Here is a 115343-nt window from a genome sequence, read left to right as displayed (position 1 = left end):
AAACAATTCTTACTGATTGAAAACCTAGCAAAAAGTCTGGTTCGCTAGCAGCAGGCTTTTTATTGTAACCACAAAAAAAATCAATCACTTACCACAAGTGTAATTTAGTGTAATTTAATTTCCCAGTAACTAGGCTAATATCTATACCATCGGGTTTCTTGGGCTGCATGCAAGCCGTATAAACAGGTTCAGTTACGTTTTAAGATTTTAAGATTTTAAGAGTCTATGAATACTCGTCGTCTTTTTACACTAACAAATTTTTAATGTTCTGAATGAACGAATCTAAATGCAGCAGAAAGATGGCTATGTCGGTCAGTATTAAATTGTAATGTTACTAATTAACGATTGGGGTTAGAGATGAAACGAGCTTTAATGACACTTGTGATAATAATAACAGGGTGCACAACGACAGGAACGAAAAACTTTCCTTCAAAAGTCTCTGATGCGGTTGCAATGCAAAAATCTGCTTTAAGCAACCCCCTTTTCAAAGAGATACTAAGAGAGCTTGAAAGCAAAAGTGCCATAGAGTGGGATAAACGGACTCCCACTAATATGGAAGAAATTTCAATTCATAGCACTCCCACTGAATGGCTATTATATAAATTTGAAAATGACGGCCCATACAGCGAAGAGGAGATTAGATTCTGGTGGAAATGGAACCCGTGGTCTTCAACAACGGCAAAAACGACGCCTAACACAAACACCACAACCCTCAATAAGTGGCGATTAGACCGAAAAACAATCGCAATTGCAAATACGCTTATTCACGAAAGAAATCATTCCTTTGGATTGATACACCCTAGAGACCAAACCCGTTCCAGCAATAAATGTGACTTCAGTTATATTTCTGGGGACTTAGCCGAGTCTATCCTAGTAAGTATGCACAACCTCGATACCTATCAATTAAGTAAGCCCATGTGTCAAGCTCTATGTACCAGTTTAAAAAACAGAAAGATGCCTCACTCTTGTGACAGTGATGATATCGACTGATTTTCATCTCAGCTTGAAAATAGTTAAAAGTTACGATTTGAGACTACTTTCATTATTGGAGGATAAGTTTTGGACAAGATAGAACGAAGAAAAATTAACTCTGAAGTATGGCACAACTAGGTAACTATGATTGCAGTTCTTTAGGCATTGAAAGAAGTGCACCGAGTTGAATCAAAACAAGTAGCATTAGAGTTTGTAATTGATATTTATCAATTAAGCGTAGCTCAAATGAATAAGTACGGTATTGAAGTCATAATATCAATAAAAAACAACGGAATTAGACCCGTTGACGTAAACCTTTCTGATAACGAAGTCTTTACGTTAAGTCGATTTGGAAATTTAGAATCAGAAAACCTAAGGGAAGTAAAAAATGTTTACACAACGAAACCATACAATAAAATTACTTTTGATGCTTTAAGAGATTTAACCTCTACTTCAGTTGACCCTGAAGTTACCACAAAAATCATATACTTTACTATTGTTGATGATCCAGGTTTATATTTCGATTTTTTATCTCAGAAACACCAAAGGATGTTTTAGATATAGTAACAAAACAGGAATTGGGAGATTTAAATGAGCAGAATTAACATTCTCCGGCCTAGAGTGTACAAAAATACTTTCGTGTTGCTACAGAATAAAGTAATAAGGTCAAAGGAAAGCCTAGTAGACCATGCTTCATCAATTAATTTACAACATCGTACTGCTATCACTAGTAGATTAGCTTCCTAAAGGCAGATACGTTGCTCCAATACCTGCCTTCTATAACTAATGGAGCACGAAAGGAGAGAGCCATGACAACCATTACATTAACCACTGAACAACGCGAAATAGTTAAAGCAGAAATGGATAATAAAATAGAAATGCTATCCGATGAAGAAATTGAAGTGTTGGCTACAAAATTAAACGAAAAGATTAATATACCCTTTATTAAAGAAGGGACCGAGCAAACTATCTTCGTAAAAATTGTAAAGCTGGTTGACCGCTTATTATATCAAAACCTACCTAATGAACTTTATGGTTTGGTTAAAGATACTTCGGATGGTATCTCTGATGAAGATGCAAAGGAATTGGCATCAGTGCTTGGATCACGTATGAATGGCAAATTCGACATACCATATCTTCCAGAGTGGGTCGAACAAAAACTATTTGTGATGTTAATTGAGCTTATTGTGGATGCCATGAGGAAGAATTATAGTATTTTGGTTCAACCAGCTTAGTTTAATTAGATTGATGGCATTGGCGTTCGATTATAACGCAGTACACCCTGACTTTAAAACCTATAATTCATAGTGAGTAAAATACTGCAACGCTCACTATGAATTTTAAACACTTGCCTAAACAGGAAATTTTTATGAAATATATAGAACAGCGGAATATACAAAAACACTTATCTATTCATTATAAACTTCCTATATAAAGCAAAGCTTTTTGCGTACATGTAAAGATATTGATGGGCGCTTCTTTGCAATATTGTTGTAACAAGGAGAAAAATATATGCACCTGTAACCCAACTATTTCTTTCTCCCTGCAAACTCTACCTCAGCCATCTCGATAGCGCCGCGTTTTTGCATGGTAATAAATAAGCGTTTACCTTCCTCGCCGCCAAAAGCCACATTGGTCGGGTACTTGCCTTTCAGTTTAATTTCTTTAATTAGCTTGCCCTGAGGTGAAACTACAGCGACCACACCAGCGCCATAACGGGCGATATAAAGATTGCCTTGGTTGTCCGTGCGCATACCATCTAAGCCAAAATCGGTAAACGAGATAAATAATTGTTTGTTACTAATATTGCCTTGTTCGTCTAACTCATAGCGCCATACTTTACGCTGCACGCTTTCATTCACATAAAGTGTTTTATTGTCAGGGCTAACTTCAATGCCATTGGTGGTGCCCATATCCGCTTCCAATAAGGTTACTGCTCCGTTTGTATTTATACGCCAAAGTTTACCGCTACTGGCTTGCCAATTAGGATCGCTGGCGAAAAGAATTCCGTTGTCCATGATCGCAAGGTCATTAGGTTGATCCATGCGATTATCGTGAGCAAATACCGTCACGAATTGTGACAAATCACCACCTTGTGCAAGTGCCGCCTTGGTGACTTTAAGCACGTTATGATTGACGTAATCGGCTATATACATATTGCCTTGCTTATCAAAGCGAATACCGTTACCAATAGAGCCATTTTTTAATGTCAGCAGAGTTTCGACTTTGCCTTGTGCAGTCACTTTACCAATGGTGCCTTGCTGTTGATGATTAACCGCATACAACACGCCGGCATCATCCACCGCAGGTCCCTCAATACCTTGCGTGAAAACACCATCCGTTATCCAATCTTGTGTATCTACAACCGTGTTGGCAGCTACATAACCACTGCTCTGTAGCAAAAATAAACTGAGTATGACCTTTCTCATGACTTTCCTATTTACAATGAAGGTAAAGCGCTCGAACTGGATAAATTCCTGTTATGACCACTTCATCCGTTAAATTTTGCAGCGCTAACAGCTTGCTATCTAGGTGCGGAGCCTGTAAAGCCCCTTTACAAACCTCAAGCACTTGCTGACTCAATGCAATAAACTGCGTCACCGTTAACGCCGATGAGTGTGCTTCTGTAAGTTTTGGACTTTGCTGTAACAGTGTTAGCGCCTCAAGCCCCGATTGCCAACGTTGCAATATCGCGCCAATGTGCGCTAAGTCAGTGTTATCACCAGCGATATAGCTTGCGACTTGCTCCTCAAGCAGCCTCACCTGACGGCTCTCAACCGCAACATAGTCGACAAATTTATCAAGCGATGCAAACTGGTGATACTCGTCGTTTAAGAATTTAATATGGTGACGCGTGTAATAGTGACTCGGCTCTATAAGCTCTGCAAGATGAGTGAGTAATGCAAGCGTAGCCTTGCGCTTTGGTTCATCCAAGGTTGTGCTGATAAGCCTATTAAAACCCGCTTGTTGCTGCGTTTTATGACCTAAGCCAATGACGTTATGTGCAAAATCGCTAATATGATCCAACCGCGCATACATCTGCTTGCTATCCGTAAGCGTTTTAGCTGACCATAAACGCTCGGCAATCACAAAAAGCCGCGGCCATATTCTGACATCAAGATTATGTTCGGTGACCATTTCGCTCCAAATGGTCGCCTCGCCACCTAAAATACGTACACCATTTTCTTGGCTTAACGGTGTTGAAATCTCGACTGGTTGTGGTTTTTCAAGCGCCTCAAGTGTGAGCGGATAACGGCTATTACCAATCATTGCCGCGCCTTGTTGCTGCGCTGTATTAAACTCAAACTGTAACGGTCCCATCCAACTATCCATGGCTGCGGTAAATTGCTGAGTCTTGCTAGTAATTGGCTTATCTGTTTGTACTAACTGATGGCGATTGTTATTAAGCTTTATAAGCACTTGTTCACCCAACACCACAAGCTCGCCTTTGACTGCGCTGCCTTTTAGGCGTGGGACCGTAAAGCCTATGCTTAATACTTGCGGTTGAGTGAGATCCACTGTCGGTAGCACCGGATATGGGTCGTTACGGTAATGAAATGATGAATACTGCGGCTGATCAATATAAAATCCGGTTGATAAAATGCCTTGATAACCTGCTTCTGCAATTGCATTTAACGAATCATGACCACGCCAAGACTGCACGACAGTATTTTTAGGCAACGCCGGATGAAAAATTTCATCCCACCCCATCATCACACGTTGGTGCTTAGCAATAAGCTTTTGTACGCGAGTATTAAAGTAATTTTGTAGGTCGTGACCGTCTTCCAATGCATGTTTTGCCATTAGCCCCTGTATTTCAGGGCTTTCCAACCAATGCTCAGGTTCTACCTCGTCACCCCCAATATGGAGGTAGCCGTCTGGAAATAAACTCGTCATCTCAGCCAGTAAATCGTCGATAAAGGCGTACATATCAGGACTTGCGATATTGAGCAGAGGCTTAAATACTCCCCAATGGCGTTCCATCTCATAAGGTTGCACTTTAGTCATCAACTCTGGGTAAGCGACGGCAATAGCGCTTGCATGTCCCGGCATTCCAAATTCAGGCACCACGCGGATCCCTAAAAGGCTTGCATACTCAATTACTTCTTTCACTTCTGATTGACGATAATACAATCCGTCTGAGGCCAGTTGAGTCAGCTTAGGAAACACCTTACTTTCCATTCGCCAGCCTTGGTCATCAGTTAAGTGCCAGTGCAAAACGTTTAGCTTTGCCGCGGCCATACCATCGAGTTGACGCTTTATTGTCGCAATTGGCATAAAGTGGCGAACACTATCAATAAGTAGCCCACGCCAAGGGAAACGGGGACTATCGCTGATCGTTGTATAGGGGAGTATGAATTGCCTCGATGTATTACTCTGGGCCAATTGTAATAAGCTAGCAAGACCATGCTGCGCGCCGAAAACGGAGGGTGCGCTAAGCACTATTCCACCCTTTTTAATTTGAAGCAGGTAGTCTTCTGGCATATTCAGCTGAGGAAACTGTAACTCGGTTTCGATATTTTCTACGCGAATGGTTAAGTCCGCTTTGCCACGCTTTACTACCCGTATCGGAATAGGTTTTCCAGTAATGCGTTCAATGTATTGCTGCGTTCTGGTGAGCAGAAATGCCTGCCTCTGCGCACTAAAGCCGTGTATCGCAACTTTGATTTCGTTATCAAACACCAGCGAGCCTTCGGTCGTACTCACTTGTTGCGGCATGGGCATAAGCGACAGTGGCGTTGCTTTTGCAGTTACAATCGGCAACAACACGGTGAATAAAAAAAGACTAAAGTACATTCTCATCATTACACTATTCCTGAGTAACAAGCTTTGGCAGAAAGTCGGCGGATATCAGCGCGCCATGATGCTGGATCACCTCGGCGGCAACTTGGTGTGCAAAGCACGCAGCCATTTGCAAATCACAACCTTTCAGCCAATGCGCTAAAAACCCCGCCGCAAACGCATCGCCCGCACCACAGGTATCTAAGATAAGTTGCGGCGCTACGTTTTGCGCCGCGATATAAATAGGTGAAAAATCGTCAGCTGGCGCGATCACGCATGGCTGAGCGCCTTGGCGAATAACTAAGAGTTGTGAGCTTTGCTTTTGATGCTCTGCGATTATTTCGTCCACATTTGCGGTGCCATACACTGCATATTCGTCCTCGTCGGTTAAAAATGCGATGTCTGCCAGCGCCATTACAGCCTGATAACTCAATTTTGGGTTATCACTATGCCAAAGGGTTTGGCGATAGTTGTTATCAAAAAATATGAGCCCACCTCGGTTTTTAAACGCGGCTAACGCCTCAAATAAGTGCTTTCTTTGTGACTCATCTAGGATGGCAAGGCTTATTCCAGAGAGATAAATTGCATCAATATCCTTGTTGTGAAGCGCCTGAGTTAAGGTCTCATCACGCTTAAAATACTGCCTTACAGGGCTGTGTTCACGAGCAAAGGTAAAGCGTCGCTCTCCTTTCTCATCGAGCGTAATCCAGTACTCGCCAAGCGTGCTATGTGGTTCAAGCGAAATATAGTCTTGTCTGATGTTGGTGTTTGACAACATATCAAGCAAGTTTGTACTGGCCTTGTCCGTACCAATGGCGCTGGCAAAACTGACTGCGATGTGGTTATCGTGGCTTTGTTTGAGTAACTGAGCTAAGTACCAAGCCGTGTTAAAGGTATCACCGCCAAACGAGCTAGTACCATCAGCTCTATGCTCCACCATACATTCACCAAAGCACAGCAACTGTTTTATTGCGCTTTTCATGATGTCACTTCCGTTTTTTCGGGCGATGCGGTAACACTGGGTTTTGTCACCACACTCGTCAATACACCAAACACCAAAGCACTGAGCAGCGCAGGAATAATCGGGTTACCAAAATAAGCCAGCCAATCGTCGTTCATACCAATGAGCAGGGCAGCCACTGAACCTGCCATCAAGGTGACTAAACTGCCTTGCCAAGTATAACCTTGCCAAAAGCGCCCCAATAACCCCATCACACAAAGCCCCGCTAATACAACGGAAATCATTTTGGTGATATAGCTGATAATGTCGCTCGACAACACCGCCATAAATAATGCCAGCGATACGGTAGTCAACATGGCAATACGAGAGACCAAAAGCGGATTGTGTGGCGCAATATTTCCCTTACACCAAGTCAGATAAATATCAGCAACCAACACACTGACTCCAGCAATGGCGTCGGAGCTGGCACTAGAAAGCGTTGCGGAAATACCCGCCAATAAAATAAAGCCGCCAATCAATACCGGCATCGCCGTTAACGCCAAATAGGGGAAAGCAAATGAAGGGTTGTCTAAACTCGAGTTAACTGCATAAGCACCAATACCAATCACCGCAGGAATACATGAAAACCCTAAATAAAGTAATCCCGAGATAATAAACGACATACGAATACTGCTTATGCTTTTGGCGGAGTAGATCCGCTGCCTAAACGATGGTGTTGCCAATACGCCCACCAGCACCGCCAGCGCCATTGAAATAGCAGGCAATAAACCAATATTTTGATATGAAAAGAGCCCAGCTCCCGCTGCAACCGAAGCACTGGTTAGCGTTTGCCAACCACCGACCACCTCGATTACAAAGTAGGTCATCAACAAAAAGCCCGAAAACAAAATAACTGCCTGAATAGCATCCGTCCAGACTACCGCCGAATATCCGCCTAAGGTCACATATACCGCAAGTCCCAGTCCAATAATCAGTTTTGCACTGTTCTCATCTAGCCCAGTGAGCCAGGCTAAATACATGCCCCCGCCAATCAAATGTGCGCCAAGCCAGCCGACACTTGCCGCGTAAATCAATATTGCTAAGAGCTTTTTAACGACTTGATGATTGCCTACATAGCTTGCTAACTCTTCACTCATTGTCGCGAAGCGCTCAGCCCTAACTGGCGCAAACAACCAAGCCAGCAATAAAATACCCAGCGCGCCGCCAATGCCATAAAGCGTGCCCGCCCAACCGTGTAGATAGGCAAAGCCGACCGCCCCCATCGACGAGCCGGTGCCGACCATAGTGGCAACGGTGGTACCTAGCGTCAGCATCAGCGGTACTTTTCGCCCAGCTAATAAATAGTCGCAATTTGACCGTTGCCACCGAGATGCCAGCCAACTCACCATTATCATGGCAGACAAATACAACAGAAAAATAAGCAAATACACTTGCTGACTATCCGTCATGCTTCTCCTCCTGTGAACATTGTTGTTCGTATAACGTCTATTCGCCTTTGTAACAGGTGACATCGACCTCAACTTTACAGTCCACGACTAAGTCGGCCACCATGCAAATTCGCGCAGGAGGATGCGCTGAAAAATACTCTGCAAAAACCTTATTAAAGGACTGAAAATATCTTGCGTCAGTTAATACCACAGAAACATGCGTAACATGCTCAAGGCCATAACCTGCCTCGGCCATAATCGCGATACAGTTTTCTATGGCCAGACGCGACTGCTCAACAATGCCACCCTCAACCACTTCACCATCTCGCATTGGCGTTTGCCCCGAGACCTTTAACCAACCGCCGGCTTCAACCGCTCGTGCAAAGGGTAAGTGTTGTCCACCAGTGCCCGTGCCACCCTCAGCACCTATTCTTCTTATTGTCATGTTAACCTCTTGATGATTTTTGATTTTTATTAGTTTTGACGCGTTAAAAATCGTCCTGCTCGGCCGAAATCGACAATGGTGTCTGCATTCGCGCCCTCAACATAGCTGAGCTTGCCATTCACCCAAACCTTCACAATGCCTGAGGCAAGTTGTTTTGGATTACTGTAACTTGCTTGGTCTAGAACCCGATTGGGGTCGAATAACACCAGATCGGCAAAGTAACCAATTTGAATATTGCCACGTTGCCGCAGCTTAAAGCGCGCTGCTGGCAACGCTGTCATTTTGTAGATAGCCAATGCCAACGGCAGCGATTGTTGTTCTCTACAATAATGTCCAAGCACCCGCGGAAATGTCCCCCACAGTCTCGGATGCGGATGCGGATCGCACGGCAAGCCATCAGACCCCACCATGCTGTGTTCATAACTTAAAAATCGCTGCACATCATCTTCCAGCATACAGTGATACACCGCGCCCGCTGGCTGCAAGCGCTTTGCTGCTTCACGCTGAGACACTTGCCATTGCGTAGCAATGTCTGCCAAGCTTTGCTGTGCAAGTTCTGGATGAGACTCCGACCAAGTAATAAAAATGTCCGTCTCCTCCGTTACTTGGTTAAGATCTAAGGTGCTTGAACTCGCGGCGTAAGGGTAGCAATCGCAGCTCACTAGATGTGTTTGCCTATGCTGTTCAAAATGCGCTAATACCTCAGGTGCCCTGCCCCAATTCTCTCTACCTGCACATTTTATATGTGAAATAACCAGCGGCAGTTTGGCATGCTCTGCCGTTGCAAAGGCCTCGTCCATGGCTCGGATGACTCCTTGAAATTCCGTGCGTAAATGCGTGGTATAAATACCATCAAATGGTGTAACAACCTCGGCCAACGCATTCACTTCAGCTTGACTTGCCCCCTTCGCATTGTAATAAGCAAGGCCTGTACTAAATCCTATCGCCCCTTGCACCATCGCTTGATGCAGCAAGGTTTTCATCTGTTCAAGCTCTTGCGCATTGGCGGCTTGAGATAAATCCGTCATGACCTGCGCTCTGAGCGTTGTATGACCAACTAACATGGCTAAATTGACACTCGGAGCGGCCTTATTAAAGGCATGTTGATAATCCTGTAGTTCACGATAGGCGAATTCTGATCGCTCCCCGAGTAAGTTAATGGGGTCGAGCGGCGCTTGATTTGTACAGTAAGGCACTGCACTAATGCCACAATTACCGGCAATGACAGTGGTGACACCTTGGCTCACTTTGCTCAGCATATGTGGGCCTCGCAACACTTCAAGGTCATCATGGGTATGTACGTCAATAAAACCCGGCGCGAGCACTAAACCCGTGGCATCAATGCATTGCTGCGCTTGCAAATGGTTGCAGTTGCCAAGCGCAACAATTTTGTCTTTGCTAATCGCGACATCCACCACTTGTGCTTCAGAGCCTGGTTCAAAATACACCGTCGCGCCTTGAATGAGGGTATCAACATAAAGAGATGAGCTCAGCATTAATCCCCCAAAGGAAAGCGTTTATCGGCAGGTGGCATATTGCTGTTTTTATCTCGATGCTGATCTAACTGGGTTTTAAGCCGTCGGAGTTTTTCTCTTGAGCGCTTTTGATTACGGATAGCAACTTCGCTCGACAAAATGTCCACCGCTGCCATCATGGCATAGCGTGCAGCGCTGGGCTTAAAGATGTAATCACTTTCTTGAGTTTTGATGACTAAGTGGTGATCGGCAATGTCCGCCAAGTCACTCACTGGGCAAATAGCAATAACCTCAGCGCCATACTCTTTGGCGATAAGCGCCGCCGCTTTCACATCAGGAGAAACACCACTAAGCGAGAGACAAATCACCACATCCCCTTTATTCACCGTTGCCGCAACCATGCGCATCATCATAGGATCGGAGTGAGCATTACTAAGTACATCCAAGCGAAATAAGCGATTTTGACATTCTTGTGCCATCAGGCTGCTACCACCACCAACCCCAAAAATTAAGCAATGACGTGTGGCGCAAATCACTTCACTCGCCTGCTCCACAACCGCTTCATCGATGAGTCCCGCATTGAGCGTGAGGATCTCCTGAATAGAGGTATAAACATGAGAAATCTTTTCTTTTTCAATTGGCTCAGGATTTGTAAAACGCTCACCAATTGCGGCTGATTGTGTCAGCTGAAACTTAAGGTCACGTACATTGGTACAGCCTAAGCTACGCGCTAACCGTGTGATGCTGGCATGACTGACCTGTGCTTTTTCGGCTAACTCACTAATGGATGCGCTTGCGGCAAAGTTAAGCTCAGCCAAAATAAGCCGAGCGACTTTTTCTTCCGCTGGACTAAAGTGCCCCAAACCTTCCTTAATTTTGCTAATAATATCCACAGCTTCGCCTCAATTAAAAATAGGTAAAAATGGTTTGGGTGATCACCCAATCTCGCTCGACAACACCAATTTGTCGCCACTTATCAAAGGTCAGGCAAGGATGAGAAGTCGAAAAGCAGATCATATCGCCAACCTGTACCTCGCACCCAGATGCAATACTTACCATAGCATGTTGATCCATGATTGTTTCGACCTTTACCGCGCCGTCTATTGAGCACAGCTGCTTTGACGGCGGAGAGTAAATCAGCTCTGGTGTGGGCATGCCAGCATCAAATGCGACATCCCTTTTACCCATACCAACTATCGCGACGCCCGGCTCTGGAGTCGAAAGCACGTAAGCCCATATACTTAAGCTCGACACCAAACTTTCCCCCAAACCGCAAGCGAGATTGCTCCGTGATAACACGGCTTGCTGCGCATCCTGATAGATCCCGGTATCGTGAATAAGATAGCAACCGGGACGGATCACAAAACGAAATTGCTGAGCCTGTTCACTTTTGTTTAGTGTCTTTGTCACAACATCGTACCAAGCAGACCCCGCCCCCGTGATAATAGGTAACGCCTTTGAAAACACGTTTTTTTGTCGTAAATCTGCCGCCGTTTTTATTACTGAGTCAACGAATGCGGCAATCCTTTGCTCGGCGTTATGGCCGTGGATCACGCCTTCATAAAACCCAATGCCAGCTACCTCTAAACTAGCATACTGTTGGCATACATTGACTAGCTGCACTATCGTTGCAAGATTGCGCCAACCAGCGCGACCACCTTCAACTCCCACCTCGAGTAAAATGGAAATACACAGCGAATGCTGAGTAAAAAATGTGCCTAAGGCATGGGCATTTGCAATAGAGTCAACAAAACAATAGAGCTCAACGTCAGTATCAGTAAGCATGCTAGCAACTTGCTTCATATGATATTCGCCAACAAGTTGATTCGCTAAGATCACTCGTTTTGCGCCCGCAACTATGGCTACGGAAACTTGTGGTACGGTCGCTACCGTGATGGCCCATGCGCCATGTTCAAGCTGTAGTGTAAATAGCGCTGGAGACATCGTCGTCTTGCCGTGGGGTGCCAATAATACTTGGCTTTCCTTTGCAAAATTCGCCATCCAATTCGCGTTGTGGTTGATGGCGTCTTGCTTTATCACTGCAACTGGCAAACTGACCTGCTCTGCGAGAATATCCCAGCCGCTCTCTTCTAGTTGCAGTGGGTCGCCAGTGCCTTTCGCTAATATTGTCATCGTTTATTCAAATCCTTGAGTTTAAACATTAATTCTCCACGTCAAAATAGCGCATTGACTTACTGCGATTGGTATCAGGCCAAGCTGCACTTGGCCTTTGCTGACGTTAGAAAGTCGCACGGACGCTCAATGCAAAACGTCTATCCGTGGTAAAGTTAAGTGCCTGCGTTTTTGTCCCAGCTTGGTCCATCTGATACTTGGTTTTGGTTTCCGTATCCAATAAATTGCTGGCTTCAAAACCCACTTTCCAATGGTCGTTGATGGTGTAATACAAGCTTGCATCCATCATACCTGACGCCTCTGCATAGGCAGGGACGTACTCTTCAGATTCCCTAAGTGTGAGCAAATACTCAGAGCGCCAAGTGTATGCAAGGCGAAAAGAAATATCCTCGTACTCATACATACCAATGATATTAAAGTTTTGGTCAGAGTAACCTTGTAGCGGCAAACCTCCAAACACTCGGAAGGTATTCCGATTATCGGTTAGCGGGTTTCCATTTTCATCGAAACCAAGCGTGCCTTTAGAGACTTCATTTGGGTCTTCAAGTCCATCTTGATCGATATAGGTAAAGTTAAGTTGCAAACCTAAACCGCTCCATGCACCCGGTAATATGTCGTAGAATTGTGAGTAGGAAAACTCCATCCCACGAATGGTGCCAGAGCCAGTGTTAGCAGGGCCATAAGCAGAGACATCATAATCTTCGCCGCCATAAGACACATCAAGATCAAAGGCGCGGCTACGGATTATATTATCTAGCTTTTTGTGAAATAGTCCTACCGTCACATAACCTGCGGACGCGAAATACCATTCGGTAGTTAAATCAGTATTAATTGCTTCTTCAGGCTCTAAATATGGATTCCCAGAAAGCGCCGTTAGACTGATATCGTCTAGCCCAACAACGGGGTTAGTTGCCTCGTCGTAATCAGCGCCGGGAGTTTGTAGCACGCGAGTGTAATCCAAGTTAAGAATACTGATATTTCTGGCATCAACTAAACTTGGGTAATACAACGCTTTTGATGCACCAAATCGCACCACTACGTCTTCTGATACACCAAAACTCAAATTTAAGCTCGGAAGCAAAGTGCTATAATCTGTGCCATCAACGGTACTGAGTTCGGACTCTCCCCCTGCAATGTCGTAATATCGCTTATATTCTGCCTGCTGCATCACATTATTAAGTGATGTCCCCTCTTCACCACGTTTGATGAGGGCGGGTTGCACCAAAGCGCCCGTAGACTCAAGTTGATAGTTTACGTAGCGCAGGCCAATGTTGCCCACCACTGGAATGTCTTGAAACTCGAAGTCAAAATCACCGCGAATGTAAAATTCAGTACGCTTCTCGTTGGTCGAACTTATATTGTGTGCGGCGAATGGGCCTTCAACGCGATTGGGTTTGTCTGCATAAGGTACATAAGTGCCAGAGCATGTGCCGTTGTTTGCCGCACTGTTGGTGGCATTGTGCCAACCATCACGACAACCTTGACGCAAAGAGTCGGCGTAGTTTTTCACCAGATCCATACTTGGGAACAAGAAGTTATTGACCGGCCCCTGTAACACCTGACCATTGTAATAATCTGAAAAATCAACGCGCTCAAATAATTCTGGACGATTTACCGCCGCCGCGGCATTTCGGTCATCTTGGATCCAAGGGGTGCCAATTGCAGACCAGCCCTCGTAAGCGGTATCTCGTACCGTTAAGTCTTTATCTGACATATAAAAACCGGAACTGACACTCGTGAAATGACCGTCAAGCTCATACTTAAAATCCAGTTTAACGCTGTCTGACTCTGCCGTATTGCGCTCAACCTGCTCCATACCACTGCCCAAAAATAGGTTAGGCACAGGTCCATTCCAATCTTCATTGGGTGACCAACCTGCCGTAAGAATATTGTCACTGAGAAACTCTACTGTCGGCCTTGAGCCACGCATATCTAGGAAATAAGGCGAGACAACGTGGACATGGTTTCCCCGTGTTTGACCCGACATACTGTAGTTTTGCACTTCTTTGTCGGAGTCGATCCGCTGGTAATCAAAATCGACCGTCAATCTATCTATTGGTTTTAACGTTAGTTTAAATGAAGTGTCCTTCACGGTATTTTCGTTGTAATTCCAGCGGCTACGATAAAAGAATGGCGTTTCTGGGCTCACGCCAAGTGCGATGCCGGAAGTCACAAAACCATCATCTGTAGTGAGTGGATGGCCACTTTCCGTACTTTCAGTCCAATTTTGTGAAGACCCCATAAAACCTTTAAAGCCTTGAGCTGCTTGTCCTATTTGGCGCTCGTTCCACTCAAGAGACGCTTCTGATCGAATGTGCTCTAATGTCGCAACTATGGTCTCATCGGCATTTGCCCACTGCAGTGAAGAGGTTAAGCCGGTACGTTCACGGTCATTAGTTGCCGTGCTCATATGGATAGCGACAGGCACATGCCATACACTGCCAGCTGGTTGCCCTGGTAAAGCGGGGCCATCCACAGGCGATGATGGATCAACACCTGTTATGCCACCCCATTGATCCAAGGTAGGAATAAAGGAATCGCCTCGAGAGTGGAAATTGCCAAGGCCAACACCATCTCCTCGAGTCTGATATTCTGATGAGGAAGCCGCAATTAAGAATCCGAACTTACCTGCACTGGTTTCCCAACTGTCGGAAAACAACGCTGAAAACGAAGGCGTCACTTCTTCTCTAAAGTCGCCATAGTTGGCCTTTGCATTGAACGAGATAAGCCGCTCATCAGAGTCGAATGGTTTGCGGGTGATAAGGTTTACCGTGCCAGATATACCGCCTGAAATAAGATCCGCAGTTTGGTTTTTAACCACTTCCACCGCACCTAGCAATTCAGCAGGAAAGTCTTCATAGCTCAAACCGCCTGACGGATTTGCACTAAAAGCGTCTCTGCCATTCACCTCAGAGCGAACCCTGTCCAGGCCACGAACCAACACGCCTGTACCTTCATCAGCATAATGTTTAGGGTCATCGGACGATGCAAATCGCTCAATCGTAACACCCGGCACACGCTGCAGCGCTTCAGTCACCGATTTGTCTGGTAATGCCCCGATATCTGACGCCGTGATCACGTCTTTGACCGTATCAGCGAAGCGCTTGATGTTTTGGGCACTATTGATACTGCCTCGGATCCCACGAACTTCAATGACTTCAACCGCTTCGTTCTCAGTCGCAGATTTGACATCGCTGTCATTTTGACCCACAGTTTCGGCGGCAACCCAAAGTGGAGAAAACCCAAGAAGTACAGATGAAACCACAAGGCTCAGTTTGCTTCGTTTAGGGTTATGTTTACCAATACCGGTGACTAGTTTTGACATTTTTTGTTCCTTTCTTCTTTTTAAAAACCAGTGAAAAAGCCAGCAATGCCATCTCTAGCACCACAGCCCAAAAACCTACCACACAGTGACGTGCTCTAAACGCCCCTAACACATCACATGTTACTTACTAACAAAAACTAAAGATTACACTGTTACTTTTTAACATTACAGACTAAAAAGCAAACACTTTTTATGAAAACATTGACGAAATATGCTATTGCATTGAAATAAAAAGCAATAAAATAGATTTTTCTTTGGAGGAAAGTAACGAGCTTGGGGATCACTCAGAGCGACTTCAAAGTAAATCAGCATCCCCTTTGAGACAAATAACTATGAATCTATTTAACCTGAGGTTTGGAAAAGGAATGAGTTAACTCATTGCTGTTAACGCACAACTTAATTTACCTCTTTGTCTAGCCAGAGAGTTTTAGAGATAACACCGCCTCTGCGCCCTGCTCTCGCTAAGGTACCTACTTCCTGTAGACAAGGCGAATTTACGCAGTTAGCGCTAAAACTGGCTACTAGGAAGGCATTAATTATCCGAAGCTCAGGTTATTTATTGAGATGATCTGTCGGCAAAACATGTTTTGCCAAATTAGCACCAATAATTGTAGTATTATTCTTAGATTTAGGATCCCAGTAAAAACGCCAAACGGTGTTACTTTTGGGGAAGAGCAATCTGCTTAGCGATATACACTCAAGAGGACATTATGAGTAAATTTTTAAATTCTGTAGCTTTGTTACCGATGCTTGGTTTCATCGTAACAATGATTTACACCATTGTTGTGAAAGAGGAAGCCTTTTCAAATTATCATTGGTTTATAGTAGCGCTAATATCACTGTCAGCCTCTTCTGAGCGATTAAAACATGCTAATACAGTAGCTGTAACCATCTTTGTGTCGAGTATTCTTTCCAATATACTTCTACTAATAGCATCCAGTGTTGATTTAAAAATCACCTCATTTACTTTCATATTGTTTTTGGGTTATTTAAGTATTGGGTTTTTAATTTTGATGGCAAACCTTGCTTTTATTAGATACAAGAAAAACGAAACCATCCTCAACAATTAGGCTAAGTTCAATTAAACCCTTACCAATTGACCGACCCCCTCAATGATTTGGTTTGGCCCCGTTTGGTCTTTTGATTCAGGCGTTTCTTTTGCGAGCTTTTTGTTGGCTTGGTGGCTCTGCGTGTTTTTTCAACTTTGGTGGCCGCGAGGATCAGTGTTTTTAGCCGCTCCAAGGCATCTTCTTTGTTTTGCTCTTGGGTGCGAAAGCTCTGTGCTTTCCCAGAATCAAAAAGGTTATCAAAAATTTAAATTAATAAATAAAAACAATTTTTTAATTTAAATTAAAATCTTTATAAATATTGACATTCATCAATCCAATACTATTTTTATAAGGTGACTGACTTTTAGAGGCTATTAATAAAAAATGCAGGTTAAGCAACTTGATTTCTTTCTCAGGGCGGGATCGCACTGTTAGCTAATTTATGATCAAATAGTGCCAATCCCATTGCTAAGCGCAACCAATGAACCTGATTGAACACCTTACAGTTGTAGAAGAAACTCGCTCTGATATTAACAAAAAGCACGACTTAGTTGATGTCATTTTCCTTGTTATTAGTGCCATCATGGCAGGTGCTGAAGGTTGGCAAGATATCCAGCTCTATGGCGAGTCGAAGGAGGATTGGTTGCGGCGATAAAAAGACGGCGTAACAACTTGTTACTGCATACGATACAGAGTCAGGGTTAGTACTGTCACAACAGTCCACTGAAACCAAGCAAGGCGAGATAAGTGTTGTGCGGCAATTGCTTGAAGTGCTTGATATTAAGGGCAGTGTTATCACAGTGGATGCGCTACATTGTCAACGGCAAACACTTGAAATGACCGCTGCGAAAAAAGCCGATGTTGTGGTGCAGGTTAAAAAGAATCAGCCCAAGCTATATCAGGCTGTAACCGATCAATTTCAACGCGTATTCGATGCTGGTAAAGAGCATGTCGTAACCGAGGTAAAGCAGCAAGCACATGGTCGCACAGAGACGCGGATAGTGTATCAACTCAAGCCAAAATTAGACGAAGCGTTAGCGGTGAGTTGGCCGACAATTCGCAGCATCATTGCGGTAGAACAACGCAGAACCAGCGGCGGTAAAACCAGTATTGATACCAGCTACTACGTCAGCTCAATGTCACCAAAAAATAAGGAGCTAGGCCACTACATCCGTCAACACTGGCGTATAGAGAACTATCAGCACTATGTATTAGATGTTGTTTTTAAAGAGGATTCATCAAGAATTTGTCTCGATGGTGCGGTGGAAAATATGGCCCTATTCAGGCGTTTTGTAATGAATATGCTCAAGCAGTGTGAATGCGGCTTACCGAGTCAACGTAGCAAATTGAAAACTGCTGGCTGGAACGACAAATTTAGGGCACAGGTGTTCTTTGGCTTATAAGTAATCAAAGTATGCTCCGCCCCTGGGTTGGTGGTTAGGGATATCAGCATGGAACTTTAGGGGACTATTAGCTATTTTTAATGCATCGTTTTATATCTCCATTGGAATTTTTCTTGTAAAAGAAAAGCACCGCCTTGTAACAAGTATGCTTATATCTACTCTGTTAATCTTTGCGTTATACACATTGTTTTGGCTTAGTCTCTATCCTATATTAGCTATTTTTCCATGGTGGAAGACAATTGCAATTTACGGAGATATTTTGTTGTGTCTTTCTATGTATGTAAGTTTTTATTTTTCCTCTGTAAATAATATAAGAAAGCTTCGTTAATTAGATGCCTTCTTTTCTATAGTGATTTTATATTTTCGCATTTTTGAGCGTAGTGTATTCGGATTAATATTAAGTATCTTAGCTGCTCCGAAATAACCATCAACTCGACCTTGGGATTGTTTTAAGGCTTCTTTTATCACCTTTATGATTGTTTCATCAAGCGAAAGTTGACTGGCATCATTTTCGATAGAAAGTATAGGTTCGAGGGCTGTCGTTTGCTTATTAGTTTTGATGTTGCCTAATGCTGTTACTAACTCGAGACGATTACCTTCACCGAGAATTACGGCTCGCTCAATCACTACTTGCATCTCTCTAATGTTTCCCGGCCATGAATATTCACACAATTGTTGAAGCTGTGACTCAGTAATATAGGGAATTGGCAATCCAAGTTTTTTAGAGGCTCGCTTGATAAAGTGCGTTGCTAACTCAGGAATATCTGAAACTCTCTCCCTTAGAGGCGGTATAAAAATAGGAAAGACATGCAAGCGGTACCATAAATCTTCTCGGAACAGCCCTTTATGCACATGTTGTTGTAAATCTCTGTGGGTTGCAGCAATAATCCTAACATCAACCCATGTTTCGCTTTCCGCTCCTACCCGAGTCAATGTGCCCTCTTGAAGAACGCGTAAAAGTCTTACTTGAGCAAATAGCGGAAGTTCTCCAACCTCATCTAAGAATAATGTTCCTCGATTCGCTCTTTCAAACCAGCCTTTCTTATTTTCTAAGGCACCTGTAAAACTACCTTTTTCATGGCCAAAAAGCTCTGAGTCAACTAACTCAGGCGGAATAGCACCACAGTTAACACGAATAAACGGTTGATCTTTTCTTGATGATTGTTGATGTATTGCTCTGGCTATCACTTCTTTTCCAGAACCAGTTTCACCTAAAATTAATACTGTAGAATCTGACGGCGCGACTAAATTGACTTTATGCATTGTTTCGGCCAGTCCATTAGATATCCCCACGATATGGTCTTTGACTGAGTCACGGCCAGTGCGCTGTAAGAATGATAATTTATCTGATTCCGAAATATTTTTAAGTTGATTCAAATCATCCAGTCTTAATTCATTTTCCGCCGCCGCAAGGAAAATGGATAAAATCTCCGATAAGTTATTGTGTACTTCAAGTGTGAGTGATGAATTACATCTCAAGGTAAGCAAAATCGTTTTGCCACTCTCAGTCATCATTGTGCAAACTAAGATTTGCATTTCCATCTCAGCTGCTGGAAGAATATGCAACTTCTTATCAGAAATTAGCCATCCCTCTACGTTGTCTATTAGATATTTATCTATATTTTCATTGGATCCAGCACTCCCTAAAAAGCGAAGCTTCATTGGATTTTCTTCTATGTATAACAATTTCAACCCGGCAATGGGGATCTCTTGCTGTATTTGTCTAAACAATTCTGGCATGACTTGCGAAAGTTTAGGTTGTTTCGCAACTAGTTTCCAAAGCATGAGTAGGGAGTTTTGTGAAAGTAACATAGCAATATTCAAATTGAAATTATGGTTTTATATTACACGTTTTCGTTAAATATAACGAATTTATGGTTATATATAAACCAATAAAAACAAACATTTTGTTATAAGCTTTAATATCAATAAGTTAGATGTTGGTCAGTTCTATGCAATGTTTTAAATGAAATCAATTAAACAAGTATAGGAATAACAATGACAAAACCTTTAGTAGTTATCGTTTCGTTGTTGCTGATCATTAATTCAGCATCAGCGAACAGTGCGCCCGCAAGCCAATCCGATCAAATTAAAGAAATACAAGAACAACTGGCTGAATTAAAGAGCAAATCAGTAAGTGATTGGAGCAAAAAAATTAAAGTTGGGGCATTAATCCAAGCTGATGGTCGCTTTATTTTTGATGACGATGTAGATGAGAGCTCATTTTTAATTAGACGAGCTCGAATTGATGCTAAAGGCCAGCTAACTGACAGTATTAGTTTCAGAATATTACCTGAATTTGGGGATGGTAATAATGGAAGTTTATTAGATGCCTACATTGATTGGAGGGCTGGAGAAAACAGCTTTTGGAGAATTGGTAAATTTAAATCGCCTATTGGCCTAGAAAGAGTGCAATCAGGATCTCGGTTGTTATTTATTGAACGCGGTTTGACAGATAATTTGGTACCAAATCGTGATGTTGGTGTGACATGGAATTATCAAACAAATCATAGCGAATATAGTATCGGTGTTAGTAACAATGCTGGTGACAGGCAGGATACCAGTAATGACTCTGATAGTGGCAAAGCGGTTACTATTCGCGCTCATTGGCAACCAGAATCATTTAGAGGATTAGGGGTTGGTGTTGCGGCTAGTTTAAGTGAAACATCAGATAATACTGATTTATCAACCTATAAAACTTCGAGCCGACGTACTATTTTCCGCTATAAGGACAATAGCTTTAGGGATGGACACGAAAGACGATTTGCACCTCACCTGACTTATTTTAATGGTCGTTTTGGTAGCTTTGCTGAGTACATCCTTTCAAATTCAGAACTGAATAATGATCTTGGGCAACAGCAGTCTATTCATAACCGAAGTTGGCAATGGGTTACAAGTTGGTCATTAACAGGTGAAAAAAATAGCTGGAAAGGCATTAAACCCACCTCTTCTTATGGAGCATGGGAGGTTATAGGTCGCCTTAGCTCTCTTGATATAGATGATGATGTATTTACATATCATGCTGACCTTTCTCGTTCTATACAACAAGCAGACTCTGCGGCAATCGGCTTAAGCTGGTATGCACACAATAACTTGAAGCTACTTTTCAATTATGAGCATACCCGCTTTAGGGGAGGCGCTAGTGGCGGTGATCGAGATACCGAAAAACTGCTATCAGCACGGCTGCAACTTAATTATTAAACTACAAACAATAAAGGGATAAAATTATGAATTTAAAGTCATTTCTAAAACTATCAGGGTTGATCAGCCTACTGTTTATTAGCCAAGTTCAAGCAGAAACAAAGACATTGCTGAATGTCTCTTATGATCCAACACGTGAATTTTATAAAGAGTTTAACCAAGCTTTCATAGCAGACTATAAACAAAAAACAGGCATAGATGTTGCCATTAGGCAATCCCATGGCGGTGCTGGAAAACAAGCTAGGGCTGTGATCGATGGCCTACAAGCAGATGTCCTTACATTAGCTCTGTCTTATGACATCGATGCCATATCGGAAAAAACAGGGCTTTTTAATATTGATTGGCAACAAGAGCTACCGAATGATAGTGCACCCTATACTTCCAGTATTGTATTTCTTGTTCGTAAAGGGAATCCAAAGAATATTAAGGACTGGCCTGATCTAATAAAGTCTTCAGTATCCGTTATAACACCTAACCCTAAAACTTCAGGCGGCGCACGATGGAACTTTTTAGCCGCGTGGGCGTTTGCAAAGAAACACTTCGGTGATGATGAGTCGGCGAGAAACTTTGTCAGTAAGCTTTATAAGAACGTTCCCGTTCTTGATTCTGGTGCGCGAGGCTCCACAAATACATTTGTGCGTAATGGTATTGGGGACGTACTTTTGGCTTGGGAAAATGAAGCATTACTTGCAACGCATAATCTAAAAGATGCGAGCGAGTTTGAGATTGTCGTGCCATCAATTAGTATCTTAGCTCAACCTCCCGTAACTGTTGTTGATAAACATGCTAAAAACCATGGTGTCGCAAATGAAGCCAAAGCTTATCTCGATTTTCTTTATAGTCCTATTGCTCAACGATTAGCTGCTAAGCACTTCTATCGTCCAGTGAAGCCTGAATATGCTGATCCGGCTGACTTAGCGTTATTTCCTAATGTGTCTCTCATAAATGTAAATGATGCATTCGGTGGATGGCAAAAAGCACAGCAAACATATTTCAGTGATGGCGGCGTTTTTGATCAGATTTATAAGCGTGTTAAATAATGAAAATGAGTCGTTTAAAACAGCACTCAGTCATTCCAGGCTTTTCTTTAAGCCTGGGATACACGCTGATGTATTTAAGTGTCATCGTACTGTTACCTATGGCGGCACTTCTCGCCAAGACGATGACATTAACATGGACACAATTTTGGTCTGTTGTGACTGATCCTCAGGTTGTCGCATCGTATAAGTTAACTTTTGGGGCATCGTTAGTTGCCGCACTAATTAATTTACTGTTTGGTGCCCTGGTAGCGTGGATACTTGTACGTTATGACTTTAAGGGAAAACGTATTATTGATGCGTTTATAGACTTACCTTTTGCTTTACCTACAGCGGTAGCAGGGATCGCCTTGGTAGCTATTTATGGACCAAATGGAGCCATCGGCAGTCGGTTATTAGAGTGGGAAATTAAAGTCGCTTACACCCCTATAGGAATTACTCTCGCACTAGTCTTTATTGGCTTCCCATTTGTTGTAAGAACAGTACAGCCAATATTAGAAGATTTCGAGAAGGAACTTGAAGAAGCTTCAGCTGCGTTAGGTGCACATCGCGGCTATACCTTTCGTAGAGTAATTTTACCTCACATCGTTCCGGCACTCTTAACAGGCTTCTCACTAGCATTTGCACGCGGTGTGGGAGAGTATGGCTCGGTCATTTTTATTGCTGGCAATATCCCTTATCTCACGGAGATAACTCCCTTACTCATTGTGACGAAATTGGAGCAATATGATTATGCAGGGGCGACGGCAATTGCATGTGCAATGTTGAGCTTTTCATTAGTCATGCTTTTATTCATCAACGTATTTCAAGGGTGGATTGAATATCGAGAAAAACGCATAAGTGGAGTAATAGAATAATGGCTAATGAAATTAACCATCCTGCTGTAATAGATAGACCCTCAATGACGGTAAATAAAGGTGCGACTACAGAGCCTATTTATATTCGACGATTATTGATCACAATAGGACTTATATTCATCGGGTTTTGTCTATTACTTCCATTAGGCATGGTTTTACTAGAGGCGTTTAGAGATGGATGGTCTTTGTATATTGCATCAATCACTGAGCCAGATGCGCTTTCAGCAATAAAGCTTACATTATTGGTTGCACTTATTGTCGTACCATTAAATGTTGTGTTTGGTATCGCTGCTTCATGGTGTATTGCTAAGTTTGAATTCACGGGTAAACGCTTTTTGTTAACGTTGATTGATTTACCTTTTTCAGTTAGCCCGGTTATCGCAGGTTTAGTTTTCGTTCTGCTATTTGGGTCTTCAGGTTGGTTTGGTGATACTTTATCAAAGTGGGGTATTCAAATTATTTTTTCAGTTCCTGGTATTGTGCTTGCAACTTTGTTCGTTACGTTCCCATTTGTTGCAAGGGAATTAATTCCACTTATGCAAAGCCAAGGCAGTGATGAAGAAGAAGCAGCACGTGTATTAGGCGGTTCTGGATGGACTATTTTTTATAGGATCACACTACCAAATATAAAGTGGGCTCTTTTATACGGCATTATATTGTGTAATGCCCGAGCAATGGGTGACTTTGGTGCTGTATCTGTGGTGTCAGGACACATTCGAGGATTAACGAATACTTTACCGCTGCATGTTGAAGTTGTTTATAACGAATACCAATTTACGGCTGCATTTGCATGCGCATCTCTTTTGGCGCTTCTAGCTATTATAACCCTCGTATTAAAAGAAATATTTAAAGGAAACTTGAATTATAAAGGTGTGAAGTCATGAGTATAGAAGTAAAAAACCTATTTAAGCATTTTGGCAATTTTACTGCATTAAATGACGTATCAGTGGTGTTTCCTGAAGGAGGGTTGGTTGCTCTGTTAGGGCCTTCCGGTTGCGGTAAAACAAGTTTACTGCGCGTCATTGCAGGTTTAGAAACACCTGATTCTGGACAAGTGTATTTAAACGGAGAAGATGTTGAAAGCAAAGGTATCCGTGAACGGCAGGTAGGGTTTGTTTTTCAACATTATGCTTTATTTAAGCACATGAGCGTGTTTGAAAATGTGGCATTTGGTTTACGTGCTAAACCTCGAAGTCAAAGAGTATCCGAGTCGGAAATTCAAAAGCGGGTAATGCAATTATTAGAATTAGTTCAACTTGATTGGTTAGCAGATCGTTATCCTGCACAATTATCGGGAGGTCAAAGGCAACGTGTAGCACTGGCAAGAGCTCTTGCTATTGAACCTCAATATTTACTTTTGGATGAACCATTTGGGGCATTAGATGCTAAAGTGCGCAAGGAGTTGCGAAGGTGGTTACGTAAGTTACATGATGAATTACATATAACTAGCTTATTTGTCACACATGACCAAGAAGAAGCGCTTGAAGTGGCTGATAAAGTTGTTTTAATGAATGAAGGAAGGATTGAGCAAATCGGTACGCCTGAAGAAGTATATGATAAACCAGCTTCAGAATTTGTATACCGATTTTTAGGCTCTTCAAATCGATTTAATGCGACTGCTTTGAAAGGTTTAACAGATGCAGGTGGAAAACCGATCGTGTCATCTATATTTGACCAAGAAAACATGCAAACAGTATATGCTAGGCCTCATGAAATCACATTATTGACTCACTGCTTAGAAGATAATTCGCTTAGTGCCAAAATTGAACGGTCCTTATCGATTGGTCCATTAACGAGACTTGAAATAAGGATCCCACAGTTAGATGAGTTAATAGAAGTTGAGTTACCTAGGCATGAATATCAATTAAAAGGGCTTAAAAGTGGCGATCAGGTGTGGTTAGAATTACCGCTTCTAACCTCTTTCCCATAAAAAATTGAGGTACCAATTAAGGGCAGGTTATGTGCCTGCTCATTGATACTTATTCAATACCTTTAAATTACCCTATAGAAAGAGGGGTATTCGGATACCTTAATTTACTGTTACGCGGTGCAGCTAAGAAATAAGCTATTGTTCATTGCGGTACGATAGAAATAACGATGCGGAAAGCCCTACCAGGCTGTCGCCAATAATCACGGCTTGTGTTTGTTTCATTGTGGTTTACTCATTCAGATAAGCTGTTTTAAATGCAAGGCAATGCAGAAGTACAGGAATCAAGGATCGAACACAGACTTCTGGCAATGCACATACATTCGCCAAAGTCGTGGTGCGCGGCCTGAAAAGACTGGATTGAGGCTATTATGACTAGCTGACCGGGGCTCACCAATAAAACCGGTCTACCATTTTAGAGATCGTAGATTTTAATCAGAAAAACCGTATTGGCGTTTAATCCAAGTAGTCTGGCCACGCCATATGGGCCTTTCACCCAACAATAGGTTGTGTCTAGCGCTTGGTAGATGGCCACCCGTAATGGTGTTATCCAATGTCTGAATACGTACAAGACCGGCAGTCAATAACTGTTGGCTTCTGATTGGCTTTCTATTTTCAATGAGTCCACCCCAGAGCCTTGTCCCGCGACAGCGTTAATCCTCCCTAAAATGATGGCACGTTCGAGCACTACCTCCATTTCCCGCATATTCACATTTAAATTCTAGTGTAATTTTTCTTGGCATTTCAATCTCTTTAGTTGTATTGAATAATATCTCTAACTAGGTCTCCCTGATAAGTCTTCCATTACACTTTGCACCGGCAACAGTATTTCACATAACTGTATGCTTCTTATTGGTAGCAAGTGTAGATGAATATGAGCGCAGATATGGCTTTAATACTGTGTCGCTAAATACGCCCCAGTTGTAATTCGATCTGCTGAAAATTCGCTAATCTAAAATACACTGTGTTATGGAAGTATTGTGACTGAGCTTACTATAGTGATAGTTTTAGCACCTCTTGATAAGGCTATATACCAATTTTACTATTTAACCTGAGGTTTGGATAAGGAATGTTCCAACTCATTGTTTCTAAAGCACAACTTAGTTTTTTCCTTGTCTAGCCAGAGAGTTTTAGGGAAAACACCGCTTCCGCGTCCTGCTCTCGCTAAGGTACCTACATCCTGTAGGCAAGGCGAATTTACGCACCAATAGCTGGCTATTGGAAGTGAATTCAACGCAGTTAGCGCTAAAACTGGCTGCTAGAAAGGCATTAATTATCCGCAGCTCAGGTTATTTATGTAGTTAATATCGGCTATCAGAATATATTCTGCTTCTAAGCCCTTGAACAGTAAAGTACTATCAGTTGTTTTTAGGAATAGGATTCTTCTTTTATGCCTGTTTAGAGTCGTTTATCGCATTTTAACTTTTGACATTAAGATGCTCTGACATTTGTTGAGCAACAAGCTGATAATGCTGATTTCTGGCATTAATTTCATCTTTTACTTTATTATAAGCTTGTTGTAGTAGAGATTTTGGATCCCAGTCATCTGCATCTGTCGAGCTAGTAAATTTGGCTAACCCTTGAAGCTCTTCTACGAGTGCTATTGCTATTAAGCCAAGTTCTGCATACTTTTCTATTCGAGCTTCAAAAAGCTCTTCAAAGTCAGGAGGATAAGAAGCGTACTCCCACGCGGCTCTGATATAGGCAATTGCATCATCAACTTGGCCAGATAATCTTAATATTTTATTAATCAAGTTTGTTGGTAAAGACTTCCAGTTAACATCGACTTTTATTTAGCGGCTCAAAATTAGGTGTTTTTACCTGAGGCGAAAGGCAACCTTTTTCATCTCTTTGAGCTTGGAAAAGGCCATCATCGTATGCTACCTCAAGGCATCCTGAAGTAAAACGTTCCAATAAGCAGCTGACCTGAATGGCTAAGTAAGTCTGGTCTTCTTTTTTCTTTTGCGCGATGAAACCACCAATCCTTCATTGTGGCTAATATAGCACCAATAATGACACCTACAAGACCAATAAGGGCTGCTTCTAATTTCATTTTTATTATTCCTAGTAAAACTTAAGCACCTTGCTGCAAAAGCCAACCTGGCAACAAGGTATTGTTTTGGTAACTTTGAAAATCAAATTCAGGCTGGATATTTCCTAAACACCCAATGCAAATTATCTTGGCTAGCGGGTATTAGTTCTGTTTTATTAAGAGACAACAGCCTTTGACCAGCGCTGCGAACGATAGACTCTGGTAAAAAATCACCGTATACAAATTCAGTTAAATGGTTTTCTATTTGCTGATAAACAGTGTAAGCACTATCAACGGGCACAAAACAAATCTGGCATTCATTTCCCTTGGTGCTGATAAACACTCGAAACTCATGGCCTCGCATCATCCCTAGATTTAGCTGCTCATATTCTGGTAAGTTTCCGATAAATTGGTGAATAGAACACACATTGATACTTCTCAATGCAGCTTTTGATTCATCATAAAGAGCTTCCCAATCACCCGCTTGATAAGATGATTTGGGAGATAATTGCTGGCCTTTATTGAAAGTAGCCAGAAATGTTTGCCAATTAGGCAATAAGGGTTTGAATGACTGGCTCTTAACCAAGCAAGCGGCTTGAAGTGGCGGCAAATCTCTTAATTGATATGGCAGACGCTTGACTGAATAAAGCAGATGGTTAGGATTTGCCAACAGTGACATATGCTGCACTATTGATATGACTTCGTACTCTCTTGATGTATTCCCCATGTTCATTTCGCTGTCATCAAAAAAATCAAAATGGTCATTTTGATATTCAACCAGAAATGCCAGATAACTATCACGGCAGGCACCAGGTCTCCCTTCTAAAGCAAAGGCATAAATGTTTCGTATGGACTCTTCCATATCAACTGCATCGCGAATGATTTGAATTATGGCGTCTTTGGAACCGTAGGTGGTACGAGGAAGTTTTTGTCGAACGACAGTTGCATTGGTGTTAGCTAACACCAACTCAATTGATGGTATGTTCATATTTTTTCCTTAGCACATTGGCACTCAGCCAAAGCATTATTAAGTGAGATTGTGTTGCGCCATCAGTACTCTGAAAAGCACTTGTTCAAAATATCAACACTTACCAACTGGGGCAATATTAACTTTACAGTTACACGCGTTCAGTTACAAAAAGCGCAGCGAGTGCGAGGCTCGGGATTAAAAGACTTGAAGTGAGCGAACCTGCCTTGAAATTTTTGGGTCGATACTTCCTGAATTTCAATTTGAAAAACATAGCACTTTGTTAGATGTCAGTATGTTTGCAGAGACTAATTTGTTATTCTTAAAATCTTTCTAATCACGACTAGCGTCGAGTTGATAAACCCCAAAATAATCGAATTGATCAGGTGAAATCATGTTAACAATCTCAAACTCAGTAACACTTGCAGATTGGGAAATTGAACTCAATGCGATAAGATCGGCTGGTAATGGAGGACAAAATGTCAATAAAGTTGCAACCGCAATACACCTGAGGTTCGATATTAAAAGGTCCACCCTACCTACATTTTATAAAGAGAGGTTATTAAAACTTTCGGATAGTCGCATTACTTCTGATGGCGTTATCATCATAAAGTCTATGGAATATAGAACTCAGTTACAAAATAAAGAGGCTGCTTTAGAGCGATTAAAAGAAATAATCTTATCAGCCACAATTGTGCAAAAAGTTCGAAGAGCTACGAAACCAACAAAAGCCTCTCAGCGACGTCGTGTAGATAGTAAAACTAAACGTGGGGCTGCTAAAGCTCTAAGAAAAAAAGTGAATTTTTAATTTACAGGTTTATTTTCGATTGTTACTTAAAATGTGATAGCCAGTACAGTAGGAAAATTGACATGGTAGACTTTTGATTTGTGGTTATTGACAAGATAAAGGGTATTTCAATGGTATCTGGGAAATTGTGCTTTAAGCACAATGACACCTTCTTTGGTAACTCTTGAGTCTTTAAGTGCAAGTAGCCGCGATTTGTAAAAATCAGGCAATGTTGAGCGGTTGATGTCAAACCTAAGATGAATGGCACTGGAGACTTTATTGACGTTTTGTCCACCCGCACCTTGTGCGCGAATAGCGGAAATATCGATTTCCCACTCTGCAAGCGTGACGTTATTTGAGATTTTAAGCATAGTCTTTTCAAGCCTCCGTTTGCCATTTTAGCAAAGTAACTGAAGGCTTGAAATAGCAGCAACGAGCACTGAAACTGATTATGCTGTACGAGTTGCAATAGCAGGTGGTACTTTTGCAGCAACCATTGCGGGGTAAGTAACAGCTAACTGACCAGCAACGAGCATAATAATCGCACCAACAATCAAATAATCACCGGGTACACTGGTGAGCCCAAAGTAATTAACCAAGTAAATATTTGCAGTGATTGCGATGATTATACCCAGAGTAATGCCAAATAAAGACACCACCGCATTTTCAATCATAAAGTAGCGTAGAATATCGGCCTGAGTCGCCCCGAGCGCGCGTCGAGTACCGATTTGCTTGCGACGTTTATGAACGGTGTATCTTGCCTGACCAAATATTCCTAACATAGTAACGCATGCCAACGCGGCAATTACCGCCTTTAATGTTTGGCTCACTGCATAATCGGCCTGCAAGTTCTCTGTCTTTATTTGTTCAAAGGACTTAAACGCATCAACCTGGCGACCAGGCTTTTTAAGTAATAATGCTTGAACTTCAGCCATTGCTGTTTCTCGCTGGTCTGGTTTCGCTCTAACAACAATAATTGTTTCTTCATAATGCTCTCTAATAGATCCAATCACAGTCATATCGTACGCATACCAGAACCGCCAAGGAGACTTCATAGTTTCAACGATACCCACAACCTTTTGCGGTACAGATTCAACATAAATAGTTTCTCCAACCACGCTACGCCAATCATTCGGGCGAATTTTATGCGCTAAAGCTTGCGAGACTAAAACACTTGCGGACTCAGAGTGACCATCAAAGTATTTGTGTATCACGTCATTATATTTAAAATTTCTTCCTGCTACGACACGCAATCCGAGTGTATCAACGATGGTGTCATCCGAACCATAGTAGCCTGCGTGAGTTATCCTTTCATCTTCCTCAGGGGTGAAACCAACATCTAGTGAGCGACCCCAATTAGTAAGCGGCATACTAGTAATCGTACTTGCACTCTCAACACTGGCTAACGCACGAATGTCTGCAAGATCAGTATCAAGCGCCGCATTTTTTTCTTCATCAGTACCTTCAAGATTAGTGCTAAAACTAAACAACTGCTGCTCCGTAAGCCCAGTAGGCTTTGTCAGTTCTTGCTCTTTAATTACCATCATATATATGGTGTTTACTAGAATGGTAAATGTCAGCGCAATCTGCAGGACGAGCAACAATGGCGATGTTTTATTTTTGCTTAAAGTTTTTAAAATTGGCAATAAATCTCTCATTGGAAGACTCCTACAGGCATTTCAGCTGACTTGATGGCTGAACTTTTGCCGCACGTAGCGTCGGTAGCAAGCCAAAAGTAACCGCACTTATTACCGCAAGTACAATCGTCATAACAACAATACTTAGTGTCATTTCCAACATTTCAGCATATAAGTGACTATACAACTGCGCAGTTATACTCAACCCAATCTGAGCCAATATCAAGCCTAACACCCCTCCCACTAAGCCAATAATGAAGGTTTCAACAGTAAATTGAGCGATAATATGTTGCTTTGAAGCACCAACAGCCCTGCGAAGCCCAACCTCGCCAGACCTAGCATGGAACTTGGCAACCATCATAGCCATACAGTTCAGTAAACAAACAATCAGAAATGCAAATGCCAACCAAACCGCCACATTGCCATCATCCTTAATGATTTTTCTTTCAATAAGCTGCTCTTTAACATTGAATAGTTGATGTAGAGGTTCTCGTAAAAACCGGCCATATTCTCTTTGTTCCATCGAATAGTTAACCAAAAAGTCCATATATTGATTTCTCGCTGCGGCTGAGCTTAACTCTACCCAATATGAGACCCAAACACATTCAGATGCCAAAATAGCCGAAAAAGAGTCATCAGCGGGTTCTTTCCAACACTGGTAAGAAACATCAGAGCTAGTCCAATGTTGATTATTTATCTGTGCCTGAAATGGAATAATAATGTCCCTTGGTTTATTAAAGGCACGGGTCCTGTTGTCAAAAAATTTGGGAACTGGATACCAATCGTCTGTCACTCCAACGACGCGGTATTGCAAATCACCTATCAGCAACGACTTACCTATTGAGTTTTCTCCATTAAATAACTTGTTATTTAATTCATCGCTTATTACAGCAACTTGCAGACCGTCTTTGTCAGCAGTCTCATCCCATGCACCTCCAAATTTAAATGGCACCTCAAACATACCGAACATGTCACGATAAGCACTTCTTATTAACGTCATCTTTGCATCAGTAATAGGCTGCTCGGTCGCTCGAGACATCATCTTGAAACTAGCAAGAGGTGTTTGCCTCACACCACGTTTAGCATTTTGCAAATTTATCGCATCTTGGTAGCTAAGAATAAAAGGCGGGACTTCCTTTCCTTGAGAAATATTGAAAGGTTTATCAGGTCCATAACTATTTAGGCGAACATTAAACAGTTTGTCGCTTTTAGAAGGAATAGGGTCTTTTGCCAATAAATAACTAACCGTATAAGTCGTCATTGCAGCACCTATTCCAACGGCAATTGTGACCACCATTAAAAATGATAAAAACGGCGTTTTTCGCAATGAAATAAGTGCCAATTTAAGATAGTAGCCAAACATAACTTATCCCTAAGCAATCGCTTTGTTACAGTGTTTACGCTCAATTATCACGCCATCACGGATCTCAATAATGCGCTGTGCTTTGGCTGCTTGATGCGTATCGTGCGTTACCATCACTACACTCGTTCCTTGTGTATTAATATCCATGAGCAATTCCATAATACTATCTGCCATTTTGCTATCTAAATTACCCGTTGGTTCGTCAGCAAGTAAAAATGAAGGTTTACCAGCTATTGCACGAGCAATCGCGACCCTTTGCTGTTGACCTCCTGATAGTTGCGATGGGTAATGCTCCTTACGTGAGGCAAGGCCCACCTTATTCAACGCATCCATGATCCTTTCATGACGTTCTTTTGAAGATAATTTACGATAGCGAAGAGGCATATCAACATTGTCGTAAAGATTGAGGTCTGGAAGTAAGTTAAAGCTCTGGAAAATAAAACCGATCTTTTCATTACGTAGTTTAGATTTAGCTTTGTCACTTAACTTTTCAACATTGATGCCATCTAGCTCATAACTCCCGTCACAAAAATCCTCTAACAGACCTGTAATGTTTAAAAAAGTCGTTTTTCCTGAACCCGATGGGCCGACTACTGAAACAAACTCCCCCTGCTCTATACGTAAGTCAAATGGCTGCAAGGCTTGAGTTTTTATTGTATCGGTATAGTAAGCTTTGGATAAGTGACGCATGGATAGCATATTACAGCTCCTTATTGAATTATTTTCACACTGGGAGCGTCTTTAAAGATTCGCGCGTCAGAGGTAATCACCTGATCGCCAACATTAAGCCCCGAAAGTACTTCTACTTGCCCAATACTTCTTAATCCGATTTGTATTGGTGTTTTTATTGCAGAACCCTCTTTTACTACGTAAGCAAACTGTCCGTTATAGGCTTCTATGTATTGCCCGTGTGGTAGATAGGCAATATTTTGCTTTTGTTCAATCACAATTCGACTCGTTAACCTTTGGTTCTGCCTTAACCCCTGAATGGTGTCGTCTTTAAATCGAATTTTCCCTTCAACTCGACCATTTTCAATTTCTGGAGAGATAGCAACTATTTCTCCACTATACACTTCTCCATTAAGACTTATCTCAGCCAACATTCCCAGCGCAAGGTCGTCTGAATAGCTTTCTGGGATTTGCACCTCTATCTCATACTTTGAGAGATCCACCACACTAAGTAATGGCTGATTTTTGGCGACTGTATTTTTTTGCTCTACCGTCAAGTTACCAACTAATCCACCTACCGGCGAAAGTACTTTTAAAGCAGCAACTTGCCTCTGAAGCTCCACCACTTTTACTTTTTGCGCCTCAAACTCTAACTCTTTGGTACGGATCTCAAATTTTTGGCTTTCTTTTTGTAACTCCACTTCTTTAATTGCTAGGCGATATTCACGCTCTGCGTTTTCGAGATCATCTTTGGCTTTTTGATAGTCAATGTCACTTACAACTTGCGTTTTCAAACCGTTCTCAGAACGGCGCATCTCCCGCTTTGCTGCATTTAACACAACAGTCGCTTTACCTAAATAATTCTCTTGTGCTAAGTCTTGCTTTTTGGCTTGAATAATTTGCCTTTGAAGTTCCGTTTCTAACTTGTTTAACTGTGCTTGATGTTGTGCAAATTCGCTTTTCAACTCAGGACTATCTAGAACGGCGAGGACTTGTCCTTCCACCACACTGTCACCAGACTCTACCAAGTAGGTAACCGTTCCCTGAGCAGGGCTATATATAGTGGGGCGCCGCGCTGCCACGACTTTACCTTGAACAGAAATATCGCGGATGAAGTCACCTCGCTTCACTGATGCTATGTGAACTTTATCGCTAGAAACAGCTGTTTGACCGCTTGCCCACTGTGTAAAAATGGGGGTCATAAAAAAAACAGCAATTAATATAAAAATACCAATTACTATTATGAATAATCTATTTTTCTTTGGTCTTTCAACCACCGAGTCTTGAGCGCTCGTATCTGGAATATAGGCCATGAAATAATCCTTTTACCACTGCCTTAGCTATTGAGTACTATGTATTTTTGGAGCATTATTACTAACTATTCCACCACAATCACATCTCTTCGTTTAATTATTAGAAGCCAACAATTTAATACCAAAGCATGAATTATCTAGCGAAGTAGACCTCAAAAGCTTAAAACAAATCTGGTAACCTGAGTGCCTAAACCTTACACAAAGCCAAGACTAATGTCACGAGAAATAAAACATTTTGTTAACTATTTGGTTTGATTTTTGACAACCTCTAAGTACCGACTCTCGATAAACTTTTTTTCTTTAGACAAGTGCTCTAATGCTTCTCGCGTTTGTTCCAACTCTTTTTGGATAGCCTGAAGCTTTGGCCCATCTTCTACTTCTTGCTCTTGCACCATTAGCTGTTGCAAAGCCTGATTTTGTTCGGCTATTTGTCGTTTGTATTCATTAATCGTTAGAGACATATCTTGACGCTCCTTCTCAAAGGTAGCGACCAATTGCTCCAATTCTTGCTCGGACGTACCTCCCATCGCTTTAGAAGCTTCCAACTGCTGCTTTAATGTGTCATTTTCTTTTTGTAATTCCTCTGTAGATTCATATTGGTCATAAAGTTTTCTTCTTGTTTGCTTCAGTCGCTCTAAACTCTTCGACAGATCCCCCCTAAGTTTCTTTATTAATCGATGCGACTTAAGTAGCTTACTGTTTAAATCGTCCATGCGAGTTTGTTCTTCGGTCGAGATATGATCCTGTGTAGAGCGTTTAACCTCTGCTAATTGCTGCTCTAAATGGACTTGTAAATTAGCCAACTCTTGAATGGTATGTTGATTATCTTCAACAAACTTCATCGACTTATTTATCGCTTCGCGACAATGTTGGAGTAGATACTGTTGCTCTGGGTTGGATGTCCCAGATCCACCAGCAGCCTTTGCAAAGAGCCTAAACTCTCGGAGGATTAACAGCAAAATATAGAACCAAAAAGCCAATATCAGCAGCCCGATATTTACCGTCATATAGATAAATACATCAATTGGTAGTTTACCTAGAAACATATTGCACACTCATTATTTTCTTACTTTCATTTTAGTATTGGTTAAAAATCGTGCCTATAATAAATCTATATTTTTCAATAAAGTGGTAATTTGTGAAGATATTGCTCGTGGATGACAGTGCGGCAACACTTGAGATTATTCGTCGCGGTTTAGTACGTTTTAGATATCGCAAGTTGTTGATAAAGAAAGCACAAAGTGCAAAAGAAGCCCTGAAAATCATCGGCTCTTGGCATCCTGATATTGTATTAACTGACTGGCATATGCCTGATATTTCGGGACTCGCATTAGTTAAAGCTATCAAACAGAAACAACTGGGTGTGACCATGGCAATGGTAACCACTGTCGACGACCGCGAGCAAATAAAGCTAGCCCTTGATTACGGAGCGGCATTTGTGCTGTCTAAACCATTTGCAGATGATGACCTCCACAATAAAATCATGCCCTTGGTCAAAGCCGCAGAGGAAAGCTCAAAAACAAGGGAAATTCATACTCTGCACAAAGGCGTTCCTTTGCCTCAAGTTGGACAACTTGAAAAACTTATGAATAAACATATCGACACTGAACTGAGGCTCTATCAGATTAATCAAATGGAGTATGATCCTGATAACCTGCCTTGCGTCATGGTTGCATACGAGGATCCTAGTAGTCAGAAGGTACGCGCAATAGGGATATTTGATGTGTATTCAGTTTGTGTGCTCGCCGCTTCCACTGGAAATTTAACAGATCAGGCAGGATTTGAAGCCATTCATCAACACCAGATCACAGAGCACATGTTAACCGCTTGCCACTCAGCATTAAACTCAACTTCTTATGCGTTTTTAGATGGAATAACAAGAAGAAGTCTAAGAGTAAAAGCCCTACAGCTAGTCACTAAACCTTTTCCTAAATTGAAGCGTCTGTATAAAACTGCTTCAAATATGAGGATAGATATATGCTGCCAACGCCCAAACATGGCGCAAGGGAAAATCCTATTGGTCGGACTTTTAAGCTAGTGCTTTTAACAAGACCCCCGGATCGCTGATCCCGGCTTCTTTTAGCGCTTCTTGAATATTTTTCGTCAACTCAACAACTTGGCTCTGCATGCGCAGTATAAATTCAAGTTTTTGTGTCACCAACTCAGCTTTCATTTCATCAGAATAAGAGTCACTTGCCTTTAATTCATCAAGTAATTTTTGTTCCTCTTTAATTTTTTCTCTTAACTCTTCGAGCTTTTCAACCATTTTTTGGATATGCGGAGGCAGTGCGGCTTCTTCTTGCTCTTCCTTTACCTCTTCTCCAGACAATTTAGACATATCTTCTTCAGATAACCTAAGAGGCCTGGGCGAGTTCGTCTCTTCAACTTTGGCTTCCTGCTCATTCTGACTCGTAGCTGATTGAATTGGGGAGTGAATTAAAAAGTTAACGTTCATTGTTGTTTGGCCAACATGATTCCTTTGACCTACATATCGGTAATTTATCGAATATCTTTAGTAAAAAATTGCGCGGCATCCTTGCCGCTGCAAGTGCTTGGGAATGGAATCACTCAGCCTCAAAAACTAACTGAGCTTAAAATAATTCTGTTTTAAGATTTGCTTACAATTGCTTAATGCACGGTTTAACGCTTGCAGCAGGGTTTTACCTTTGGTCTTAACCTTTAACGTCGGTAATCCAGGTAACAAAAGCTCAACTTGGCATAAGGTAAGCCTGCCAACCTGCTTATCCACCTGTTTTTCAATTCGTACATTTATCTTTCGAATATTGTTTGTATAACCACTTAACGCTGCATTTATCGCTTTAGTGAAAACCACTTTACTTGACACCGCTATAGGTTCATTTACACCAACAAGGTTCAGTTTCATCATTACCTCAGACAATCGCATCAAATATTACTGTATTGGAAACTTAGAATGACTCGAATATCAAAGCGTTTTCGCTACATTCTCTCAACTTATACTTGCGCCGTGAGATCAAATCTACTAATGTTCACCAAAAGAGAAAAGCTGATTATATCTAACCTAAAGTAAGATTTTTACGAACAATATGAATATAAACTTCAATCACCTTTACTATTTTTGGCAAGTAAGCAATGAAGGCAGTATTGCTGGTGCAAGCAAAGTCCTTCATTTGACACCTCAAACAATTAGTGCGCAACTATCTAGTTTGGAAGCACGCCTTGGGAAACCTCTATTCATAAGAGAAGGAAGAGGTCTCAGATTGACTGACTTCGGCATTTTAACCAAACAGTATGCGGATGATATGTTTTCGATTGCAAAAGAGTGGTTGGAGACAACACAAGATGGCGCAACAGCTATACATCGTACATTAAAAGTTGGTATTTCTGATGCGATTCCAAAATCATTGGTTTCAAAGTGGCTTGCTCCACTGATAGAAAATGAGCAAGTTGCCAATTTACATTGTATTGACGGTCAACAATCAGAATTGCTAGCTCAGATGGCCATGCATAAGCTCGATATCGTGCTTGCAGATAAGCCACTTGATAGTCACCTTCCTTTTAATGTTTTTTGCCACGAGATTGGAAAAAGTCAAATTGGCTTATATGGTTCAGCTTCAAACAGTGAGCAACTCAGTGCAAATTATCCAAAATCGTTACAAGATCAGTCGCTCATTCTTCCAGCAAAGCACAGCCCTGTAACTAACTCGATTCAATTTTGGCTCCAAGAGCAAAATATAGAAATTAAAGTGGCTGGTCATGTAGATGATAGTGCTTTAATGAAAGCATTAGGCCAACAAGGATTCGGTATCTTCCCAGCTCCGCTGTCAATACAATCAGAATTGAAGCGCCATTATGATGTAAACCTTATAGGCACAATTGAAAGTGCATACCAAAATTACTACGCCTTCACACCAGACAGATTGATTAAGGACTCCATTTTTAACGAGTTTGTAAACTTTGCGAAGGGCATCAGCTGACTTAAAGTGTCAGCTTATGTTGGACTGTAAAAGAGAAGATAAATTCTGCTTATATCGCCTTGATAGATGAAGTGAGTCGCCATTTTCCAAAATAACATCGTAATCACCATTATCTCTTGTTTTAAGTTCACTAATTGCATTCAAATTAACGAGTGAAGACTTGTGGATCCTAGAGAAGCCAAACATCTTTAAATTTTTTTCCATCGCAGACATGGTATCCCGATGAAGTATTGAGCGCTGCCTATTTATCAAATGGAGCTCAACATAATTACCGGCACCTCCAACCCAAGCCAGTTCTTCAACTTTAATAACATGAATATGCCCGGAGTCTTTCACTATTAGTCGTTGATTTGGCATGTACTCAGAGGTTAGCTCCTGAGGACTTGAGAATACGGTATGAAGTATGTTCTCAATAAGCGTATCTGTCTTATCTCGCCCTTCAAGAGACATCACTGTACAAGAACTGAGTTTGGTATCTGTAGTGATCTTTATAGTCGAAACAGATGAGAACTTTTTCGCGATCAATTCTTGCTTTTTGGGATCACTTTCAAACGAAGAATCTATTAACAAACAGTCTATTTCACCCGACTCAATAGTTTCCAAAATATCAACAAACGTTTGATAGTAAACAAACTGGGAACAAACAGCGACTTCCTTTAACTTTGTACTCATTTCAACGCCAAGCGCAGACAAATAGCAGGGAATCAAGATTGTCACTTTTTTCATTCATCACCTTAAAGACATCAACAGGTTAACAAAGATACTAATACTTTGTATCTCATTTCACAATAGTTAACAAATAATTGTTATAGATTGTCACAGTGTAATTCGCAAATTAAATTTGATCTTTTTTTTAACTCCTGTCGTCACTACTTTCCGTCACCTTACGTATCTCAACTGGCATATTCCCGACTTCCGACATAGCCTCCTCGTGATACTAATAAGCCTTTGTGATGAGTTAGCAAGCTCGCCAAAGGTATCCAAAACAAACCTATCAGGGGATATCATGAAACAATTCAAGCGTTCTAAGTTAAGTATGCTTATAACTTCTGCGTGCCTAATCGGTGGAAGTTTGAGCATTCAAGCGTCAGCTGAAGAAGCTGCAGATGGTGCTAATGACGAAGTCGAAAGAATTTCTATTACGGGCTCTCGTATTCAGCGTGTCGCGTTAACGGCAAAAACACCTGTTATCGAACTAGACGGTACTGAATTTGCTATATCTGGTAACTTAAACGTCGAGCAGAAGCTTGCCGAGTTACCACTAACAGTTCCTTCTTTCGGACCAAGCTCAAATAACCCTGGTGATGGTACCGCGCGAGTAAATTTACGTGGTCTAGGTGATGAGCGTACCCTTGTTCTTGTTAATGGTCGCCGCTGGGTACCAGCAACACAAACAGGTGTTGTCGACTTAAACACTATTCCTGCTTCTCTTATCGAAGGTGTAGACATCATTACCGGTGGTGCAGGTGCGGTATATGGCTCTGATGCACTAGCAGGTGTTGTAAACTTTCGATTGAAAGACGACTTCGAAGGCGCTGAAATCTCTGCGTTATACGACATCACTGAAGAAGGCGACGGGGAAAAGTTCAACACAGACCTCACCCTGGGTGGAAACTTTGCCGATGGTAAAGGCAACGCCACTATTTATTTCGGTTACGCTAAACGTGAATCAATCTTCCAAGGCGACAGAGACTTTACTAACGTAACGCTCACTGAAGGCGATACAGGTTTAGTGCCTGGTGGGTCATCTGGTATTCCTGGGACAAGAATATTTGCAGGCCCTACACTTCCTAATGGTACAACTCTAGGTCGTTTTGGTCCAAATGGTGAAGGCCTACCATATACATCAGCCGATGCATTTAACTATGCCCCTGATAACTACCTACAACTACCACAAGAGCGTTTAACACTTAACTCTTTTGCACACTATTACATCAATGATGACACACGCTTATATAGTGAACTATCTTTCATTCGCAACGAAGTGCCATCACAACTAGCTCCGACTCCAGCGTTCGTAAATGGCTTGGTGGTTAACCCTGACAGTCCATACTTCGGTGCAGACGTTCAAGCCGCAATGAAAGCATTGGTGCCAGAACTCGATGATGACGGTGAACCAACTGGCAATATGGTTAGTCAGCTTGACGCCGATGGTAACTTTACATTCGCTACAATCGGTCGTCGTATGGTTGAAAACGGTCCACGTCAATCGATTGATACACGTAATGCGATGCGAGTGTTGATAGGTGTTGATGGCTTTATTGGTGACTGGGCATACAACGCTTACTACAGCCGCTCTGAGCTGGACCGCTCTAACCTACTTAATAACGACGTTTCTGAAACGCGCTTCAGACAAGCTATTTTAGTAACTGACGATGGTAGTGCATGTCAAGACACGTCAGGTGGCTGTGCACCATTGAACATCTTCGGTGAAGGCAATATTTCACAAGCAGCGATTGATTTTATCAACGTCGGGGCATCTAACGTAACAAATATTAAGCAAGAAATTTTCCACATCGATTTTGCTGGTGAGCTACCATTTACTGTACCATCTGCTGATATGCCAATTGGTTTTGTAATTGGCTACGAAAGCCGTTTTGATGATTCACGCTTCCGCCCTGATGAGTTCTTAGCATCCGGTGATGTTTTGGGCTTTAACGCTGGCGAGCCAACAGTTGGTAGTTATAGCGTTGATGAAATATTCACAGAGATTGATATCCCGCTAGTAACTGATGCAGCATTTGCTGAAGACATTACACTTTGGTTTGCGGGACGTCTTTCTGACTATTCAAACATTGGTAATGCATCTTCATTTGCAACAACTATAAACTGGAAAGTGAATGAATACGTATCTTTCCGAGCTGGTTATCAAGAATCTGTACGTGCGCCTAATATCTCAGAACTATTCCAAGGCGCAGCAAATGGTTTCCCTAGCGCAACCGATCCATGTAGCGTAGACGGTTTTGTAGAAGGAAAAACAGATAGAGCTCTTTGTGAGGCTCACGGCGTTTCAGCTTCTCAAGTTGGCGTATTTGAGCAAGCAAACGCGCAAATCGAAGGTAGCTTCGGTGGTAATCCAGACCTGAAAGAAGAAACATCAGAAACCGTTACTCTCGGTCTTGTTATTACACCAACCGAAAACTTTGACATTACAATCGATTACTTCGATATCACGATTGATGATGCAATCGATGTACTAGGTGGTGGCGTAAACAATATTCTGGATGTTTGTTACAATCAACTTAAAGATCCTAACTCTGAATACTGTCAAGCAATTACTCGTCGTCCTGACGGTAACGTAGACCTTGTTACAGCGCTAAACGCGAACATCGCGTCGCTAGGAACCAAAGGCTATGACGTTAACTTCAACTGGACCACAGAGCTTGGCTTTGGTATCGGTGAAAATGGTTCAACACTGAACATTAACTCTAAGAACACAATCTTGGATGAGTTCTTCAGAACGCCAAGCGTTGGCTTCACAGAAACTAATTACTGTGCTGGTAAATTTGGTAATACTTGTGGTATACCACGTCCTGAGTTCCAAAGTAATAACCGCTTTACATGGACTTCAGGTGATTTGAGCATAGCGGCGCTAGTTCGATATATGAGCGAAGTTGATGAAGATACTGGCGAAAACGAAATTGTGCCTATATCTAAAGCAGAATGGTACCTTGACCTTAGTGCGAGCTACCACTTCACAGATCACCTACAAGCAACATTTGGTATCAAGAATGTGTTAGACACAGAGCCAACACCACTAGGTGACGCTCAACAGCAAGCAAATACATTCCCAGAGTTGTATGACGTAATAGGTCCTCGCTACTTCTTAAGCGCTGTGTACACGTTCTAATCCACTAATACAGAAAACAAGGGAGCTTCTGCTCCCTTTTCAGTTATTTGTGTAATAGTTTTTTTATTCACAGCAGGTTACTAAGTTTTAAATCAAGCTCGCTGAAAGATTGATTAATCCTAACAAAACTTCAAGCAGCGTCACTTGGCTCGCAACTAGATAAAGTTTGACTAAGATAAAGAGTATGCAGCTCAGCCTAATTGACCGTTTAAGAAAAAATAACATGAAGCAAACATCCGAAATCAATATCGCAGTTCAAGATGCTTTCAAATTGCTCCAACAAAAACAGTATCAGCAAGCGTTAACGAAGCTTCAGCCGTTTACTGATTCGCCTCACCCCGACCTACATTATCTTTTGGGAATTTGCTATAAGTCACTAGCCGAATGGCAAAGTGCAATAACCTCATTAAGTGATGCCGCTAAGCTCGCGCCACTTAAAACCGAGATCTTAACTCATTTAGCCAAATGTTATTGGCTATCGGGTGATTTGCACCAAGCAGAGTCTCATTACCTTACGCTGTATAATACTGAGCCAAAGAATCTAGATTTACTTAAAAACTTGTCGCTTCTTTATCTCGAACAAAACCGCCTCGACATGGCCTATCAGTGGGCTTTGAAAGGACAATCACTCGATACTTCTGGGCAACTCACCAAAATTCTCGGAGACATTGAAAAAACAAAGGGAAACCTCAAACAAGCGATCAGCTATTATCAATCAGTACCGCAACACTCTCAGGTTGCTTTTCGAGCAATACACAATTTAGGCCTTTGCTATAAGTTACAAGCTAAATTTGAACAAGCAATTCAATGCTTTAGGTTTGTTCACCAAAGCGCACCTGAACACTACGAGCCGCTTTATAATCTTGGGGACTGCTTTTTTGCAAATGGTCAGTTTGAACCAGCACAAAAAGCCTACACTCAGGCACTGAAGCGAGCGCCACACAACCCAACCGTCCATAAAGCACTGAACGAACTTTATTGGCAGAGCGGGCAACATCAGCTTTTTGCTAGCAGTTTAATAACAGCACTAGAGTCAGCCAATAATCAACAGCAACTTACAGAGTGTCTAGCCGAACTTTACTGGAACACCAGTCAGTACACATTATGCGAGCAATGCATACAGAAGTCGGGTTATGCAGACAAATCAGCCACGCTTCTAGCATTAAGAGGGCGTTTGGCAGCCACGAACAATGAGCTAAACACTGCCTATAAACATTTAGATGATGCCAATAAGCTAACCGTTAATTATGACAGGATCTGTGAGCAAGCAAAATTTGCAATCCAACTTGGGGAGTTTAGTACCGCACAATCCCTACTCGAGTACGTGTTGCAAGCACAGCCTAACTCACAACTTGCATTAGCTTGGCTAAGCGTAGTGTATCAAGCCACGGACAAAGAAAAGCATCGTGCTTTATGCAACCCAAACTTTGTCCTTACTACAACCTTAGACACTCCGAACGGCTATCAAAATAGTGAAGACTTTCTTAAAGAATTAGAGTCTTGTTTACTAACGCTTCATCAAGGTAAGCAAGCACCAAGTGAGCAAACTTTAGTAAATGGTTCACAAATTTCTGGTGGCTTGCTTAATAGAGATATCGAAGTCATCACCAAAGCTCGAGCTCAATTACTGCAAGATATTGAAAAATGTCTCAATAACTTAAAGTTAGTGCCTGAGCACCCATTTTTGGCTCATTTAAATAAGGATAAATTAATTACTGGTTCGTGGTCTGTCAAATTAACAGAGCAAGGCTTCCACGTGAGTCATATCCACCCCGCTGGCTGGATAAGTGTGGTTTTATATATCAACACGCCAAACGACGATAGCAACAATGGGGTAATTGAATTTGGTAGACCTCCTCTGGCACCTCCTTACGATTTTCCACCATTTAAAACTGTAAAACCGAAACGAGGACAAATCGTGATCTTCCCCTCTTATTTTTGGCATGGAACACAGCCATTTAGCGCATCAGACAATAGCTACCGAATGACGTTGCCACTCGATATTGGCGTAATCAATAATTAACAAGAGATATTATTTTGATGGCAAACGAAGAGATACAACCTCTCAACATTGACACACTTTTACAGCCAATCCTAGAATGCGAATCGCAAAATAGTTGGCCATTATTACTACCAAAGTTACTCGATGCCTACCCACAGAGTGCAGAGCTAAGCTATCGTGTAGCTGTCATTTTAGAACAAATTGGGGCGTTAGCCGAAAGTGAAAAAGCCTACTTTCACTGCCTTGATCTTGCGCCCAAAAACTATCTAGTTTACTTGTACCTTGGATATTTACTAGAGACTAAGGGCGAGGAGAATACGGCACTAGCATGTTATGCCCTGTGTGAAACACTGACAGGCAGCTTTAAACGGCTTCAGCTTGCCAATAGCACAGCTCCTCAAACGCTTAAACGTTTTCAAAAAGCTTGGCAATGTATGGAAAGAAACCTTGGTACTGCATCAAGCATTGAGTCTGGACGCTGGGTTCAATACAGTAGTAAGCCCTTTGAAACACCTCAAGCACCACATCTTTTTTACGTACCTAATCTAACTGCAAAACCAATCTGGCTGGCACAGCAATTTTCATGGTATGAAAGCTTTAGCACCATGATCCCCGACATCATTAAAGAGTTTCACGCTACTTTTAATACCGCATCTTCGCACCTTACCCCCTATTTATCGGGTAAAGAGTATGAAAGCGTATTCCCAAAGCTTGCAAACAGCAACAACTGGCAAGCACTATCCATTTTTAAAGAGGGGATCGAAGACGTTTCGGTGTCAAAGCACTTTCCTATTCTAAAAAAGGCTTTAGAGAAAGTGCCTTACTACGGCTTGACGGCATCCCCATACGAAGTGTTTTACTCTAAGCTAGCAAAAGGCCAAACTATTACTCCACATTACGGCCTTTCCAATCACAGTCTAACAGTACATTTGGCTATAGATATTCCCCACAACTGTTACTTGGAGGTCGATGGTAACCGCATTTTATGGCAAGAACATCAACTCACCATATTCGACGACTCTTATTTGCATTTAGCGCACAACGGTAGTGACCGAGATCGGATTGTACTTATTTTCTCCATTTGGCACCCTGATCTATCATTAACTCAGCGCCGAGCAATCCAGTTAGAGTTTTTAAATAGGCAAAACCTCATTGACAATTTAAATGCAACTCTGAGTGAATACAGAAGCGATCACTAGTATCCCAATTTTCGTCACGGCAACCCTTCAACTTGCCACAAAAGGGGTTGTTACTATACAAATAGTCCGTAACGTTAAGACTGACCTTATAATTAAGGTCTCCCTGGATAATTTCGGGGGGCGACCCCCGTTTTTTTCAAGCTAGCCATATGATAAATCACAGTGCTAGAATCCCATCACAGCCTTCAAAAAAACGTAAATTCATGCAAAAACCGACCATCACTATCCATTACTGCGTACTTTGCCAATGGATGTTGCGAGCAACTTGGCTTGCACAAGAGTTACTTTCAACTTTCTCTGACGATTTACAACAAGTCGCGTTAGTGCCAGCAAGTAAAGGCATATTCAAAATTTACTATAACAATACGCTAATTTGGTGCCGAAAGGCGGATGAAGGTTTTCCTGAAGCCAAAGTGCTCAAAAGAAGGGTGAGAGATTTGTTAGATCCTGAGCGTGATTTAGGTCATGTGGATAAATAACTAGCTAACAATGATGGCTATAACTTAATCCCGGGATTACAGTCGGGCCTAGAATCGCCGCTGTTTCACCGCTCAATGAGGTGAGCATCTGGTGCTGCTTCACGGACGAATTCCAGCACATGGTCCAGACCTGAGTCGCTCAGATTTAGCCCCGTGCGTACGGGGAACACGGGATTGGTAGAAATCCTCGATGGTGGCAACCCGGTTTAGCCCCGTGCGTACGGGGAACACGTTTATACCTAATATTTACACGTAAACTGTGACGGTTTAGCCCCGTGCGTACGGGGAACACGGCTTCTTCGGCTTCTAGGCGGGTGTGATAACCGGTTTAGCCCCGTGCGTACGGGGAACACTTTGTATAGCTATTTTTTACCTACATCTAACTCGGTTTAGCCCCGTGCGTACGGGGAACACACGCCAGCTGAAAGTAGAAAATATGGTGGTTGCGGTTTAGCCCCGTGCGTACGGGGAACACTAAACAGCTACGTTATTTGCTGGCTTTGTCACCGGTTTAGCCCCGTGCGTACGGGGAACACATCGCATAAACTTTATCCTTCAAAACAGCTAACGGTTTAGCCCCGTGCGTACGGGGAACACATGGCGGGACTCGCTCTCCACTCTCATAGAGGCGGTTTAGCCCCGTGCGTACGGGGAACACGTTGAGTCTCCAGATTTACGCGACGACTCGCTGCGGTTTAGCCCCGTGCGTACGGGGAACACATGCTGTTTGTGCTTCGTGATAGCGTGAAGTCCGGTTTAGCCCCGTGCGTACGGGGAACACTTCCCCCGTCACCAGTGACATAGCGTGATATTCGGTTTAGCCCCGTGCGTACGGGGAACACTCGTTACCGGTTTTCTCAACTGGAAACAATCCCGGTTTAGCCCCGTGCGTACGGGGAACACTAAAAACCAACCGAATTGCCGTGTTTACCATGCGGTTTAGCCCCGTGCGTACGGGGAACACGTTAGGCGAAATGGTGAGTGGTGCATACTGCCCGGTTTAGCCCCGTGCGTACGGGGAACACATCAGTATTGGGAACATAAATGTTTTTGATATCGGTTTAGCCCCGTGCGTACGGGGAACACTATCTTGTGAGTGGTATAAGTGAGATAATGGGCGGTTTAGCCCCGTGCGTACGGGGAACACCGACTTGCAGCAATACAGCTAGAGCAAACACGCGGTTTAGCCCCGTGCGTACGGGGAACACGTTTGATCACAGTTGGATAGTTTGGCCATTCAACGGTTTAGCCCCGTGCGTACGGGGAACACTGTTTTTAACTTGGAAAACGAGTAAATTAGAACGGTTTAGCCCCGTGCGTACGGGGAACACATCGTCTGGTGTGCGTGTGTCGTTAGTTAGTTGCGGTTTAGCCCCGTGCGTACGGGGAACACAAAAAAAATTTGTCATCAACTGAGGTAACATCCGGTTTAGCCCCGTGCGTACGGGGAAGACGGTGTTATGAAATCGAACACATATTACCTCAGCCGGTTTAGCCCCGTGCGTACGGGGAACACTGCAACGGGCGAAATCGTGTCAAAAGCGGTGTCGGTTTAGCCCCGTGCGTACGGGGAACACTTTTCCAGCGATTTTTACGATTTTTTGCTGCACGGTTTAGCCCCGTGCGTACGGGGAACACATAAATCGAGCCGCCCACGGCGGATACCCGCGCGGTTTAGCCCCGTGCGTACGGGGAACACGCCCAAATTAAAAAACGCTGAGTCCAATACTCACGGTTTAGCCCCGTGCGTACGGGGAACACTGGCCATCTCGAAACAGCGCGTCAACTGTACCCGGTTTAGCCCCGTGCGTACGGGGAACACTATGCCTCTGGCTATCGTAGAGGGTTAAACCGCGGTTTAGCCCCGTGCGTACGGGGAACACCGCCCCATCTGGCGTGGCAATAACAGAGCAGTCGGTTTAGCCCCGTGCGTACGGGGAACACTTGATACTCGTTAATAGTTTTAACCTCAGGGCCGGTTTAGCCCCGTGCGTACGGGGAACACGAGAACATAAAAAAGTTTAGAAAATTGAAAAACGGTTTAGCCCCGTGCGTACGGGGAACACCAGGCAGAAGTTGCGGTGTATTACTTTGATGACGGTTTAGCCCCGTGCGTACGGGGAACACATACAGCCTCATTACAAGCTGAAATTGACCACCGGTTTAGCCCCGTGCGTACGGGGAACACCATGCCGATTGGTAACGTCTGGGACACACTGGCGGTTTAGCCCCGTGCGTACGGGGAACACTCTAAAATTATATACTTGTTTTTAATAAAGAAAAATCACCTAGTAAAAGTTACCGAAAATTTTAGGTACAAAAGCACCTCTCACTATGAGGTATAAATCTTAATCACCAACTTGTTAAAGAGCATTAAATCGAATTAAAAAAACGAGGGGAGTTCGCTAACCAGCTCCCGGATTATCATTTGCTCTGGGCGTATACTTCACCAATCTCAGGCCCTGAAAATCGACAGGCATTCTGGCGTTTTCGCCGTAAGTGATAAAATCAAAACCCGACTCGGTATTAGTTGCCCAAGCCATAACCGCATTGCCGTCTTCCGCCAGCTCACTGACCTGAAACCAGATCATTTCACGAATGCGCTTGCTCACATCACCTACATACACACCGGCGCGGATCTCCAGCAGCCACACCGCCAGACGACCTCTTAACCTCGGTGGCACCGCCTCAGTAACAACCATGCACATACTCATAGTGACCCTCCGCTGCGATGGCCCTCGTCGCCTATGGATTCAGGCTCAGGAATAGCAGGCGGTTGTGCGTCAGCATAGGGCTCGGGCGGTGTTACCTCTCCGGCGGCTAATACTTCTTCAATCAGCGGGATAAGGCGTGGTAATACCTTGTCTTTACGGAACGCTTCGCGACAGGCGATGCGTACTTCACGATCGGGGGATTGTGGCCGCCGTTTGGCAATTTTAAACGCCACAGGCACCACGGTATCGAATTTTATAATGTCAGCAATATCATACACAAACGACAATGGCTTGCCTGTATGCAAAAAGCCAATGGCAGGCGCATAGCCAGCGGCCAGCACTGCTGCTTCGGTGACGCCATACAAGCAAGACGTAGCGGCGCTGATACATTGATTGATCACATCGCCCTTTGCCCAATCCTTAGGGTCGTAGCGTCGTCCCTGCCAGCTCACCTGATACTGTTTGGCAAGCAGCTCATAGGTTTTGCGCACGCGCGTGCCTTCAATGCCCCGAAGCTGGTCAACCGAGCGTCGCTCCGGTGCCGGTTCGCCAAAGCGTAGCTCAAACATTTTGCGCACGACTTTAAGTCGCAGGTTTTCATCCAACGCCAGCTTGGCCTGATAGAGCAACTTATCGGAGCGTGCACCACCGGGCTGCCCAGCGGAGTAAAGCCTGACTCCCGCTTCTCCCACCCAAATAAGCAACGTGCCCGTGGTCGCTGCCAACTTCACCGCAGCATGGCTCACCCGAGTGCCCGGTTCCAGCATAATACACACCACAGAGCCCACCGGAATAAGCATCCGCTCGCCGTTTACTTCATCAATCACAACAAATGCGCCGTCGCGCACATCAATACGCCCCATACCAATAAAAATCATTGAGTTACGATCTTTAATTGGAATAGGTTTTAAAGGAAGAAATGCCATTCCCTGCACTCCTAAATTAAGTAAAAAATTAGGAAAAAGGCGAGTCACCCCGCCTTACTGATTAGATTACAAAGGTTTAATCAACATCAGCCCGCAGCCAAAAGCTTTGGAGCGGCCAATGCCGTTGAATAATGCCTCAGTAAACTTTTCGGGGTCTGTCACCTCAAGCTGACCGACTATATCGACAGTAGAAAAGCGGATCTGGTTTTTCCCTTTTGCAACCTGGTGTTGCTGATAAGCAAAAATATCGCAATCAGCTAACTCAGCTCTGGCACTCAGGCTCAACAACCGCTCACTCCACCACTGGCGCAACACTAAATCAGTTTTAAACCTTAACCACATTTCAAGTAGATCGCTGCGTGCTATTTGCTCAGAAAGTTGCAATTCCGCTTTCCAATTAGCGACAACACCATCATCAGCAAAATCCAACAATTGGCTTTTAAGCCGAGATTTTTTGCTCACTTGAGGATCTACCCCCAACTTTGTAAGCTCGCTTAGCAATAAACTTTGCTGTGTGTTCATCACCACATCGTGGCGACGGTTGTTTTTACACACCGTCGGATTAAGTGTAATTTGATAGCTGAGCTTTTGTCCCTGATATAATACAGGGTTGAATCGCTTGGTTTGGATAGCAAATATCTCATTATAGTTTTTCGGCTCCTGTGCCGAGAGCACCATAAACTGATCGAGCGCGTCATTGACGGTACAATATAAAAAACCGCGTTTTTGCTCACCGGCAAACAGCTTCCAGAGTAACTGGTGGCTGGCGTAGCAACCATTCACAGCGAGTTTTTGACGCTCCTCTCTGGCCATGGCATTACCCAACAACTTTATCTGACTTAAAAACACTAGCTCCTCCTTACCTTTGATATTCAACCACCAGCTGATGCTCGGTGCGCAAGTCAAACAGCCATTCTTTCCTGTCTATCGGATTATCCCGTACACTCTGAGTATGAACTCGCTCTGTCTGCTCAGCGATGAGATCTGCCCTGTCACCCTGCCAGTAGTAACTCACGGTTTTATCCGGTTTAAGCCAAATTGAATCGGCCTGCTCAGTACCTAGTATCGTCGGGAACTCATGATCTAATGCCGCTTTTAGCGATACGTTTTCAACTAAGGTCGGGCACAGCGGTGCTGCTAATGGGCAAGATTTACGTCCCAAGTACAACATATATTTAGGCCGTAACAATGCAGCGCGGATCACCTCTAACGAGTACGTTGAAGAGCTCGATTCTAGCGCAACAACCCACAGCCCGCTTTCCCGGTAATCACGGTTTGACAGTACGGTGTTTACCTTTTTCGACTTAACCAGTTCGTCACGCCGAGTGTATAGCCGCACTTTTTTATCTTCACTCGGTACTTGCGCTGTATGAAAGTCTCTGAGCAAGCTACCCGCATTGTACTGTTTAACATGGCAGCTTAACGCTTCGTTTAACGTATTTAAGTCGGCTTTATCTTCACGCTTAATGCCAAGCGCAGCAGCAACCAAACCAAGCAATGCGCCTCGTGTCGGGCGAATATTGGTGGGTCGGTCGCCGCCCACAGCCGCGTCTCCCCAACTGGCTAAAGGCCCGTATAGTCTGATCACCAAATAATTACTGGTTTTCATAGAGACCCCATTAATCAGCAGCAAAAGCCTGCAAAGACTTAAAGTTGCCTTCACCTGTTAATACATTGATAGATTGACGACTATCTGCACAAGGCTCATAAACAGAATCAAAGTTCTCGATTTGGCTTTCTAAACGCTGAACAGCGATTTGCGTCACGTTCTCACTCTCGTCAAGGGCCTTTACAGGGCTTACAAAAGCACTTGCAAGTGAACGAGGCTGCTGTTCCCCTTTTTCTACCAGAATGTAAGAGGCATAAGCATGAGATGCAAAACTATTTTGTTTGCCTTTTGGTGAGATTTTCGCGATGCATTCAAGCAAAGAAGCAATGGTTTTGTTGGCAAGCACTAAATCACCAGAAAGGTTATCTACCAACTGCTCTTTATCAATACAGATATAGTTGTACAGCACCGCAGAAGCAAAACCGCTGTCACCAATATGCGCAGCACCTTGATCTCCCTTTCCTGCATTGAGATCGTCTACCGCGGTAAAGTAGTCACTTTCTACCGTGACATTTTCAACACTGATTGCATGTGCAACCTGACACGCAGCTTCAACGTTAAACTCCGGACTCGACGCCAGCATGCGTCCAAACAAAGCAATATCTGCGGCTTGGTTTTCTGCTTTAAGTAGTTGCAACTCGTCTTTTTGCGGTCCGCGATTTTCTGTTGCTAGTTGATCTGCTAATGCAAATACCGCTGTTTTTTCGCTGGGGCTAATGTGTGCCAGCTGCTCAATCTCCAGCGAATCTTTTTTACCTTTGCCAAAAACTCCCGCGATCTCAATTGCCCAAGCTTTGGCGTCTTTCTCTTTTACTTCTTTTTCTATCAAGTAGTTGAATACTTCAACGCCAAGTTTTTTGGTTCTAGTACCAATGTGATCAGCTAAGCTCGTTTGAAATACGTCACTCACCCGCCAATTGCGCTTTGAACTTTGCGAACTGACTCTCAGCCTTTCAAAGCCACCAAACTTGGCTGTTTTCGGTCTACCGGTTTCTTCCCTGTTCAGATTTGCAGGTGCGTATGATGTAAGAGTGTGGATCTGAATAAATTTGCTCATCGTATTTTCCTTATTTATGCCTTGTTCGCTACATCTTTGTAATAGTCCATCGCCCAGCGTACGGCGATCCGCTTGTCAGCCCGTCTGGGCGCCTGATAATTGTGTTCTTCAAACCAGCAGGCGATGTCGTCTGCTAGGCTTAAAATGTTTGTTTTATTGTTCAACTGGGCCAGAAGACGGCTCAATTGTGTAACAAATTCCTGCTCGTTTTTTGCAGCCTGAAGGTTCTGAAATCGCAACTCACTGACTACAGGCTTATCTGCGCCCTCTTCCACATGCCCTAAGTCTCTGGCAAAGGTGCCACGCTCATGATGGCTCCGCACCATACTGAGGCTTTTGGCTATCACGGCAAAGCAGGGCATCACCCAGCCCTTTTTATGATTGTGTATCTCGACGGGTAGCGCCTGCCATAGTGCCGAAAAGCCCTGAGTGAGATAAACGTCGTCCAACCTGGAAGCACGCTTAAGCTGGGCACGAAATACTGTTGGCGCTGGCCTGATACTTAACTCAGCCTGAGTTGCCTCATCATCCGACATAGAAACCCACCAGCGAAACACGGTATGAAATGCATCCCAGCTAATTATATTGAACAGCTGACTTTTTGGTTTGTAATTAAGCGTCATTGGCTTGTGCCTCCTTGTCTTGTGTCTTTAGGTTGTAACGCCGTTTAAAGTCTTTACTTATTTTCTTCCCATGTAACCAGGCGGTCAGCTTCTGTCTTGCTGCCACTTTTCTGGCAATGGCTTTGTTATCCATGGAAGTGCTCAATACCACCTCGTCAAAAATATCTAACGCTGTATTGAGGGCACGATAGAACCAGCGCTTTGCGTCTTCACTTCGTAGCTCTCCCTCAACACAAATAGCCTGAGCTGCAATAAAAAAGTCGCGCTCGCTGCGCTGCCAGTAACTCAGCGTATGCTGGGCCAGATCTGCCTTTACATCTTTTGGCCTATCGAACAGCGCTTCTTTAATTAAGGTACGCATCATGCTGCTAAATTCCATGGCAATCTGAATTGTCTGATTGAGGTCGTGGATCACGCTTGCACGCTTAGCCTCGTCTAGAAAAAACACCGGAAACTGGCTGTCATACCAACCTCTGGCTTTCATATTGTCCATATCAAAGCCAAATGCCCAGAGTCTGGGTTGCTGGTCAACATAGTCCATTTTGATATCGTAAAACTCGTCTATCACTTTGGCTGGATGGTTGCCTTCTCTCTCATTGGCGAAACACAAGGCGTGCCATTGCTTATACTGAATGCCACCGGGCTGCCCTTTACTGGATAGGTTATCTTCATGTGGCTTTTTAGGATTACTGCGATAATGCGTGAGCGGATGCCACCAACTCCCTGCATAGTTGTTGCCATAATTCGTGGTGGCAAAAGACTTCACCAGTACATCACATTCATGGCCTGTCAGTGAACAAGTGCCTAGTGATTCCTCTGGCTGTAACCGTATGCGTCTCGGCATTGCCCAAAAATGTGTAAGAAAGTGTGCATCTTTAAAAAGCACTTCTGTGCCTTTCTCTTTACTGACTTTGGTATCTGTAAGCCAAGGGAAGATTTGCCCACTGTGCAGTTGCGCATCATTTGCCTTTGGCGCAATACAAACATTCAACCACAGTTTATGCCACAAGCTCGTCGACTCTTCATTGGGTAGTATCAAGGTCGTCAATGGTCCACCACCGCGTAAACCCGTTCTGTAGCCAACGCCCCCCGCTGGCGCATTAATCTGCAAGGTGAATAATGCAAGCGCCGCCATTTCTGGGCTCATCGCTTCAACCTGACCACGTTTTATAAAATGATCTACATTATTTTTAAGCGTGTTGTCACCCGGCGTTTCAATCAACAAGGTGTTGACGTTCTGCGTGCCCGCACTTTGTAACGGATCTAAATCCTGCATAAACAGCGGGCCATCACCAAACAAATTAAATGCATGTGCCGCTTTACTGAACGTCTCTGACAGCGCCTGCTCTGAAGGAGGTGATTCATACCAGTTGTACCAGTCTTCTCCTTCCTCGGGAGAACAACAGGTTTGCAATAAGCTAATGGTAAACTGATACGCTGCTCCGTAAAAATCGGCGCGTGGCAAAGCAAAGTCAACCACATCGGGGTTTGCTATCGCCGATAAAGGCAACTGCGTGATAGAGTTATCTCTTAGCCGATAATATAGCCAAGGGTCCTGTACTAAATTATTCATACCATTTTCCCTAATTGAAATGGGGTCAAGCCCCTTAAATAGGCTATTCACCAACCTCTGTTAGCCCTTTAAATGCATCATATAAAAATCGTTCATCACTTCCTTGCAACCAGCATTGCTTATATTTGAGTGAAGGATAACGCTCCAGCAACCTCTCCAGTTGCTCACTGTATTCATTCGGAATTGGGCTCAGCTTTTCGGCTATGCGCTTTTGATCGACGCGTATTTCACTATGCTGTAGCAGGTGTTTTTCGGTGCAGCCTTCAGCATAGAAGGCCATATTCCCAGATTGATCAAGCTTTAGCACCACAACCTGAATACTGACTCTGTCACTGTATCGGGTGCTTATCTCTAGCTCTTCCCCCATCCACACGTTACCCGCCTGTCGGCAGTAGCCTTCTTTCCAATCCAGTTTCTGAAGCGTTGCCTGATTTTCCATCGCTTGAGTTTGCGCCTGATACTCGCTGTGATAACAATCCAGATCTACTGGTCTGGTGTTTAGCGCAGCCTGGCTGTAAACGCTTTCGATCAAATGGCGTGCATCCTCCGGTAAATACAACCCGCCTTTCTCTCTTAGCACTTTTTGCGTAAGCCATATAATGGCTGGGCTCCGGTAAACGGCGGCCGTACCAGGGTGGCTTTTGTGTAACCAGTCTTTTTCTGGCTCGCCTTGCCACTCAGGGCAAAATACTTTCAATACAGCTGGCGGACGTTTATCTTCTGACAGTGCGGGTTGGTAATTGCCGTGTTCATCTCGGATATGGCGTTTAAGTCGCCCAGCACGCTGTATTAAATCGTCAATGGGGCAAATATCACTGAGCATAAAATCACAGTCCGCATCAATTGATTCTTGAAACACCTGAGTTGAAATCAATATTTGTCCCAGTCTTTGCTGTGTTGTGCTTTGCTTACCCAGTCTACCAAGCACCTCTTTTTCCTTTTGTTTTCTGTCGTATAAGGTAAAGCGACTATGGAACAAAGTGATATGTGTTTGCGGGTAACGCTCTGAGAGTAAAGTATATGCTTGCTGCGCATCCGCGACCGTATTACGCACCCAAACCACAGCCTCGCCGCGTGATGCTCTTGCCACTATCTCTTCAATACAGGCCTGCTCACAGTGGAAAAACTCAACCTGCACGGATTTGTGATTTCTGGGTAAGCTTTCCACTGGTTGCTCATTTAATTTCCCTTGTTCATTTACCCAGGTTGCGAGCGGAAAGCTTGTTTTTTGAGTGCACTCGGGAGATTCAAGACCCAGCTCTTCTTGCCAGATCTGGCAAAGCCTGTTGCGTCTTTCTAGCGGCAAGGTCGCAGTAAGCAGGATCACACTGCCGCCAAACCGTAAATGAATACGTAAAAGATCTTCTAGCAAAGTGAACATATATTGATCTGCGGCATGTACCTCATCAAGCACTAGAATTTTACGAAACAAACCATGAAAACGTAGCGTGCTGTGTTTGGAGGCTAAAACCGATAGCAAAGGCTGGTCAACCGTGCCAACGCCAGCATGAGCAAGCAGCGCCTTCTTTTTAGAGTCTGCGTACCAGATATGGCATGCCTGACTTGCTGTTTCATCAGCTTTACCATATTCAAGATCGGGGAGTTGCTCTGTAACTAGTGACTCCTGATAAGCGTCCTCCATCATACTCGCGCCGTGTGCTAATACCAGACTGGCTTTTTTTCCATCAACGGACATCATTTGTCCGTAATGCTGTGCGATACGATGGTACATGGCACTGGAGGTAGCCATAGTCGGTAAACCAAAGTAAAAGCCATCCGCAGCCTTCGCCTGCATTAAACGATGCAATAAGATTAGCGCCGCCTCGGTTTTGCCTGCACCCGTTACATCTTCCAGAATAAACAATTGTGGTGAAGGGCCGACAGGCACTTGCTCAGCAAACGACTGCAATGGCGTAGGTGTACTAAAGCCAAAATGCTTAGCGGTTGACTCATAAGGGAAGACCTCTACCTGACTGGTCAACTGCCTATTTGTAAGCGCTTTATGTGCCTGTTTTACAGCTTCGAGCCAGTAAGCTTGTATATCCATCGGCTCGGAGTGATATGTGAAATACTGAGTATCTGAGCCCAACCAGTCAGCAAGAGTGCACAAACCAGCAAGGTGCCAACTAGCATACCTTAGGTGCTCGCGCCACACTCTATCCGAAAACTTTTCCGTTGGCAGATCATCAGCAAATAACTCAAGGCAATACGCTATGAACTCTCTACAAGCCTGGTAATTTTCATCGACACAATAGTCTTCTATTCTGCTACCAAATTTGTGCGCTACAACTGGCTCACCGTGATGACCAAAAACACAATTCAGCATGACTCGCACCGAATCTATCTTTTTAAATGCCTGCGTTACTTCGTCCGGTGCACCTTCAATTTGCTTGGCGCAGCTTTTCCAAAAATGATGGCCTAACCCATCATGTCGGGCATCTGTTGCAGAATAAGGTTCTCTCGACTTTTTCTGGCTTAAATTACTGTCACTAAATTCTGCTAGGTTTTGAAATGCTGAAGAAAATTTACCCAAGTCGTGAATGGCAACAAAGAATCCGACCAAAGACTTAAACTGTGGAATAGTTAACCCCAGAAACTCGGCCGAATCTTGTGTAAATTGCTTATTCAAATCCAGATAAGTCAGTGCAACCGCCGCCACATCTAGGCTATGAAATACAAGTAGGTGATAACGGTGAAAAGTTTCGCCCTGTCTGGCGATTTGCCACCCTTTTTTGCTCGCAAGTGCTTTGAGGTGATCGACAGAATTAACGCCTGGATGGCGCTCAACAATATCTTGTAATGACTCGCCATTAATCTCACTCATGCAGTAATCTACCTCGAGTGGCTTTTTAGCTTTGCCCCAATATTTGAACATTAAACTGTTTAGATCTGTCATATTGCTCTGGTCCTTGCTTTCAATACACTCAGCTTACGACGCGAATAAAATACCGACAATCCTGCGATTGCAACCAGTAAAAAAATTACCCGGTCTGGTGCGCTTGTTTAGCTGTTCCATAACAACCTTCTGGCCCTCAGCTCTCTATAGCAGGCTGGTTCCATCACAATTTGCTGTGCTTCCGGGTGTGGGTGCTGAACATCTAACCTCAAAATGCTGATCAGGTAGTTGATCAATGCAGCGTTGGTTTTAATTTGCTTTTGGTGGTTGTGCATATCAAAGTCGTGAGCGATAACTTGCTGGGCGTACTCGCTGAGTCTTGGGTCGGGGATTATGGTTAAGGTGACTTCCTGCTGCCAAGCTTCGTCGTCTTTTTTGTACTTTTGTGCTTTGCTGATAAATTCTGGGGAGGCAGAGACGATACGCGATAATGAAAAGTCTCTAAAGCCTTTGGCTTTTTCACAGTAGGCTCTCAGATGATAGCGCAGTCCAGAGTTAATCAGCGTGTGAGGGCGGATCACGCGCTCGGTTTCACCGCCTTCTTTTATAGACTGATAGCGAATATCCAGCACGCTTTGTCGCCGACAGGCATTCAATATGGGCCGCAAAATGGTGGGATTAAGCTTTCTGTGTGGTAATGCCAGCGAAGTAATCGTTGAGGAACTCAGATTGTGTATGTACTGTTCCCCAGTGAGACTAGTATACTCAGTAAAATCCTGAGAGATATAATTAGGTGTAAAGGGGCTTGCCAGCACATAAGCTTTTTCAGACTCATTATAGCTTGCGGCAATCTGATAACGCTCAATAAAGTCGGTGACATAACGCCGTGCGCTGGGCCTTGAAAGCTTAAATTTGCTCTGGAAAGTACCGGTCTGGATTTCTCCCTGCCAAAACAATACCGCTTCAATATATCTAAAATACAGCTCTTCCTTAGCCTGCATAAAACACTCTAGTAAAATTTTCGTAAAATAAATGTATCAGAACAAACAAAGTAAGTCTTTGACCTGAGATAAACTGACAGTGAAATCACGCTAGCATTTTTTTGATGGTAGATTAATAATCAACTATGGCGGCAGTGTTTCCAATGGGTAACGGTTATATGCAGTTTATATATGATGTGAGTTCGAGTCTCACCCTGTCACCACTTCCAGCCAAGCTGTCCACCGCCTCTTTCCTACTAAAATGTTCTACTGGTTAGCCCCGTGCGTACAGGGGCGAAGTAGGACCGAAACACCGTTTCACAGCCTGCTAAGGTGAGCGCATGGATGCGTGAGGGATGCTGCTTCACGGACGAATACAGCACATGATTCAGACCTGAATAACTCAGGTTTAGCCCCGAGTGTACGGGGAACACTGCAGGTCAGCATCCAATTCTACGGAAACCCGCGGTTTAGCCCCGTGCGTACGGGGAACACATTTGCTTGTCTTTACCTTCTGCGCCATCGGCCGGTTTAGCCCCGTGCGTACGGGGAACACATAAAGCCAATCAATGATGAACTCTACAACTTCGGTTTAGCCCCGTGCATACGGGGAACACATGTCGTGCGAGCCGTTGAGTTCAAATTGAAACGGTTTAGCCCCGTGCATACGGGGAACACCATTTTCAGCGATTGCATCGCGTGCCAATGAACGGTTTAGCCCCGTGCATACGGGGAACACTGATGCGTAATCAGCAAAGTAATGCACGATAACGGTTTAGCCCCGTGCATACGGGGAACACACAACCATTTCGGCAATCATTCTCTCAAAACTGCGGTTTAGCCCCGTGCATACGGGGAACACATTTCAATATTCCCAGCAAGAGGTATTACTGTCGGTTTAGCCCCGTGCATACGGGGAACACTCTTGCCAATTTGAGCATAAAGAAACCTAGTTGCGGTTTAGCCCCGTGCATACGGGGAACACTCAGCGCTTGCAGTGGAGCTATCAAGTATTCTCGGTTTAGCCCCGTGCATACGGGGAACACATGAAACAACGTTACCTGGTACATTCAAATCACGGTTTAGCCCCGTGCATACGGGGAACACGTTTTGGCTTATCCAGCGTTCAAGAGTTCGCTCGGTTTAGCCCCGTGCATACGGGGAACACTTTTTCTGCTGCTCAAACCTGAGCATGGCATCCGGTTTAGCCCCGTGCATACGGGGAACACTCGTACAATTCATTATAAAGTACTACATCACCCGGTTTAGCCCCGTGCATACGGGGAACACATCAATTTCGTAACCTAGCTGATAATAGTTGCCGGTTTAGCCCCGTGCATACGGGGAACACGTCAAGCTCGGTCTTATCTTTCCAGCCAAAGTTCGGTTTAGCCCCGTGCATACGGGGAACACTACTGGTGTTATTGGTGGTTTGGCGTGATGTACGGTTTAGCCCCGTGCATACGGGGAACACAGCGCTATGACAGAGACCACACGTTGTTCTACCGGTTTAGCCCCGTGCATACGGGGAACACTATTAAGCAACCCTGCTTCGCTGGTCGAAAGCCGGTTTAGCCCCGTGCATACGGGGAACACTTCAGTACCAGATATTTTATACTCACAAGGTACGGTTTAGCCCCGTGCATACGGGGAACACATTTTGTACCAAGTGGCGACGATATCAGATAGCGGTTTAGCCCCGTGCATACGGGGAACACGCGTGCTGCATCGATGCGAGCCTGTTGCCTAGCGGTTTAGCCCCGTGCATACGGGGAACACTTGCTCCTCATTTGCGATGCTAAATTAGCTCGCGGTTTAGCCCCGTGCATACGGGGAACACTCAAGATTTGATACAACACTCCAAAGCTCATACGGTTTAGCCCCGTGCATACGGGGAACACATAAACTCGAATTTTACCGTTCGATAGCTCGACGGTTTAGCCCCGTGCATACGGGGAACACTTCTGCCAATTCTCATACTGAAGGTAATGCTCCGGTTTAGCCCCGTGCATACGGGGAACACGTAGGGAGTTGGTAACGGCCAATAAGCGTAAACGGTTTAGCCCCGTGCATACGGGGAACACGCGAAAGAATACCGTTATGTCAGCCCTGTTTTTCGGTTTAGCCCCGTGCATACGGGGAACACCATTTGCTTCTGGCGGTCATTTTGTGCCAGGACGGTTTAGCCCCGTGCATACGGGGAACACCCACGTTGTTCAATGATGTGGTTATGTAGTTCCGGTTTAGCCCCGTGCATACGGGGAACACAATAGTTAACGCCTGCATAAAAAATGAGATTTCGGTTTAGCCCCGTGCATACGGGGAACACTTACATAGGAGGGATATATACCCCAATATTGGCGGTTTAGCCCCGTGCATACGGGGAACACCAGCCAGTTGTTGCACATGGCCAGAGTCAAAACGGTTTAGCCCCGTGCATACGGGGAACACCCCGTCGTTGCCATCTCGACACTGAGTGTCCTCGGTTTAGCCCCGTGCATACGGGGAACACAAAATAGCAAACGCAAACATTAAAAACGAACCCGGTTTAGCCCCGTGCATACGGGGAACACTCTGGCTGCGCTTCGAATGCGAAGTACGGAAACGGTTTAGCCCCGTGCATACGGGGAACACAACATATATTTGCCCACCACAGGAATTCCCAGCGGTTTAGCCCCGTGCATACGGGGAACACCGTTTCATCCATTAGCCATTTGTTGCCAGGGACGGTTTAGCCCCGTGCATACGGGGAACACGCCATCCTCCACGGTTAATCCACGCGCTTTTACGGTTTAGCCCCGTGCATACGGGGAACACATCGCGCATTGGTCGCCCACCATATTCAGCAACGGTTTAGCCCCGTGCATACGGGGAACACCTCACCATCGACACCATCAGCGCCCGACTCCCCGGTTTAGCCCCGTGCATACGGGGAACACTGAAGCCAGCCATAAAAAGCATCTGTGCATCAGCGGTTTAGCCCCGTGCATACGGGGAACACGCGCTTTACCCTGAACTCATAGAGCAACGCTTCGGTTTAGCCCCGTGCATACGGGGAACACTCTAAAGATATATCACTGTTTCTATTAACAAAAATCACCATTGCAATTTTCACCAAAAATATTGGGTACAAATTCTACGTATGTTTACTCGGCTCAATTGTTAAAGATCGGGGGTTTCTCTTGAAATAATGTATAGCCAACAGACTAATAAACTTCACTATACTTGCTCAGCAAAATCGATGAGTTCCTGTCCTGTTAGGCGATAAATAATCCACTCGTTTTGTGCTTTAGCACCGATGCTTTCATAAAAGTCGATTGATGGTTTGTTCCAGTCAAGTACCACCCACTCAAAGCGACCGCAATCCTTTTGTAGTGCAAGTCTTGCGAGATATTTCATGATCCCTTTACCTGCACCAACACCGCGCTTATCTTGTGATACATATAAGTCTTCAAGATAAAGACCGTGCTTGCCAAGCCAAGTAGAATAATTAAAGAAATACACTGCAAACCCGATTGCTTCGCCATCTAGTTCACAAATAACGCTGTGTGCTCTGGCTTCTTTACCAAACAGTTTCTGTTCTATTTCTTCCACGGTATTGAGCACGGCATCTGGCTCTTTCTCATAAATTGCAAGTTCGTTGATAAAGTGCAGTATCGTCGCGGCATCAGCTACTTCTGCTGGGCGAATTGAAAGGCTCATAATGGCTCCTGTATGTAGGTTTTAGTCAGCTTAACAAATTGTAAAGGGGGATGACAGCACCTTTCAGGCAGCAGCAAAGTGAACAAATTCTCCAGCTCGTTCGTATAACAAGCCAACTGATTTTTATTATAGGACGAGGTTAGTATGCAAAGGGTCATCTTTGCCTTTTTGATGTTGCTATTCAGCACTCTGGGTTTCGCAAGCACCAGTACTCTTGTCAATCAATTTATAGAAAACCCTCAACAAGTCGGCAAAACAAGTCGAATGACCTATTTGTTTTGGGATGTTTATGATGCCAGCCTTTATGCCCCCCAAGGAGTCTACTCTCAAGATCAGCCTTTTGTGTTGGCATTAAGATATTTACGCGAGCTAGACGGCAAAGAAATAGCAAAACGATCACTGAAAGAGATAGAGAAACAAGGGTTTACTAACTCAAGTCAAGGTGAGCAATGGCTGGCAGAAATGGAAAAAATTTTTCCCAATGTCTCTAAAGGCACAATGCTATTTGGCGTAAGAACACCCGGGGGAACTACGCAGTTTTACCAAGATAAAAAGCTTATTGGCGAAGTGAAAGATTCGGAATTTACGACCCGCTTTTTCAATATTTGGCTCGGTGAAAAAACCTCCGAACCTGCCATGCGAACTGAACTTTTGGGCCTGAAATGAGAATAATTAATGCTCCTTTTCCCTCAATTTCAACATCAATACTTTGTTCAACAGGACATAATAGAAGCAATAGCACTCAAAGAGGCCTCAAGCATAAGGAGAAAACAATGCGCATCACTCTTGCAGTACTCACCTTACTTTTATTGTCGGCTTGCAGCTCCGGGATTGACGGTAAAAAGTACGCTACACTTAAACCGCAATTTGACCCCTACGAGTTTTTTGTTGGTGATGTAAAAGCGTGGGGAATAGTCCAAGACAGAGATGGCAACTTAGTTCAACAGTTTACTGTCGATATCAAGGGCTCTATTAACACCAAGTCTGAACTTATTTTAGATGAGTCCTTCAACTATTTGCTCGGCGACGGGGTTCAAACGCGAGTTTGGACTATTACAAAAGCTGCAGGCAATAAATATACCGGCCGCGCCGACGATATCCTCAACTCAGCATCAGGCGAAACCTTCGGCAATGCAATGAATTGGCAGTATAGAATGGACCTACCCGTTGATGATACCAGTTATGAAGTACACTTTGATGATTGGATGTGGTCTTTTGACCAAACCACCCTTATGAACCGCTCTTATATCGAAAAGTTTGGTATTGTGATGGCCGAAGTAACAATATTTATGCAAAGGCAATAATAATTACGCCAAATCAACTTCAATTTAACCTTCTTACTCGTGTATTTGTCTACAATTTGTAGACAAATACACCGACTCCACTAAAATCCACACTATTCTCGTAGCACGACTAGTGCCCAACACTGAGAAGTGCTCAATAAAAAATGCCGCACCAAAAAGTTTTATTGCTGAGTAAAGCGCAAGAAACTGCGGCAAGATCGTAGCTAATAAGAACCAATAGGAACCCCCACCATGATAAAGAAGATACTAGCTGGAGCCGTAGCGCTTGCGCTTGTCGGATGTGTTAATACCGAAAATGAACAATCCAATAATGCGGCATTGACACAATCTGTGAAATATCCAATCACTAAAACAGGCACCGTTGTAGACAACTACTTTGGCACGCAAGTAGCGGATCCATATCGCTGGTTAGAAGACGATAAAAGTGCAGAAACCGCAGCGTGGGTAAAAGCACAAAACGAGGCAACACAGGCATATTTATCGCAAATTCCATATCGTAAAGACATCGAAAAGCGCCTCACCGAACTACTTGATTACGAGCGTGTTTCTCAACCTTTTAAACACGGCAACTATACCTATTTCTACAAAAATGATGGGCTGCAAAACCAAAGTGTTTTGTACCGCCAAAAAGAAGGTGGTGAGGCTGAGGTATTTTTAGATCCAAACACCATGAGCGACGATGGCACAACATCGCTTGCAGGATTAAGTTTTAGTAAAGACGCTTCATTGGTGGCTTATCAAATTTCCGAAGGTGGAAGTGACTGGCGTAAAGTGATTGTGCTAAACGCCGAAACAAAAGAGCAGGTTGGTGAAACGCTGGTAGACGTTAAGTTTAGTGGTATTTCGTGGTTTGGTAATGAAGGCTTTTACTACTCAAGCTATGACAAACCTAAAGGCAGTGAACTTTCTGCAAAAACTGACCAACATAAGGTGTATTACCACAAGATTGGAACACCTCAAGTTCAAGACAAGGTCATTTTTGGTGCCACTGATGCGCAAAAACACCGCTATGTTTATGGTGGTGTAACAGACGATAAAAAATATTTGGTGATCTCTGCTGCGGTATCTACCTCAGGTAACAAGCTATTTATTCGTGACTTAAGCAAACCAGATAGTGACTGGGTAACAATTTTAGATCATACCAACTCTGATACCAGCGTGATCCACAGTGAAGGCGACACATTGTTCCTAAGCACGAACTTAGATGCGCCGAACCGTCGTATCGTTAAAGTTAATGCGAAACAGCCACAACCAAAAAACTGGCAAGATGTGATCCCAGAAACCAACAATGTACTATCGGTTTCAACGGGCTCTGGATACTTATTTGCGACTTACATCAAAGATGCAATTTCATTGGTAAAACAATATGACTTCACAGGTAAGCTGATCCGCGATATTGCGCTTCCAGGTGTAGGCACGGCGAGTGGATTTAGTGGCGAAGAAGACGATGAAGTGCTCTATTACTCATTTACTAATTACAAAACCCCGAGATCTATCTTTACTTTTAATGCAAAATCTGGCGTCAGCGAATTATATAGCTCAGATAAAGTAGATTTTGATTCAGATGCTTACGTGTCTAAACAGGTTTTTTACACCTCGAAAGATGGCACCCGCGTACCGATGATCATCACCCATAAAAAAGGGCTGAAACTGGATGGTAACAACCCAACTCTGTTGTACGGTTATGGTGGGTTTAATGTCAGTCTTAAGCCTTACTTTAGCCCTACACGTGCAGCTTGGTTGGAGCTAGGTGGTGTTTATGCTGTAGCAAACTTACGTGGCGGTGGCGAATATGGCAAAAAATGGCACAAAGCAGGTACTCAAATGCAGAAACAAAACGTCTTTGATGACTTTATTGCTGCAGGCGAATACTTAGTATCTGAAAATTATACTTCAAGTGAAAAGCTTGCAATTAACGGTGGTTCGAACGGTGGTTTGTTAGTAGGTGCAACGATGTTGCAACGTCCAGATTTATTCAAAGTGGCTGTACCTGCGGTTGGGGTACTTGATATGCTGCGTTACCACACGTTTACAGCTGGAGCTGGCTGGGCTTACGATTATGGTACAGCGGAAGACAACAAAGAGATGTTTGAATACCTGAAAGGTTATTCACCTGTACATAACGTAAAGGCTGGCGTAGATTATCCAGCAACCATGATCACAACAGGTGACCATGACGACCGCGTAGTACCTGCACACTCTTACAAGTTTGCAGCTGAGCTACAAAGCAAACACACAGGTCCGAATCCAACGCTTATTCGTATCGAAACCAATGCCGGACACGGCGCAGGCACACCAATAAGCAAGACGATTGAACAGTATGCCGATATTTATGGCTTTACGCTTTACAATATGGGAATTAAGTCTCTTTAAGCATAAGCCAAGCTTGAAAAGCCATCTGTACAAGCAGGTGGCTTTATTCAAATAAGAACTTATCTATGATCAGTTGCCAACAGTATGATTATATCGAGCTGGCGTGCCTAAAACGCCTAGTGGTTACTATTGAGATGAAAGGTGGTGAAGTTGTGCGTGGCAGCTGCAACAACACGACTATAGTCGAGGCTCAGGAGTGTTTAGTTTTAGAACAAGAAAGCCAACCAGTCACCGTGGTGCTGACAGAAATTGCCAGTATCTCGGCCGATACTGACAACCCCTATTTTACTACACTAAGATTTTAGTGATAACGCCATAAAAACACTTAACGGGTTGTCGCGGTACATACCAAAGCGTTCACATCGCTCAAATCCCAAGCTCTCATAAAGACTTATCGCACTGGCTTGCTTAGAGCCGGTTTCCAGCCGAATAAGTGGGATCTGCGCTTCACCTGCATAGTGAAGCAAAATTTGCATAATACGTTTAGAAAGCCCTTTACCTCGATAGCTAGGTTTTACGTATAAGCGTTTAATTTCACCGTATAAGGTTTTATCAAACTGCTTTACAATCGCACCGCACGCTACAATGCCCTCTTCATTTTGTAAGCCAACGGCATACACGTTAGGTTGGTTAATTTCTTCTATTGATAAAGACTGTGCACTTGCGATTGGATATAAGCTGTTCATAAGCTTATCGATTTCAGAAAACACCGCGACTACTTGTGGGTCATCTGACTTTAACTGAATTAATTGCATACCTGCCTCTGAGAAGTAAGGCCAATTTGTCCTGCGCCCATAAACGTGAGCAATATTATTACTATTCTGACCGACGTCAAACTATACCGAGTTAGAAATAATAAGCAAATTATCGAGGTGAGATGATGGGCTGAATGCCTGCGGAAATTTGATAATATCGCTATAAAAATAAAGTAACAATCTGTTTTAAATAAATAAAATATAAGAACTCTGAACTGTTACAAAGTGTAAGGTGATGGTATGAATTAGATACTTTTAGGTAAATAAGAATTTTTCATTCTTATTCTGTCTGGCGAGCATCATGCTTTATCGCGCCGCTCTTAAGCATTGTTACTTTGGTTTCTACAGACTGTTTGCTCTTGCTTGGAAAGCTCAGTAAAGTCAGTAATAACAACACGCTTGTTAGCGCTACAATCAGCGGAATAGAGGTATGCGAACTTGTGTGTGACGCTCTATGGGGCATAAACAAACCTACGAAAATTAATTTGTCTTCCCTAAAAACCAATCCCTTTTAACCAAAAACAAAAATAGCACTTAGTTAAATATGATTACTTTTTATCACACCTAAACTTTTAGTGCTATATCACTTCAAAAAAACATCAAAAAGTATTAATTTAATCGTTTACTAATGACGTTGCTGTTCATTCACTTTCCACCTATCCAACTAACGGGCCTCAACCAAAGTTATTAGCTTGCAGCTTGAAGGTTGAACTGTTTATTCACTAAGCTTTGGTAAAGCGAAGAGTGTTGCATCAAATACTGATGATCTCCCTGTGACTCAATCTCACCTTTGTTAATGACGATAATATTATCAGCATCCATAACCGTACTGAGTCGATGCGCGGCGATAATTGTAGTACGACCTTTTTTTGCATTTTTCAGGGCAATTTGAATAGCTGCTTCACTTTGTGAATCAAGGCTTGCCGTTGCTTCATCCAACAGCAGCAATGCAGGGTCTTTTAATAGTGCTCGCGCTAATGCAACTCGTTGCCTTTGTCCGCCAGACAAAGTAATGCCACGCTCACCAATTTGAGTATTCAACCCATCAGGTAGTGTCGCTATAAACTCTGCTAAATCGGCCGTGGTAATGGCATGCTGTAATTGTTCATCATCTATTGCCTCAAAAGCACCGTAGACCAAGTTTTCATATAAGGTGCCGCACAACAGCGGGCTCTCTTGCGCAACGTAGCCAATTTGCGCTCTTAAATTGGCTCGGTCTAACTCTTCAACATTAAGCCCAGCAATTTCAATGTAACCACGTTGTGCCTGATAAAAGCCCTGCAACAAAGCAAAGAGTGTAGACTTACCAACTCCTGATGGCCCAACTATAGCGGTCGTTTTTCCACTTAAGAATTCACAGCTCAAGCTTTTAAATACCGGTTTATCATTAGCATAACTAAAAGATAAATTGCGAAAATAAATTGACTTATCAGTCAGGCTAATCGTATGACCACTTTCATTTGGTGGTGTCGTTGCTAAGATCTCATTAATACGAACGGCCGCTCCTTTTGCTTTATTAAAAGCGGCTACCACCATGCTTAACTGCCCCATCGGCAACACAATGTTCAGTAAAAACATAATAAACGCAACAAAAGCGCCTAGGGTCATCGCACCGTTGGCAACCCTTGATGCGCCAAACCCTAGTACTAACACTATCGAAGCCATGATCACTAAATTCACCAATGCGCCCATGGTAGCTAAGAGCGTATGTTCTGACATTGCGGTTTTATAGAGTGACTTCAATTCATTGTTATTATTTTTAGCTTCTGTTTTCTCTGCACCTTGTGCTCTTATTAAGCGGATATTAGCAAACAGCTCGGTTAACCTTCCTAGCATAGAGGCTTCAGTATCTTGTAATGACTTAGACAGATCCGTCAGTCTTACGGAAAACGGTAAGATAATCAGAAAACTAACCGTAACTGCACTGAGCATCACGAGTGTCATTTGCCAGTCTAAAAACCATAGAATAATAAAAGAACCAAATAATGAAACTACACCAGATATAAAAGATACAGACTGCTCACTCACTAGGTTTTCAATAATTTCAGTGTCTTTTACGATGCGATTCGCCGGCTCCCCAGCCCTTGTGTTATCAAAGAAAGAAACAGGCAAACGAATGAGGTGCTGAAAAAGGTCTCCGCGTAATTTAAGCTTTTGCTCATTGCCAATTTTACCCATGATATAAGTCATCAACCCTGTTAGCACAGCGGAAAATACTAATACCATAATTAATATGACTACCTGTTCATTTGAAAAATGACCATTTTCTCCAAGTTCTTCCAGCAGATTTTTCGTTTGCAAAGGCACCAATAAACCTAAAATACTAGAGATCAGTGTAAACAAAACCAGAGTTGATAGTAATAGGCGACTTGGCCGCGTACGCCTGACTAGTTGAATTAAAGATGATGTATTGTTCATAATTATTATGTCCCCGTTGAATAGACAACATAATGATTGACCAAACTTTAAATTTAGTCAATTTAAAATTGACCTATTGGTCACTTTTAAATTGACTGTATACTGCAATGTGAACAGGAGGAGCTATGTCTGATAAGCGGAAATTAATACTAGCATGCGCGGAGCAGTTACTTTTAGCTGAGGGCGATAGTGCCTTTAGCATGCAAACCATCGCCAATAAGATGGGCATTTCGAAAGGTGCTATCTACTTACACTTTAAGTCAAAAGACGAACTACTATTAGCCGTTTTTGAGAGTCAAACAGCGGTTCTGCTGGATAAAATAAGAGCGATATTAGAAAGTGATAAATTGACTCCAATTGCCAAGTTAAAACAACAAATCCGCTTCCAGCACGAAGATTTACAGCAGTACCAAGCGATGTTTCAGCTCTTATTGCAGGAGGAGTCACTGAGCTTTTCAAATAACTTGATCATGTTCTATCAAGAGTTTCGCTTAACGTGGCTTACGCTACAGGAAGGTTTTTTACTTGAAAACTATGGCGAGCAAGTTCGTCCATGGAAAACCGATCTTGCGATGACCCTTGATGGCATTATTGCTAATTATCTTTCGCTTCCTGTGATTGAAGGTATTGATTTCGACACTGAAAAGCTGGTTAATTGGGTAGTCTCATGTATGGACTCAATTTGTACAGCGCTACCAAATCAAGCACTGTTGCCGGTATTAACTGAGCAGGACTTCCCGTCCCAAAAAGAGATCGAAGCCAAAAAACGACAACTCCACGAACAAAAAATCCAACAAGCTTTTATACAGCTCCAAGAAAAGTCTCAGAAGCTAAAACTCACACCACAAAAGCGTGAGATCGTAGACCACACAATCGCTCTATTGGAAGCTCAACTACAAAGTAAAAACCCCGATACCGTATTAATCAGGGCACTTATCGCAGGACTTAGAGACTACAGGGGGTTAAATACTCAGCGCCAGCTACTCGCAGAAAGACTCAATGTAGAGGCGGTGTAATCCACTGAGTAATGTGGTACTCGTACGGTTAGAGGAAAGCAAAATCTTGCTTTACACTGCTGACTATTTTTCTTTTAAGAATAAGACTCTCTTAATCAATCCATCGACGACTTCATAGGTCGCGATGGCTTTATAATTTGATTTATATTCCTCACCATCACGCATTAGACAAAACTCTATAACCTCAGTATCTACAACAAAGCGCCCTTGGATCTCTCTGTTACTTATTTTGGCGCTCAGGCAAGTGACCCTATTAAAAAGCTGTGTATAGGTTTTCTTCAGTTTTTCTTTCCCGGAATACGCTATTCCACCAGGAAAGTAGTGAATTTCTACATCATCGTGATACGTTGCGACGAATGCATCTATATCTCGCTTGTTATAGGCCGCTACCTGTTGCTCAACAATCGCGGTGATATTCTCCTCATTAGTCAGGTCTTGCTGTGCATAAGCTTGGCCACTATACGTAAGTGCGTTGAGTGAGCCTGCGATGACCACTGATAAATAACGTTTCAACTTGGAATCCTTTTATTATTTTTAACCATATCACCCTTTTTGGGGTACAAAGACATATTACAGTTTATAGACTTGATATAGCAAATCGCTTAGTCTCAACGTGAAATCCGTCATCGTTTATAGCCGATTCTTTCTAAGCCATTCGCTCAGTTCAGTATTACCGTGCGCATCGGTATGCCTGTGGGTCTCATGAATACGGTACTTAGACTCAAACTTCTACGATCTACAAGCTTTACACATTCTCCTAAACCTCTCTAGATTGACCACAAATCCAGCAAGTTAATCATGAACTGCTATATTGTTTTATGAGGATATTATGGGGGGATACGATGCTAACAGCACTAAAAGACAGTATGCCAATTTTGATTGTTACATCTGAGTGGTATGTCAGTCACACAACCGCCGTTGCGGAAAAACTGTTCGCTCCCGTCGATAACGTCATCAATAAACACCTTGAAGACTTATTCATCTTTCCTTTATGCGTAGAAGAACAGCAAAAGACGATTGCTGATGGTTCTTTGATACAAGTGTCGTTGCGCACATCACCAAACGTACAATTTTTGCTGTCGTTTTATGATGTTCGCAGTAACGAAATATTTGTACATATTGCCGAGCTCTCTACTTATTATTGTCAAAATCCATTAGAAGACGAACAAACCCGAATTTTGCGCCACGCCGTCAACAGCGCAAACCTAGGGGTTTGGTGCTACGATCTCCTTAATAAGACAGCGTATTTCTCTCCTAAATTCAAATCACTGATAGGCCTCCCAGCCTCGGCAGAACTAGACTGGGACACCTTAAAAAGCATGATTTACCAAGAAGATCAGCCGCTATTTGCCGAGCTACTCGCTCACCATATTGAGCAAGGACTTATGCTGCATTTTGAGTTCCGACTTGAGGTTAGAGGAACAATTCATTGGTTTGAATTTAAGGGAGAGCAAGTTAAGTATTGTATTCGCACACACAGTGTTTATGGGATTTTAGCTGACTGTACTCACGAAAAAGATATGTTAGTCGCATTACATGATGCAGAAGAAAGTAAAGAACTTGCGATGCAAGCGGGTAAAATAGGTACTTGGCGAGCAATACGAGTAGCGAATCAATGGATCTGGAATTGGGATCATCAGGCCAATGATATTTTTAAACTTTCGGAAGACGATATTGGCAATTTACACCTCTGGGAAGCAAGCCTTCACCCCGACGATAAAGTACGTGTTACGCAAGCGCTAGAAGCCTCATTGAATTCAGGCAAAATCTTTGAACAGCGCTATCGCGGCCTGCTTAACGACCAGGACATTGTTGTAGTGTATGCCAAAGGTGTTGTAGGACTTGATGAACAGGGTCAGCCAGCACGTATTGATGGTGTTGTTATCGATCAAACCGATGTATATATTGCCCAGAAAAAGCTCCAACACATTAATCAAGAGTTAGAACAACGCGTCGCAGAGCGCACCGCCGATCTTGAAGCCGCGATTATTAAAGCCGAGCAGGCCAATCGCACTAAATCAGACTTTTTGTCCATGATGAGCCATGAACTCAGAACCCCAATGAATGGTATTATTGGCTCCTTAGATCTCATGGCGCTATCAGAGCTTGATGAAGACAACCAAGAACTCTTAGAAACTGCGTCTATTTCAGCCAATAATTTAGTCTCAATATTGAACGACATTTTAGACTTAGCCAAAGTTGAACAAGGGAAAATGGAGCTTGAAAGCTACCCATTCTCCCCTTCCAAAATGCTCAATAACATTATCAAAACCTTCGAAGCCCACGCGCGAGACAAATCAGTAAAATTAACGGTGCATGAGGACATAAAGCTACCGCTAGAAGTGATTGGCGATGAAAATAGAGTGCGGCAAATTATCTTTAACGTTGTCAGCAATGCCATCAAATTTAGCGTTGCAGATAGAGAAGGCGGCGCGAAAGTCACCATCAATGTGCACTGGGCGTGCGAGGGCGTAGCCTTATCTCACTTGATATTTAAGATAGAAGACAATGGTATTGGCATTGCACCGGAAGTCCAAAAGAAACTGTTTACCCCCTTTACACAAGCCGAACGCTCTATCACGCGAAAGTACGGCGGCACCGGATTAGGGCTTGCAATATGTGGCAAGCTTATTGACTTAATGGGCGGCAAGGTCGCCTTAAAAAGCAAATCCGCTGAAGGCTCAACTTTTACCATTACCATTCCTATTTGGCGTCCAAGAACACAGCAGCAACCCAATATTATATTTACTACGCTTTATTGGTTAAGTGATGCGCCTTGGCAGAGTTCGTTGGCGCTGACTCAGTTGTACAATGCCTGCACGCATTTTTGCAATGAGATCAAAGTCATCGAGTCACCCAGTGAAATCAAAGAGACTGACGATACTGCACTTGTTCGTGCTGTCACAACGCAAGCCGCCCCCTCTGCAGAGCAAATACGCTCACCTATTCCAGAGTTAGTATTTGTTGATGAAAAGGCGTTTGATAACTTGAACAGTACAGCGTTAACCACACAAAAACCAAAACCAATTGCACCGCAGACTCAATACGCTATCGGTCAATTATTAAGCAAACTGAAAGTGAGTCAGCAAAGTGACGAGACTGATTTAGGTGAATTAAACGATCTCAGTGAACTAGATGCGCTACTTTCACTAGACGATAAAGTATCTAGCCCTACCGATGATGAATCGGATACTAGTGGTAAGCAGCATATACTCCTTGCCGAGGACAATCCCTTTAACCAAAAACTCATCGTCAAACAGCTTTCTAGACTTGGAGTTTCCTGTGATATCGCCAATAACGGCAAAGAGGCCTTGGCGATGTATAAAAGCCAGCAATATCAGCTTTTGTTGACGGATTGCCATATGCCGGAGATCGATGGCTATGAATTAACTAAGTTAATTCGCGCATTTGAGTCCAAAGAAGAGCGCAGCGCCATTCCTATTGTTGCCGTCACAGGCGCTGCTATGAAAGGGGATAAAGAGCTTTGTTTAGATAGTGGCATGAATGACTATGTTAGCAAACCGGTGCGATTACAAGAGCTTAAAAACACCTTAGGTAAATGGTTAGATATGGACTTTACACAATGAGCAAAACCCTCAACCCTCAGGTGCTTATCGATTTAATAGGTGATGATTTTGCTACGGCAAAAAAGTTTTACACCGACTTTCTAGTACAATCGAAATCTAGTTGCGCAAAAATTAAAACTGCTTACCAAACTCGTGCCTTTCAAGCGTTAAAAGACGAAGCCCATTACCTCAAAACCTCCGCAAAAGCAGTGGGTGCAGAGGTACTAGCTGAACATCTACAGGCGTTAGAATATTCAGCACTTGATAACAACACCACTGAGTGCGCCGAAAAAATAAAAGCGATACACCATGAGATCGGCAGCGAGTTTGTTCGAGAATTAAAAGCCTATTTAACCTCTCAGTCGCAAAATTAAAGCGCAATCGGCTGCTCAGCGATAGCCGCTTTGAGCCCTGCGCGCTCGAACTTCACAACATCTTCTTGATGCTGGTAGTGATAGACCCAAATATTTTTAATGATGTCTTCACGATAGCTCATCAACAACTCATCAAGGGAGCAATGGCTGGGATTAGTTGCAAGACCACAGTCATGAAAAATAACTTCGCCGTTACTGACGTGATGATGGAGCAGCTCAGGAATCGCCTTAGTATCACCACTGTAAAACAAGCTACCAGGGAGATGTAACGAAAAAGCGCTATTGGGCTCATGATGACGAACGGCATAACTATGTATACGTTGCCCACGATGAAGAAAGCTTTCTGAAATTGGAAATAAACGAAAGACCTGCCAAACACCACAGTTACCTTCGCTTAGCCCAGTGTAGGCGAGCATATTACACAACCCAACGATTAGCTCTGCTGGGGCATATAACGTGATTTGGTGCTGACTCAATGCTGCCTGAAAGTAAAGCTGCTCCAATCCACTAACATGGTCATAATGAAGGTGGGTGATAAACACAGCATCGGGTAATGACGAAAAATGCTTTTTATAACGCGACACCGTATCAAAGCCACAATCTATCAATAACCAAGGTAGGCCTCTGTGGGTCAATACACAGGTAGAGCACCCAAGAGTTGCGGCGCTGGCGGCACTTCCAACTCCTAAAAAGACTGCTGCGTCTGGTTTACAGTGACTATCAACGAATGATTGCGGATTGACAGCGTGTAGCTTGGTCGTGTCTTTCATTGCACTGTTAGGAAAATAAACAAACAATAGTGCCAGACTACATTGTCGAATTTACAACCACATGACAGTCATATCTGCAAACTTTTGGTTCAGCTCACTATTTGATTTCGCTATTTTGACCACTCAAAAGTTCGCTACCTTTTTAATCTATTGATTTTTTTATATCTTCATTCTGGTATAACTATTGCTGGATGATAACATCATGTCATCACCACTATGGAAAATAACAACAATGAAAAAGCTCTTCACCAGTTTAGCTGTACTTAGCCTTTTATCTGGCTGTGTTGTGCATATCTCTCCAAGCGCAGCAGCAACCAAAACACTCCATAAATCTTTGCAACTCAACGCTGCAGACATCAGCAAACTTGATGCAAATACCACCTCGGGTAATATCCAGATCATTGGATACGACAATCAACAAGAGATCCAAGTGGAAGCCTCCGTGTTAACCACAGAAGCAGAGAACTACCAACTTACATTGGAAAAATCAGGTGATACCGCCATATTGGTGGCCGACTCAGATACAAGTTCTGGTGTACAATGGTATCGCAATAATAGCCCTAGAATTGACTTAACCATCACCATGCCAAGCCAACTTGCGCTAACACTTGATGACAGTTCGGGGGATATAGCCATCAAAAATATCAAAGGTTTTATCAAACTAGATGATGGCTCTGGCAATATCACGTTGGAAGATATTCAAGGTGCTGAAATTGATGACGGCAGTGGCAATATCCATATCACTAACGTCCAGCAACTTGTTATCGACGATGGTTCAGGCGACATAACTATAAAGGGATTAGTCGATACATTAGAGTTGGAGGATGGCTCGGGTAATATTGATGTGACTGGCGGCACAGATATCAAAATAGAAGATGAGTCTGGCGATCTAACCCTTCGCGGTTTTAGCGGTAACGCAGATATCATCGATGGCTCTGGCTCACTGGTTGTTGAAGGCGGACGCAATATTAAAATCGATGATGAATCCGGTAATATTCGAGTTCGTCACGCCCAAGGCGATGTCACTATCGTTGATGGTTCGGGCAATACGGATATCGAAGCAGTGAAGGGCCACGTTCAAATAGAAGACGGCGCTGGAAATATTCGTGTGGTAAATGCCGGTTCCTTGACCATTACCGAATCAGGTTCAGGCTCAGTGAAAATAGATAGGATAGCTGGAGCCGTAAAGCTAGATGACTAGCTGAATCACTTTAGTGTGGAGCAATATACGATTGTTCCACACTAAAGTTCAACATTAACTCGAGACTATGTGTAAAGTCAGATCGTCCTCTTGACAGGTTTCTACGCCCATCCATGGGCTACGACATACTTTTCTTTGATGCCCAAAGAACAAGTAAGCAAAAGAAAGGGCACTCCCAACATCACACTGACTCCTCAAGTAAATTGCCAATATGAACGTCACCGCGGTGTAAGGGCCATCCTTGGCCCTGTCACCGCTTTTCACGCATCCATGCGTTGAAATGACTCATTGGCAATTTACTTTCGGGTGTGATGAGGGAGACACAAGGCGCTGATAAGTTCTTTTGGTGCTTGCAAGCAACTATGTTTCTGATGGCTTTGTGGACAGCTAACAGACAACTTATTTCCCCCTCCATCACACCCGAAAAGCATAAGTCGATATGCAATGTGCCGACAGGATGTCGGCCAAGCCTTGTCTGGCATAGGAAAGTGCCTTACAAGGCGGTTGTACTATGTCGGCTTAGGATTTGAGGATTAAGTGTGATGTTGGGGCGACGTTTTCTTGGTTCGTTCTTTTTCGTCGTTTAAAAAGAATGAACGAGGAGCGCATGGATGCGCTTTGATACGAGCCATGGAAGGGCAAGGCTAATATGTCCTCCCGACGTATTTCGACGCCCATCCATTGGCTACGACTTACTTTTCTTTGATGCCCAAAGAATCGTTGCGCAAAAGAAAGGGCACTCCCAACATCACACTGACTCCTCAAGTAAATTGCCAATATGAACGTCACCGCGGTGTAAGGGCTATCCTTGGCCCTGTCACCGCTTTTCACGCATCCATGCGTTGAAATGACTCATTGGCAATTTACTTTCGGGTGTGATGAGGGAGACACAAGGCGCTGATAAATTATTGTGGTGCTTGCAAGCAACTATGTTTCTGATGGCTTTGTGGACAGCTAACAGACAACTTATTCCCCCTCCATCACACCCGAAAAGCGTAAGCTGATATGCAATGTGCCGACAGGATGTCGGCCAAGCCTTGTCTGGCACAGGGACGTGCCTTACAAGGCGGTTGCACTATATCGGCTTAGGATTTGAGGATTAAGTGTGATGTTGGGGCGACGTTTTCTTGGTTCGTTCTTTTTCGTCGTTTAAAAAGAATGAACGAGGAGCGCATGGATGCGCTTTGATATGAGCCATGGAAGGGCAAGCTGACACCGTTTTATTTGGCTTGAGATTTAAAAACCACCCGTTATGCCAAAAGATAAGCATTCTAATGCTGAATAAAAAAATGAGTTAAAAATGCTTGCCTTTTATGTAACAATAGCGCGCAAATAAGAACCAATCGCAGCACACTAGGAAGTCGTACTGCGTATTGGTGGAACGGCTTTAACCAACAACAGTGGACATAAAAAATGCAAACAAGGATTGTGGTGTATGGTACTAACCATCCTGTACATGTCGTCGATTTTGAACTCACGACCTGTATCAATAGCGGCTTTTTACTCAAAGCGAACCTAGAATCCCAATTTGACCTGGCTGGTGAGTTACTCGTCGGCAATATGCTCACGTTTGAAATTGAGTCACCAGATGCAATATCAACATATTTCACTGGGACTTTGTTTGATATCCAATCTGGTTTTGTGTCTGAGCACACCTGTGGTGCAGAGGTGGTCTTAAAGCCTCGCCTTGAGTTACTTAAGCAAACAGAAAAAAGCCAAATCTTTGTACAAGCCAATATCCAGGCTGTCCTCAATAAGTTGATACAAAAAGCGGGCTATTCACAAGACCGGATAAAATGGCGAGTCACTAAAGATTTACCCACGCTACCGCAGTGTGTACAAGCGCTAGAAAACGACTACACCTTTTTCACCCGACTCTTAGCAAAGTACGGCTTAATCTATTGGTTTGAATGCCATGATTTTATTGAGTCGATAGTGATTGCCGAGGGGAATCTTGCAAGCCCCTATATTGAACGAGGCTTGTTGTCGGTGACAGATAAAGATGGGCTGGTTCACGAGCATAAAACCGGCTTTGTTGGGTTTACGCAGTGCCAAAGTCGCCATCGCTTTAGAATGGGTGGCTCCCAAGTGCATGTAAATGCCCATCCGCCTACCTCAGTCAGCTCGGCGCAGCGTAGCTATTTTGAGCCTGCTGCACAAAATCCTGCTGAGCAATTTGAGCGCACCGGTAATCTCGAGCTTGCCTATCAACAAGGTAAAAATGAAGTCACGCTGGTAGGAAACGTAGCCGAAGCCAATGCTGGTTATTCGTTTTCGTTAAATGGTAAATTGGGCACAGCGAAAGGTGGCGATTATACCTGTATTCGCAGTAAACAGGTGTATAAGCAAGGCAGTGCCAATGACCCTAAGCAAGTTGCGTATCATAGCGAGTCGGTTTGTGTACCACGGGGTGAGCCAATACGTATCGCGCCCCCAGAGCATAGCCCCAAGCCGATGGTATTTACCGCCACAGTGCGCTCGCTGTCGGGGTCAAAGGCCAATCCTCACTTAGATACCCAAGGGCAATATGCCACGCAAGTACATTTTGATAGTCAGGTGACTGAATCGGTAAAGCGCCTCACACAATATGCCTGTCGTGGTCAAAAGCAACCGACAGGGTTACACTTTCCACTGCTGCCAGACAGTAATGTGCTCATCGGTTGTATGAACAACGACCCTGACCAAAGTTACCTGTTAGGGTTTGCGCTTAATGACACCCAACCATCTGTTGTTACCAGCGCCAATAACGCCCAAAACGTGCTCTGCTCTCGCGGCCAAAACCTGTTGATGTTTGATGACACCCCAAAAACCCCGCATATTGTGTTGCAAACCTTAGCAGGCAACCAGCACTTGGTGTTACATGGGGATAAAAAGCAGCCTTATATCCACTGGCTTGCGCAACTTGGCGCGATGAATATTTTTGCAGCCAAAGACATACAACTTGGCAGTGTTAAAAGCGCAATTCGACTACTCACCAATAAAACCTTTATTGCCAGCGCCAAACAACAACTGGCACTGGAGAGTAAAAAGTCAGTCATTGCCGATGCAGCAACCAACCTAGACGTCACCGCCAATCAAATTGACGTCAGCGCCAAACAAGATTTGACCCTTAAGGCGGGTCGCAGTCATCGCAGTGTTATCCAAAGTGATATCAACCTCAAGGCAGACAACAACCTTACCATCACCGCTCCCGCGGGAAGTCAAATCATTCAAAGCCAAGGCAATATCACGATTAAAGGCAGTGGCTCTGGCAACCTCACCCTTGCCAATGGTGGCAGTGAAATCAGCATTGACTCAAGTGGTAACGTCAACATCTTTGCAGACAAGCTACTGACCTTAAAAGGCAAAGCCATGACCGTGTTTGACGGTAGCATGGAGCAAGATATTGGTGGTAAACAAAGCGCCACGATGCCGAGTGTACCGCAAATAGCGCAGATAGCAGCAAATCAACGCTTGTCGTTAACCGCTGATGGCGCGGCATCACTTGCTGATAAAACCATTGACCTTTCGTATTTTTATAGCGATGGCACACCAGTAGAAGACATTGATTACGAAGTCGTGATGGATAACGGCAAAATATACACCGGCCAGCTTAGTGGCGGTACCGCAGAAGTCATTGATGTGCCTGCGGGTAATTATACCGTGAGTTACATCGGCGAAGACGAAGAGAAGATTATTTCGTTACGCCAAGAGCTTCGCACGGCCCTTGACCAAATGGTTGCAGAAATCCGCAAGCAAGCTGACATTCAAGAGCGTCTGATTGATGACGAAAACCTTGGGATGCAAGGGCTTATCTATAGCGGTGCATTCTTATACGGGCTTTATCAGCAAGGAGAAAGCATTGTAACGGGAGTCGCAGATTTAGTAGAAGGCACAGCTGGAGCAATTTATGATGTTGGCGCAGCAACTTTCCGTATTTTGGGCCATCTTGCAACTGGCGATGTGGAAGCTATGCGGGCAGAGTTACAGCAAATTATGTCAACTGCCTCAGAGTCCATTAATGGCATTGTTGAAGCGTTTGAGACATTAGTTATTATTGCAGAAGATGAAGAAGCGCGTACTTTACTTGCAAATTTCCCAGCACGTTACTTTAATGCTCATTCCAGTGTTGAACGCACCAGAATGGCAGGTCGCTTGTCGTTTGAAATACTGCTTGCCCTTGCCACCTTTGGTAGTGGTGCAGTGGTTTCTGCTATTGCTAAATCCAATTACTTTGTTAAAGCAACCCGCGCATTGGAAAAGCTCACTCAAGCCACCAAGTTAAAACGCTTAAGTTACACTCGCTCGGGTACAACTGAAAAAGTACAACTAGATCGGATTAGAAAACTAGACACTACATTTTCGTCCTCACCAACTAAAAAACTAAGCCATTTTAACCTAACTATACGTCGAGAGTTTGAACAAAATCTTATATTTAAGATATCCAACGACATTAAGGTTCACCCACTTAGAATAGAGTATGAATCAAAAGTTGAAGCGCTTGCAAAGTATAAAACTGAATATGAGATGATGATGAGAAGTTATAATGAAAATATCATTGATCATATTGCTAAACTGGAAGATGCAGAAAAAGCTCTAGCATTCAAAGCTCACTTAGCTAGAAGGGAGCTAGGCGCTGAATATAAAAATATTACACCAAAAGCTTTGCGAGAATACATCTATGAGGTAAATATGGGACGGTATGGCGATCCCTTAGGACCTAGTGTTGACTTGCTAATAGAAAGAGGTAAAACATACAAAGAAATAATTTGGAGCTCTTCAAAACCGAACCCAGATGTAAATAAGTTACTATCAGGGTTTAAGAAGTGGTTAGAGAGTAAACCCGATAGCTATATAAAAACACTTATGGATGAATAAAATGAACAATATCTATATTAGAAATAGGGATGAATTTAGAAGAATTTTGAAATTCGACCTCAAAAAAGGACCTCTAGATGAAATGTATTTGCATGAAGCTTTTAACGTAGATATCGAAAAAAAAGCTAGTTACGTAAACTTATCTGGAGATTTTTGGGGGGTATTTGCCTCAGAAGAAGGTCCGATATTATTTAACAATAATTCATTATATAAACTATCAGATAAAAATCTAAAACTTCAACACGAATCTAGCTTGGATAGCTATTCTTTTAGAGTTTACTACGAAGGCTTGTTAGTTTGTGAAAAGAAGTATAATAGATGGCAAGACTTAGATGTTGACCCGTGGTCAGACGAAAGCTTCGTAGATATTTTTATATGGATATCTGAAAGATATAATAACAAGGACTTCATAACATTATGGACTATTTAAATGTGATTACTAAAATAGTGAAATTTACGCGTGGATAGCTAGCGCATATTTTTTAGGAGTCGATAAATGCTTTCAGTAAATTAAGACATGCATGGTCTTAACCTGAAAACAATCTTTCCTCAGTGTAAGTTATTGATTTTTTAATAGATATAAGGCAGCGGTAAAGCAAAAATCGAGAATACACCGCCTGGTCAATACACCGTGCAATATGGTGAGGATAAACGCGATTACCTGCCAGAAGATAATCGCCCTAAAAACCCTCTGTATGGAAAAATCACCCCAGCGCGAGCGGCTGAAATGGTACGCAGCGGCAATACCGCACCACTGATAGAAGCCAATGGCATTGCAACCCAAGCAGGTGATTGGTTATGGGGCACACTCCAAGGCGACTTTAATCAAAACCCCTCTACGTCACAAATCGTGGTAGGTACCTTGATTTCCATGATACCGATTATCGACCAAGTCATGGATTTACGAGATATCATCGCCAATGTCATGTTACTGACTGACGATGATGAAGCCAACGACACCGACGCTTGGCTTGCCTTTACCCTAACGGGTATTGGTTTAGTGCCAGTTGTGGGCTCAGCGGTCAAAGGCGTGGGTAAGGTTATCTTAAAAAATACTGGAGAGTCACTCTCCGCTGCGCTTGCTGTACTGCGGCTTTTTACCCAAAGAAAAGTCGGTAAAGGCGACCCAGTTAAATACCTAAGAGACATCAACTGGCAAGACCTAGGAAAACAATCCGCCACGGAAGTTAAAAACATCGTCAAAGGCCTGCGCGATTCACTTGATGACATGTCTACCAGTTGGCACTACGACCTACTACTCCCAGACGCTGCCATCGAAGGCATGCAAGCCACGGTAAAGCGCCTAGGCGAGGTCACCCCAAAAATCGACCAGCATATGCAACAAGCCGCCCAAGAAATCGGACAGCGAGTTAATAAAGCACTGGATGAATATCAAGGCCAACCACCAATTCGAGGCGTCACCGATAAGCCCACCAAAGCCAAAGCCGATGAGTTGGAACCGCCAAAAGGGAATGAGTTACCGGGAGGGAAAGGGTTGCACCCTCTCAAAGCAGGCATGAAAGCATACAAGGTCCCCTGTTTTAAACCAAGTGATAACTTAAGGAAAAAACATAAGGGCGACTTACGTGCTTTAGAGCATAATTACGCAAGGCAGCTTAAGAATCAAGAAAAAGGCTTAAATGATTTAACCATTGGTGAATACAGAGAAAACCGCGATCGATACAAAAATATGAAGCGCAAAGGGACTGGAACTGTTCAAGAAGGTTTTAGAAAAGACTTCGAAAAAGATTTAAAGAGATCTCTTAAAGACTCATACAGTAGAAAATTATCATATGCTGAAGCCGAAAAATTAGCCTTGCAAAGAGCAACAGAAATTATGGGCAATTTACATGCATTACATGACCCTGATATGGGCGCTGGCGGTTATGATAATGTTACTCGTCTGGGTGATAAAAGAGTTAATGAATCTATAGGTCCGCAGTGGGCCAAAGCACCTATAGGAAGTAAAAAAGGGGATAAAACACGCGTGGAATTAATGGATGAGCAAGTTGAAAAAGCATTTAAAGAATATGGCCCAGATGCTAAGTTGAACATTCGACTTGAGCGTTGCCCGTTGAAAAAAAAGTAAAGTAGAGAACCTATGATAGAGACGAATGATGACGCATTAGAATATTTTCTAAGCAAATTTAGCCAACCAACAACAATCATACCTGCGACTACCGCTGATATAGAAGCGTATCGAGGGAAACTGCCTGACAAGCTACTTGAATACTGGCAAATACTCGGTTTCAGTGGCTTTGCCGATGGTTTATTTTGGCTGACAAATCCAGCGGATTATCAAGACATTCTTGACCGATTTTTAGAAGACACCCCGTTTGAGCAAGATGATATCTATTATGTTATAGCGCGTAACGCTTGGGGGGAACTTCAGATTTACGGCGAAACAACAGGTGAGTCCCTTGAAATAAGCCCGCACCTAAATTGGATGCGAACAAAAAAAGGGAATGAGCAAGATATTAAAGCAGGTAACACTGAGCGGACAATAAAAAATTTTATAGCGTTTCAAGAAATTGAAGATCTTGATATTGAAAATAACCAAAGGAAGCCACTCTTTCCTGCGGCATTAAAAAAACAGGGCCCACTCAATGCCGATGAAGTGTACGGCTTTGCACCATTTTTATTTATGGGTGGCGAGAAAAAAGTCAAGAATATTGAAAAGTGCGATATTTTTGCCCATTTGAATTTAATTGCCGACATGGGTGATATGGAAATCATTGATATGGCTTCTATGGTACGTGGCGCTATTAAGCAGCATGAATAACGCTGTATGCAAATGTGATTAGTAACGGCGCACATCACTTAATGAATCATCAAGATGACCGTATCCCCGGTTAAGCATGATGATTCATTAGACACGTTTTTTAATATTAACTTACCAGTTAGCCAGGGCGGGATTCCACTTTGCTCATAGATTAACCAAAGAGTAACTCCGTCCTAAAATCACCGCTCCAAGTTGCTCCTCTTCTCAGGGCAAACACTAGTTAACTTATCAGTATAGGTTTAGTGCCAGTTGTGGGCAAGGTTATCTTAAAAAATACCGGAGAATCCCTCTCCGCTGCGCTTGCTGTACTGCGGCTTTTTACCCAAAGAAAAGTCGGCAAAGGCGACCCAGTTAAATACCTAAGAGACATCAACTGGCAAGACCTAGGAAAACAATCCGCCACGGAAGTTAAAAACATCGTCAAAGGCCTGCGCGATTCACTTGATGACATGTCTAGCAGTTGGCACTACGACCTACTACTTCCAGACGCCGCCATCGAAGGCATGCAAGCCACGGTAAAGCGCCTAGACGAGGTCACCCCCAAAATCGACCAGCATATGCAACAAGCCGCCCAAGAAATCGGACAGCGAGTTAATAAAGCACTGGATGAATATCAAGGGGAGTTACCACAGGTTGGCGTTACCAATGTGCCGAAGAAATCTAAAGCACCGGAGCTTTCAGCTCCAGAAGGAAACGATCTCAAAGGTGCCCCAGTTAACAAAGTTAATCCGCCATCACGCAAAACGCCTAGTGACTTTACGCAGTATAAATCACTAAACCACAGAAAAGGCGCTACTGGTGAGTACAATGCACACCAATTAATGTTGGAGAATGGCTATACACCACTAGGTAAAACCGACGGTAATTTTAAGCCCGGCGAAACCGGTATAGATGGGATTTATTTGCACCCAAATCCACCACCTGATTATGCTTTCACTGAAGCGAAATACAATAAAAGTAAATTGGGAAAAACCAAAACAGGCAAGCAACTGAGTGATCAGTGGCTAACGGAAAAACGGCTCAGGAAAGCTGGGTTGAACGAGGAACAGATAGCAGACATACTAGAAGCCATTGAAGATAATGATGGCAGAGTCATAAAATTGCTTATCCGTAATAAATTGGATGGCAATCTAATAGTAAATATACTGGATAAAAACGCCCACAATATTGGTAAAGCAACCGGATTTTAGGACATATAAATGCAAAGAGATAATTTGAGAGATATTGATTACTACAATGATAGAGTTAACTTTAGAGTAAAGGTTATCGAAAAAAAAATACAGAAAGTCCAACCTGATAGTCAGTTTGAAGCTGAAGTCAAAATGAAAGGTTCATTTAGGCTAGTTAGTGACTCATTGTATCTTCTTCATCAGAAATACTCTCGCGGCGATGATCTCTCAGAATTTAAGCCACTTTTATTAAATATGTTGACCTACCGCCAATGGCAAAAGGATTATGCTGACGCCTTGCCAGATAAAGAGCAAGTAGAGCGAATTGGCTGGGAAGAACTAAGAGAAGATTACCTCGAAGATCATCTTAAATGGTTGAGTTTCGCTTTCTGTTTAAATATGGATAAAGAATACTACCTAAAGGTGCTGAGTCTTATTGGTAATCAAGGTCAAGACGCGCTATTTGATAAAATTGCTATAACCCTAGGTGACACTAATCGTGAAATAGCAGCGGATACTCTGTTCAAAAAACGTTTCGGTAAACTTTACAAAGTAGTTGAAGGAAGTCCAGAGCAACGTCCAGCACTTGCAAAAGCCTATCTAGAGGCTTGGTATGTATTGGAGGGTAGCCCAGATTATCATTTAATGGATACAGATGCATACATTGGCTATTGGTGCTGGGAAATTGCACTTGTTGTTAAATTATTCAATATTGATGATAGCAGCTTTATTGACCACCCATACTACCCCAAAGACCTCGTACATTGGCAAGATAATCAGTAGGAGATAAAGGTGCGTGATACACGGAGAAGTAACGATTATTTCGAAGAGTTCTTAGTCGACATTGAAGTTGGCATTAAAGAAACACAAGAAGCCCTCGACGCAGGTAATTTTACCACACCTAGCGAGCGAGTCGATGTTGCCCAGCGTATATATCAGCTCGCGATTATGCGAGCGATAGCGCACTACTCATATGGTGCTCACCTTGGGGATGTTAAGCGCTATACCGAAGCGATTTTGCCGTATCGCAAACAACTGACACACTACTGTGATAAGTTACCTGCAAATCATCAAATATACCGCCATGCTTTTGAAAAGTTGGGCGGGCAAATCGATGCTGTCGGCTCCCCTAATATCAATCGTTATATCTACACTTTGTGGTGGCTGGCACTTTTACAAGCCTGTGATGTCGCTCCAGCTCATATTCAAGAAGTGCTCGATGTTATTGATGAACGCGGCAAAGACACCTTACTTGATAATGTAGCCATTGCACTTGGTGATAACGATAGACCTATTTCGCCCACACTCTACTACCCTGAAATTTATCAAAACCTTTCACTCGCTTTTACAGTACCCAATGAACAAAAGCCTGATTTACTCAACCAATTTGCACAAAATTGGTACATCAAGTTAGAGGGTTTGGCGGACTGGCATGATAATCACAACTGTGAATGCGAATTCGAGTACACGGATTATTACATTGGCTATTGGTGCTTTGAATTAGCTTTAGTCGCTAATGTTCTAGAGATACCAAGAGAATCCTTAGAAGATAGTGTTTATGTTCCGGTTGATTTAATCAGATAAACTTCTGCGCATGATTTTTAAGAAAGGATAGGCTGAACCACTTGGGTGTTGCAGGGCTAGGCAGCTAACCTTCACCGACAGTAGTCGCCCCTCGATTTCCATGATACCGATTATCGACCAAGTCATGGATTTACGAGATATCATTGCCAATGTCATGTTACTGACTGACGATGATGAAGCCAACGACACTGACGCTTGGCTTGCCTTTACCTTGACCGGCATTGGTTTAGTGCCAGTAGTGGGCTCAGCAGTCAAAGGCGTGGGCAAGGTTATCTTAAAAAATACTGGAGAATCCCTCTCCGCTGCGCTTGCCGTACTGCGGCTTTTTACCCAAAGAAAAGTCGGTAAAGGCGACCCAGTTAAATACCTAAGAGACATCAACTGGCAAGACCTAGGAAAACAATCCGCCACGGAAGTTAAAAACATCGTCAAAGGCCTACGCGATTCACTTGATGACATGTCCACCAGTTGGCACTACGACCTACTGCTTCCAGACGCCGCTATCGAAGGCATGCAAGCCATAGGTAAAACGTTTCAGTTTATGGAGAGTTTCCGGTATAGGTGAGGCAGCAAGGGTTGCGTTGAGAGCAATGGGCCTTACCACCCAAATGAATGTAGAATTAGAACGGTGTAAGTAAGGAGGTTAAAATAATGACTAAACAATTTGAAATAGATGAAGATTTCGAGTGGTTTCTTGAAAAATTTGAAGAGCCTACTGAAAAACATCAAGCCCCAGCAGAAATAATAAAAAAGTTTGAAGGTAAACTACCTACTAGATTATTAGAATATTGGAGTGAATACGGATTTTCTGGTTTCGGGGAAGGACTTTTTTGGTTAACTAATCCCGATGATTTTGAAGATACCTTAGATGCATGGCTTGGAGATATAGGTATCATCGAGCAAGACACATATTATGTAATTGCTCGCAGTGCTTTTGGAGAGCTATTCTTATGGGGAGAGAAATTTGGACATAAATATCTAATCGACCCATCTCACGGTTGGATTATAGAGAAAGAAGGTAATGCCGAAGACATAGCAGTTGGAGAAGAAAACGATGCCATACAGTTTTTCTTTGGTGCAAAAAGGCCAACATCGCTGGATGTAGATGATACGAGTGGAGGCTTACTTTTTGAGAAATGTAAACTTCGATTATCTCAATTAAAATATAACGAAATGTATGCTTTTGAACCCGCTTTTTTTCTTGGTGGGCAGCCTACCATTGACAATGTCAGTAAAGTAAATATTTTCGCCCATCTAAGTGTATTAGCATCATTTGGTCAGAAAGAAATACTAGACCAACAAGGGCTTATAGCTAAGGCTTATTCATAATAAATGCTCCTGTTATTAAAGTAGCAAATAAAAACCACTTAACTCCTTACCACTAAAAACACTTACTTATTAATTGAAAATGCGATGATGATTAACTTTGAACTCATCGCCAATCAAATTGACGTAAGCGCCACACAAAATATCACCCTTAAGGCGGGTCGCAGCCATCGCAGTGTTATCCAAAGTGATATAAACCTCAAGGCAGACAACAATCTCACCATCACCGCTCCCGCGGGAAGTCAACTCATTCAAAGCCAAGGCAATATCACAGTAAAAGGCAGTGGCTCTGGCAACCTCACCCTTGCCAATGGCGGCAGTGAAATCAGTATTGACTCAAGTGGTAACGTCAACATCTTTGCAGACAAGCTACTGACCTTAAAAGGCAAAGCCATGACCGTGTTTGACGGCAGCATGGAGCAAGATATTGGTGGCAAACAAAGCGCCACGATGCCGAGTGTACCGCAAATAGCGCAGATAGCAGCAAATCAACGCTTGTCGTTAACCGCTGATGGCGCGGCATCACTTGCTGATAAAACCATTGACCTTTCGTATTTTTATAGCGATGGCACACCAGTAGAAGACATTGATTACGAAGTCGTGATGGATAACGGCCACATATACACAGGCCAGCTTAGTGGCGGTACCGCAGAAGTCATTGATGTGCCTGCGGGTAATTATACCGTGAGTTACATCGGCGAAGACGAAGAGAAGATTATTTCGTTACGCCAAGAGCTTCGCACGGCCCTTGACCAAATGGTTGCAGAAATCCGCAAGCAAGCTGACATTCAAGAGCGCCTGATTGATGACGAAAACCTTGGGATGCAAGGGCTTATTTATAGCGGTGCATTCTTATACGGGCTTTATCAACAAGGAGAAAGCATTGTAACGGGAGTCGCAGATTTAGTCGAAGGCACAGCAGGAGCAATTTATGATGTTGGCGCAGCAACTTTCCGTATTTTGGGCCACCTTGCAACTGGCGATGTGGAAGCTATGCGGGCAGAGTTACAGCAAATTATGTCAACTGCCTCAGAGTCTATTAATGGCATCGTTGAAGCGTTTGAAACATTAGTTATTATTGCAGAAGATGAAGAAGCGCGTACTTTACTTGCAAATTTCCCAGCACGTTACTTTAACGCCCATTCCAGTGTTGAACGCACCAGAATGGCAGGTCGCTTGTCGTTTGAAATACTGCTTGCCCTTGCCACCTTTGGTAGTGGTGCAGTGGTTTCTGCTATTGCTAAATCCAATTACTTTGTTAAAGCAACCCGCGCATTGGAAAAGCTCACTCAAGCCACCAAGTTAAAACGCTTAAATTACACTCGCTCGGGTACAACTGAAAAGGTACAACTAGACCGGATTAGAAAACTAGACACCAGTATCCGTGATGTAAAAAAAATCAATCATGGTCCATCAATAAGAATAACAGCTGAAAAGCATAGGACATCTTCAAGGTTAAATACTCGCCAGTGGAAACATAAAACGATGTTCGATGGGCGGCTTGTACACCAGCGTAATGATTTATTCGATATCAACAAGAAAGACCTTAATGGTTTGACGAACCTTGAACGAATGATGAAAGGACGACCTCCTATTGGTTTCGACGGTGAGCCGGTAAACCTCCACCATTTGATTCAAAAGGAGCCTGGTACAATTGCAGAGGTTGGTGGTAAACTGCATTCAGAGCGGACAAAAATACTACATATTCCTCAATACGAAAAAAGAAATGGCGCTTGGCTTAAGAGGAAGAATTATAGCTTTAGGGCTCATAACGGCAGGAAATCAACATGGCCAAGCACTCAGTTTGGTAATATCAAGAAAACTGAGGCAGAGAAGATATTTATAAAGTGGAGCTCGGAGTACTGGAAATATAGAGCCAAAGGATTTTAATTATGAAAAACTTTACACATGATGAGTTAAAGCAAAGATTAGAGTCACTAAACGAATTTGAATATCAAGGTAGTCATAGTGACTTAGAAATAAAAGAAGCTGAGTCAGTGCTCAACCTTCGTCTCCCAGAAAGTTTTAAAGACTACTTGAAAGCTTGGGGAAATATAGCGATAGGCCCGATTGAAATCTTAGGTTTAACTAAAACACCTAATTTTATAAATGCAGAATATCCGAATTTTGTTTGGTTTACTCTTAAAAAGAGGAGTAATGACCAACTCCCAAAAGAGCTTGTAGTTTTCCATAGCGTGAACAATGAGTTTCTTTACTGTATCAACTGCTCGAAACCTCTCAGTAATGGAGAGTGTGTAATTACAGTTTGGAACAATTTAGATAAAATTGTAGAGCAAGAGTATCACGTTGGGTTTAATAACTTTATTTTGGGCATATTAGAAGACGAATAGTACTTTATTGTGCGTTTAGCATATCTATTCTGACACTGGCTTTAGTTAGCCTTAAAGTACTAATTAAGTGTAAAATAGCGCACTTATTTTGAGAGCTACTTCATATGCAAATGACGTAAGCTCTCAAATTTTTTTACAGCCCACGGCATCTACATTTCCTTGAGCGTTATATAAGCTCCTTCTTTTAAAAATTAGATACCTTTGGTTTACCACCTCCAGCAAGCACTAGTGAATTTATATAGAAAATTGAGAATGCACCGCCAGGTCAATATACCGTGCAATATGGTGAGGATAAACGCGATTACCTGCCAGAAGATAATCGCCCTAAAAACCCACTGTATGGAAAAATTACCCCAGCGCAAGCCGCTGAAATGGTACGCAGCGGCAATACCGCACCACTGATAGAAGCCAATGGCATTGCAACCCAAGCAGGTGATTGGTTATGGGGCACACTGCAAGGCGACTTTAATCAAAACCCCTCTACGTCACAAATCGTGGTAGGCACCTTGATTTCCATGATACCGATTATCGACCAAGTCATGGATTTACGAGATATCACCGCCAATGTCATGTTACTGACCGACGATGATGAAGCCAACGACACCGACGCTTGGCTTGCCTTTACCCTAACGGGTATTGGTTTAGTGCCAGTTGTGGGCTCAGCAGTCAAAGGCGTGGGTAAGGTTATCTTAAAAAATACTGGAGAGTCACTCTCCGCTGCGCTTGCTGTACTGCGGCTTTTTACCCAAAGAAAAGTCGGTAAAGGCGACCCAGTTAAATACCTAAGAGACATCAACTGGCAAGACCTAGGAAAGCAATCCGCCACGGAAGTAAAAAACATCGTCAAAGGCCTGCGCGATTCACTCGATGAAATGTCTAGCAGTTGGCACTACGACCTACTGATTCCAGACGCCGCCATCGAAGGCATGCAAGCCACGGTTAAACGCCTAGACGAGGTCACCCCAAAAATCGACCAACATATGCAACAAGCCGCCCAAGAAATCGGACAGCGAGTTAATAAAGCACTGGATGAGTATCAAGGTCAATCACCTATTCGAGGCGTTACCGACAAGCCCACCAAAGCCAAAGCCGATGAGTTGGAACCACCAAAAGGGAATGAGTTACCGGGGGCGGCAATAAAACGTATGCCGCAACATAAAGTAGCTTGCTTTAAGAAGAACGATAAAGGCACTGCGCAGGAGTATGATCGACAGTTAGAAGGCCAAATGGAAGGGTTGAATAACATGTCAGTAAAACAGTATCTTGAGAATCGAGATGCTTTCAAAAAAATAGGTCGAAAAGGAACTGGGAAAGCACAAAAGGAAGCAAGGAAAAAATTTAAGGAAAAGCTAATTGCTCAGTATGAAGAAGCTCTTTTAAATAGTGGAGAGTCTTTTGGGGATGAAGCCATCAAGCAAGCCAAGCAGCTCGCGAATAAAGATATGAAAACCCTTCATGCTTTACATAATCCTGATATGGTAGCAGGAGGAGTTGATGAAGTCGTTGAATTAGGTGATGCCGGTGTAAACCAGTCTATTGGCGCACAATGGAATAATAACGGCATTGACGACAGCGGTATGAAGACCACGTTGAGTCGAGTTGAAATAATGGACGTTGAGGCAAAAAAGGCCCTCTCAACACTCGGCCCCGATGCAAAGTTAAATATGAACCTACATAGGTGCAAATAATGAACAAATTTTTTGACAATTTTTATAATTATAAGGGCTTTGGACCAGCAATTAAACCAATAATGCCAACTGAAGAAATATTACGTGAATACAAAAACCAGCTACCTGAAAGGTTGCTGGAATATTGGCAAGAGTATGGCTTTTGTGGTTGGGGGAACGGCATTTTCTGGACGGTAAACCCATCCGAATATAGTGATGTACTGAAAGCATGGTTAGAAAATATAAATTTTGATAAGAAAGAAAAGATTGAAAACTATAATGTTATAGGCTTAAGCGCATTTGGAGAGATTATTGTTTGGGGAAAAGAATCAGGAAATAGTATAGATATCAACTCAGCTTACGGAATGATTTTTCCGTCAGATAACACTGATAAATTAATTGAGCGTGGAGAAGAAAGAATGATTGACCTTTTTTACGCTGTGCTAAGTAAAGAAAGCTTGGATTTAGACGATATCAATGATTTGCCTCTTTTTGAACGAGCTGTCGAAAAATTAGGCCCTCTTGAAAATGGAGAAATCTATGGCTTTGTGCCTGCTCTTGCCCTTGGTGGCGAACCTAAGCTTGAAAATCTCCAAAAGGTAAAAGCCACTGAACATCTAGCTTTCTTAGCAGATCTTGGAGAGAAGCGTGTTATGGCGGATATCGTCGCATTAGCCAAAAAATTGCCACATAATCAATAACATCTTTTTAAGTCCTTTAAATACACAGGTGTCGCCAGGCAAGAAGCAACTCTCCTTGCCTTAAAGCTCACTTCTATTTTCATACATGCTTTAAAAATTTAAGAATGGATGATTCTATCAATAGTTATTTGGTGATCGCGATGCATGAAAATATGCAAGATCGAAATGCCAATATCATTGGTCAAGAAATAAAACTTTAAAGGAGTTGTTATGGTCCGAGATACCTTTCGGGATAAATCCTATTTTGACGAAGCTGTAGAGTTCTATGAAGAAACTATATTAGAGGATGTCGCCGAACTCGACTCCAGTGATCTCACGATAGAAATCAAGATGAGAACATGCTTTGACCTGATAAATAATATAATCAGTTTGATGCATGTAAAATACTCTCGTGGTGACAGCGTAATAGAGTTCAAACCCCTTTTGAACGATGCGATAACTTATCGCCGAGCTCAAAAGAAGTTTGCCGATGAACTACCTCTAGAAGCACAAGCTGAGCGCATTGACTTAGAAGAGTTGCACCAAAGCGATTTACGGAACTATTTAAAGTTATTTAGCTTCGCCTACTGCTTAAATATGGGAAAAGATTACTACTTACAATTATTAGAGCTTATTGGAAATCAAGGACAAGATGCACTTTTCGATAAAATTGCGATAGCGCTAGGTGACACTAATCGCGAAATAGCAGCGGATACTCTGTTCAAAAAACGTTTCGGTAAACTTTACAAAGTAGTTGAACGAAGTCCAGAGCAACGTCCAGCACTTGCAAAGTCCTATATGGAGGCATGGTACGTCTTGGAGGAAAGTCCTGATATACATTTACTGGATAATGATGCTTACGATGGCTACTGGTGCTGGGAAATTGCGCTTGTTGTTAAATTATTCAATATTGATGATAGCAGCTTTATTGACCACCCATACTACCCTAAAGACCTCGTACATTGGCGAGAGAATCAGTAGGAGATAAAGGTGCGCGATACACGGAGAAGTAACGATTATTTCGAAGAGTTCTTAGTCGACATTGAAGTTGGCATTAAAGAAACACAAGAAGCCCTCGACGCAGGTAATTTTACCACACCTAGCGAACGAGTTAATGTTGCCCAGCGTATATATCAGCTCGCGATTATGCGAGCGGTAGCGCACTACTCATATGGTGCTCACCTTGGGGATATTAAGCGCTATACCGAAGCGATTTTGCCGTATCGCAAACAACTGACACACTACTGTGATAAGTTACCTGTAAATCATCAAATATACCGCCATGCTTTTGAAAAGTTGGGCGGGCAAATCGATGCTGTCGGCTCCCCTAATATCAATCGTTATATCTACACTTTGTGGTGGCTGGCACTTTTACAAGCCTGTGATGTCGCTCCAGCTCATATCCAAGAAGTGCTCGATGTTATTGGCGAACGCGGCAAAGACACCTTACTTGATAATGTAGCCATTGCACTTGGTGATAACGATAGACCTATTTCGCCCACACTCTATTACCCTGAAATTTATCAAAATCTTTCACTCGCTTTTAGAGTACCCAGTGAACACCAGCCTGATTTACTCAACCAATTTGCACAAAATTGGTACATCAAGTTAGAGGGTTTGGCGGACTGGCATGATAATCACAACTGTGAATGCGAATTCGAGTACACGGATTATTACATTGGCTATTGGTGCTTTGAATTAGCTTTAGTCGCTAATGTTCTAGAGATACCAAGAGAATCCTTAGAAGATAGTGTTTATGTTCCGGTTGATTTAATCAGATAAACTTCTGCGCATGATTTTTAAGAAAGGATAGGCTGAACCACTTGGGTGTTGCAGGGCTAGGCAGCTAACCTTCACCGACAGTAGTCGCCCCTCGATTTCCATGATACCGATTATCGACCAAGTCATGGATTTACGAGATATCATTGCCAATGTCATGTTACTGACCGACGATGATGAAGCCAACGACACCGACGCTTGGCTTGCTTTTACCCTAACGGGTATTGGTTTAGTACCAGTTGTGGGCTCAGCAGTCAAAGGCGTGGGCAAGGTTATCTTAAAAAATACTGGAGAATCGCTCTCTGCTGCGCTTGCCGTTTTACGCAAGCTCGGTAAAGGCGACCCAGTTAAATACCTAAGAGACATCAACTGGCAAGACCTAGGAAATCAATCCGCCACGGAAGTTAAAAACATCGTCAAAGGCCTGCGCGATTCACTCGATGAAATGTCTAGCAGTTGGCACTACGACCTACTACTCCCAGACGCTGCCATCGAAGGCATGCAAGCCACGGTAAAGCGCCTAGACGACGTCACCCCAAAAATCGACCAGCATATGCAACAAGCCGCCCAAGAAATCGGACAGCGAGTTAATAAAGCACTGGATGAATATCAAGGCCAATCACCAATTCGAGGCGTTACCGATAAGCCCACCAAAGCCAAAGCCGATGAATTGGAACCACCAAAAGGGAATGAGTTGCCAGGGACTGGAACAACTCAAACTGATAAAACAAAACCCAAATTAACTAACCGTAAAGACAATAAATTACAACTTATTGATGGAAAGCCCCCTCGGAACGCAGAATTTGCAGGACAAAACTACAGTTTAGATATACATAAAAATACGATCTTGAAACAAAGGCTAGATGCAATGCAGCCAAGAAAAAGGAAAATCAGGGAGTTAAAATTAAAAGAGCTTGCTGAAAAGTATCCTGATGGTGTTAACTTTACCGAAAAAGGTTTTGCGGATTTCAGACCTTATATTATGAAGTATAAAGGTTATCTTGTAGAGGTTGATATAAAAAAATTAAACCCAGACCCTACATCTGGTAGAGGAACATCAGGTTCACAGCTGGACATGAGAAACGCGAATCAATTGATGGAAAATATAGATCCAGCTTGGAAGCAACCGTCGACACATACCTGGCATCATGTAGAGAACTCCACAAAGCTGCAATTAATTCCAAGTGACTTACACTCAACAGTAGGTCACTCTGGCGGTCGAAATACTTACTCATTTTAGGAAATTAGAATGAACTTTGAAAACAGTTATCCAAAAACAAGCTTACTTGAGATTCAAGAGCTCTGTCATGAGCTTGAACTTCAGTTCCCCAAAGAATATGTTGATTTTCTTCTAAAGTTTAATGGTGGTCAGCCTACTAAAAATCAGTTTACTAAACAAAATTCTGACGGTGAATTACTTTTTGACTTTGACATTAATGTTTTATTTGGAATTGGTAAAAATGATACTAGCTTTGATTTGTTAACTATGTTCTCTATTTATTGCGATAGGATTCCTGAAGAGCTACTGCCTATTGGTAATGATGGTGTTGGTAATGTTATTTGCATTGGTGTAGATGGCGCGCAGAAAGGAGGAGTATTCATATGGTGGAAAGATAAGCAAGTTGATGAAGGTGCCGATCCCGATTATGAAAATGTAGATATACTTGCTCCATCATTTACTGACTTCTTAGCAGGCTTTAACGTTTCCTAATTTTCTAACTGAGTTGTAAAGCTAGTAGTTAGCTTTACAACCCTTCCCATCTAAATAGTAAAAAGTCGGTGATTATTGATGCAGCAACCAACCTAGACGTCACCGCCAATCAAATTGACGTCAGCGCCGAACAAAATATCACCCTTAAGGCGGGTCGCAGTCATCGCAGTGTTATCCAAAGTGATATCAAACTCAAGGCAGACAACAATCTCACCATCACCGCCCCGGCTGGAAGTCAAATCATTCAAAGCCAAGGCAATATCACAGTAAAAGGCAGTGGCTCTGGCAACCTCACCCTTGCCAATGGTGGCAGTGAAATCAGCATTGACTCAAGTGGTAACGTCAACATCTTTGCAGGCAAGTTACTGACCTTAAAAGGCAAAGCCATGACCGTGTTTGACGGCAGCATGGAGCAAGATATTGGCAGCAAACAAAGCGCCACGATGCCGAGTGTGCCGCAAATTCAAGCGCTCTCTGAGAATGCTCGACTCTCACTTGCCGCCGATGGCATTGCCACCATGATGAGCAGTACCATTGAGCTGTCTTATACCTATCAAGATGGCAGCCCAATTATGGGCGCACCTTATACCATTCGATTTGCAAACGGCACAGCGCTGACTGGTAACTTAGATGACAGCGGTAAAGCAAAAATTGAGAATGCACCGCCTGGTCAATACACCGTGCAATATGGTGAGGATAAACGCGATTACCTGCCTGAAGATAATCGCCCTAAAAATCCACTGTATGGACAAATCACCCCAGCGCGAGCGGCTGAAATGGTACGCAGCGGCAATACCGCACCACTGATAGAAGCCAATGGCATTGCAACCCAAGCAGGTGATTGGTTATGGGGCACACTACAAGGCGACTTTAATCAAAACCCCTCCACGTCACAAATCGTGGTAGGCACCTTGATTTCCATGATACCAATTATCGACCAAGTCATGGATTTACGAGATATCATTGCCAATGTCATGTTACTGACCGACGATGATGAAGCCAACGACACTGACGCTTGGCTTGCCTTTACCCTAACGGGTATTGGTTTGGTGCCAGTTGTGGGCTCAGCAGTTAAAGGCGTGGGCAAGGTTATCTTAAAAAATACCGGAGAATCCCTTTCTGCTGCGCTTGCCGTTTTACGCAAGCTCGGTAAAGGCGACCCAGTTAAATACCTAAGAAACATCAACTGGCAAGACCTAGGAAAACAATCCGCCACGGAAGTTAAAAACATCGTCAAAGGCCTGCGCGATTCACTCGATGAAATGTCTAGCAGTTGGCACTACGACCTACTGCTTCCAGACGCCGCCATCGAAGGCATGCAAGCCACGGTAAAGCGCCTAGACGACGTCACCCCCAAAATCGACCAGCATATGCAACAAGCCGCCCAAGAAATCGGACAGCGAGTTAATAAAGCACTGGATGAATATCAAGGCCAATCACCAATTCGAGGCGTTACCGATAAGCCCACCAAAGCCAAAGCCGATGAATTGGAGCCGCCAAAAGGGAATGAGTTGCCGGGGGGGAAGGGATTGCACCCTCTCAAAGCAGGCATGAAAGCATACAAGGTCCCCTGTTTTAAACCAAGTGATAACTTAAGGAAAAAACATAAGGGCGACTTACGTGCTTTAGAACAGAATTACGCAAGGCAGCTTAAGTATCAAGAAGCAGGCTTAAATGATTTAACCATTGGTGAATACAGAGAAAACCGCGATCGATACAAAAATATGAAGCGTAAGGGGACTGGAACTGCTCAAAATGGTTTTAGAGATAAGTTCAGATACAAACTAAATAAATCTCTCAAGAAATCATACGGTAGAAACAAATCACGTACTGAAGCAAAAAAATTAGCCGCGCAAAGAACAACAGAAATTATGAACAATTTACATGCATTACATGACCCTGATATGGGCGCTGGCGGTTATGATAATGTTACTCGTCTGGGTGATAAAAGAGTTAATGAATCTATAGGTCCGCAGTGGGCTAAAGCGCCTATAGGAAGTAAAAAAGGAAGTAAAACACGCGTTGAATTAATGGATGAGCAAGTTGAAAAAGCATTTAAAGAATATGGCCCAGATGCTAAGTTAAACATTAAACTTGAGCGCTGCCCGTTAAACAAAAAGTAGAGAACCCATGATAGAAACTAATGATGACGATTTAGCCTTTTTTTTAAGCGAATTTGGCCAACCAACAACAATTGTACCCGCGACTACCGCTGATATAGAAGCGTATCGAGGGAAGCTCCCTGATCAGCTACTTGAATACTGGCAAATACTCGGCTTCAGCGGTTTTGCCGATGGTTTATTTTGGTTGACAAACCCCGCGGATTATCAAGACATCCTTGATCGATTTTTAGAAGATACCCCGTTTGAGCAAGGTGATATTTATTATGTTATAGCGCGCAATGCTTGGGGTGAACTTCAGATTTACGGCGAAAAAACAGGTGAATCCCTAGAAATCAGCCCGCACCTTAACTGGATAACAACAAGCGAAGGAAGCGAGCAAGATATTGCAGCTGGTAAGGCTAACCAAACTGCAAAAGATTTTATAGCGCTTCAAGAGCCTGAGCAACTTGATATTAAAGATAACCAAGGGAAACCACTTTTTCCTGCGACATTAAAAAAACATGGCCCACTCAATGCCGATGAAGTGTACGGCTTTGCGCCATTTTTATTTATGGGTGGCGAGAAAAAAGTCAAGAATATTGAAAAGTGCGATATTTTTGCCCATTTGAATTTAATTGCCGATATGGGTGATATGGAAATTATTGATATGGCTTCTATGGTACGTGGCGCTATTAAGCAGCACGAATAACGCTGTATGCAAATGTGATTAGTAACGGCACACATCACTTAATGAATCATCAAGATGACCGTACCCCCGGTTACGCATGATGATTCATTAGACACGTTTTTTAATATTAACTTACCAGTTAGCTAGGGCCGGATTCCACTTTGCTCATAGATTAACAAAGAATAACTCCGTCCTAGAATCACCGTTCCAAGTTGCTCCTCTTCTCAGGGCAAACACTAGTTAACTTATCAGTATTGGTTTAGTGCCAGTAGTGGGCAAGGTTATCTTAAAAAATACCGGAGAATCCCTCTCCGCTGCGCTTGCTGTACTGCGGCTTTTTACCCAAAGAAAAGTCGACAAAGGCGACCCAGTTAAATACCTATGAGTCATTAGCTGGCAAGACCTAGGAAAACAATCCGCCACGGAAGTTAAAAACATCGTCAAAGGCCTGCGCGATTCACTCGATGAAATGTCTAGCAGTTGGCACTACGACCTACTACTCCCTGACGCCGCTATCGAAGGCATGCAAGCCACGGTAAAACGCCTAGACGACGTCACCCCCAAAATCGACCAACATATGCAACAAGCCGCCCAAGAAATCGGACAGCGAGTTAATAAAGCACTGGATGAATATCAAGGCCAACCACCAATTCGAGGCGTTACCGACAAGCCCACCAAAGCCAAAGCCGATGAGTTGGAACCACCAAAAGGGAATGAGCTGCCGGGGACAGTTAATAGTCAGTCGGTTTCTGAACAAATAAAGCGTCTTGATATGGAGGGACATGCACCTGCAAGGCATGGAGGGCCAAATAGAGTCACGAAAAAACAATTAGTAGACAGAGCTCTACGAGGGAAAGACCCTGCCTCTGGCACTATATATGATGCTTACCGAAAGAATCCAGATGGGTCTCCAGCACTGCACAGAGTAGGAAAAAATGCCTCTGCGTTTTCTTCAGACGAAGCACTCATTCGTGCCGATAATTATATTAAAAGTACTAAATCATTTAATTTATTGACAAAGAAAGCAAAAGTTAATAAAGAACCATTTGTTGAGATACAAATACCACTTGAAGATATTTTTGGCTCTAACTACAGAAATGCGGTACGCGGAATAACTAGACTAGGTTCCAAGAAAAACCCCACTGGATACGAGGTTACAGATTTTTCAAACGGAAACGCCAAAGCTATATATCTAATAGAAGATGGTAACATTAAATTGCACACATTATACCCTGAACTAAAGAAGTAAATATACGATGAATAAACTTGAAGATCCTTTAAGAACCATTTTAAAAACTTATTGTCATGTCGAAAGCTATGACCCCAGTATTTTGAGAAGAGCTGTCGGCATTGGAGAAGACTACCCTTATGACTTGATTAAAGTCAGAGCCCAACTTCGGGAGGTTATAGACTTAAATCTTATTTCACTAACAGAGTATGAAGAATTAACAGACGAAGATTTTGACTCGATAGAGGACCTTCATGAATGGCTAGAGGAGCTCTATTCAGAGTTATTATGAAAAGTTAGCGAGTGAAATTCTTATTAGCAGGCTTTACCGAACACGGTTTTTAAAGGCCTGTAGAGCTAATGTCTAGCTTTATAACCCTTCTCATTGCTGATAACACTAGACATAACTGAAGCGGTAAAGCTAAACCACTAACCAAATGATGTGGGGATCCGCGCTAATAGATCGGTTTCTCCCATATCAATACCAATCTGGCTGAGTAATGTCGTTATTTGCCCTCTATGGTGCGTCTGATGATTAAATAAATGATGCACTAAAAAACCAAACTTGCGAGAAAAGGTTTTACCTTGTGTGTTTTTGTAGTGTAAATCGGCTGCAAGCGCCTCCTCAGTGACTTCATTCGCAAACTCAATAATCACCTTATCCATTTCAGCCCTTGCCTGTCTCAACGCTGCAAAATCTTCATACAGCATCGCATCAAGCTTTGTCGGCAGCGGCATTGTTGCTACAGCATTCAGTGCTTCAGCATGATGGCTATGCTCTGTATAGCGCTTAAGCCAAATAATATCGGCAACAAGAATATGGTTTAACGATCCCATAATGGATCCAAAAAAAGCCCCTCGATCTTGGTGTAATTCCGTGGCGCTCAATCCCGAAACAGCTTCATATAATCTTTCGTTCATCCAGCAATTGTAATCCGCCATTAATTCAAAGTTTGCTTTCATCTAAATATTCCCTGTTCCCGTAAAAATTGACTAACCTCAACTTAGCAGCATTGGCTAGATTAAAAAATACAAATATTTGAAGTTGAAAACAATCAATTTTATTGAACACTTTAATCCTAACTATCAATTATACAAATCAAAATGCGCGCGGCATAATGGCTCCATCAACTTAAGAAGGAAAGCAAAATGTTAAAGAATATTGAAGGTCAACGCGTACCACAGGTTACATTCCCAATTAGAGAAAATGAAGAGTGGAAGCACGTCACCAGCGATGAAATTTTTAAAGGTAAAACTGTGGTTGTATTTTCTTTGCCTGGTGCCTTTACACCAACTTGTTCGTCAACGCACTTACCGCGCTATAACGAGCTTGCTAGCGTATTTAAACAAAATGGTGTCGACGAAATCGTGTGTTTATCCGTTAATGATACGTTTGTAATGAACGCATGGGCACAGTACCAAGAAGCGCAGAATATTACACTACTACCTGACGGTAACGGCGAATTCACTGACGGCATGGGCATGTTAGTTGATAAAAACGATTTAGGTTTTGGCAAACGCAGCTGGCGTTATTCAATGCTGGTAAAAGATGGTGTGATTGACAAAATGTTTATCGAACCAGAAAAGCCTGGCGACCCGTTTGAGGTATCAGACGCAGATACTATGCTGGAGTACATTAACCCGCGCCAAATCAAACCAGAGCCGGTTACCGTTATTAGCAAGATTGGCTGTCCATTCTGTGAAAAAGCCAAAGCTTTGCTAAAAGAAAAAGGACTGGCATATGAAGAGCTGGTACTTGGTCAACAAGCATCGCTAACCAGTCTTAAAGCGCTGTCTGGTCGCGAAACCGTGCCGCAAGTATTTATCGGTGGTAAACACATCGGTGGTTCAGACGATTTAGCTGAATATTTCGCTTAATCACTCATCCCCCACAACATGACTTGGTGAACTTGCTCACCAAGTCAAAATGTTCCCCCTCAACACAACAAAACACAATGACTAGTGACACTGTCATGGGGGGAGTATACCAATTTATCTTAATACTTGCTCAATTTGAAGGAGCAAATCTGACGCTAACTGCGTTAAAAATTTCTCATTTAGAACAACTAAATAGCAAAATTTTTGCCTGGTTATCGACAAGATTTTCTCGCCTCAAATAGACCTCTTAATTAAGTAAATTGGTATCACACTTTCTGATTTCGGAGCAAAAAATGAAAAAGATAAACACCGACGTAGTCGTGATTGGTGCGGGAACAGCGGGTCTCAGCGCCTATAGAAATGCCAAAAAATATACCTCAGAAGTACTGATGATTGAGTCTGGCGTATACGGCACAACGTGCGCTCGGGTTGGCTGCATGCCGAGCAAGTTACTGATTGCCGCAGCTGAAGCCGCACATCAAATTGAGGTCGCGCCTAAATTTGGTATTAATGTAAAACCCGCTGAAATTGACGGTAAAGCGGTTATGGCGAGAGTAAAGCGTGAGCGAGATCGCTTCGTTGGCTTTGTCGTCGAAGCTGTCGACGAACTACCTGAGCAAGATAAACTACGCGGCAGTGCAAAATTTATCAACAGCCATACGGTACAGTTGGACGACCACACTCAGATCACAGCCAAACGTTTTGTTATCGCTACAGGTTCAAGACCTAGCTACCCCGGTGTGTTTAATAATTTTGGCGACCGCTTAGTCATTAACGATAACGTTTTTGACTGGGACAATTTACCCGACTCAGTGGCCGTATTTGGCCCCGGCGTGATTGGCTTAGAACTAGGTCAAGCGCTACACCGACTTGGCGTAAAGGTCAAAGTATTTGGTGTCGGCGGTGGCCTTGGACCACTAACCGATCCAATCGTCAAAGACTATGCCACCACTGTGTTCAGTGATGAGTTTTACCTCGACACAGATGCCAAAGTATCAGATATGAAACAGGTCGGTGACAAAGCCGAGCTTACCTACATTGACAAACAAGGGAAACCACAAACCGAGCAGTTTGACTATGTGTTGGCAGCCACAGGTCGTGTGCCCAATGTTAATAACTTAGAGCTAGAAAATACCACGCTTGAGCTTGATGACCGAGGCGTACCGCTAGCCGACCCACATACCATGCAATGTCTTGATGGCTCTGGTAACGCCCCGATTTTTATTGCAGGTGATGCCAGCAACCAGATCCCGCTTCTACATGAAGCCGCAGATCAAGGCACGATTGCAGGTGAAAATGCCGGTCGCTTCCCTGATGTGAGAGTGGGACTGCGCCGTGCAAAGCTTGCGGCGGTATTTAGCGACCCACAAATTGCGATGGTTGGAGCAAGTTATAAAGAGTTGGAAAAGCAATATGGCAATTGTGGCTGCTTTGCCATCGGAGAGGTAAGCTTTGAAAACCAAGGCCGCAGCCGCGTGATGTTAAAAAACAAAGGCCATATGCGAGTCTACGCTGAGCAAGGCACCGGATTATTCTTAGGTGCCGAATTTGTCGGCCCAGCTGCTGAGCATATGGCGCATTTACTTGCTTGGGCGCTACAAAACAAGATGACCGTGCCACAAATGCTCGAAATGCCTTTCTACCACCCAGTGATAGAAGAAGGCCTAAGAACGGCACTGCGAAATCTAAATGCAAACTTGAAGTTTGGCCCGGATATTATCAAGCACTGCTTGGAATGTGGTCCTGGTGCTTAACTTATCTCTGTTCAGGCCTCATTGTGAGGCCTGTTTTGTTGCAATTACTCGTATCTTAATGATTTTACAGGCCGCGCTTGTGCGGCAACTAGCGTCAACGAGCCGACCGTTAGCCAAGCAATTGCAAATGCTAAACTTGCTGCAATCAAAAATGGCACGATTGAAAGATCAATACGATAGACAAAATTGTTTAACCACTGCTGCATCACAAAGTACGCAAGCGGCCACGCTATCAGGTTTGCGATCAGCACTTGCTTTGAGAATTCCTTATTGATCAATATCACGATATCCATCACCGAAGCACCAAGCACTTTACGCACCCCAATCTCTTTGGTGCGCCTTTTTGTAGTAAAAGAGGCAAGACCAAATAAGCCTAAACAAGCAATGAAAATCGCCAGCATAGAGAACAAATTAAACACAATGATTTCTTTGTCTTCCTGGCGATACATCTGCTCAAATTTAGTTTGTAGATAAGTCAGTTCCATTTCTTGTTCTGGTACTAGCTTGCGCCAAGTGGCCTCTATAAAGTCGCGAGTTTGCGCTGTATCACCTTGAAATTTTATCGCCATCGAATTGCCTTCATTCTCTCTTAGCAAGTGATACGTTGGGCTTATCTCTGTTTTAAGTGAAGAAAAATAGTAGTTTTGCGTCACCCCGATGATAGTGGCCATAGCACTTGAATGCCGAGTTAATCGTACTTCAAATGTTTTACCAACTGCTTCATCAGCACTAAATCCTAAACTCTGCGCCGCCTTTTCATTAATCACAACCGAAAAACGCGGATTTGGCTCAGCCGCACTCGGCATCGCGAATTTATCGGCAGGAAAATCGCGACTAAACCCTCGGCCACTCAGTAACTTAATGTTGTAGCTGCTAAAATAATCTTCATCTACTGCCAGTGTCGGCATGGTCTGCGACAATTGTGTTTTTGGATTAACCATCCCAAAAGCATCGACAATGGTCTCTGTTGGTACTGCTGAACTTGCTGTCACGCTGACAATATTTGGGTGAGAGAGCAGTTGTGTTTTTAATGCGCTACGCTGTTGACTGGCGATATCTGTATAAAGACGGCTCAGCACAAAAGTATTGTCTTTGTCATAACCGAGTTCTATGGCTCTGGCATACTTTAGTTGCTGGTTAGATACCGTGGTGGCGATAATAAGCACCACGGCGACACTAAATTGAAATACCACCAGCCCTTTACGCAGCAGCGCGCCAGATTTACCCTGTGTCACTTCTCCTTTAAGCACTTTTGCAGGTTTAAAGCGGCTTAGATAAAAGGCAGGGTATGCGCCTGAGATTAAGCCAACGAATAACCCTAACAGCAACAGCGTAGTCAACACTAACGGCTCTGAATAGAAGTCAAAACTGAGCGGCTTGCCGATAAAGCTCGCAAACAAAGGCAAACCAGCCTCAACCAGCGCTACAGCAATGATCAACGCGATATAACTCAGCATCATCGCCTCAACCACAAACTGCATAACTAAATGCTGCTGTTTAGCGCCTAATGTCTTACGTACTCCCACTTCCTTTGCGCGCTTGGTTGCTGTGGCAGTCGACAAATTCATAAAATTAACACACGCAATAAAGAGAATAAGCGCTGAAATAACACTAAACGAATAAACGGTATTGATATCACCATTTTCTTTCATTTCACCATAATGATGTGAGTGAAGATAAATATCGGTGATAGGCATTAATTCAAAGCCAAGGGTGTCGCTAGTTCCCGGACCATAATGATTTTCTAAATAACTTGGGATTTTTGCTTCAACATCTTCACCGGTTACCCCATCCGCTAATTTAACGTAAGTGAAATAGTTAAAACTTGGGTCACGCTGCCAGCTGTTATCACCATAATAAGTGGTGGCCGTTGCCATACTGATCAGCGCAAAGACGTTTAAATGGGTGCGCAGTGGCAAGTCTTTTATCACAGCGCTCACCTTTAACGGTAGTTTTCCTGCACCAAGTAAAGATTCTCCAACAACATTCGTGCGACCAAAATAGAGCATTGCAGCTGCTTGGGTTAAAACAATGGTGTTGGGAGCCTCGAGTGCCGACTGACGCTCTCCGTCAATTAGATCTAAGGAGAAAAAATCAACAAAGTTGGGATCAGCGAGGAATACACCATCATGAAGAAAACTTTCCTTGCCTTGCCCAAGCGCAACGCTCACTTCTCGAAAGCGAGTAGCATCAACCACTTCTTCAAAGTGTGCTTGATAGTTTTCTGCGTTAAATACTTGCCCTTGCGCATAGTATTGTTCAGGCGCACTTGGCGGCATCCATTTTACAGACGAGCGATAGATTTGCTCGTGACCCTCAATAAACTTGTCGTAACCCAGCTCAGATTCAACAAAGATGGCCATACTGATACAAATAGCTAAACCAATCGCCAAACCCAAAATATTGATTGTTGAGTAGAGTTTTTGTTGCAGCAAGCTGCGATACGCGATTAACAAGTAATTTTTAAGCACAGCGAACCTCCTGCATTTGACTCGAAACAATATGGCCATCCAAAACATGGATCGTGCGATGCGCGTAATTTGCATGGTGATCTGAGTGCGTCACCATGACTATCGTTACCCCTTCTTGGTTAAGCTGTGCTAACAGCCCCATGACTTCTTCACCATTTTTTGAGTCAAGATTACCGGTTGGCTCATCCGCTAGAATCATTTTTGGCTTTGCGACAATGGCACGCCCAACTGCAACCCTTTGCTGTTGACCACCTGAAAGTTGCTGTGGGTAATGATCTTTGCGATGCGCAATGTTCACTTTTTCCAGCACGGCTGTCACACGCAGTGCTCGTTCGGCTTTAGAGATCCCCTGATAAATAAGCGGAAGCTCAACGTTCTCATATACAGTGAGCTCATCAATAAGGTTAAAACTTTGGAAGATAAAACCAATATTGTCTTTACGAATATCAGCAAGCTGACCTTCACTTAACTGGCTGATGTCCTTGCCATCAAAAACATACTCGCCGCCATCAATATGGTCTAGCATGCCGATGATATTGAGTAAGGTAGATTTACCTGAACCTGACTGCCCCATGATAGCAACAAACTCGCCACGCTCTACGGTCACCGTGACATCCTCAAGGGCGTAAGTCTCAACCAGCTCAGTACGAAAAACTTTATTTATTTTAGTTAGATGTAACATATTCTTTTGCCTTTTAATTCTATTAACGAGTCAAACTGACCGACTGCATGTCTTTAAAGCTGCTGTAACTTGAAGTGATCACTCGGTCGCCGACTGCCAGCCCATCAAGCACTTCAATATATTTGTTGTTACGCTCGCCAAACGTCACCGATTTCTTCACCGCCACTTGGCTGCCCTGCTTTAGTACAAATACCCACTTGCCGCCGGTATCTTGATAAAATCCACCATTTGGTATTAAAGTCGCAGCTTTCGCATCTGCTAATAACAACTCCAACTGCAAACTTTGACCTCTACGAATGTCGCTGGGCAGCACACCATTAAAAGTTAAATCCACTTCAAAGCGACCATTTGACACTTCGGCATAGACCTTTGCGAGCGTTAGCTCATACGGCCTCCCTTGCAGCGTTAACCTTGCGGTTTGTCCCGCATACACGCGGCCCAAGTAAAATTCATCAATTTGGGCCGACACTTTATATTCAGACACAATATCAACTTGCCCTAAACGTGAGCCTCTCGCCTTTGACGCGCCTAGTTCCGCGTCTAGCGCAGTCAATTGACCATCCATAGGCGCTTTGATAATTAGATTTTCAAGATTTTTACGCGCAAAACCTAAGTTTTTATTAAGCTGCTCAACGCTATCTTCTAGCTGTGCAATTTGTGCCGTACGGATTTTTTCATCTTGTTGCTGCTGCTCAATAATTAACTTGCGGCGGTTTTTTAGATACTCAGTTTCATCTTCGGCCGCTTGTAGCTCATCTTTTGAAACTAAATTCCCGCTACCAAGGCGCTTGAACTGTGCTAGTTTTCGCTCACTTTGACTTACCTGAAAATCTAGCTCTAATAGGTTTCGTTTTAAGTTTAAACGGTTTTGATCTATCGCTAAGCGGGTATTGTGTAGGTTATTTAGCTGCTCTGAGATCTGCGCCTCACGAGAGATCACATCCAGCTGCAAACTGGTGTTGCTCAGTGCGAGCAGTTTGTCACCCTTTTTAACCATCGCACCTTCTTCGACGAAACGCGCTTCGACTCGTCCACCTTCGATGGCATCTAGATACACAGACTTACTCGGCATGATGCTGCCTCTAAGCGGAATAAGATCATGAAACTCGCCTTTTGTCACTGTACTTATCTTGACTTTATCCATCGCCAGATTAACACGATCCCCGCTGCTACTCGCTGCACTATCAAATGCAAAATACGCTACCACGATGACAGGTAGCGCCAGCCACCACAGCTGAAATCTTTTGTTAGGTGTTATTTTTCTGTCCATTTTGTCACTCTCTTGAGTTTAGGTTAGCCTAATAATTCAAGTTGCATGCCAAACTAAAAAACAAATAAAAATCAAAGGCATAAAATAATTCTATGGAATAATGGAACAAAAGAGTGTAAAAAAATTAAACACCTAGTGTACGATATCGTACAGTTTGATGAGGAAAGGAAATGTAATGACTATCTGCGATAAGGCAATTTTAATTGTCGACGACAACAGCGAAATTCTCGTCGCCACGAGAATGTTGCTCAAACAATATTACAAAAAAGTCGTGACGCTAGAGAATCCCCACGATATCGCTAAAACAATGTCGGAACAGGACTTTGCACTGATATTGCTCGACATGAACTTTACTCGAGAATCAACCTCCGGCGCCGAAGGATTCTACTGGCTAAAACAAATAAAAGCCTTGGATGAAGATGCCGTGGTTGTACTCTTCACCGCCTATGGCGACCTAACGATGGCAGTGGATGCCATCAAACTTGGTGCCAACGATTTTGTCCTCAAGCCTTGGCAAAATGAAAAGCTACTCGCAACGGTTGCCAATTGCATCGAGTTGAGCGCACAACGGCAAAAGTCCAAGAAGCTCACGCAAATCGCACAAATCTCAATGGCTGCGCAAAACAAACCATTCGAGCATTTAATTGCCTCGAGTCCAGCAATGGAGCAAGTTTTTCAAACCATAGAAAAGGCCGCCAAAACCGATGCCAATGTCTTAATCTTAGGCGAAAGCGGCACAGGTAAAGAAGTCGTTGCCAGAGAGCTACATAAACAGTCTTTACGAAAAGACAATACCTTCATGTCTGTCGATATGGGCACGATAGCTAGCTCTTTGTTCGAAAGTGAATTGTTCGGCCATATGAAAGGCGCATTTACAGATGCGAAAGCCAATAAGCCAGGTCGCTTTGAGCTTGCGGAATCCGGTACTTTATTTTTAGATGAAATAGCCAATATTCCGCTCGAGTTACAGGGAAAGTTACTTACTGCGATCCAAAATCGAGTGGTTACACCAGTGGGAGGCAGCAAACAAATAGAGGTTGATCTGCGCCTTATCACCGCAACCAATATGAATTTGTATGACATGGTGCGCGAAGGCAGTTTTCGTCAGGACTTGTTATACCGCATTAATACCGTAGAGATCACACTTCCAGCACTACGAGATAGGCCCCAAGATATTCCACTACTTATTGAGTTTTATGCTGATCTATACAGCAAAAAGTACAAGCTACAGTGCAAAACGGTCAGCGACAAAATGATGGCTGATTTAGTCAAGTATCAATGGCCCGGTAACATCCGAGAATTACAACACTTGGTTGAACGCGCAGTTATTTTATCTGACTCAACCCAATTGCAGTTTCAGCTCGCCAGTCCAGGGGCAAGCTCTGAGGAGAGTGCGGGCTTTATTGACACCTATAACCTCGCAAAAATAGAGCAGCACACCATAGAGCGGGCGGTCCGAGACTTTAAGGGAAATATCAGCCATGCGGCTAAAGCGCTTGGGATCACCCGCGCGTCACTGTACCGTAAAATGGAGAAGTATGATGTGGAATAATAGCCTCGTTCGCATGGCCATTTTTCAACTCGCAGCCATTGTATTCGCCACACTTGGTGTGTTGGGCTTTCTCCACAGCTACGTCTTTTTGTTTAGTGGGTTATCCATTGCGATTGCAGTGCTATTCACAGTGCTGTCTATTGCCACACTGAAAAGACAGAAACAACAATTCGAAGAGGTGTTTACTGCGCTCAAGTATCAAGATGGCAGCTTTAGAATTGATAATAAGCACCCAATAAGTAAGCAAGCACTTACAACCTGTAACGAGCTTATTCAGAAAGCTCAGCAAGATAAAACCAAACAGGCAGAGCTCGTCACTACTTACGAAACCATGCTACAACACATAGAAGCAGGTCTGATCCTTATCAAAAATGGCCACACCATTTTGATTTGTAATAACAGCGCAAAGCAATTGTTGGATATTCGCGGCGCAGAGTCTGGACACTCATTACTTGCAGCACACCCAGAGCTTGAACAAGCCAAAGTAGGTAGCCACATCGCCAAAGACTTACTATTTAAATATTTTACGTTTTCCAATCAAGGTAATCAGTACCAACTTTGGCTTTTCACCGCGATTTCAGAGCAGCTAGAGAGTACCCAAATTGAGTCTTGGCAAAAGCTGATCCGCGTGCTTATCCATGAAATAGGAAACTCCGTCGCACCGATTTATTCACTCTCAAATACGCTAGTTAATATCACCAATAATCAGTTAGCTGAAGCGGTGACAGACCAAGAACTCGTTGAAGACTACCTACAAAGCCTGCAAGCGATTGGTATTAGAAGCCAGTCTTTACTTGGCTTTATTGATAACTACAGAAAGCTCACGCATATTCCTGAACTTGACCTCCAACCGCTTGCGGTACAGACTTTATTTGACGACATTACACCACTGATAAAAAGCGACTTTAGTGACGCCAATATCACTCTACACTTTGACGTGACGCCCGCTGCGCTGAGCATTAATGTTGATAGAAAGATGATAGAGCAAGTGCTGCTCAATCTACTAAATAACGCCAAAGATGCCATGAAACATAACAACCATGAAAAAATAGTGACTGTATCAGCAACGATTAATCGCTACGGCAAATGTGAAATCAACGTTGCTGATAACGGGGAAGGAATAGAGCCCAGCGCACTTGATAAAATATTCGTACCATTTTTTACCACAAAACCTCATGGCTCAGGAATTGGACTTGCACTCAGCCAACAAATTATCCATCGCCACAAAGGGCGGATCAGCGCAACCTCTGAAGTAGGACAAGGGAGCTGCTTTAGTGTATTGCTATAAGATAAATAACTAAAAATGGAGCCAACTCATTCACCATATGGTGTAGAGCTAGCTATAAACTTAGATTTCTATTTAGAACAATTCTTGATATTATCGCAACTCGTTGGGGAGTAGCCTGCTTCCAATGCTCGGAAGAGTTCGTATCAACATAATTGGCCAAAATGCCATGGTGCGGACACCTCTCGGTTGGCGAGACCATCGATATATCCATGCCTGTGGTCGGGCGTGTGGATATGTCGTGGACTCAAATCGCCCGACCGGAGCAATGTAAATGAATTTCGTCACCCTGCTACTGTTAGCATACGCCATGTCTACCGATGCGTTTGCCGCGGCAATCGGTAAAGGCGCCAGCCTAAAATCACCTCGGCTTACCGAAGCCATAAAAATCGGCCTCATTTTTGGTGTTATTGAAGCCTGTACGCCGCTGATTGGCTGGTTAATAGGACAATCTGCAGCTGGCTATGTCGAGGCTTGGGATCACTGGATTGCCTTTATCTTACTGTTAGGACTTGGCGCTCATATGATTTATGAGAGCCTTAAGGGTAATGACGATGCGCCAGCACAGCACGCAAAGCAACCTTGGTTAAAAACCATTATCACAGCGTTTGGTACCAGTATTGATGCAATGGCTGTCGGTGTCAGTCTCGCATTTGTTGATGTGAATATATGGCTCGCCGCTTCGCTCATTGGCCTTGCCACCACCATGATGGTAACAATTGGTGTGATGATTGGGCATTCGGCTGGAAAGTTCCTTGGTAGTCGAGCTGAAACCTTTGGTGGGGTGATCTTAATCTGTGTGGGAACTTGGTTGCTATATAGCCATCTTTCGATTTAATCGCAAAAAGAGCGGTATATTTACCGCTCACTTGCTTATCCCTTTACGTTAGGGCTACTTGGCTTTTAAGCCTTTTTAATCGCTTTTTTCAGCTTTTTGATTTTTGCTTCATGCTTTTCAATCTTTGCTTTACGCGCTTTCAGCTCTTTTTTAAGCGCTTTGACATCGCTTTTCTTCGCCATAACTAATCTCCTTTGGTTGTTTTGCGAACACCTACTACCATAGCAAAGTGACTGACAATATCAAACTACACCTGCGCTACTGCGTTGCCTGCCATCTAATAGTGGTAATTTTGACCAAATACTATTTTGTACAACTAAATATTAGTAAATAAATAGAGTAAGTTGATATTAAAAAACACTAACCACTTGTTTTATAAATGATTTAATGTTGGCTTGGTTGTTGCTTCTATAAGCATAAATCAAGAGAACGGAACCAACCATATGTCTGTACCATTAAAAGATAGGCCTCTCGAATCCGTTAGGGAAGAGGTGATTGACCAGTTAATTCTAAATTACAGCCACGGTGAGCTTTCGGCTGATGCATTCGAGAGACGATTGGATAAAGCATACGACCTGAACGAACAAGAACAAATTGCAGCACTTAGTGCTGATTTACCGCTAAAGTCGGATGCAAGATATCACAGCGAAAAAGCCGCTCGTTTGGGTCCAAAATTTACCTCAAGCGTAGATGGTGCTGAGGCGATAAGCATTACCTCTATACTTAGTTCCAACCATCGCAGTGGCGAGTGGGTCGTACCTAAAGAGATCCACCTAAAAAACTACCTTGGCAGCTTGGAACTAGATTTTAGCAACGCAATTTTTAGTCACCCTGAAGTACATATTTATATAGATTGCATTTTAGGCAGTGACGAAATCTTTGTACCAGACACAGTCGATGTCGTCACCGATATTCGTAATATTATGGGTTCAGTAGAAAACACAAGAAATACGCTTGCATCTGCAGGGCAGGTGAAACAGCGTCCACAAATTTATATTCACGGCAGAATGATTTTGGGTAGCATTGAAGTTAGTGTAAAGCGCTCGATGAAAGCGCAAATAAAGCAATTTGCCGACGGCCTTAAATCCCTATTTGGTGACGGCACGAAATCCAAAAGCTAAAGCTTTATAAAAAACCCCTTGGTTCAGGGGTTTTTTATTATCCGAATAGCAGAGTAAACTTTTTACTTCTCTACAGGAAAGCCTCTATCACGCATAAGCGCTTCAACTTCAGCGTCACGGCCTCTAAACTTGCGATACGCTTCTGCTGGATCCATTGAGTTGCGAACTGAGAATAGGTAATCCACTAAACGCTGTGCAACGTCTTTGTCGTAGAAGCCACCTGGCGCTTCTGCAAACGCTTCTGCTGCATCAGAAGTTAATACCTCAGCCCACAGGTAACCGTAGTAACCCGCTGAATAACCTTCACCTGAGAATACGTGACCAAAGTGAGTTGTACGATGACGCATCACGACCTCGTCCGGCATGCCTAGCGCACCTAACTGAGACTTTTCGAATGCAACAGGGTCGCCAATCTTGTCTGGATCTGTGGTATGGAAAAGCATATCCATAATAGCCGATCCAAGGTATTCAGTCGTCGCGAAACCTTGGTTAAAGGTTGCTGACTTCTTGATTTTCTCGATTAGGGCTTTAGGCATAGGTTTGCCTGTTTTATAGTGAACTAAGTAACGATTGATCACTTCGTCCGTTGCCAACCAACGCTCCAATAACTGAGATTGGAACTCAGTGTAGTCGCGCACACCAGAGTTTGAACTTGGGTACTTCACGTTTGATGAAAGCGCATGCAGCGCGTGACCAAACTCATGGAAATAGGTTTCTGCATCTGACCAAGAAATTAAGGTCGCTTCACCTTCAGGTGCTTTCACAAAGTTGGAGTTGTTTGAGCTAAGCACATTTGTTTTACCATCAAATGTTGTATGGCTACGATATGATATGGCCCACGCACCAGAGCGTTTACCTTTACGTGCGAACGGGTCTAAATACCAAAGGCCAATATTATCACCGGTGGTTTTGTCTGTTACTTCCCATACACGAACATCAGGATGGAATACAGGCACCGAGCCCTTTGGCACTTCGGTGAATTCAAAGTTAAACAGACGGCCTGCTACATAGAACATCGCTTCACGCAAATTATCTAGCTGTAAATAGGCTTTAACTTCGTTTGAATCCAATTGATACTTAGCTTGGCGAACCTTCTCGGCGTAGAAACGGTAATCCCATGGTTTGATGGTGATATCAGCGCCTTCTTTGTCGGCGATCGCTTGCATGTCAGCAACTTCTTCTTTCACGCGCGCAATTGCAGCAGGCCATACTTTTTTCATCAGCGCCATCGCGTTTTCAGGCTTTTTCGCCATGCGGTCTTCAAGACGCCACTGCGCGTAATTATCGTAGCCGAGTAAGTTAACGCGTTCATGTCTAAGCTTTAGGATGTCAGAGATAATCGCTTTATTGTCGTACTCGCCACCGTTGTTGCCACGGTTATAGTAGTTGTTCCATACTTTCTCGCGTAACTCACGCTCTGTTGAGTAGGTTAAAAATGGATCCATTGATGAACGAGAGTTGGTGATCGCGTACATGTCCGCCTTACCGCGCGCTTTTGCAGCAGCCGCTGCCGACGCAACAAACGACTCAGGCAAACCTGACAACTGGTCTTTAGTGAGATAGACTACATAGTTTTCTTCATCTGCAAGGACGTTGTTTGCAAATTTAGTATGTAGCTTTGATAGCTCAAGATTAATGTCCGCGTAACGCTTAGCGTCTTCACCTTTTAGCGTCGCTCCATTGCGGGCAAAGCCGTTATAACGCATCCAAGTAATACGCTGCTCTTCTGCCGTTAGCTTTTTATATTCAGCGCCTTCGTATACCGCTTTTACCCGTTCAAAAAGCGCTTGGTTTTGGGTGATTTTAGAGCTGAACTCTGAAAACTTAGGCACAACTCGCGATTGGATTTCTCTAAACTCTGGGCTTGAAATATTTGCACTCCAAAGGCCGTAGTAGGTAAAAACGCGATCTAAAGGAGCACCCGCTCTTTCTAGTGCAACAATGGTGTTCTCAAAAGTTGGCTTAGCTGGATTATTGGCTATTGCTTCAATTTCTTTCAAATTATCAGCCATACCAATTTCAAGTGCAGCTTCTAAATCTTCAAGCTTCATTTTGTCAAAATGAGGAACGCCTTGATAAGGACCTGAAAACTCCTGTAAAAGCACGTTATCATATTGCTTACTTTGCAGTGATTTTACTGGTTCTTGGCTTTGCTCTGCTGTGCCCGCACAACCCGCAAGGGCTAAACATACAGCTGCACTTAATAATGTGATGGAAGGTTTGAACATATTGTTTCATCGCTTGTTGTTATCGTGGGATAGATATTACGGATCGTCTCTAAAAGTGCAATCGCTTTGCGGGAGAAACAAGGTTCTCTGCGATAGAGCAAAAATGCTAGTACTCATAGTAGCTTAAAGACACTAAAACTATAGTGAGTGGAGTTTTTTCATGGGTTGTTACAATTTACCTTGAAAATTTAACTAAAATCAGCCAAGTTAGTAAAAAACTGATCTGTAGGGAAAAATAATGGAAGTTGGTATTTTCATCTATGACGGTGCGGAGTGTTTAGATTTTTGTGGCCCATTTGAGGTATTCAATACCGCAAAGCGATTTGTCGAAACCCCAATTAACGTCAGCCTTGTCGCACCAAGTCATGTTCCTGTTACCTCGCGTGGCGGCATGAGTGTAAACCCCCATTACAGTATTTACTCGCATCCAAAGTTTGATTTGCTCATCGTAGTCGGCGGACTGCATCACCAAATTTGCGGAGATCACAACGTACTTAATTGGCTTGCAGAAACAGCGAATCATACCTCTCAGTGCGCATCTGTTTGTACAGGTGTGTTTTTATATGCAGAAGCAGGCCTTATTGATGGCAAGCGAGTCACCACCCACTGGCAGGATATCGACGATTTAAGAGAGCAATATCCCTCTTTGGAAGTCGTTGAGGACGTAAGATTTATGATGGATCAGAATTTTACTAGCTCAGCGGGTATTTCGGCAGGTATCGATATGAGTTTAGAACTGGTGAAAAAGCGCTTTGGGCAATCGGTAGCAAGAAAAACCGCAACCCAAATGGATTATGACTGGCCTAGAAGTTAATAATGGTGAGTAAACCCACCATTATTAAACGAAGGCCTCGCTCACTCTAGCCATTGTTGATATCTGCGAACTCTAACTCACTCACGCGCTTTTTCGCAAATACGACGACTTTATCGTATTCACTTTGCGCCTGTTCCAAGTGTGATTTACACTGCCCTGCTTGGTGCTCACGCGCATAAGTCTCTATTTTATCGAGCAGATCAAAGAGTGTTTCCGCAGCTAAATCACCAGCTTGACCTTTAAGTGCATGGCTGTACCTTGCCGAAGCGTCGCAATTACTATTTTTGATACTCAATCTAAGCTGTTGCATTTGATTTTCAGAGTCGTTCAAGAATAAGGTGTACACCTTTTTAAGTAATTCTTCATCTCCAGAGAGGCGCTCGAGCACGTCAGCTTCGTTTATCGGCATGCCCGTTTGCTCTTCTGCCACGCTTTCAAACGGGTGAATAAGCACAGAGTCATCATCCTTAGCATGCACACC

General features: G+C 43.3%; 94 protein-coding genes, 4 pseudogenes, 2 CRISPR repeat arrays and 1 riboswitch (2 of these 101 only partly in view). Of the genes and pseudogenes, 55 read left to right on the top strand and 43 right to left on the bottom strand.

The features are described 5' to 3' along the window. The 4 genes from QSH61_RS21970 to QSH61_RS21955 form a co-directional block, all read left to right on the top strand. Window positions 1-48 carry the end of a DUF3137 domain-containing protein gene (locus QSH61_RS21970; protein WP_174169667.1) on the top strand. 912 nt of this gene lie to the left of the window's left edge, so the window shows 48 of its 960 coding nt (coding positions 913-960); the start codon falls outside the window, past its left edge; it ends in the stop codon at window positions 46-48. A gap of 309 nt (window positions 49-357) precedes the next feature. Next, window positions 358-990, top strand: a complete 633-nt coding sequence (locus QSH61_RS21965) for a hypothetical protein (RefSeq protein WP_174169668.1) — start codon at window positions 358-360, stop codon at window positions 988-990. Between the two features lie 147 nt (window positions 991-1137). Beyond that, a complete protein-coding gene (locus QSH61_RS21960; RefSeq protein WP_174169669.1) occupies window positions 1138-1530 on the top strand; it encodes a hypothetical protein in 393 nt (130 codons plus the stop codon). A 251-nt stretch (window positions 1531-1781) separates the two neighbouring features. Further along, window positions 1782-2207 carry a hypothetical protein gene (locus QSH61_RS21955; RefSeq protein WP_174169670.1) on the top strand — a complete coding sequence of 142 codons (426 nt, stop codon included), beginning with the start codon at window positions 1782-1784 and terminating at the stop codon, window positions 2205-2207. 294 nt (window positions 2208-2501) lie between these two features. Here QSH61_RS21955 and QSH61_RS21950 read toward each other — a convergent pair whose 3' ends face one another. The 9 genes from QSH61_RS21950 to QSH61_RS21910 all read right to left on the bottom strand — a co-directional run bounded on the left by QSH61_RS21950 (window position 2502) and on the right by QSH61_RS21910 (window position 15520). Then, window positions 2502-3401: an SMP-30/gluconolactonase/LRE family protein gene (locus QSH61_RS21950; protein ID WP_206471739.1), complete on the bottom strand. Its 900-nt coding sequence runs from the start codon at window positions 3399-3401 to the stop codon at window positions 2502-2504. Between the two features lie 7 nt (window positions 3402-3408). Further along, the gene (locus QSH61_RS21945) at window positions 3409-5778 is read right to left on the bottom strand and encodes a family 20 glycosylhydrolase (RefSeq protein WP_248298672.1); all 2370 of its coding nucleotides are present in this window, start codon (window positions 5776-5778) and stop codon (window positions 3409-3411) included. Between the two features lie 4 nt (window positions 5779-5782). Beyond that, window positions 5783-6736: a sugar kinase gene (locus QSH61_RS21940; protein WP_206471738.1), complete on the bottom strand. Its 954-nt coding sequence runs from the start codon at window positions 6734-6736 to the stop codon at window positions 5783-5785. Then, window positions 6733-8163 (bottom strand): sodium:solute symporter family protein, encoded by a 1431-nt coding sequence (locus QSH61_RS21935; RefSeq protein ID WP_206471737.1) that lies wholly within the window; start codon window positions 8161-8163, stop codon window positions 6733-6735. The genes QSH61_RS21940 and QSH61_RS21935 overlap by 4 nt, the downstream gene beginning before the upstream one ends. Window positions 8164-8200: 37 nt before the next feature. Next, window positions 8201-8587: a RidA family protein gene (locus tag QSH61_RS21930; RefSeq protein ID WP_206471736.1), complete on the bottom strand. Its 387-nt coding sequence runs from the start codon at window positions 8585-8587 to the stop codon at window positions 8201-8203. A 29-nt stretch (window positions 8588-8616) separates the two neighbouring features. Continuing rightward, window positions 8617-10083 carry an N-acyl-D-amino-acid deacylase family protein gene (locus tag QSH61_RS21925; protein ID WP_206471735.1) on the bottom strand — a complete coding sequence of 489 codons (1467 nt, stop codon included), beginning with the start codon at window positions 10081-10083 and terminating at the stop codon, window positions 8617-8619. Further along, on the bottom strand, window positions 10083-10955 hold the full coding sequence (locus tag QSH61_RS21920) for a MurR/RpiR family transcriptional regulator (RefSeq protein WP_206471734.1): 873 nt from the start codon (window positions 10953-10955) through the stop codon (window positions 10083-10085). Before QSH61_RS21920 ends, QSH61_RS21925 begins: the two co-directional genes overlap by 1 nt. 13 nt (window positions 10956-10968) lie before the next feature. Next, window positions 10969-12195, bottom strand: coding sequence for an amino acid deaminase (locus QSH61_RS21915; RefSeq protein WP_206471733.1), 1227 nt, complete (start codon window positions 12193-12195; stop codon window positions 10969-10971). Between the two features lie 106 nt (window positions 12196-12301). Further along, window positions 12302-15520: a TonB-dependent receptor gene (locus QSH61_RS21910; RefSeq protein ID WP_206471732.1), complete on the bottom strand. Its 3219-nt coding sequence runs from the start codon at window positions 15518-15520 to the stop codon at window positions 12302-12304. Window positions 15521-16230: 710 nt separating this feature from the next. Between QSH61_RS21910 and QSH61_RS21905 the strand changes: the two genes are divergently transcribed. After that, a complete protein-coding gene (locus QSH61_RS21905; RefSeq protein WP_174169676.1) occupies window positions 16231-16590 on the top strand; it encodes a hypothetical protein in 360 nt (119 codons plus the stop codon). Window positions 16591-16609: 19 nt separating this feature from the next. Here the strand turns inward: QSH61_RS21905 and QSH61_RS21900 are convergent. Continuing rightward, a pseudogene (locus tag QSH61_RS21900) lies at window positions 16610-16807 on the bottom strand (alternative ribosome rescue aminoacyl-tRNA hydrolase ArfB); the annotation flags it as partial. Between the two features lie 243 nt (window positions 16808-17050). Here QSH61_RS21900 and QSH61_RS21895 point away from each other — a divergent pair. Next, window positions 17051-17972, top strand: a pseudogene (locus tag QSH61_RS21895) (ISAs1 family transposase). A 324-nt stretch (window positions 17973-18296) separates the two neighbouring features. Here QSH61_RS21895 and QSH61_RS21890 read toward each other — a convergent pair. Further along, the gene (locus QSH61_RS21890; protein ID WP_010603928.1) at window positions 18297-19784 is read right to left on the bottom strand and encodes a sigma-54 interaction domain-containing protein; all 1488 of its coding nucleotides are present in this window, start codon (window positions 19782-19784) and stop codon (window positions 18297-18299) included. A gap of 186 nt (window positions 19785-19970) precedes the next feature. Between QSH61_RS21890 and QSH61_RS21885 the strand changes: the two genes are divergently transcribed. Genes QSH61_RS21885 through QSH61_RS21865 form a run of 5 tightly spaced genes read left to right on the top strand, consistent with a single transcriptional unit; the run spans window position 19971 to window position 24997 of the window. Further along, the gene (locus QSH61_RS21885; RefSeq protein ID WP_010603929.1) at window positions 19971-21173 is read left to right on the top strand and encodes an OprO/OprP family phosphate-selective porin; all 1203 of its coding nucleotides are present in this window, start codon (window positions 19971-19973) and stop codon (window positions 21171-21173) included. 26 nt (window positions 21174-21199) lie between these two features. Beyond that, window positions 21200-22213: a sulfate ABC transporter substrate-binding protein gene (locus QSH61_RS21880; protein WP_206471731.1), complete on the top strand. Its 1014-nt coding sequence runs from the start codon at window positions 21200-21202 to the stop codon at window positions 22211-22213. A 5-nt stretch (window positions 22214-22218) separates the two neighbouring features. Next, window positions 22219-23067: a sulfate ABC transporter permease subunit CysT gene (gene cysT, locus QSH61_RS21875; RefSeq protein ID WP_206471837.1), complete on the top strand. Its 849-nt coding sequence runs from the start codon at window positions 22219-22221 to the stop codon at window positions 23065-23067. Then, entirely contained in the window at window positions 23067-23951 is an 885-nt protein-coding gene (cysW, locus tag QSH61_RS21870; protein WP_010603932.1) for a sulfate ABC transporter permease subunit CysW, read from the top strand. The genes cysT and cysW overlap by 1 nt, the downstream gene beginning before the upstream one ends. Continuing rightward, window positions 23948-24997, top strand: a complete 1050-nt coding sequence (locus QSH61_RS21865; protein ID WP_010603933.1) for a sulfate/molybdate ABC transporter ATP-binding protein — start codon at window positions 23948-23950, stop codon at window positions 24995-24997. Before cysW ends, QSH61_RS21865 begins: the two co-directional genes overlap by 4 nt. 1415 nt (window positions 24998-26412) lie before the next feature. Here the strand turns inward: QSH61_RS21865 and QSH61_RS21860 are convergent. The 3 genes from QSH61_RS21860 to QSH61_RS21850 all read right to left on the bottom strand — a co-directional run bounded on the left by QSH61_RS21860 (window position 26413) and on the right by QSH61_RS21850 (window position 28014). Next, window positions 26413-26748 (bottom strand): hypothetical protein, encoded by a 336-nt coding sequence (locus tag QSH61_RS21860; RefSeq protein WP_206471730.1) that lies wholly within the window; start codon window positions 26746-26748, stop codon window positions 26413-26415. A gap of 131 nt (window positions 26749-26879) precedes the next feature. Then, on the bottom strand, window positions 26880-27047 hold the full coding sequence (locus QSH61_RS21855; protein ID WP_206471729.1) for a hypothetical protein: 168 nt from the start codon (window positions 27045-27047) through the stop codon (window positions 26880-26882). A gap of 88 nt (window positions 27048-27135) precedes the next feature. Continuing rightward, window positions 27136-28014: a hypothetical protein gene (locus QSH61_RS21850; protein ID WP_206471728.1), complete on the bottom strand. Its 879-nt coding sequence runs from the start codon at window positions 28012-28014 to the stop codon at window positions 27136-27138. A 373-nt stretch (window positions 28015-28387) separates the two neighbouring features. Between QSH61_RS21850 and arfB (QSH61_RS21845) the strand changes: the two genes are divergently transcribed. Beyond that, window positions 28388-28801: an alternative ribosome rescue aminoacyl-tRNA hydrolase ArfB gene (arfB, locus tag QSH61_RS21845; protein WP_206471727.1), complete on the top strand. Its 414-nt coding sequence runs from the start codon at window positions 28388-28390 to the stop codon at window positions 28799-28801. A 116-nt stretch (window positions 28802-28917) separates the two neighbouring features. Here arfB (QSH61_RS21845) and arfB (QSH61_RS21840) read toward each other — a convergent pair. The 6 genes and pseudogenes from arfB (QSH61_RS21840) to QSH61_RS21815 all read right to left on the bottom strand — a co-directional run. Next, window positions 28918-29151, bottom strand: a pseudogene (gene arfB / locus QSH61_RS21840) (alternative ribosome rescue aminoacyl-tRNA hydrolase ArfB); the annotation flags it as partial. Between the two features lie 78 nt (window positions 29152-29229). Continuing rightward, on the bottom strand, window positions 29230-30438 hold the full coding sequence (locus QSH61_RS21835; RefSeq protein WP_206471726.1) for an ABC transporter permease: 1209 nt from the start codon (window positions 30436-30438) through the stop codon (window positions 29230-29232). A 10-nt stretch (window positions 30439-30448) separates the two neighbouring features. Next, the gene (locus tag QSH61_RS21830) at window positions 30449-31780 is read right to left on the bottom strand and encodes an ABC transporter permease (RefSeq protein ID WP_206471725.1); all 1332 of its coding nucleotides are present in this window, start codon (window positions 31778-31780) and stop codon (window positions 30449-30451) included. A gap of 9 nt (window positions 31781-31789) precedes the next feature. Continuing rightward, the gene (locus QSH61_RS21825; RefSeq protein ID WP_010603940.1) at window positions 31790-32479 is read right to left on the bottom strand and encodes an ABC transporter ATP-binding protein; all 690 of its coding nucleotides are present in this window, start codon (window positions 32477-32479) and stop codon (window positions 31790-31792) included. Between the two features lie 11 nt (window positions 32480-32490). Then, window positions 32491-33762, bottom strand: coding sequence for an efflux RND transporter periplasmic adaptor subunit (locus QSH61_RS21820; RefSeq protein ID WP_010603941.1), 1272 nt, complete (start codon window positions 33760-33762; stop codon window positions 32491-32493). Between the two features lie 242 nt (window positions 33763-34004). After that, on the bottom strand, window positions 34005-34808 hold the full coding sequence (locus QSH61_RS21815) for a GumC domain-containing protein (RefSeq protein ID WP_206471724.1): 804 nt from the start codon (window positions 34806-34808) through the stop codon (window positions 34005-34007). Window positions 34809-34900: 92 nt separating this feature from the next. Between QSH61_RS21815 and QSH61_RS21810 the strand changes: the two genes are divergently transcribed. After that, on the top strand, window positions 34901-35800 hold the full coding sequence (locus QSH61_RS21810; RefSeq protein ID WP_010603943.1) for a response regulator: 900 nt from the start codon (window positions 34901-34903) through the stop codon (window positions 35798-35800). Here the strand turns inward: QSH61_RS21810 and QSH61_RS21805 are convergent. After that, entirely contained in the window at window positions 35792-36217 is a 426-nt protein-coding gene (locus QSH61_RS21805; RefSeq protein ID WP_010603944.1) for a hypothetical protein, read from the bottom strand. The genes QSH61_RS21810 and QSH61_RS21805 overlap by 9 nt on opposite strands. Window positions 36218-36343: 126 nt before the next feature. Then, the gene (locus QSH61_RS21800) at window positions 36344-36649 is read right to left on the bottom strand and encodes a hypothetical protein (RefSeq protein WP_227388010.1); all 306 of its coding nucleotides are present in this window, start codon (window positions 36647-36649) and stop codon (window positions 36344-36346) included. A 178-nt stretch (window positions 36650-36827) separates the two neighbouring features. Between QSH61_RS21800 and nhaR the strand changes: the two genes are divergently transcribed. Next, window positions 36828-37718: a transcriptional activator NhaR gene (nhaR, locus tag QSH61_RS21795; RefSeq protein WP_010603946.1), complete on the top strand. Its 891-nt coding sequence runs from the start codon at window positions 36828-36830 to the stop codon at window positions 37716-37718. A 9-nt stretch (window positions 37719-37727) separates the two neighbouring features. Here the strand turns inward: nhaR and QSH61_RS21790 are convergent, their stop codons facing one another. After that, window positions 37728-38444, bottom strand: coding sequence for a LytR/AlgR family response regulator transcription factor (locus QSH61_RS21790; RefSeq protein WP_010603947.1), 717 nt, complete (start codon window positions 38442-38444; stop codon window positions 37728-37730). A 280-nt stretch (window positions 38445-38724) separates the two neighbouring features. Between QSH61_RS21790 and QSH61_RS21785 the strand changes: the two genes are divergently transcribed. The 4 genes from QSH61_RS21785 to QSH61_RS21770 all read left to right on the top strand — a co-directional run bounded on the left by QSH61_RS21785 (window position 38725) and on the right by QSH61_RS21770 (window position 45248). After that, window positions 38725-41568, top strand: coding sequence for a TonB-dependent receptor domain-containing protein (locus QSH61_RS21785; RefSeq protein ID WP_206471723.1), 2844 nt, complete (start codon window positions 38725-38727; stop codon window positions 41566-41568). Window positions 41569-41791: 223 nt separating this feature from the next. Further along, entirely contained in the window at window positions 41792-43591 is a 1800-nt protein-coding gene (locus QSH61_RS21780; protein ID WP_206471722.1) for a tetratricopeptide repeat protein, read from the top strand. A 17-nt stretch (window positions 43592-43608) separates the two neighbouring features. After that, window positions 43609-44769, top strand: a complete 1161-nt coding sequence (locus QSH61_RS21775) for an aspartyl/asparaginyl beta-hydroxylase domain-containing protein (RefSeq protein WP_206471721.1) — start codon at window positions 43609-43611, stop codon at window positions 44767-44769. Window positions 44770-44972: 203 nt separating this feature from the next. Further along, window positions 44973-45248 carry an Rdx family protein gene (locus tag QSH61_RS21770; RefSeq protein WP_206471720.1) on the top strand — a complete coding sequence of 92 codons (276 nt, stop codon included), beginning with the start codon at window positions 44973-44975 and terminating at the stop codon, window positions 45246-45248. 141 nt (window positions 45249-45389) lie between these two features. Continuing rightward, a CRISPR array of direct repeats spans window positions 45390-47497; the repeat unit is 29 nt; unit sequence CGGTTTAGCCCCGTGCGTACGGGGAACAC. Between the two features lie 156 nt (window positions 47498-47653). Here QSH61_RS21770 and cas2e read toward each other — a convergent pair. The 10 genes from cas2e to QSH61_RS21720 form a co-directional block, all read right to left on the bottom strand. Then, window positions 47654-47962, bottom strand: coding sequence for a type I-E CRISPR-associated endoribonuclease Cas2e (gene cas2e, locus QSH61_RS21765; RefSeq protein WP_010603952.1), 309 nt, complete (start codon window positions 47960-47962; stop codon window positions 47654-47656). Beyond that, window positions 47959-48888 (bottom strand): type I-E CRISPR-associated endonuclease Cas1e, encoded by a 930-nt coding sequence (cas1e, locus tag QSH61_RS21760; protein WP_102058229.1) that lies wholly within the window; start codon window positions 48886-48888, stop codon window positions 47959-47961. The genes cas2e and cas1e overlap by 4 nt, the downstream gene beginning before the upstream one ends. Before the next feature lie 66 nt (window positions 48889-48954). Further along, entirely contained in the window at window positions 48955-49737 is a 783-nt protein-coding gene (gene cas6e / locus QSH61_RS21755) for a type I-E CRISPR-associated protein Cas6/Cse3/CasE (protein WP_206471719.1), read from the bottom strand. Between the two features lie 10 nt (window positions 49738-49747). Further along, complete coding sequence (cas5e, locus tag QSH61_RS21750) at window positions 49748-50497, bottom strand: type I-E CRISPR-associated protein Cas5/CasD (RefSeq protein WP_206471718.1); 750 nt, start codon at window positions 50495-50497, stop codon at window positions 49748-49750. A gap of 10 nt (window positions 50498-50507) precedes the next feature. Next, the gene (cas7e, locus tag QSH61_RS21745; protein ID WP_206471717.1) at window positions 50508-51554 is read right to left on the bottom strand and encodes a type I-E CRISPR-associated protein Cas7/Cse4/CasC; all 1047 of its coding nucleotides are present in this window, start codon (window positions 51552-51554) and stop codon (window positions 50508-50510) included. Between the two features lie 14 nt (window positions 51555-51568). After that, complete coding sequence (gene casB, locus QSH61_RS21740) at window positions 51569-52177, bottom strand: type I-E CRISPR-associated protein Cse2/CasB (RefSeq protein WP_206471716.1); 609 nt, start codon at window positions 52175-52177, stop codon at window positions 51569-51571. Next, a complete protein-coding gene (casA, locus tag QSH61_RS21735) occupies window positions 52167-53750 on the bottom strand; it encodes a type I-E CRISPR-associated protein Cse1/CasA (protein WP_206471715.1) in 1584 nt (527 codons plus the stop codon). Before casA ends, casB begins: the two co-directional genes overlap by 11 nt. A gap of 43 nt (window positions 53751-53793) precedes the next feature. Beyond that, a complete protein-coding gene (gene cas3, locus QSH61_RS21730; RefSeq protein WP_206471714.1) occupies window positions 53794-56646 on the bottom strand; it encodes a CRISPR-associated helicase Cas3' in 2853 nt (950 codons plus the stop codon). Between the two features lie 107 nt (window positions 56647-56753). Beyond that, a complete protein-coding gene (locus QSH61_RS21725) occupies window positions 56754-57587 on the bottom strand; it encodes a WYL domain-containing transcriptional regulator (protein WP_206471713.1) in 834 nt (277 codons plus the stop codon). A gap of 384 nt (window positions 57588-57971) precedes the next feature. Then, window positions 57972-60628: direct repeats of the CRISPR family, unit length 29 nt; unit sequence CGGTTTAGCCCCGTGCATACGGGGAACAC. Window positions 60629-60785: 157 nt separating this feature from the next. Next, a complete protein-coding gene (locus QSH61_RS21720) occupies window positions 60786-61268 on the bottom strand; it encodes a GNAT family N-acetyltransferase (RefSeq protein ID WP_010603960.1) in 483 nt (160 codons plus the stop codon). 144 nt (window positions 61269-61412) lie between these two features. Between QSH61_RS21720 and QSH61_RS21715 the strand changes: the two genes are divergently transcribed. The 4 genes from QSH61_RS21715 (at window position 61413) to QSH61_RS21700 (ending at window position 65250) form a co-directional block, all read left to right on the top strand. After that, window positions 61413-61934 (top strand): chalcone isomerase family protein, encoded by a 522-nt coding sequence (locus QSH61_RS21715; protein WP_206471708.1) that lies wholly within the window; start codon window positions 61413-61415, stop codon window positions 61932-61934. Window positions 61935-62041: 107 nt separating this feature from the next. Beyond that, the gene (locus QSH61_RS21710; protein ID WP_010603962.1) at window positions 62042-62572 is read left to right on the top strand and encodes a DUF3833 domain-containing protein; all 531 of its coding nucleotides are present in this window, start codon (window positions 62042-62044) and stop codon (window positions 62570-62572) included. A gap of 231 nt (window positions 62573-62803) precedes the next feature. Continuing rightward, complete coding sequence (locus QSH61_RS21705; RefSeq protein WP_206471707.1) at window positions 62804-64945, top strand: prolyl oligopeptidase family serine peptidase; 2142 nt, start codon at window positions 62804-62806, stop codon at window positions 64943-64945. Window positions 64946-65010: 65 nt separating this feature from the next. Then, window positions 65011-65250 carry a Rho-binding antiterminator gene (locus tag QSH61_RS21700; protein WP_206471706.1) on the top strand — a complete coding sequence of 80 codons (240 nt, stop codon included), beginning with the start codon at window positions 65011-65013 and terminating at the stop codon, window positions 65248-65250. On the opposite strand, the gene QSH61_RS21695 is transcribed toward QSH61_RS21700, so the two are convergent. Together QSH61_RS21695 and QSH61_RS21690 are read right to left on the bottom strand one after the other, a co-directional pair. Beyond that, on the bottom strand, window positions 65239-65700 hold the full coding sequence (locus QSH61_RS21695; protein WP_010603965.1) for a GNAT family N-acetyltransferase: 462 nt from the start codon (window positions 65698-65700) through the stop codon (window positions 65239-65241). The two genes, QSH61_RS21700 and QSH61_RS21695, sit on opposite strands and share 12 nt — an antisense overlap. A gap of 687 nt (window positions 65701-66387) precedes the next feature. Continuing rightward, entirely contained in the window at window positions 66388-68118 is a 1731-nt protein-coding gene (locus QSH61_RS21690) for an ABC transporter ATP-binding protein (RefSeq protein WP_206471705.1), read from the bottom strand. 125 nt (window positions 68119-68243) lie between these two features. On the opposite strand from QSH61_RS21690, the gene QSH61_RS21685 reads away from it, so the two are divergent. Then, entirely contained in the window at window positions 68244-69134 is an 891-nt protein-coding gene (locus QSH61_RS21685; protein ID WP_206471704.1) for a TetR/AcrR family transcriptional regulator, read from the top strand. A gap of 63 nt (window positions 69135-69197) precedes the next feature. On the opposite strand, the gene QSH61_RS21680 is transcribed toward QSH61_RS21685, so the two are convergent. After that, on the bottom strand, window positions 69198-69647 hold the full coding sequence (locus QSH61_RS21680; RefSeq protein WP_206471703.1) for a nuclear transport factor 2 family protein: 450 nt from the start codon (window positions 69645-69647) through the stop codon (window positions 69198-69200). Window positions 69648-69976: 329 nt separating this feature from the next. Here QSH61_RS21680 and QSH61_RS21675 point away from each other — a divergent pair, with 329 nt between their 5' ends. Continuing rightward, window positions 69977-72721 (top strand): ATP-binding protein, encoded by a 2745-nt coding sequence (locus QSH61_RS21675; protein WP_206471702.1) that lies wholly within the window; start codon window positions 69977-69979, stop codon window positions 72719-72721. Then, a complete protein-coding gene (locus QSH61_RS21670) occupies window positions 72718-73074 on the top strand; it encodes an Hpt domain-containing protein (RefSeq protein ID WP_010603970.1) in 357 nt (118 codons plus the stop codon). The genes QSH61_RS21675 and QSH61_RS21670 overlap by 4 nt, the downstream gene beginning before the upstream one ends. On the opposite strand, the gene QSH61_RS21665 is transcribed toward QSH61_RS21670, so the two are convergent. After that, a complete protein-coding gene (locus QSH61_RS21665) occupies window positions 73071-73844 on the bottom strand; it encodes an MBL fold metallo-hydrolase (protein ID WP_206471701.1) in 774 nt (257 codons plus the stop codon). The two genes, QSH61_RS21670 and QSH61_RS21665, sit on opposite strands and share 4 nt — an antisense overlap. Window positions 73845-74076: 232 nt before the next feature. Here QSH61_RS21665 and QSH61_RS21660 point away from each other — a divergent pair, with 232 nt between their 5' ends. The 23 genes and pseudogenes from QSH61_RS21660 (at window position 74077) to QSH61_RS21555 (ending at window position 99261) form a co-directional block, all read left to right on the top strand. Beyond that, window positions 74077-75045 (top strand): DUF4097 family beta strand repeat-containing protein, encoded by a 969-nt coding sequence (locus QSH61_RS21660; RefSeq protein ID WP_206471700.1) that lies wholly within the window; start codon window positions 74077-74079, stop codon window positions 75043-75045. A 1413-nt stretch (window positions 75046-76458) separates the two neighbouring features. Next, on the top strand, window positions 76459-79902 hold the full coding sequence (locus tag QSH61_RS21655) for a contractile injection system protein, VgrG/Pvc8 family (RefSeq protein ID WP_227387389.1): 3444 nt from the start codon (window positions 76459-76461) through the stop codon (window positions 79900-79902). A gap of 1 nt (window position 79903) precedes the next feature. Further along, a complete protein-coding gene (locus tag QSH61_RS21650) occupies window positions 79904-80332 on the top strand; it encodes a hypothetical protein (protein ID WP_174170866.1) in 429 nt (142 codons plus the stop codon). A gap of 201 nt (window positions 80333-80533) precedes the next feature. Continuing rightward, entirely contained in the window at window positions 80534-81991 is a 1458-nt protein-coding gene (locus QSH61_RS21645) for a polymorphic toxin type 15 domain-containing protein (protein WP_286123890.1), read from the top strand. 12 nt (window positions 81992-82003) lie between these two features. Continuing rightward, window positions 82004-82684 (top strand): GAD-like domain-containing protein, encoded by a 681-nt coding sequence (locus QSH61_RS21640; protein WP_010379464.1) that lies wholly within the window; start codon window positions 82004-82006, stop codon window positions 82682-82684. Between the two features lie 449 nt (window positions 82685-83133). Continuing rightward, window positions 83134-83874, top strand: coding sequence for a hypothetical protein (locus QSH61_RS21635; RefSeq protein WP_254605998.1), 741 nt, complete (start codon window positions 83134-83136; stop codon window positions 83872-83874). Window positions 83875-83883: 9 nt separating this feature from the next. After that, complete coding sequence (locus QSH61_RS21630) at window positions 83884-84636, top strand: PoNe immunity protein domain-containing protein (RefSeq protein ID WP_174170865.1); 753 nt, start codon at window positions 83884-83886, stop codon at window positions 84634-84636. A 9-nt stretch (window positions 84637-84645) separates the two neighbouring features. Continuing rightward, window positions 84646-85437, top strand: a complete 792-nt coding sequence (locus tag QSH61_RS21625) for a PoNe immunity protein domain-containing protein (RefSeq protein WP_286123883.1) — start codon at window positions 84646-84648, stop codon at window positions 85435-85437. A gap of 100 nt (window positions 85438-85537) precedes the next feature. Continuing rightward, window positions 85538-86002 (top strand): hypothetical protein, encoded by a 465-nt coding sequence (locus tag QSH61_RS21620; RefSeq protein ID WP_227387385.1) that lies wholly within the window; start codon window positions 85538-85540, stop codon window positions 86000-86002. 86 nt (window positions 86003-86088) lie between these two features. Further along, the gene (locus QSH61_RS21615; RefSeq protein ID WP_174170863.1) at window positions 86089-86766 is read left to right on the top strand and encodes a GAD-like domain-containing protein; all 678 of its coding nucleotides are present in this window, start codon (window positions 86089-86091) and stop codon (window positions 86764-86766) included. An 84-nt stretch (window positions 86767-86850) separates the two neighbouring features. Next, window positions 86851-88653: an HNH/ENDO VII family nuclease gene (locus QSH61_RS21610; RefSeq protein WP_174170862.1), complete on the top strand. Its 1803-nt coding sequence runs from the start codon at window positions 86851-86853 to the stop codon at window positions 88651-88653. A gap of 2 nt (window positions 88654-88655) precedes the next feature. Continuing rightward, a complete protein-coding gene (locus tag QSH61_RS21605; protein WP_039491845.1) occupies window positions 88656-89114 on the top strand; it encodes an SMI1/KNR4 family protein in 459 nt (152 codons plus the stop codon). A 275-nt stretch (window positions 89115-89389) separates the two neighbouring features. Beyond that, entirely contained in the window at window positions 89390-90802 is a 1413-nt protein-coding gene (locus QSH61_RS21600; protein ID WP_286123879.1) for a polymorphic toxin type 15 domain-containing protein, read from the top strand. Beyond that, window positions 90802-91482 carry a GAD-like domain-containing protein gene (locus QSH61_RS21595; RefSeq protein ID WP_045963058.1) on the top strand — a complete coding sequence of 227 codons (681 nt, stop codon included), beginning with the start codon at window positions 90802-90804 and terminating at the stop codon, window positions 91480-91482. Before QSH61_RS21600 ends, QSH61_RS21595 begins: the two co-directional genes overlap by 1 nt. 210 nt (window positions 91483-91692) lie before the next feature. Further along, window positions 91693-92442: a PoNe immunity protein domain-containing protein gene (locus tag QSH61_RS21590; protein WP_206470938.1), complete on the top strand. Its 750-nt coding sequence runs from the start codon at window positions 91693-91695 to the stop codon at window positions 92440-92442. Window positions 92443-92451: 9 nt separating this feature from the next. Next, complete coding sequence (locus QSH61_RS21585) at window positions 92452-93243, top strand: PoNe immunity protein domain-containing protein (protein WP_286123876.1); 792 nt, start codon at window positions 92452-92454, stop codon at window positions 93241-93243. Window positions 93244-93685: 442 nt separating this feature from the next. Continuing rightward, a pseudogene (locus QSH61_RS24455) lies at window positions 93686-93943 on the top strand (hypothetical protein); the annotation flags it as partial. 165 nt (window positions 93944-94108) lie between these two features. Continuing rightward, window positions 94109-94480, top strand: coding sequence for an HNH endonuclease (locus QSH61_RS24450; protein ID WP_442960422.1), 372 nt, complete (start codon window positions 94109-94111; stop codon window positions 94478-94480). Window positions 94481-94489: 9 nt separating this feature from the next. After that, a complete protein-coding gene (locus tag QSH61_RS21575; protein ID WP_102058210.1) occupies window positions 94490-94951 on the top strand; it encodes an SMI1/KNR4 family protein in 462 nt (153 codons plus the stop codon). 68 nt (window positions 94952-95019) lie between these two features. Then, entirely contained in the window at window positions 95020-97074 is a 2055-nt protein-coding gene (locus tag QSH61_RS21570; RefSeq protein ID WP_286124434.1) for a polymorphic toxin type 15 domain-containing protein, read from the top strand. Window positions 97075-97081: 7 nt separating this feature from the next. Further along, window positions 97082-97762 (top strand): GAD-like domain-containing protein, encoded by a 681-nt coding sequence (locus tag QSH61_RS21565; protein ID WP_286124432.1) that lies wholly within the window; start codon window positions 97082-97084, stop codon window positions 97760-97762. Window positions 97763-98210: 448 nt separating this feature from the next. Next, the gene (locus QSH61_RS21560; protein WP_286124430.1) at window positions 98211-98990 is read left to right on the top strand and encodes a hypothetical protein; all 780 of its coding nucleotides are present in this window, start codon (window positions 98211-98213) and stop codon (window positions 98988-98990) included. A 7-nt stretch (window positions 98991-98997) separates the two neighbouring features. Next, complete coding sequence (locus tag QSH61_RS21555) at window positions 98998-99261, top strand: hypothetical protein (protein WP_045989826.1); 264 nt, start codon at window positions 98998-99000, stop codon at window positions 99259-99261. A 137-nt stretch (window positions 99262-99398) separates the two neighbouring features. Here the strand turns inward: QSH61_RS21555 and QSH61_RS21550 are convergent, their stop codons facing one another. Next, window positions 99399-99932, bottom strand: coding sequence for a DinB family protein (locus QSH61_RS21550; RefSeq protein WP_010605623.1), 534 nt, complete (start codon window positions 99930-99932; stop codon window positions 99399-99401). A 186-nt stretch (window positions 99933-100118) separates the two neighbouring features. Between QSH61_RS21550 and QSH61_RS21545 the strand changes: the two genes are divergently transcribed. Together QSH61_RS21545 and QSH61_RS21540 are read left to right on the top strand one after the other, a co-directional pair. Next, window positions 100119-100847: a glutathione peroxidase gene (locus QSH61_RS21545; RefSeq protein WP_069021877.1), complete on the top strand. Its 729-nt coding sequence runs from the start codon at window positions 100119-100121 to the stop codon at window positions 100845-100847. 293 nt (window positions 100848-101140) lie between these two features. Then, window positions 101141-102601 (top strand): dihydrolipoyl dehydrogenase, encoded by a 1461-nt coding sequence (locus QSH61_RS21540; protein WP_206473700.1) that lies wholly within the window; start codon window positions 101141-101143, stop codon window positions 102599-102601. A 44-nt stretch (window positions 102602-102645) separates the two neighbouring features. Here QSH61_RS21540 and QSH61_RS21535 read toward each other — a convergent pair whose 3' ends face one another. Genes QSH61_RS21535 through QSH61_RS21525 form a run of 3 tightly spaced genes read right to left on the bottom strand, consistent with a single transcriptional unit; the run spans window position 102646 to window position 107024 of the window. Further along, window positions 102646-105072 carry an ABC transporter permease gene (locus QSH61_RS21535; protein WP_206473701.1) on the bottom strand — a complete coding sequence of 809 codons (2427 nt, stop codon included), beginning with the start codon at window positions 105070-105072 and terminating at the stop codon, window positions 102646-102648. Next, window positions 105065-105754, bottom strand: coding sequence for an ABC transporter ATP-binding protein (locus QSH61_RS21530; protein ID WP_206473702.1), 690 nt, complete (start codon window positions 105752-105754; stop codon window positions 105065-105067). Before QSH61_RS21530 ends, QSH61_RS21535 begins: the two co-directional genes overlap by 8 nt. Window positions 105755-105776: 22 nt before the next feature. Continuing rightward, window positions 105777-107024, bottom strand: coding sequence for an efflux RND transporter periplasmic adaptor subunit (locus QSH61_RS21525; protein WP_206473704.1), 1248 nt, complete (start codon window positions 107022-107024; stop codon window positions 105777-105779). Between the two features lie 175 nt (window positions 107025-107199). On the opposite strand from QSH61_RS21525, the gene QSH61_RS21520 reads away from it, so the two are divergent. The 4 genes from QSH61_RS21520 (at window position 107200) to QSH61_RS21505 (ending at window position 111820) form a co-directional block, all read left to right on the top strand. After that, window positions 107200-108576, top strand: a complete 1377-nt coding sequence (locus tag QSH61_RS21520) for a sigma-54-dependent transcriptional regulator (RefSeq protein WP_206473706.1) — start codon at window positions 107200-107202, stop codon at window positions 108574-108576. Beyond that, window positions 108563-109864, top strand: a complete 1302-nt coding sequence (locus QSH61_RS21515) for a sensor histidine kinase (RefSeq protein ID WP_227387985.1) — start codon at window positions 108563-108565, stop codon at window positions 109862-109864. The genes QSH61_RS21520 and QSH61_RS21515 overlap by 14 nt, the downstream gene beginning before the upstream one ends. Before the next feature lie 93 nt (window positions 109865-109957). Beyond that, window positions 109958-110128: riboswitch (yybP-ykoY riboswitch) on the top strand. Between the two features lie 7 nt (window positions 110129-110135). Continuing rightward, window positions 110136-110699, top strand: a complete 564-nt coding sequence (locus QSH61_RS21510) for a manganese efflux pump MntP (RefSeq protein WP_010605615.1) — start codon at window positions 110136-110138, stop codon at window positions 110697-110699. A 443-nt stretch (window positions 110700-111142) separates the two neighbouring features. Beyond that, window positions 111143-111820, top strand: a complete 678-nt coding sequence (locus QSH61_RS21505) for a LiaF domain-containing protein (protein ID WP_174169103.1) — start codon at window positions 111143-111145, stop codon at window positions 111818-111820. 62 nt (window positions 111821-111882) lie between these two features. On the opposite strand, the gene QSH61_RS21500 is transcribed toward QSH61_RS21505, so the two are convergent. Further along, on the bottom strand, window positions 111883-114048 hold the full coding sequence (locus QSH61_RS21500) for a M3 family metallopeptidase (RefSeq protein ID WP_174169104.1): 2166 nt from the start codon (window positions 114046-114048) through the stop codon (window positions 111883-111885). Between the two features lie 238 nt (window positions 114049-114286). On the opposite strand from QSH61_RS21500, the gene QSH61_RS21495 reads away from it, so the two are divergent. Then, window positions 114287-114862, top strand: coding sequence for a DJ-1/PfpI family protein (locus QSH61_RS21495; protein ID WP_174169105.1), 576 nt, complete (start codon window positions 114287-114289; stop codon window positions 114860-114862). A 46-nt stretch (window positions 114863-114908) separates the two neighbouring features. On the opposite strand, the gene QSH61_RS21490 is transcribed toward QSH61_RS21495, so the two are convergent. Beyond that, window positions 114909-115343, bottom strand: partial view of an ATP-binding protein gene (locus QSH61_RS21490; RefSeq protein WP_206473707.1) — the final stretch only. Its footprint extends 2964 nt past the window's final position; only the last 435 of its 3399 coding nucleotides appear in the window; its start codon lies beyond the right edge, outside the window; it ends in the stop codon at window positions 114909-114911.

The sequence above is a fragment of the Pseudoalteromonas sp. JC3 genome (assembly GCF_030291895.1).
Taxonomy (GTDB): Bacteria; Pseudomonadota; Gammaproteobacteria; order Enterobacterales; family Alteromonadaceae; genus Pseudoalteromonas.
The sequence above is the reverse complement of the archived record's forward strand: the minus strand, read 5'-3'. Positions and strand labels throughout refer to the sequence as shown.

What these genes read in the sequence shown, in the direction of transcription:
- QSH61_RS21965 (WP_174169668.1), top strand. Translation starts at nt 358, where the DNA reads ATGAAACGAGCTTTAATGACACTTGTGATAATAATAACAGGGTGCACA.
- QSH61_RS21955 (WP_174169670.1), top strand. Translation starts at nt 1,782, where the DNA reads ATGACAACCATTACATTAACCACTGAACAACGCGAAATAGTTAAAGCA.
- QSH61_RS21950 (WP_206471739.1), bottom strand. Translation starts at nt 3,401, where the DNA reads ATGAGAAAGGTCATACTCAGTTTATTTTTGCTACAGAGCAGTGGTTAT.
- QSH61_RS21945 (WP_248298672.1), bottom strand. Translation starts at nt 5,778, where the DNA reads ATGATGAGAATGTACTTTAGTCTTTTTTTATTCACCGTGTTGTTGCCG.
- QSH61_RS21940 (WP_206471738.1), bottom strand. Translation starts at nt 6,736, where the DNA reads ATGAAAAGCGCAATAAAACAGTTGCTGTGCTTTGGTGAATGTATGGTG.
- QSH61_RS21935 (WP_206471737.1), bottom strand. Translation starts at nt 8,163, where the DNA reads ATGACGGATAGTCAGCAAGTGTATTTGCTTATTTTTCTGTTGTATTTG.
- QSH61_RS21930 (WP_206471736.1), bottom strand. Translation starts at nt 8,587, where the DNA reads ATGACAATAAGAAGAATAGGTGCTGAGGGTGGCACGGGCACTGGTGGA.
- QSH61_RS21925 (WP_206471735.1), bottom strand. Translation starts at nt 10,083, where the DNA reads ATGCTGAGCTCATCTCTTTATGTTGATACCCTCATTCAAGGCGCGACG.
- QSH61_RS21915 (WP_206471733.1), bottom strand. Translation starts at nt 12,195, where the DNA reads ATGACAATATTAGCGAAAGGCACTGGCGACCCACTGCAACTAGAAGAG.
- QSH61_RS21910 (WP_206471732.1), bottom strand. Translation starts at nt 15,520, where the DNA reads ATGTCAAAACTAGTCACCGGTATTGGTAAACATAACCCTAAACGAAGC.
- QSH61_RS21905 (WP_174169676.1), top strand. Translation starts at nt 16,231, where the DNA reads ATGAGTAAATTTTTAAATTCTGTAGCTTTGTTACCGATGCTTGGTTTC.
- QSH61_RS21890 (WP_010603928.1), bottom strand. Translation starts at nt 19,784, where the DNA reads ATGTTACTTTCACAAAACTCCCTACTCATGCTTTGGAAACTAGTTGCG.
- QSH61_RS21885 (WP_010603929.1), top strand. Translation starts at nt 19,971, where the DNA reads ATGACAAAACCTTTAGTAGTTATCGTTTCGTTGTTGCTGATCATTAAT.
- QSH61_RS21880 (WP_206471731.1), top strand. Translation starts at nt 21,200, where the DNA reads ATGAATTTAAAGTCATTTCTAAAACTATCAGGGTTGATCAGCCTACTG.
- cysT (WP_206471837.1), top strand. Translation starts at nt 22,219, where the DNA reads ATGAGTCGTTTAAAACAGCACTCAGTCATTCCAGGCTTTTCTTTAAGC.
- cysW (WP_010603932.1), top strand. Translation starts at nt 23,067, where the DNA reads ATGGCTAATGAAATTAACCATCCTGCTGTAATAGATAGACCCTCAATG.
- QSH61_RS21865 (WP_010603933.1), top strand. Translation starts at nt 23,948, where the DNA reads ATGAGTATAGAAGTAAAAAACCTATTTAAGCATTTTGGCAATTTTACT.
- QSH61_RS21855 (WP_206471729.1), bottom strand. Translation starts at nt 27,047, where the DNA reads ATGAAATTAGAAGCAGCCCTTATTGGTCTTGTAGGTGTCATTATTGGT.
- QSH61_RS21850 (WP_206471728.1), bottom strand. Translation starts at nt 28,014, where the DNA reads ATGAACATACCATCAATTGAGTTGGTGTTAGCTAACACCAATGCAACT.
- arfB (WP_206471727.1), top strand. Translation starts at nt 28,388, where the DNA reads ATGTTAACAATCTCAAACTCAGTAACACTTGCAGATTGGGAAATTGAA.
- QSH61_RS21835 (WP_206471726.1), bottom strand. Translation starts at nt 30,438, where the DNA reads ATGAGAGATTTATTGCCAATTTTAAAAACTTTAAGCAAAAATAAAACA.
- QSH61_RS21830 (WP_206471725.1), bottom strand. Translation starts at nt 31,780, where the DNA reads ATGTTTGGCTACTATCTTAAATTGGCACTTATTTCATTGCGAAAAACG.
- QSH61_RS21825 (WP_010603940.1), bottom strand. Translation starts at nt 32,479, where the DNA reads ATGCTATCCATGCGTCACTTATCCAAAGCTTACTATACCGATACAATA.
- QSH61_RS21820 (WP_010603941.1), bottom strand. Translation starts at nt 33,762, where the DNA reads ATGGCCTATATTCCAGATACGAGCGCTCAAGACTCGGTGGTTGAAAGA.
- QSH61_RS21815 (WP_206471724.1), bottom strand. Translation starts at nt 34,808, where the DNA reads ATGTTTCTAGGTAAACTACCAATTGATGTATTTATCTATATGACGGTA.
- QSH61_RS21805 (WP_010603944.1), bottom strand. Translation starts at nt 36,217, where the DNA reads ATGAACGTTAACTTTTTAATTCACTCCCCAATTCAATCAGCTACGAGT.
- QSH61_RS21800 (WP_227388010.1), bottom strand. Translation starts at nt 36,649, where the DNA reads ATGATGAAACTGAACCTTGTTGGTGTAAATGAACCTATAGCGGTGTCA.
- nhaR (WP_010603946.1), top strand. Translation starts at nt 36,828, where the DNA reads ATGAATATAAACTTCAATCACCTTTACTATTTTTGGCAAGTAAGCAAT.
- QSH61_RS21790 (WP_010603947.1), bottom strand. Translation starts at nt 38,444, where the DNA reads ATGAAAAAAGTGACAATCTTGATTCCCTGCTATTTGTCTGCGCTTGGC.
- QSH61_RS21785 (WP_206471723.1), top strand. Translation starts at nt 38,725, where the DNA reads ATGAAACAATTCAAGCGTTCTAAGTTAAGTATGCTTATAACTTCTGCG.
- QSH61_RS21780 (WP_206471722.1), top strand. Translation starts at nt 41,792, where the DNA reads ATGAAGCAAACATCCGAAATCAATATCGCAGTTCAAGATGCTTTCAAA.
- QSH61_RS21775 (WP_206471721.1), top strand. Translation starts at nt 43,609, where the DNA reads ATGGCAAACGAAGAGATACAACCTCTCAACATTGACACACTTTTACAG.
- QSH61_RS21770 (WP_206471720.1), top strand. Translation starts at nt 44,973, where the DNA reads ATGCAAAAACCGACCATCACTATCCATTACTGCGTACTTTGCCAATGG.
- cas2e (WP_010603952.1), bottom strand. Translation starts at nt 47,962, where the DNA reads ATGAGTATGTGCATGGTTGTTACTGAGGCGGTGCCACCGAGGTTAAGA.
- cas1e (WP_102058229.1), bottom strand. Translation starts at nt 48,888, where the DNA reads ATGGCATTTCTTCCTTTAAAACCTATTCCAATTAAAGATCGTAACTCA.
- cas5e (WP_206471718.1), bottom strand. Translation starts at nt 50,497, where the DNA reads ATGAAAACCAGTAATTATTTGGTGATCAGACTATACGGGCCTTTAGCC.
- cas7e (WP_206471717.1), bottom strand. Translation starts at nt 51,554, where the DNA reads ATGAGCAAATTTATTCAGATCCACACTCTTACATCATACGCACCTGCA.
- casB (WP_206471716.1), bottom strand. Translation starts at nt 52,177, where the DNA reads ATGACGCTTAATTACAAACCAAAAAGTCAGCTGTTCAATATAATTAGC.
- casA (WP_206471715.1), bottom strand. Translation starts at nt 53,750, where the DNA reads ATGAATAATTTAGTACAGGACCCTTGGCTATATTATCGGCTAAGAGAT.
- cas3 (WP_206471714.1), bottom strand. Translation starts at nt 56,646, where the DNA reads ATGACAGATCTAAACAGTTTAATGTTCAAATATTGGGGCAAAGCTAAA.
- QSH61_RS21725 (WP_206471713.1), bottom strand. Translation starts at nt 57,587, where the DNA reads ATGCAGGCTAAGGAAGAGCTGTATTTTAGATATATTGAAGCGGTATTG.
- QSH61_RS21720 (WP_010603960.1), bottom strand. Translation starts at nt 61,268, where the DNA reads ATGAGCCTTTCAATTCGCCCAGCAGAAGTAGCTGATGCCGCGACGATA.
- QSH61_RS21715 (WP_206471708.1), top strand. Translation starts at nt 61,413, where the DNA reads ATGCAAAGGGTCATCTTTGCCTTTTTGATGTTGCTATTCAGCACTCTG.
- QSH61_RS21710 (WP_010603962.1), top strand. Translation starts at nt 62,042, where the DNA reads ATGCGCATCACTCTTGCAGTACTCACCTTACTTTTATTGTCGGCTTGC.
- QSH61_RS21705 (WP_206471707.1), top strand. Translation starts at nt 62,804, where the DNA reads ATGATAAAGAAGATACTAGCTGGAGCCGTAGCGCTTGCGCTTGTCGGA.
- QSH61_RS21700 (WP_206471706.1), top strand. Translation starts at nt 65,011, where the DNA reads ATGATCAGTTGCCAACAGTATGATTATATCGAGCTGGCGTGCCTAAAA.
- QSH61_RS21695 (WP_010603965.1), bottom strand. Translation starts at nt 65,700, where the DNA reads ATGCAATTAATTCAGTTAAAGTCAGATGACCCACAAGTAGTCGCGGTG.
- QSH61_RS21690 (WP_206471705.1), bottom strand. Translation starts at nt 68,118, where the DNA reads ATGAACAATACATCATCTTTAATTCAACTAGTCAGGCGTACGCGGCCA.
- QSH61_RS21685 (WP_206471704.1), top strand. Translation starts at nt 68,244, where the DNA reads ATGTCTGATAAGCGGAAATTAATACTAGCATGCGCGGAGCAGTTACTT.
- QSH61_RS21675 (WP_206471702.1), top strand. Translation starts at nt 69,977, where the DNA reads ATGCTAACAGCACTAAAAGACAGTATGCCAATTTTGATTGTTACATCT.
- QSH61_RS21670 (WP_010603970.1), top strand. Translation starts at nt 72,718, where the DNA reads ATGAGCAAAACCCTCAACCCTCAGGTGCTTATCGATTTAATAGGTGAT.
- QSH61_RS21665 (WP_206471701.1), bottom strand. Translation starts at nt 73,844, where the DNA reads ATGAAAGACACGACCAAGCTACACGCTGTCAATCCGCAATCATTCGTT.
- QSH61_RS21660 (WP_206471700.1), top strand. Translation starts at nt 74,077, where the DNA reads ATGAAAAAGCTCTTCACCAGTTTAGCTGTACTTAGCCTTTTATCTGGC.
- QSH61_RS21655 (WP_227387389.1), top strand. Translation starts at nt 76,459, where the DNA reads ATGCAAACAAGGATTGTGGTGTATGGTACTAACCATCCTGTACATGTC.
- QSH61_RS21650 (WP_174170866.1), top strand. Translation starts at nt 79,904, where the DNA reads ATGAACAATATCTATATTAGAAATAGGGATGAATTTAGAAGAATTTTG.
- QSH61_RS21640 (WP_010379464.1), top strand. Translation starts at nt 82,004, where the DNA reads ATGATAGAGACGAATGATGACGCATTAGAATATTTTCTAAGCAAATTT.
- QSH61_RS21635 (WP_254605998.1), top strand. Translation starts at nt 83,134, where the DNA reads ATGTCTAGCAGTTGGCACTACGACCTACTACTTCCAGACGCCGCCATC.
- QSH61_RS21630 (WP_174170865.1), top strand. Translation starts at nt 83,884, where the DNA reads ATGCAAAGAGATAATTTGAGAGATATTGATTACTACAATGATAGAGTT.
- QSH61_RS21620 (WP_227387385.1), top strand. Translation starts at nt 85,538, where the DNA reads ATGATACCGATTATCGACCAAGTCATGGATTTACGAGATATCATTGCC.
- QSH61_RS21615 (WP_174170863.1), top strand. Translation starts at nt 86,089, where the DNA reads ATGACTAAACAATTTGAAATAGATGAAGATTTCGAGTGGTTTCTTGAA.
- QSH61_RS21610 (WP_174170862.1), top strand. Translation starts at nt 86,851, where the DNA reads ATGATGATTAACTTTGAACTCATCGCCAATCAAATTGACGTAAGCGCC.
- QSH61_RS21605 (WP_039491845.1), top strand. Translation starts at nt 88,656, where the DNA reads ATGAAAAACTTTACACATGATGAGTTAAAGCAAAGATTAGAGTCACTA.
- QSH61_RS21595 (WP_045963058.1), top strand. Translation starts at nt 90,802, where the DNA reads ATGAACAAATTTTTTGACAATTTTTATAATTATAAGGGCTTTGGACCA.
- QSH61_RS21590 (WP_206470938.1), top strand. Translation starts at nt 91,693, where the DNA reads ATGGTCCGAGATACCTTTCGGGATAAATCCTATTTTGACGAAGCTGTA.
- QSH61_RS24450 (WP_442960422.1), top strand. Translation starts at nt 94,109, where the DNA reads ATGCAGCCAAGAAAAAGGAAAATCAGGGAGTTAAAATTAAAAGAGCTT.
- QSH61_RS21575 (WP_102058210.1), top strand. Translation starts at nt 94,490, where the DNA reads ATGAACTTTGAAAACAGTTATCCAAAAACAAGCTTACTTGAGATTCAA.
- QSH61_RS21565 (WP_286124432.1), top strand. Translation starts at nt 97,082, where the DNA reads ATGATAGAAACTAATGATGACGATTTAGCCTTTTTTTTAAGCGAATTT.
- QSH61_RS21560 (WP_286124430.1), top strand. Translation starts at nt 98,211, where the DNA reads ATGTCTAGCAGTTGGCACTACGACCTACTACTCCCTGACGCCGCTATC.
- QSH61_RS21555 (WP_045989826.1), top strand. Translation starts at nt 98,998, where the DNA reads ATGAATAAACTTGAAGATCCTTTAAGAACCATTTTAAAAACTTATTGT.
- QSH61_RS21550 (WP_010605623.1), bottom strand. Translation starts at nt 99,932, where the DNA reads ATGAAAGCAAACTTTGAATTAATGGCGGATTACAATTGCTGGATGAAC.
- QSH61_RS21545 (WP_069021877.1), top strand. Translation starts at nt 100,119, where the DNA reads ATGTTAAAGAATATTGAAGGTCAACGCGTACCACAGGTTACATTCCCA.
- QSH61_RS21540 (WP_206473700.1), top strand. Translation starts at nt 101,141, where the DNA reads ATGAAAAAGATAAACACCGACGTAGTCGTGATTGGTGCGGGAACAGCG.
- QSH61_RS21530 (WP_206473702.1), bottom strand. Translation starts at nt 105,754, where the DNA reads ATGTTACATCTAACTAAAATAAATAAAGTTTTTCGTACTGAGCTGGTT.
- QSH61_RS21525 (WP_206473704.1), bottom strand. Translation starts at nt 107,024, where the DNA reads ATGGACAGAAAAATAACACCTAACAAAAGATTTCAGCTGTGGTGGCTG.
- QSH61_RS21520 (WP_206473706.1), top strand. Translation starts at nt 107,200, where the DNA reads ATGACTATCTGCGATAAGGCAATTTTAATTGTCGACGACAACAGCGAA.
- QSH61_RS21515 (WP_227387985.1), top strand. Translation starts at nt 108,563, where the DNA reads ATGATGTGGAATAATAGCCTCGTTCGCATGGCCATTTTTCAACTCGCA.
- QSH61_RS21510 (WP_010605615.1), top strand. Translation starts at nt 110,136, where the DNA reads ATGAATTTCGTCACCCTGCTACTGTTAGCATACGCCATGTCTACCGAT.
- QSH61_RS21505 (WP_174169103.1), top strand. Translation starts at nt 111,143, where the DNA reads ATGTCTGTACCATTAAAAGATAGGCCTCTCGAATCCGTTAGGGAAGAG.
- QSH61_RS21500 (WP_174169104.1), bottom strand. Translation starts at nt 114,048, where the DNA reads ATGTTCAAACCTTCCATCACATTATTAAGTGCAGCTGTATGTTTAGCC.
- QSH61_RS21495 (WP_174169105.1), top strand. Translation starts at nt 114,287, where the DNA reads ATGGAAGTTGGTATTTTCATCTATGACGGTGCGGAGTGTTTAGATTTT.